The organism is Streptomyces verrucosisporus (assembly GCF_017114865.1).
GTDB lineage: Bacteria > Actinomycetota > Actinomycetes > Streptomycetales > Streptomycetaceae > Streptomyces > Streptomyces fenghuangensis.
In genome coordinates this window covers 1-114,241 of sequence record NZ_JADEYH010000004.1, presented here as the reverse complement: position 1 = coordinate 114,241, position 114,241 = coordinate 1, and the positions used below count along the sequence as shown (strand labels likewise).

The window sequence follows — 114,241 nt, the reverse complement described above, 5'->3', positions numbered from 1 at the left end:
TACCCGGCGATCTGCTCGGGGGTGCGCAGCAGGTAGGGAACCCCGGCCATCTCGTTGTAGAACCGCTGCGCGCGGTTGAAGGCCTCATTGCCGTCGGTGCCGTCGTTGCTCACCAGGCAGCTGCCCGACGGCAGGGCGGCCATCAGCCGCTTCACGGTCGCCCTGGCCTCGTCGTAGTTCTCGATGTGGCCCAGGATGTTCATCAGCATCAGGCCGACCGGCCGGTCGAGGTCCAGGGTCCGGGCGGCCTCGGCCAGGATGGTGTCGGGGCTGCGCAGATCGGCGTCGATGTAGGCGGTGGCGCCCTCGGGGGTGGAGGCCAGCAGGGCCCGGGCGTGGGCCAGGACCAGGGGGTCGTTGTCGACGTAGACGATCCGGGACTCGGGTGCGACCCGCTGGGCGACCTCATGGGTGTTGTCGGCGGTCGGCAGCCCGGTGCCGATGTCCAGGAACTGCCGGACACCCAGCTCGCCCGCCAGGTGCGTCACGGCGCGGGAGAGGAAGCCCCGCGAGGCGCGGGCGAGCTCCACGATCCCGGGGAAGATCTCCTGGTACTGGTCGCCCGCCTCGCGGTCGGCGGTGTAGTTGTCCTTGCCGCCCAGCCAGTAGTTCCAGATCCGCGCCGAGTGCGGGACGCTGCGGTCGATCGCGGGCGGCGCGTCCCGGTCGGTGCGGGGTCGGCCGTCGGTCATGGGGCCCTCCTGGTCCTGTGCGCTGTGGTGACGGCGGCCGGCCCGGCCGCCGTCACCACAACCTAGGACCTGTCGCCCTCCGCGCGCCGGTGGTCGCGCGGTCGGGCGAGAGGCCGAGCGGCTCCGGGCCCGCAGGCCGCTGCGGACATGCCATTAACGCGTGCGTGTTGTGAGAAGTAAATCCGCTATGGTGGCATTTACCCCGGGCGATTAACAGACATCGTGTGTACATAGGCAAAACCTCACCCGGATGGGCGTGTGAGTTGTTCGGGCCCGGGTACGCGCCGTGCTGCACATGACAGATCAAAAGAGGAGGGCACGATGCGTACTCTGAGCCCGGAGGTTCAGCTGACGAGCGGTGACGTCTTGCCGGACCAGGAGCAGGAGACCGCCTCCACTGATCTGCCCGAACTGCCGAGAATCGAGGACGCGGGCAAGGTCGCGCCCCGCGACGCCCGGCAGCTTTCGAAGCTGTTCTTCGAGCGCCTGCGCGTGCTGGAGGAGGGGACGCACGAGTACCAGTACGCGCGCAACACCCTCATCGAGCTCAACCTGACGCTCGTCAACTACGTCGCCTCCCGGTTCCGCCACCGCGCGGAGCCCATGGACGACATCGTCCAGGTCGGCACCATCGGCCTGATCAAGGCCATCGACCGTTTCGACCTGAGCCGCGAGGTGGAGTTCACCTCCTTCGCCGTCCCGTACATCGTGGGGGAGATCAAGCGCTTCTTCCGGGACACCAGCTGGGCCGTGCGCGTTCCGCGCCGGCTGCAGGAGCTGCGCATCGAGCTGGCCCGGGCGAACGAGGAGCTCGGCCGCCGGCTGGGCCGCTCCGCCACCACCGAGGAGCTGGCGGAGTTCATGAACGTCACCGTCGAGGAGGTCATCGAGGGGCAGGTGGCCAGCAACGGCTACGTCGCCGGCTCCCTGGACCTTCCCGTGGGCGACGAGGGCAAGGACACCCCCCTGGCCGACCAGCTCGGGGACGTCGACCCGGCCCTGGAGAAGGTGGAGAACCTCCACGCGCTCAAGCCGCTGATGGAGCAGCTCGACGAGCGCGACCGGCGCATCCTGCAGATGCGCTTCGGCGGCGACATGACGCAGTCGGAGATCGGCGCCGAGCTGGGGATCTCGCAGATGCACGTCTCCCGGTTGCTGAGCAGGGCGCTGGCACGCCTGCGCGAGGGCATGCTGACCCAGAAGTGAGCCGGACGGCCGGCGCCCGCCGAGGGCGGGGCGCACGGCGACGCGGGGCCCGCGGCCGGGAGGCCGGGCCCCGCGTCGCCGTTTCCGGAACGCGTCCTCGGGGGCGTTCGGTCCCCTGCGGGGCGCGTACGGCACCGGGTCACCGGGCGTTAACCACCTCGGACTGCGGGCACACGGTCGGTGTGCCCGCCCTCCGGCGGGCGCCTGTGACAGACGGCGAAAGGAAGACACCGGCCATGGGACACGGCGGAGACATCATCCAGGAGCTGAGCACGGACCACCGGGAGGTCGAGGAGCTCTTCGGCAGGATCGAGGCCATGCCCGTGGGAGACGCGCGGCGCAAGGAGTTCGCGGACCAGGCCGTCATGGAGCTGGTGCGGCACTCCGTCGCCGAGGAGCAGTACCTGTACCCGGCGGTGCGGGAGATGCTCCCCGACGGCGACGAGATCGCCGACAGGGAGATCGAGGAGCACTCCGCGGCCGAGCGCACCATGAAGGTGATGGAGGGGCGCGGCGCCGACGACCCCGAGTTCGACCGGCTCGTCGCCGAGCTGATGACCGAGATCCGCTCCCACATCGCCGACGAGGAGCGCAATCTCTTCCCGCGGCTGCGGCAGGCGGCGACCCAGGAGCAGCTGGACAAGCTGGGCGACAAGGCGCGCACCGCGAAGAAGACCGCCCCGACGCGCCCCCACCCCTCGGCCCCCGACACCCCGCCGGCCAACAAGGTCATGGACGCCGGCGCGGGCATGGTCGACCGGCTCCGCGACGCCCTCACCGGCCGGGGCAAGGGCTACTGAAGGCCTCCGCCGAGGGCTCACCGGGCCCCACCCACCGAACCACGTGCGGCGGCCGCCTCTCCCACCCGGGAGAGGCGGCCGCCGCACATGCGTACCCGGGCGCGGGCCCGGGTACGCACCGCCTACGGCGCCGTAGGCGCGGCCGCCCGGTCCCGCTGGAAGACCAGAGCGCCGTCCGACACGTCCACCCGCAGCCGGGTGTGCGGCGCCAGTTCGCCGCTCAGCAGCATCCGCGAGAGCTGGTTGTCCACCTCCCGCTGGATGGTGCGGCGCAGCGGCCGGGCCCCGTACTCCGGCTGGTAGCCGTGCCGGGCCAGCCACTCCACGGCCTGCGGGGTGAAGTCCACCTCCACGTCCTGGGCGTGCAGCCGCCGCCGCGTCTCGTCCAGCAGCATGTCCGTGATCCTCCGCAGCTGCTCGTCGGAGAGCTGCCGGAAGACCACGATCTCGTCGATGCGGTTGAGGAACTCCGGACGGAAGTGCTCGCGCAGCGGGCGCAGCACCCGCTCGCGCCGGGCCGCCTCGTCGGCCTCGCCGCCCGCCGCGCCCGGGGAGAAGCCCAGCGCGCCGCCGCGTCCGGTGATGGCCTCGGAACCGAGGTTGCTGGTCATCACGATGACGGTGTTGGTGAAGTCCACCGTGCGGCCCTGGGAGTCCGTCAGCCGCCCGTCGTCCAGCACCTGGAGCAGGATGTTGAAGACGTCCGGGTGCGCCTTCTCCACCTCGTCCAGCAGCAGCAGCGAGTACGGGTGGCGGCGCACCGCCTCGGTCAGCTGACCGGCCTCCTCGTGGCCGACGTACCCGGGCGGTGCGCCGACCAGGCGGCTGACGGTGTGCCGCTCCTGGTACTCGCTCATGTCCAGGCGCACCATCCGGTCGTCGGTGCCGAACAGCGCCTCCGCCAGCGCGCGGGCCAGCTCGGTCTTGCCCACGCCGGTGGGACCGAGGAAGAGGAAGCTGCCGATCGGGCGGTCGGGGCTGGACAGCCCGGCCCGCGAACGCAGCACGGCGTCGGCGACGACGGAGACCGCCTCGTCCTGGCCCACCACCCGCCGGTGCAGATGCTCCTCCAACCCCAGCAGCCTGGCCTTCTCCTCCTGGGTGAGGGTGCTGACGGGGATGCCGGTCTGCCGGGAGACGATGTCGGCGATGTCCTCCACACCGACCTCGGCGATACGGTCGCCCACCGGCTGCTTCCCGCCCCCCTCGGCGGCCTGCCGCTCCACCTCCGCCAGGCGGTCGCGCAGCTCCTTGGCACGCTCGTAGTCCTCGTCGGCCACCGCCTGGTCCTTGTCGCGCCGCAGCTGCTCGGCCTCGCGCTCCAGGGCCCGCACGTCGGTGCCCCGGGTGGAGGAGCGCAGCCGCACCCGCGCGCCGGCCTGGTCCATCAGGTCGATCGCCTTGTCCGGCAGGAAGCGGTCGGTCAGATAGCGGTCGGACAGCTCCACGGCCGCCAGCAGCGCCTCGTCGCTGTAGCGGACCTGGTGGTGCGCCTCGTAGCGGTCGCGCAGCCCCCGCAGGATCTCCACGGCGTCGGCCGTGGTCGGTTCGGGGACCAGGACGGGCTGGAAGCGGCGGGCCAGCGCGGCGTCCTTCTCGATGTGGCGGCGGTGCTCCTCCAGCGTGGTGGCGCCGATGACGTGCAGCTCGCCGCGGGACAGAGCGGGCTTGAGCATGTTGCTGGCGTCCATCGCGCCGCTCTCGCCCCCGCCCCCGGCGCCCACCACCGTGTGCAGCTCGTCGACGAAGACGAGCAGCTCGTCGGTGTGCTCGCGGATCTCGTCGATGATGCCGCTGAGCCGCTCCTCGAAGTCGCCGCGGTAGCGGGTGCCGGCGACCACGCCCGCGAAGTCGAGCTGGACGACGCGGCGGCCCAGCAGGTTGTCCGGCACGTCGCCGTCGGCGATGCGCTGGGCCAGACCCTCCACGATGGCGGTCTTGCCGACGCCCGCCTCGCCGATCAGCACCGGGTTGTTCTTGCCCCGCCGGGCCAGGATCTCGATGGTCTGCTCGATCTGCTCGTCGCGGCCGATCACCGGGTCGATGCGGCCCTCGCGGGCGAGTTCGGTCAGGTCGCGGCCGAACTTGTCCAGATTCGGCGTGCTGCCTCCCCCCGGCCGCCCTCCGGGGGCGGGCTGGCGTTCGCCGGCCGGGCCCGGGCCGCCGGGCTGCGGCCCCTCCGGGAGCCCGGAGCGCGGATCGAAGTGTGCGGCGTTGAGGATCTGGCCGGCCGCGGAGTCCCGGTTGGCGGCCAGGGCCACCAGCACGTGCTCCGGGCCGATGTAGGACGAACCGGAGGAGCGGGCGACCTGGTGTGCGTCCATCAGGGCGCGCTTGACGGCGGGGCTGACGGAGATGGAGGAGCGCGGCGGGCCGTCCCCGGCGTGCCGGTCGATCTCGGAGACGATGGTGTCGGGATCGCCGCCGGCGCGGGAGACCATGGCGCGGGTCGGGTCGGTGGTGAGCGCCGCCCGCAGCAGGTGCTCGGTGTTGAGGTCGGTGCTGCCGTGCTGCGCGGCGTAGGACGCCGCGGAGGAGACGAGCTGCCGGGCGGGCTCGCTCATCAGCCGCACGAAGTCGAAGTACCGGGGCCCCGGCCGCTGCCCGCCCGACGACGAGGCGCCCAGGAAGCGCGCGAGGAACTCTCCGAGCGGATCCCGGCCGAAGTCCTCGGGACCCATGTACCCGCTGGTCATAGATGTCCATCCCGCCGGCCCGGCGGTCCGGGCCGCGCTGCTGTCTCGGTGCGTCTGTCTCGACGCACCGGGGTTCCCCCTCGGGCCGGTACGACACGTCGGGTACGGCCCCACTTGTCCGCAAGCGTCGCGGGCGGCAGGTGTGAGCCGGGCGTACGGGGTTATCCGGAGCGTGCGACTTCTCCGGCACGGTCTTCGCCGGCGGTGCCGCATGCCCGTGGGTCCGTCCGCGGGTTCGTCTGTCGGTTCGGGGTCGGGAGGGCACGGTCGATGTCGTTGCTGTCGGGTCTGCCGGGTGTGCCGGGTCTGCGTCTGCCGGGGCCTTCGCCGGCCGATCTGGTGCCGCAGGGGGTGAGGGCCGGGGCGCGCGAGGCGGTGGGCACCGCCGGCCGGCTGGCCGGGCGGTTCGTGGGACTGTCGCGCCGGGCCGTGTGGTCCCGGCCGGGACGCTGCTACATCGCCGTCCACGGGGTCAACACCCCGGAGGGCGAGCGGACCGCCCGGCGTGTGGAACGCGTCCTGGAACGGCACCCCGGGGTGCTGTGGGCGCGGGTGAACGCGCCGTCGGGGCGGGTGGTGGTGGCGCTGGAGTCCCCGCCGCCGCCCGAACGCGAACTGGTGGCGCTGGTGGAGCGCGCTGAGGGGCACGTCCCCTGCGCGGACGAGGAGCACGAGGAGTGGTGCCAGGAGCCGCACCACCCCTGCGAGGGGCCGCGGACCGGCCAGTCCGTCACCGCCCTGGCGGCCGACGTGGTGGGCCTGGGACTGTCCACGCTCAACCGGGTGGCCCCCTGGACGCCGCTGCCGCCCGAGGTGGCGGCCCTCACCGGGGCCGTGGCCCGCCACCCCCGGCTGAGGCAACTGGTCGCCAGGGGGCTGCACGACCCGCAGCAGGCGGACTCCCTGCTGCCGGTCCTCACCGCCCTGACCCAGGGCGTGGCCACGCGCGGCGGCGGCCTCGTGCTCGACGTCGTGGAGCGCATGGCGCAGTGGCGGGAGGCCGGGGCCTACCGCAGGGCGTGGGAGGAGGCCGAGGCGAGGCTGGTGGGCAGTCCCGGGGACGCGGCGGCCGGCCCGGTCGCGGTGGAGCGGCCCGTGCCCCCGCCCCCCGACGCCGTCGACCGCTACGTCGAGCGGTCGACGGCGCTGACGGCCGCGGCCGGGGCGGCGACCGCGCCGTTCGCCGGACCGCGGCGCGGACTGGCGGTGGCGCTCTCCGGTGTGCCCAAGGCCCCGGACGCGGGCCGGGAGGGCTTCGCCACCACGCTCGGCCGCGCCCTGGCACTGCGGGGGGCGACCGTCATGGACCGGAGCGTGCTGCGCAGGCTGGGGCAGACGGACACCGTCGTGCTGGACGAGGAGGCGCTCAGCGGCAGCCACCACGAACTGGCCGATCTGGTGCCGCTGGAGGGCGCCGAGCCCCGGGAGGCCGCCGAGCGGCTCTTCGCGCTCTTCGTCCCCGAGAGGATCGGCGAGGCCCACCGGGACGAGGACGGCTGGGTCCTGGGGCCGCTGGAGGAGCTGGAGCTGACCGGGCGCAAGGGGGCTCGGGCGGCGGCCAGGCTGCGACGGCAGGGCAGCGAGAGTGTCCTGGGCCTGGCCAGGGGCAGGCGGCTGGAGGCCGTCGCAGGCCTGGCCCGGCAGAAGGCCCCGGGCGCGGACGCGGTGGCGGCCGCGGCCCGCCGCGCCGGGGCGCGTGTGGTTTTGGCCAGCGCCCGCCCCGAGCCGGCGTTCGGCTTCGCCGACGCCGTCGTCCCCGGCGGCGACCGCCTCACCGCCTCCCTGCGCGGGCTGCAGGCGGACGGCGCGGTGGTGCTGCTGCTTTCGGGGGACCGGGGGGCGCTGGCCGCCGCCGACTGCGGAATCGGCGTGCACCGCGAGGGCGATCCGCCGGCCTGGGGCGCGCACATCCTGATCGGCACCGACCTGGAGTCGGCGGGCCTGGTCGTGGACGCGGTCGGGGTGGCCGCCCAGGTCGACCGGGAGAGCCGGTTCCTGGCCGCGGGCGGCAGCGGCGTCGGCGCCGTCGCGGCCCTTCAGGCGCCTCCCGCCCGGGCGACGGCCCGCGGCGCCGCGGCGGGCACCGGCGCCGGGACCGCGGCGTTCTGCCTGGGAACCTGGCGGGCCCGGCAGCTGCTGTCCCGCCCGGTCACCCCGCCGGTGGAGACCACTCCCTGGCACCTGATGCCCTCCGCCCGCGTACTGGAGCGGTTGGGCAGTGCCGACGAGGGCCTGAGCAGGCAGGAGGCCGAGCACCGGGCGGGCCGGGACACCACCTCCGGGCAGCCGGCGCGCATCGGCCTGCCGGCCGCGTTCATCGAGGAGCTGGCCAACCCGCTCACACCGGTGCTCGCGGCGGGCGCCGCGCTGTCGGCGGCCGTGGGCTCGCGCACCGACGCGGCGCTGGTGGCCGGCATCACCGGCGCGTCCGCCCTGGTGGGCGCCGTTCAACGGGTCAGGACCGACAAGGCGCTGGAGGAACTGTTCGCCCGTTCGGCGATCGGCGCACGGGTGCGGCGCGGCGGGACCGAGCGCCTGGTGGCCGCGGGGGATCTGGTGGTCGGGGACGTGGTGGTGCTGCGCTCCCAGGAGGTCGTCCCCGCCGACTGCCGGCTGCTGCGGGGCGAGGGGCTGGAGGTCGACGAGTCCTCGCTGACCGGCGAGTCCCTGCCGGTGGCCAAGGGCCCGGCGCCGGTGGTCGCCGCGCAGATCGCCGACCGCCGCTCGATGCTCTACGAGGGCACCACCGTCTCGGCGGGCACCGCGGTGGCCGTCGTGGTGGCCACCGGATCCGCCACCGAGGTCGGGCGCAGCCTGGCCACCGCCCGCCAGAAGGCCCCCGACACCGGAGTGGAGTCGCGGCTGCACGCCCTGACGAAGACCAGCCTGCCGCTGGCGCTCGGCTCGGCCGCCGCGGTCGCCGGATCCGGGCTGCTGCACGGCCGCCCTCTGGCGGACACGCTCGCCTCGGCGGTGAACCTGGCCGTCGCCTCCGTGCCCGAGGGGCTGCCACTGCTGGTCAACGCCGCCCAGCTCGCCGCCGCCCGCCGCCTGGCCGACCACGGCGCGCTGGTGCGCAACCCCCGCACCATCGAGGCGCTCGGCCGCGCCGACGTGCTCTGCTTCGACAAGACCGGCACCCTCACCGAGGGCGATCTGCAGCTCGCCGCCGTCAGCGACGGCCGGCGCGAGCTGCCCGCCGACCGGCTCGACGCCGCCCGCAAGCAGATCCTGGGCGCCGCGCTGCGCGCCACCCCGCCGGCCCGCGCCTCCGAGCCCATGGAGCACCAGACCGACCGCGCGGTGGCGGCCGGGGCCCGGCGCGCGAAGGTGGCCGTACGCCAGGGCGCGCCGCAGTGGCGGCGCACCGACGCCCTGCCGTTCGAGCCGTCCCGCGCCTACCACGCCACCGCCGGCCGTACCTCGCGCGGAACGCTGCTCAGCGTCAAGGGGGCGCCCGAGAACGTGCTGGAGCGCTGCACCCGGCTGCGGGAGGGGAGCGGCGGGAAGGACGCCGGGAAGGAGAAGGAGCTCGACGCGGCGGCCCGCGAGCGCCTGACCGGCGCGGCCGAGGAACTGGCCGGCGCCGGGCGGCGGGTGCTGGCCGTGGCGGAGCGCCCGCTGGAGACGGGGGAGGATCTCACCGACGAGGCCGTCGCCGGCCTGACGTTCCTCGGTTTCGTCGCCCTCGCCGACCCGGTGCGCTCCTCGGCCGCGCCGGCCACCGCGCGGCTGCGGGCGGCCGGCGTGCAGACGGTGATGCTCACCGGCGACCACCCCGCCACCGCGGACGCCATCGCGGCCACCGTCAGCGAGGACCCCGACCAGAAGGTGTGCACGGGCGCCGAGCTCGACGAGCTGAGCGACGGGGAGCTCGACGAACTGCTGCCCACGCTCGACGTCATCGCCCGGTGCAGCCCCCACCACAAGGTCCGCATCGTCCAGGCGTACCAGCGCATCGGGCGGGTGGTGGCGATGACCGGGGACGGCGCCAACGACGCACCGGCCATCCGGCTGGCGGACGTGGGCATCGCGCTCGGGCGGCGCGGCACGCCCGCCGCGACCGCCGCCGCCGATCTGGTCGTCGGCGACGACCGGCTGGAGACGATCATCGCCGCGCTGCTGGAGGGCCGCGCGATGTGGGGCTCGGTGCGTGACGCGCTGGCCATCCTCGTCGGCGGCAACCTCGGGGAGGTGGCCTTCAGCGTGCTGGCCGCCGCACTGACCGGCAGCTCGCCCCTGAACGCCCGCCAGATCATGCTCGTCAACCTCCTCACCGACCTCGCCCCGGCGCTGGCCATCGCGGTGCGCGAACCGGCGACGGAGGCCGGCGAGCGGCTGCTGAGCGAGGGGCCGGACCGCTCCCTGGGCGCCGGCCTGAGCCAGGAGGTGCTGCTGCGCGGCGCCACCACCACGCTCGGTGCCGGGCTGGCCTGGGGCGCGGCCAGGCTCACCGGGCGGGGACGGCGCGCCGGGACGGTGGCCCTGGCCTCGGTGGTGGGCACCCAGCTCGCGCAGACGCTGCTCACCGGCGGGCTGGACCGCAATGTGCTGACGGCCGGGATCGGTTCGGCCGCGGCCCTGGTGGGGGTCATCCAGACACCCGGGGTCAGCCAGTTCTTCGGCTGCACCCCGCTCGGTCCCGTCGCCTGGGGCATCACCCTCGGCTCGATCACCACGGCCACGCTGCTGGGCGCCGCCGCGGGCCCGGTGGTGCGCGGGCTGGTGCCGGAACCGGAGCGGTGGGCCCCGCCGGAGCCCGCCGGGGGGAAGGACGGGACACCGGGCCGGCCGGGGGAGTGAGCCCGCGTGCGGGAGGGGGCGTACGGCGTGCCGTACGCCCCCTCCCGCACGCATGGGAGAACCGCGGCCCGTGACCACCGTGGAGGTGGTCACGGGCCGCGGCCACATGACAGGGGGGTGAGGAGCCCCCTCGCGGTCGGAGGACCGGATCAGACCTGGCCGCGCCAGGCGCCCGTCTCCGCACCACGCTTCTCGATGAACTCCTTGAACCGCTTCAGGTCGCCCTTGGCGCGGTGGCGGACCACGCCGAGCTTGTCGCCGACGGTGTCCGTCGCGCCCTCGGGGTCGTGGTCCATCTGGAGCATCACCTTGGTCGTGCTGTCGTCCAGCCGGTGGAAGGTGACCACACCGGCCTGCTTGGCCTCGCCGTCGACCGTCGTCCACGCCACCCGCTCGTCCGGGATCTGCTCGGTGATGCGGGCGTCGAACTCCCGCTCGGCGCCGGCGACCTTGGTCACCCAGTGGGTCAGCGTGTCGTCCTTTTGCTCGACCCGCTCGACGCCTTCCATGAACTCGGGGAAGCTCTCGAACTGGGTCCACTGGTTGTACGCGGTGCGCACCGGCACGCGGACCTCGATCGACTCCTCGACGTGAGACATCCAGCATCCCTTCTCTCGCTGTGATGACTGGTATGTGACGCTTTGTGTCGTTGTCTCACGCCTACCCGGAAGGGCTGCGGCCATGCGGGTGTGTTCGGTGAGCACCCGTCAGGTCCGCGGGTCCTGCCGGCGGGGCGTCAGGGCAGCGGGGTCCCGCCGGTGGCGTTGACGACCTCGGCGGTGATGTAACTCGCCTCCCGGGAGGCCAGGAAGACATAGGCCGGGGCCATCTCGGCGGGCTGGGCGGGCCGTCCCAGCGGGGACTGCGCGCCGAACTCCGAGGTGTCGGGCATCGTCGAGGGGATCAGCGGGGTCCACACCGGCCCCGGGGCGACGGCGTTGACCCGGATGCCCCGTTCGGCCAGGTACTGGGCGAGCCCCTGGGTGAAGGTGACGATGGCGCCCTTGGTCATGGCGTAGTCGAGCAGATGGGGGCTGGGCTTGTACCCCTGCACCGAGGTGGTGTTGATGATGCTGCCACCCGAGGGGATGTGGGGCAGGGACAGTTTGGAGAGCCAGAACATGCCGTAGAGGTTGGTGCGCATCGTCCGGTCGAACTGCTCGGTGTCGATACCCTCGATGCTCTCGGGCCGCGCCATCTGGAAGGCCGCGTTGTTCACCAGGACGTCGATGCGCCCGAACTCCGCCACCGCCCGGTCCACCAGCCGGCGGCACTCGGACTCCTCGCGGATGTCGCACAGCAGGGGCACGGCCTTCCGGCCGGCCTCCTCGACCAGCCGTGCCGTCTCCCGGGCGTCCTTCTCCTCCTGGGCGAGGTAGGTGAACAGCACGTCCGCGCCCTCCCGCGCGAAGGCGAGGGCCACGGCGCGTCCGATGCCCGAGTCGCCGCCGGTGACGACCGTCCTCCGGTCCGTCAGGCGGCCGCTGCCACGGTAGGACGACTCGCCGTGGTCGGGTTCGGGTTCCATCCGCCCGGTCAGGCCGGGGTGCGGCTGATCCTGCTGGGGGAACTCCGGCCGCGGGTGCTGCCGGGTGGGGTCCTGCTGCTGGTCGCTCATGTCCGCCTTTCTTCCTCCGTCTCGCCGTCTCTTCCGTGCCGCCGGTTCCCCGGCTCTCCTCGCTGCCGCCTCCCGCCGGGGACGGGCGAACGCCCGCCCCGCAAGACGCCGCACCGCCCGGAGCACCAAGACTCCGGGCGGTGCGGCGTCCGGGTGGACGCGGACGTCCACCCGTCCCCGGCGGGAGGCGTACCCGGGCCGACGCCGTCAGGTGCGGTGGCTGGTGTCCTCGACCCCCAGCCCGAGGGCCCGGGCGATGTCCTGGATGTTCCGGAACTCCTGCCCGGCCGGCAGCCTCTCCGCCAGGCCCAGCAGACGGTCGGGGGCGTTGTTCTCGCGCAGTTTGCCGAGCACGGCGTCGCGGTCGGCCGGGTAGAGCCCCAGGCCCAGGTGCCGGGCCAGCTCACTGCGGACCTCGACGTCGCCGTGGTCCATCCCCGGAGGCGTGCCGCCGGTGAGCACGGTGTCCGGCGCGCGGTCCACATCGGGCTGGTCCTCGCCCGAGGGCTGGAGTTCGTGGTCCTCCTCCATGCGGAGCGACCGGCCCGCGCGGAGCTCGCCCTCCATCTCGTGCTTGAGCTCGTCGTCCCGGGCGGGGCCGGTCTTGTTCCTGCCGTGCGTGGCCATCTCGTCCTCCCGAAAGGTCGAAGCGCCGGCCGGCGGCGTGCGCCGACGTGGGGACCGCGTTCCCGGGGATGCCTGGATTACACCGTTTGCGGATCCTTTGCGTCCGGCTCGACGGTCACCCCATGTCGCCGCGCCGCTCCGGGGTGACGTCGGCGATGTCCCTGCGTCCGACGTTCTCGGCCTGGTCGATGGCCGCGACGTCCGGATGGTGCAGGTCGAACGCCGGGGATTCGGAGCGGACCTTCGGCAGGGTGACGAAGTTGTGCCGCGGCGGCGGGCAGGAGGTCGCCCACTCCAGCGAGCGTCCGTAGCCCCACGGGTCGTCCACGGCGACCTTCGGCGCGTACTTCACCGTCTTCCAGACGTTGTACCAGAACACCATGAACGACATGCCCAGCAGGAACGAGCCGATGGTGGAGACGGTGTTCAGCGCGGTGAAACCGTCGGCCGCCAGGTAGTCGACGTACCGGCGCGGCATGCCCTCCGCGCCCAGCCAGTGCTGGACCAGGAAGGTCATGTGGAAGCCGATGAACAGCACCCAGAAGGTGATCTTGCCGAGCCGCTCGTCGAGCATCTTCCCGGTGAACTTCGGCCACCAGAAGTGGAAGCCGGCGAACATCGCGAAGACGACCGTGCCGAAGACCACGTAGTGGAAGTGCGCCACCACGAAGTAGCTGTCGGTCACATGCCAGTCCAGCGGCGGGGAGGCCAGGAGGACGCCGGTCAGACCGCCGAAGAGGAAGGTGACCAGGAAGCCGATCACCCACAGCATCGGCGTCTCGAAGCTCAGCGAGCCCTTCCACATCGTGCCCAGCCAGTTGAAGAACTTCACACCGGTGGGCACCGCGATCAGGAAGGACATGAAGGAGAAGAACGGCAGCAGCACACCGCCGGTGGCGAACATGTGGTGCGCCCACACGGTGATCGACAGGCCGGTGATGGCGATGGTGGCGCCGATCAGGCCGATGTAGCCGAAGATCGGCTTGCGGCTGAAGACCGGGATGATCTCGGAGACGATGCCGAAGAACGGCAGCGCGATGATGTAGACCTCCGGGTGGCCGAAGAACCAGAACAGGTGCTGCCACAGCAGCGCGCCGCCGTTGGACGGGTCGAAGATGTGCGACTGGAAGACCCGGTCCGACTCGAGGGCGAAGAGCGCGGCGGCCAGCGGCGGGAAGGCCAGCAGGACCAGGACACTGGTCAGCAGCACGTTCCAGGTGAAGATCGGCATCCGGAACATCGTCATGCCCGGAGCGCGCATGCAGATGATCGTGGTGATGAAGTTGACCGCGCCCAGGATCGTGCCGAAGCCGCCCAGGCCGAAGCCCATGATCCACAGATCGCCGCCGACCTGGGGGGTGCGGGTGTCGTCCGACAGCGGCGTGTACGCGGTCCAGCCGAAATCGGCCGCGCCGTCGGGCGTGAGGTAGGAGGAGACCGCGATCAGCCCGCCGAAGAGGTACAGCCAGTAGGCGAACATGTTCAGCCGCGGGAACGCCACGTCGGGCGCGCCGATCTGCAGCGGCATGATCCAGTTCGCGAAGCCGGCGAACAGCGGGGTGGCGAACAGCAGCAGCATGATCGCGCCGTGCATGGTGAACGACTGGTTGTACTGGTAGTTGGAGAGGATCTGCGTGCCCGGGCGGGCCAGCTCGGCCCGGATCAGCAGGGCCAGCACGCCGGCGAGCGTGAAGAAGCCGAAGGAGCTGATGAGGTAGAGGGTGCCGATCTTCTTGTGGTCGGTGGTGGTCATCCACTCGACCGCCACCGTTCCCAGGGATTTCCTCCGCTCCTGTGCCTGTTTCGGCTCGTCCGTCCGCAGTGCCATGCCCGTGTCCTCTCGACCCACCAGCTCCGACCGGTACCACGGCGGCGATGCCTGTCCGGCGCGCTCCCGCGGTCCCGGTTCCCGTCCTCTCCACGGGCGGTCTCGTCCGAGGGGCCGCCCCGACGTGAATAACACCGCCGTCCGGCTCCACCGGCTTTTGACCCTTCGGTGGGCGTGTGAAAGGAATGCCGCCATTGCGCCTTCTGTCTTATGTCTTACGTGTGCGGGCCGTCGGCGGCAACGGCACCGTCCGGGCACCCGGCCCCCGGAGCGCCCGCGGAGCGGCCGCCGGACCCAGGGGAGACGGCCCCGCGCGATCCGCCTTCCCCACCGGGCGCCTCACGGCCGCGGGGGTCGGCCGGGGCGAACCACAGCAGCCACGCCGCGAACGCCGCCCCGGTGCCCAGCAGGACGGCGAGGACGCAGTCGCCCAGTACCTCCGGAGAAGGGGCGAAAGACGCCGTCAGGTCGTAGGCGATGTGCCCGGCGACCAGTGGGGTGAGCCTGTGGCAGCGCAGATAGAGCAGCAGGGCGCACGAGCCGAGCAGCAGCAGGGCGATGCCGGGTACGCCCAGGTACAGGTGCGCCGCCACCCGCAGCAGCAGGCTGAGCGCGCAGGCTGCCCACAGCGGGCGTCCCGCCGCACGGCCCAGCACGACGACGGCGCCCACCAGCACCATCTCCTCGGCGACGCCCGTGAACAGGATGTTGGCCACCATATCCGCGGGGCCGCTCCAGCCCAGTGCCGCGCTCTGGGCGCGGTCCAGAACGGGCAGCCAGGGCGCGGCCGCGGGCAGACCCGTCTGGAGGCCCGCCATCCAGGTGACGGTGGTGTAGGCGAGGACGAAGACCGCCCCGGAGACCATCGCGGCCGTCAGCCGTTCGGCGGCGGGCCGCGCACCGGACGGACCGACCCCCAGTCCGCGCCACCCGGCCCCGTGCCGCGCCGCCAACTCGCCGCAGAGCCAGGCCAGCAGAGCGGTGGTGGCGACACTGCCCACCACCCCCTGAACCTCACCGGCCCGCACCAGGTCGGCGACGCGGGCGGCACCGGCGACGGCCGCCACGACGAGGGCGGCACCACGAAGCCGCGGCGCGCGGCGCTGTGCGAGCAGCCCGGCCAGCCAGCGGCCCGCGGCCAGCGAGCACAGCAGCCGCAGCCACGGAAGCACCGCGCCGGACCAGCCGTCCACCGGTGCGCCGGACAGCCGGGCGAAGTCGAGCACCGATCCGGTGAGCGGCACCGCGCACGCCACCAGCAGCAGCCCCCACAGGTCGCGTTCGGCCCGCCGCGCGCCGGCGGTACGCGCGAGGCTGCGGGCCGGGCCGCGCGTGGTGTCGCGCGTGATGGTGTTCGGCGGTATGTGGGCCACGGGTGTGCTCCCGTACGTCGGCGTCGGCGGAGGGCCGCGCTGTCGAGGAGTGCCGGGAACGGCTCTCCCTACCCGGGTAGCCGCTCGCGGGCGGCCGACACCTGCGAGACCGGGATCCGGCCGCGAAGCGCCGTGGAATCCGGCGGAGGGTTTCGCGGGAACCTCACCCGAACGGCCCGGACACGGTATGCGTGTGATTCCGCGTCAGGGAACGGACGACACCGTGCCCGCCGTCCCCCGCCCCCCTGCCCGACCGCCCTGCCCGACCGCCCGGCCTCCGGGGGAGCCCGGCCGGGCAGGACTCAGAAGACGTCCAGGGGGATCTCGGGAACGGCGCTCAGCGCCTGCTCGGTCCAGATGGTCTTGCCGGAGGGGGTGTAGCGGCTTCCCCAGCGGTGCGCGAGCTGGGCGATGAGGAACAGCCCCCGGCCGCCCTCGTCGGTCAGCCGGGCCCGGCGCAGATGGGGCTGGGTCTGGCTGGGGTCGGAGACCTCGCAGATCAGGGTCTTGTCCTTGATCAGCCGCAGCCCGATGGGGGAGCCGGCGTAACGGATGGCGTTGGTGACCAGTTCGCTGACGATCAGCTCGGTGGTGAAGGCCATCTCCTCCAGGTCCCAGGCGGTGAGCTGGGCGGTGACCAGTTCGCGGGCCTGGCCGACGACGGTCGGGTCGGCGGTGAACCGCCAGGCCACGGTGGAGCCTTCGGGCAGTGCCCGCACCCGGGCGACGAGAAGGGCGATGTCGTCGGCCGCCGGTTCGGTCAGGACCCGGTCGACGGCGGTGCGTCCGATGTCGGCGGGGGAGCCCCCGGTCTCCACCGCGGCGTGCAGACTCTCGCGCAGCCGCCGCGTCAGGCCCTCGGATGACGTCTCGTCGTGGGCCACCAACTGGTTGGTGTAGAAGGCCAGTACGCTGCCCGGGCCCAGGTGGAGTTCGACGGGCTCGAAGGGCATGCCGCCCACCCCCAGGGCGGGCCCAAGCTTGAGGTCCACATGGCGGGTGCGCCCTTCGGCGCTGGTCAGGATCGGCGGTGGATGGCCGGCGCTGGCCATCGCGCAGCGCCCGGTGACCGGGTCGTAGACGCAGTACAGGCAGCTCGCCCCCACGACCCCGCCCGCGCTGCCGTCCGGCTGCGGTTCGGTGTAGGCCAGGCGGGTGGCCAGATCGTCGAGGTGGGTGAGGAGTTCCTCGGGAGGGAGGTCGAGGTCGGCGAGGGTCTGCACGGCGGTGCGCAGCCGGCCCATGGTGGCCGTCGCGCCCAGCCCGTGCCCGGCCACGTCGCCGATGACGAACGCTACCCGCGTGGAGGACAGGGGGATGACGTCGTACCAACTCCCGCCGATCCCCGCGGCGGTGCCGGCCGGTACGTAGGTGCCGGCGGTCTCGGCCGCGGTGAGCTCCACTCCGGCCGGGGGCAGCAGACTGCGCTGCAGGGTCTCCACGGTACGCAGCTCGGAGGTGTACCGGCGGGAGTTCTCCACGCTGAGCGCGGCCCGGGAGGCGATCTCCTCCGCCAGGGGCACGTCGTTCACCCCGAAGGGGAGCCGGTCCCGGCCGCGCCACAGGCCCAGCACGCCCAGCACCCGCCCCCGGGCGCGCAGCGGGACGATCAGCGCCGAGGCGGCCGCCTCCGGGAACAGCAGCCGCTGCCGCTCCCGGTAGGGAGCCAGCCGCTTCCCCAGGTCGTCCAGATCGGGCACGAGCACGGCCTGGCCGTCGCGGAGGGCGTCGCTCTCCAGATCCTTGGCGTGGATGGAGTCCCCGCGCTGGTACATCTCGGCCGGCCATGAGCCGTCCGCCGGGGCCACCGCGATCCGGCGCAGCGGCGTCTCGGCGGAGAAGGCCCCGGGATCGTCCCCCTGGATCACCTTCTCCACCAGGTCCACGCAGGCCAGATCCGCGAAGTCGGGCACCAGGATCCGGGCCAGCTCCCCGGAGTTGTGGGCGATGTCCAGGGTCTGCCCCAGCCGCGCGGCGGCGGCGTGCAGAAGGGCCAGCCTCCGCCGCGCGGTGTACTGCTCGGTGATGTCGGTGAAGACCGCGGCGACCCCGATGGCGCGGCCATGGCTGTCCTCGAGCCGGAAGGCCGAGGAGGACAGGATCCGCTCCTGGTCGGGCGCGTTCAGAGGCCGCGCCGAGTGCTCCCAGTCGATGACCGCCTCGCCGGTCCGCAGGACCCGCCGCCACTGCTCCTCGACCGCGGCGGCGTCCTCCGGCACGAGGATCGACCGCAGGTTCAGGCCGGGAGCGTGCTGCCAGGGCTTCGCGGGCAGGGGGACGCCGAAGAACTCCGAACCGAGGTTCGCGCGGGTCGTGTGCAACTCGGTGTCGTGGACCACCAGGCCGATGCGGCTCTGGCCGAACAGCGCGCGGATGAGCGACTGGTCCTCCGTCCAGCGCCGCCCGGCGGCGGACGGGGCGACGCACATCAGCAGGCGCGCCTCGCCGCCGGCGGGCAGAGGCAGCACCTCGGCGTCCACATCGACCGGCGTGCCGTCCCGGTGGCGCAGGGTCGTGCGGAGTTCCACGGGCTCCGGACCGAGACCGCCGGCGGCTCTGTCCCAGGGGCCGGGCGCGGTGGCGAACTCCGCCATCGGCCGTCCGCGGACCTGGTCGGCCGAACGGCCGATCAGGTCGAGCACGCCGTCCGTGCACCGCAGCACCGTCCCGTCCCCGTCCAGCACGAACACCACCGGGCCGCCCCGCGGGGGGTCGGCACCGGCACCGGCACCGTGACGATCTGTGGTCGGGCTCACTCGGCTGCCTCGCTCCATGGGAGTGCGACGCTACTTCCGGCCATTCAACCCCGACCGGAGCCCGTGCGCATGACGACGGCCGTCCGCGCACCGTCCCGGCGGGGCGCATACCGCGAGGACGGACGGTTACCCCGTGAGCCGGGCGGGAATCACGGTGCCGCCCGGGTGCCGCCCGCGCGCCTTCGGAGAGCGGTGGGGACGGGAAGGGAACGAAGGGGGAAGACGGGGAAGACGGCCGGAGAGCGGCGGACGACGGGAGGAGACGCCATGAAGGAAGGCCCTCGGCCGGCTCCGGTCCTGTACACCGTGGGGCACGGCACGGCGGACCGGGAGAGGCTGGCCGGGCTGCTGGTGGAGGCGGGCATCGCCCTGGTGGTGGACGTCCGCACCGCCCCGGGCAGCCGCCGCGCCCCGGACCTCGCCCGCGACAGGCTCGCGCGGTGGCTGCCGGGGCACGGCATCGACTACCGCTGGGAGAAGTCGCTGGGCGGTTTCCGCAGGCCACCGGAGGACTCGCCCGACACCGTGTGGCGCAACGCCTCCTTCCGCGGATACGCCGCCCACACCCGGGACCCCTCCTTCCGGGAGGCGCTGGACGGGGTGCTGGGGGACGCCGCCCGGACCGCCACGGCGGTCATGTGCTCGGAGTCGGTGTGGTGGCGCTGCCATCGCAGGCTGATCGCCGACGCCGCGGTCCTGACCGCGGGAGCGGACGTACGGCACCTGATGCACGACGGCAGGCTCATGCCGCACCGGCCGACGCCGGGGGCGCGGTTGCGGGAGGACGGTCTGCTGGTCTACGACGACCTGGCCGCCGCCGCAGAGCGGTGACGACCGGGCGTGGGTCCGCGCCGGCCCCGCACCGGCGGCGGGCCGGTGCGGGGCCGGAAGTCACACCACCGTCCACAGGCCCAGGGCGATCAGGAACGCCGACAGGCCCAGGGTCGTCTCCATCACCGTCCAGGTCCGCAGGGTGGTCTTGACGTCCATCCCGAAGAAGCGGCTCACCAGCCAGAAGCCGGAGTCGTTCACGTGTGAGAGCACCGTGGCGCCCGCCGCGACGGCCACCACCAGCAAGGTAAGCCTCAGATCGCTCAGCTCCGCGGCCCGGGCCGCCCCGGCGATCAGGCCGGAAGCGGTGGTCAGGGCGACCGTGGCCGAGCCCTGGGCGACGCGCAGCAGGGTGGCGATCACGAACGCCTGGACGATCAGGGACATGCCCAGGCCGGACAGGGAGTCGCTGAGCGCGCTCCCGATGCCGGACAGTTCCAGCACACCGCCGAACATGCCGCCCGCGCCGGTGATCAGGATGATGGAGCAGATCGGCCCCAGGGCGCCGTCGACGATGTCGCCGACCTTTCCCATCGGGGCGCGCGGCCGCCCCAGCACGAGGATCGCGGCGATGACGGTGATCAGCAGGGCGACCGGGGTGAAACCCAGCAGGCCCAGGAACTCCGCCCAGTCCTCGCCCTCGTCGATGACGTCCGCGGTGGCCAGCGTGCTCAGGACAGTGTCGAAGGAGATCAGCACCAGAGGGATCAGCAGCAGGCCGAGGACCGTGCCGAAGGACGGCGGCCGCTCGCCGAGCCGCTCCTCGCCGGCGCCGTCCGCGCGGTCCCCCTCACCGCGTCCGCGGGCGTCGCGGACCTCACCGAAGACCACGTCGGGCAGCGACACGTGGATGCGGGAGCCGAGGAAGCGGGAGACCAGCAGGACGCCGACGTACCACGACGCCACCGCGACCGGGAGGCCCACCAGCAGGGTGAGCCCGATGTCCGCGCCGAGCACCTCGGAGGCGGCGACCGGTCCCGGATGGGGCGGGACGATGGCGTGCATGGCGGCGAAGGCGCCGGCCGCGGGCAGGGCGTACAGCAGCAGTGAGCCGCCGAAGCGCCGGGCCACGGTCAGGATGATGGGCAGGAACACCACCAGCCCGGCATCGAAGAAGATCGGGAAACCGAACAGGAGCGCGGCCGTGCCCAGCGCCAGCGGCGCCCGGCGCTCCCCGAAGCGGTTGATCAGGGTGTCGGCCAGCACCTGGGCGCCGCCGGTGATCTCCAGCAGCCGGCCGAGCATCACTCCGAAGGCGACCAGGAGCGCCACCGAGCCGATGGTGTCGGCGAAGCCGAACATCAGGACGTCGGGGATGTCGGCCAGGGGGAAACCGACCGTGATCGCGGTCAGTACGCTCACCAGGACCAGCGACACGAAGGCGTGCAGTCTCACCTTCATGATCAGGAACAGCAGCAGGGCCACGGCGCCCGCGGCCATCAGCAGCAGTGTCGTCGTTCCGTAGGCCGGGTCGATCGCTTCCACGGACCACTCCGTTCTCGTGCTCGCATCACCGGTCGTCCCGCCCGCGACGACCGACGGCGGTCAGGGGCACCGTCCCCATGCCCCGGGGGGCTCCCCCCAACACGTGGGAAGAGGGGGCGGGGGATGGGGGCGGGAAGGGGGGAGAGCACCCCGGAACCCGCTTTTGGAAGCGCTCCCATGGAAATGTCGGCGAAGGGTGACGCCTCCGGAGGGTGTCATGACGCCTCGTCTGTCGACACATGCCTGTTCGGAAAGGTGTCGGCGTTCGGTTGTCGCGCAGTTTCCCTTGACGTCGGACTCAGTGTCATTACGCTCTCTGGGAGCGCTCCCATTCGTTCCTTCAGATCACATGCTCCGGTTCGGCGGTCGGCCGCCGACGGTCGGCGTCCACCGCGGCGCCGCACCGCCGAACCGGTGACCGTGCTCTCCCGGCCCTCGCGTCCGGCCGAGTCCCGGGCTTCCGCGTGGTGCGGGAGTTCTCCGCCCCGGCCGTGCGGGAGCGGGGCCGGGACCGGGGCCTTCGGAGTCGCGACGGGCCGCCGGCGAGCGGCGGTCCGTTTCCCCCCACCGAGGAGTACGTATGCTCCGCAACACCTTCCCCCTGGCCGGTCGCGCGCTCGCGCTGGCCGCGGCCGCGCTGGCGGCCGCCGGTACGGCCCTGCTCCTGCCCGGAGGGGCCGCGCCGGCGGCCGCCGACGCGGCCTCCCCCTACTACGTCAACCCCGAAACCCAGGCCGCCCGCTGGGTGGCGGCCAATCCGGGAGACTCGCGCGCGCCGGTGATCCGCGACCGGATCGCCTCCGTCCCGCAGGGCCAGTGGTTCACCACGACCGACACCGGCACGGTCCGTGCCGAGGTCGACTCGCTCGTCACGGCCGCCGAGGAGGCGGGCGGGATCCCGATCCTGGTGGTCTACAACATGCCCAACCGCGACTGCGGCGGCGCCAGCGGAGGCGGAGCCTCCAGCCACCTTGCCTACCGGCAGTGGATTGACGAGCTGGCCGCCGGGCTGGAGGGCCGGCCGGCCGCCGTCATCGTCGAGCCGGACGTCCTGGCCCTGATGACGAACTGCCAGAGCGCCGAGCAGCAGGCCCGGACCCGGGAGTCGATGGCCTACGCGGGCAGGGCCCTCAAGGCGGCCTCGTCCAGGGCGAAGGTGTACTTCGACGCCGCGCACTCAAACTGGCACCCGCCCGCGGAGATGGCCTCCCGGCTGAAGGCCGCCGGGATCACCGAGAGCGCCGACGGCATCTCCACCAACGTCTCCAACTACAACCGCACCGCCGACGAGACCGCCTACGCCAAGGCGGTCCTGGACGCGATCGGATCACCGCACCTGCGTGCGGTGATCGACACCAGCCGCAACGGCAACGGGCCCGCCGGAGGCCAGTGGTGCGATCCGTCGGGGCGGGCGATCGGCACCCCGACGACCGACCGGACCAGCGACGAGAGGATCGCCGCCTTCCTGTGGGTCAAGCTCCCCGGCGAAGCGGACGGCTGCGCCGGGCCGGCCGGACGGTTCATCCCACGACTCGCTTACGACATGGCCGTCGCGGCACCCGCGAGTACGCGGTGAGCGGCGGCAGGACGGCCGAGAGAGGACACACGATGGAGAAGCTGGACAGGTACAGGGAGCATGTGCTCGGGCTCTACCGGATCGTGGTGGGGCTGCTGTTCGCCTGCCACGGCGCGGCGACCCTGTTCAACGTGCTCGGCGGGCCCCAGGGCGGCCAGGTGCCCGGGGTCGGCCAGTGGCCCGCCTGGTGGGCGGCCGCCATCCAGCTCGTCGGGGGCGGCCTGGTGATGTTGGGCGTCGGGACCCGTGTCGCCGCGCTGCTCTGCTCCGGGTCGATGGCGTACGCCTACTTCGTCAAGCACCAGACCGAGGCGTTCTTCCCGATACAGAACGGCGGTGAGGCGGCGGCGATGTTCTGCTGGGCCTTCCTCCTCGTCGCCGCGCTCGGTCCCGGCGCGTGGGCGATGGGCTCCCTGTTCGCGCGTGCCGACCGCGCCGGCCGCGGTGAGGGGGTGCGGGTGACCGCCGCCTGAGACGGCCGACCGTCGCCGGGCCCCGCGCGGTCGCCGCGGGGCCCGGCCGCGGCGACCGCCTCAGGCGCTGGACCGCTCCACCGGGGCGGGCTCGGAGTCGGCGAGGTTCTCCGGCAGGCGCAGCCCCTGGCGCAGCGGTACGAGTTCGGACTGCAGCACCAGGGCCGCGGCGCCGATCGCGGGGGCGGTGGCGGCCGAGCGGGAGAGCCGGACCGCGACGGGGTGCGCCGCGCGGGAGAAGAAAGCGCGGTCCAGTTCCTCCCGCACCACCGGCAGGTACACCGAACCCGCGATCGCCAGGCTCGGTCCGGTCAGCACCAGTAGTTCCAGGTCCATGACGTTGGCCAGGGTGCGGGCGGCCACCGCCAGATAGCGGGCCGAGCGCTCCAGCAGGGCGCGTGCCCCCGGCTCGCCGCGGCGCGCGGCGCGGGTGACGGCCGCGAAGTCCGCGGTCACCGACGGCCGGCGGCGCCCGGGGCCGCCGGCCAGTCCGGCCGCGCGGGCCAGGGCCCGGTCGGCGCGGGCGGCGGCGACGACGGCGGAGGGCCCGGCCAGCGCCTCGACGCAGCCCTGGGCCCCGCACCAGCACTGGGGGCCGTCCACGGCCAGGCAGCTGTGGCCGATCTCGCCCGCGTTGCCACTGGCGCCGCGGTAGGCCATCCCGTCGACCAGCAGGCCCGCGCCGATGCCGGTGCCCATGTAGAGCGCGGCGAAGGTCGCGGCCGCACCGACGCCTCCGGACCAGTGCTCGCCCAGGGCGGCGGCGGTGGCGTCGTTGTCGGAGACCACCGGCAGCCCGGTGGCCTGCTGAAGGGCCCGGTCGAGGGGGAAGTCCTCCCAGTGCCGCATCAGGGGCGGGGTCAGCCGCATTCCGCTGGTGGGGGTCAGGGGGCCGGGGGAGACCAGGCCCAGACCGAGCACCCGTTCGCGCCCGACGCCGACGCCCTCGATGAGGGCGCCGACCTCGCCCGCCATGCGCTCGACGACGGCCGGGGGGTCCTCGGCCCCCGCGCCCGCGCGGGACATCCGGGCGACGACCGAGCCGCCGAGGTTGGTGAGGACGTAGGTGATGCCCGCGTGGTCGAGATGGACTCCGACCGCGTACCGGGAGGACTGGTTGAGCTGGAGCAGGACACGGCGCTTTCCTCCGGTGGACTCGGCGCGCCCGGTCTCCACCACCAGCCCGTCGTCGATGAGGCGGCGTACGACGGTCGAGATCGTCGCGCCGGTGAACCCGGTGGCGTTGACGAGGCCGACCCGGCTGATGGTGCCCGCCGCGCGGATCACATCGAGGACGGCCGCCCTGCTGCTCGCGTGGGCCGTGGCCCGAGCCGGTCCGCTCACTGGTTCCTCCGCCCGCGCCCCGCGGTGGCGGGAGCGCTGTCGATGTGCTCCGCGCGGTCCGTGCCGCGCGTGTACGAATCGTTAGTTTATTTACCTGTCGAAGGCGGGCAAGTGCCCGTCCGCCCCGGCGCCCGCCGCCGCCGGTGCCCGTCCGTCCCCGACGGTCCGGCGCCTCTTCCCGCGAACGGCCCCCACCAGGCCTCTTCCCTCGTATTCTTCCCCCGTGCTTCTCCCGGCGTCCGGCCGGCCGCCTCCCGGTCCCGTCCGGCCTCCGGTCTCGCTTGTGTCTCTGTGGCGCCGGTGGCGCCGCAGGAGTATTGACTTTCTTTCTTCGGCGACTTAAGAATCGCCCCACTGAGCGACCCGCCGCCCGCGAGGCGGTCGAACGGCACAGGGACCGCCCCTCCAGGACGAGAGGAACCACCCACCATGTTCCAGCAAGCAAGACGCCGCCGTGCGCGTGTGGCAGCGGCCGGGATGGCCGCGATCGCCCTGCTGGCCACGGCCTGCTCGGGGTCGGGCGGCAGCGGCGGCGGTGCCAAGGACGAGACCCTGGTGGTCTTCACGGGGCAGGCGGGCGACTACCAGGCCAACTTCAACCCGTTCTCACCGACCATGAACGAGGGGCCGGGCACGATCTTCGAGCCGCTCTTCTACTTCAACCAGGTCCGCGACGAGCCGGCCGAGCCGCTGCTGGGCACCGAGTACTCCTGGAACGAGGACGGCACCGAGCTCTCGGTCACCCTGCGCGAGGGCGTCGAGTGGTCGGACGGCGAGGCGTTCACCGCCGACGACGTCGTCTTCACCCTGGACATGATCTCCAAGTACAAGGAGATGAACGGCACCGGCTACAAGGGCAGGGCCGAGGCCGTCGACGACACCCATGTGAAGATCACCTTCGACGAGCCGTCCTACATGGACGGCCCGCAGATCCTGGGCAAGATCTTCATCGTCCCCAAGCACGTCTGGAAGGGGTTCGAGGAGCCCTCGAAGAACACGGTCACCGAGCCCGTCGGCACCGGCCCCTACCTGCTGGGCGACTTCAAGGGCCAGGCCTTCACGCTCAAGGCCAACCCCGGCTACTGGGACGGGGAGCCCGCCGTCAAGCAGGTCCGCTACATCGCCCTGTCGGGCAACCAGGCCGGCGCGGACGCGCTGAAGGCGGGGAAGATCGACTGGCAGACCGGCCCGGTCCCGGACATGAAGAACGTGGAGAAGAACTACCCGGGCTACAAGGCCGTCACCGTACCCATCAACCAGACCGCCCTGATGACCTGCTCCGACGCGGAGATGGGCTGCGAGGGCCCGCAGACGGACCCGGCGGTGCGCAAGGCGATCTACTACGCCATGGACCGCTCCCAGATCAACTCGCTGGCCTTCCAGGACACCTCCGGCCAGATATCGCCCGGGTTCGCGCTGGTGGAGAGCAACGAGGATCTCGTCTCCGGCAAGCTCAAGGAGAACCTGGCCCCGATGAAGCCGGACGTCTCCAAGGCCACACGCCTGCTGGAGCAGGCCGGCTGGACCAAGGGCTCGGACGGCGTCTACGCCAAGGACGGCGAGGAGCTCTCCCTGACCGTCCGGGTCGTCTCCGGCTGGACCGACTACATCACCGCCGTCGACACCATGGCCGAGCAGCTCAAGAAGGCCGGCATCAAGCTGACCTCCCAGCAGTCCTCCTGGAACGAGTGGTCCGAGGCCCGCGGTCAGGGCAAGTACCAGCTGCTGATCGACTCGCTGTACCCCGGGCCGACGCCCGACCCCTACTACACCTACAGCTACTTCTTCAGCAGCGAGACCACCGCGAAGGTCGGCGAGACGGCGAACCCGAACTTCGCCCGCTACGGCGACCCGCGGGTGGACCGGGCGCTGGAGGAGCTGAAGAAGCTCTCCCCCGAGGCGGCCGAGCAGCGCCAGAGGCAGTACGACGTCATCCAGACCCGGATCGAGGAGGACATGCCCTACATCCCGATCCTCACGGCCGGCACCACCAGCGAGTACCACGACTCCAAGTTCGAGGGCTGGCCGACGGAGTACAACCTCTACGCCGTCCCGGCGGTCTGGAGCCGTCCCGACCAGGCGCAGATCTACAAGGCCCTCAAGCCCGCCGGCGAGTGACGGCCCGACGGGCCCGGGCCCGTCGGTCGGCACGGCGGTGACACGGCGGTGACACGGCAGTGAACGGTTCCGAGGAGAAGCAGACAGTGATAGGCGGAGATCGGTGAGGTACTACGCCCGGAAGCTCGGGTTCTATCTCGTCGCCCTGTGGGCGGCGCTGACCCTGAACTTCTTCATCCCGAGGATGATGCCGGGGAACCCGGTGGACACCCTCATGGCGAAGCTCCAGCAGCGAGGCGGCGCAACCGACCCGTCGGTCCGCAGATCCTACGAGCTCCTCCTCGGAACCGACACCGGCGAACCGCTGGTGGTCCAGTACCTCTCGTACCTGGCCAACATGTTCCGCGGCGACCTGGGTGTCTCGGTGAGCGTCTTCCCGGCGGAGGTCGCCACCGTCATCGGGGACGCGCTGCCCTGGACGATCGTGCTGGTGGGCCTGGCCACAGCCCTGTCGTTCCTGCTCGGCGTCGGACTCGGCGCCCTCGTCGGATGGAAGCGCGGCTCCTGGCTGGACTCGCTCATCCCGGCCACCACCGTGCTCGCGGCGGTGCCGTACTTCTGGCTGGCCCTCATCCTGGTCGCGATCTTCGCCACGGGCCTGAGCTGGTTCCCGCTCAACGGCGGGTACGACGTGATCCTCACCCCGGGCTGGGACGGCGAGTTCATCGCCTCGGCGGTCTACCACGGCATCCTCCCCGCTCTGACGATCGTGATCTCCTCGGTGGGCGGCTGGCTGCTGGGGATGCGGAACATGATGGTCTCGACGGTGTCGGAGGACTACATCCTCACCGCCCAGGCCAAGGGCCTGCGCGACCGGCGCATCATGACCCGCTACGCCGCGCGCAACGCGGTCCTGCCGTCCGTCGCCGGCTTCGCGATCTCCCTCGGTTTCGTGGTCTCCGGTTCGGTCATCACCGAGCAGGTCTTCTCCTACCCCGGCATCGGATCGAGGCTGCTGCAGGCCGTGGAGAACAACGACTACGCCCTGATGCAGGGGATCTTCCTGGTCATCACGGTGGCCGTGCTGGGCGCCAACCTGGTCGTCGACCTGCTGTACGGCCTCATCGACCCCCGCACCCGCGCCGGCAACTGAGAGCTGAGGAACCGACACCGTGACGAACATCGACCCGCCCGCCGAGGCCGCCGAAGCGGCGCCGGACACCCCGGCCGGCACCATCGGCGCCTCCCCGGCCTCCCGGCGCTCCGGCGCCGGCGGCTGGCGCTCCCTGGTGCCGCGCTGGTCGCCCAAGCTCGGGATCGGCCTGAGCCTGGTGGGCGCCATCGCCCTGTTCGGGATCCTCGGACCGGTGCTGACCGGCGACCCCGACACCATCCGCGACATCAGCATGACCCCGCCCGGCGGCGAGTTCTGGCTGGGCACCACCCAGACCGGCCAGGACGTACTGGCCCTGCTGGCCCACTCCACCCGCGGCTCCCTGCAGATCGGTCTGCTGGTGGGCGTACTGGCCACCTTGCTGTCCGCGGTCTTCGGTGTCATCGGCGGCTATGTCGGCGGCGCGGTGGACGAGGGCTTCTCCCTGTTCTCCAACGTGATGCTGGTGATCCCCGGCCTGCCGCTGGTGATCGTCATCGCCGGATTCGTCCCCGTGGAGCAGCGCGGCTGGTGGACCATCGCGGTCGTGCTGGCGATCACCGGCTGGGCGGCCTCCGCCCGGGTGCTGCGCGCCCAGACCCTCTCCCTGCGCAACCGCGACTACGTCGCCGCGGCGAAGGTGGCGGGCGAGAAGCCCTGGCGAATCGTTTCTGTGGAGATCCTGCCCAACCTGCTGCCACTGATGGCCTCGCAGTTCGTGTTCGCCGTCATCCTGGCCATCCTCAGCGAGGCGGGCCTGTCCTTCCTGGGCCTGGGCGCCTCCGGTTCCGACACGCTGGGCACGATGCTCTACTACGCCCAGAACGGCTTCGCCCTCCAGCGGGAGGCGTGGTGGTGGTTCGGCCCGCCCGGCCTGGTCATCGCGCTGTTCGGCTGCGGCCTCTCCCTGATCAACTTCAGCATCGACGAGATCATCAACCCCAAGCTGCGCACCGTCCCGGCCGCCGCGCGCCGCACCCGCGGGCGCACGGGCGGCGCGGAGCGCGAGGGCCGTTCGGCCGCGGCCCGTTCCGTCCCCGGGCGCGGGGAGCCCGGTCGCCGGGAATCCGGCCGCGACGCCGTCCTGACGGTGGAGAACCTCAACGTGGTCTACCGGGGCGAGAAGCCCGTCCACGCCGTCAAGGACGTCTCGCTCACCCTCGGACGCGGCGAGATCCTCGGCCTGGCCGGGGAGTCCGGCTGCGGCAAGACCACGCTCGCGTACGCGATCAACCGGCTGCACCGGCCGCCGGCCGAGGTCACCTCGGGATCGGTGGTCTTCCACGACCGCGACGGCTCCGACCTCGACCTGCTCGCCCTGGGCAGGGAGGATCTGCGCGCCTTCCGCTGGTCGAAGCTGTCGATGGTCTTCCAGGGCGCGATGAACGCCCTCAACCCGGTCATCTCCGTCAGGGCCCAGCTGGAGGACGTGCTCACCACCCACCGCCCGGAGATGTCCGCGCGGGCCCGCCGCGAGCGGTGCGCCGAGGTCCTGCGCCTGGTCGGAGTGGACCCGCGCCGGCTGGACTCCTTCCCGCACGAGCTCTCCGGGGGCATGCGGCAGCGTGTCATGATCGCCATGGCGCTGCTGCTCGACCCCCAGGTGATGATCATGGACGAACCCACCACGGCCCTCGACGTGGTGGTCCAGCGCGGCATCCTGAGGGAGATCCTGCGCTTCCGCGAAGAGCTGGGCTTCGCCGTCGTCTTCATCACCCACGACCTGCCGCTGCTGCTGGAGCTGAGCGACCGCATCGCGGTCATGCGCGAGGGCGAGGTGGTCGAGTACGCCACCGCCGACGAGATCCACCGCGCCCCCAGGCACCCCTACACCCGCAGGCTGCTCGACTCCTTCCCCAGCCTCACCGGCGAGCGGGGGGCGTTCATCCGCACCGGGGAGTCCAGTGCCCGCGAGCGCCCCGGCTCCGGCTCCGGCGCGGGCACGGGTACCAAAACGATCGTGAAGGAGGCGGGCTCGCGATGACGACGCTCGAAGTACGCGGCCTGACCAAGGACTTCTCCATACGCTCCGGTCTGCGCCACTCCCGCCTCCGCGCGGTCGACAACGTTTCCCTCACCCTGACCCCGGGCCGCACGGTCGCATTGGTCGGCGAATCCGGATCGGGCAAGTCGACGGTCGCCCGCATGATCGCCCGTCTGGAGAAGCCCACCGCGGGCGAGATCACCGCCACCGGTCCCGACGGCAGGCGGGTTGCCGACCGGGCCTACCGAGACCACGTCCAGATGGTCTTCCAGGACCCCTTCGCCTCGCTCAACCCCTTCCACACAGTCGAGCACCACCTGGCCCGCCCGCTGAAGCTGCACGGCAGGGCCCGGGGGAAGGCGGAGGTGGCACAGAAGGTCGAACAGCTCCTGGAGCGCGTCAACCTGAGCCCGGCCGCCGACATCGCCCAGCGCCGCCCCCACGAACTGTCCGGCGGCATGCGCCAGCGCGTGGCGATCGCCCGGGCCCTGGCGCCCGGGGCCCAGGTCGTCATCGCCGACGAGCCGGTCTCCATGCTGGACGTCTCCATCCGGCTGGGCGTGCTCAACCTGCTCGCCCGCCTCCAGCGCGAGGACGACCTCGCCGTCCTCTACATCACCCACGACCTCGCCACCGCGCGGCACTTCTCCGACGACATCCTGGTGATGTACCGCGGGCGCGTGGTGGAGAGGGGGCCGGCGGACGAGGTCATCCTCAACCCGCAACATCCGTACACCAGGATCCTGGCGGCCGCCGCGCCCGACCCCGACGTACGCGACCGGGCCCGGCTCACCGAGGCGACGGGCATCGAGCCGGCGGGCAACTCCGCCCTCCCCGGCGACGATCCGGGCTGCACCTTCCGGGACCGCTGCCCTGAGGCGTTCGAGGCCTGCGCCCGTATGCCGGAGGACTTCGCGGTGGGCTACGACCACTACGCGAAGTGCTGGCTGCGTTCCGGTGCCGGCTCCGCCGGCCGGCCGGCGGCCGGGGGGAACGCCACCGCGTAGGCCCGGTTCCCGGGACCGCGCCCGGGGCGCCGGGACCGGGGAACTCGGACCCCGGGACCGCACATGCCCCGCGGGCGGCCGCCCGCGGGGCCGGCCACGGCGACGAGGAGTGCCGATGCGCCCCGGCTCCCGGGCCCCGGCCGCACAGTCCGCCCCGCCCGGCCCGCGCGGAGTCCGGCAGCCGCACACCGCTCACACCCGGGTCGCGCGCAGCAGCACCAGCCGCTCGGGGTGGAGCACCGGGGCCTGGAGCCCGGCCGCGGCCAGCACCCGGCCCGGCAGCCGCACACCCTCCGGCGTCCACCAGGGCAGCGGGACGCCCCAGTGGTGGGCGTTGCCGTCCGGCAGATCGCCGGGGGGCTGCGGGCGCACGTGGTAGACGGCGTCCGCGTCCAGCCCCGGCAGCCGGACCGGGCCGGCCGGATACAGCTCGGAGGTGGCGGTGGCGACGAGGGCGTACACCGCGTCCGAACCGTCCCCGGCGACCACGCCGTGCAGACGGCAGGACGGGTCCGGATGGTCGGCGTGGACGGAGGTGCCGGTGTGGAGCAGGCCGCGCAGCTCCTTGTGGAGTTCCACCCACCGCGCCAGCCGAGCCAGTTCCTCCGGCGCGGCCGCGGTCAGATCCCACTCGATGCCGAAGTGCCCGAACAGCGCCGTGCCCGCCCGGAAGTCGAGCGGGTGGCGGCGCCCGGTGGTGTGCGCGACGTCCGACCCCACATGGGTGCCCATGAGTTCGAGGGGGATCAGGGCGTTCGTCCAGCGCTGGATGGTCTGGCGCTCCAGGGCGTCGATGCAGTCCGAGACCCACACCCGGTCGGTGCGCTGGAGGATCTCCAGGTCCACCCGTCCGCCCCCGGAGGAGCAGGACTCGATCTCCACCCCGGGGTGGCGGCGGCGCAGCTCGTCCATCAGCCGGTGGACCGCCCGGGTCTGGCCGTGCACGCCGGCGCGGCCGGTGGGCCGGTGCCCGGCGTCCACCAGGTCCCGGTTGTGGTCCCACTTCAGATACGCGATCGGATACGTCCGCAGCAGCTCGTCCAGGCGTCGGAGGATGTGCGCGAACGCCTCCGGGCGGGCCAGGTCGAGCACCTGCTGGTGACGGGCCGCGCCGGGCAGCCGGTCGCCGGCGGCCATGATCCAGTCGGGGTGGGCTCGGGCCAGCCCGGAGTCCTCGTTGATCATCTCGGGCTCGACCCAGAGGCCGAACTGCATGCCCAGACCGGTGACATGGTCGGTCAGCGGGCCCAGCCCGTGGGGCCACACCTCGTCCGAGACGTACCAGTCGCCCAGGGCCCGCCGGTCGTCGCGGCGCGCGCCGAACCAGCCGTCGTCCAGGACGAACCGCTCCGCGCCCACCGCGGCGGCGGCGTCGGCCAGGGCGCGCAGCCGGTCCGGATCGTGGTCGAAGTAGACCGCCTCCCAGGTGTTGAGGGTGACCGGCCGGGGAGTGGCGGGGTGGTGGGGGCGGGAGCGCAGCCAGCGGTGGAAGCGGGCGGAGACCTCGTCCAGGCCGTGCCCGCCGTAGGAGCCGTACTGCCAGGGGGAGGCGTAGGACTGACCGGGCTCCAGCACCACCTCACCGGACAGCAGCAGCTCGCCCGAGCCCAGCAGCGACACCGAGTGGAAGGTGCGCTCGGCGAAGGTGCGGTGGTTGCCGGACCACGCGGTGTGCACGGCCCACACCTCGCCCGAGCGGTTGCCGAAGCCCCCGGTGCCCGCGGCCAGCAGATAGGCGCTGTCGTAGCCGGTGCGGCCGGTGCGGTTCTCCCGCATCCGCAGGCCCTGGGTGAAGGCTGTGCGCTGCGGGCTGCGTTCGCGCAGGTGGTGCCCGGTGAAGTCCAGCAGTTCGGCGGCCTCGGCGGGCACCGGCAGCATGAGGTTGACGGCGTCGACGGCGAAGGGGGAGGGGCCGCGGTTGGCGACCGTGGCGCGCTGGCGCACCAGCCCGGACGCGGTCAGCTCGATCACCAGTTCCAGCTCCAGGGCCGCTTGCTCGTCGCGGGCGAGGACGGTGACGGTGCCGCCGCCTTCGCCGCCGGGGGAGTGGGACTCCCGCGCGGGTCCGGTGAGAGTGGCCTCGCCGACGGTGAAGGCGGTGGAGAAGTCCCGGCCGCCGCGGTTGCCCACCAGGCCGGGGGTGCCCAGCCAGCCGGCCGACTGCTCGGGCAGCACGGAGACCTCGACCGGGCCGTCGACGGAGAAGCCGATGGGCTGCGGTGCCCCGGCGAGCCGCAGGGAGCCCAGTTCTCCGGGGGTCAGCGCGCCGAGGTCGGCACCCCAGTGCAGTACCCGCGGAAGGGTGCCGCCGGTCAGGTCCAGCACGAGGCTGACGCCGGCCGCCCGCAGGTGCGTCATATCGAGGGGGAGGGGAGCGGAACGTGATGCCACGGTGGTGTCTCCGTCCTGGCCAGGCCGGCGCCGGAGGCGCCGTTGACTTACTTTGTTCGGTTGCGTAAGAATCTCGGGCGACGATACTCGGCCCGCCGGGGAGAAATCCACCGGAGGCCGACCGCGATCCCGTCCCCGCCTCCGTCCTGCCTCCATCCCGTCTTCCGTGTCCCCGCCTTCCGTCCGTTGCCGGACGCCTTCGCAGACCAGCCGCTCCGCCCCGCGGAGCCGACCGAGGAGTGAGCGCCGATGATCCGCCAAACCCTGCACGACGGCTGGCAGTTGTCGGCGACCGGCGGGCCGGTCCCCGCAGGCGTCGCGGGCCGGTCCGTACCGGCCGCCGTGCCGGGCAGCGCCCATCTGGACCTGCTCGCGGCCGGCCTGATCCCCGATCCCTACCTGGACCGAGCGGAGGAGGAGCTGGTCTGGGCCCACCGCACCGACTGGCGCTACACGCTCGCCCTCACGGCCGGCGCCGCCGGGCCCGGGGAGCGGGTGGACCTCGTCTTCGACGGTCTGGACACCGTGGCCACCATCGAGCTGGACGGGAAGGCGCTGGGCAGCACGGCCAACATGCACCGCGCCCACCGCTTCGACGTCCGCGGCGCCCTGACCGGCGGCTCCCAGGAGCTGGCCGTCTCCTTCCGCTCCGCACTGGAGTACGCCGAGGAGGTCGAGCGCAGTCTCGGCCGCCGCGACCACGTCTACCCGCACCCCTTCAACATGGTCCGCAAGATGGCCTGCAGCTTCGGCTGGGACTGGGGGCCGGACCTGCAGACCGCGGGCATCTGGAAGCCGGTGCGCCTGGAGCGCTGGCACACCGCCCGCCTGGCCGGGGTGCGCCCGCTGGTGATGGTGGACGCCGACGGCACCGGGCGCGCCGAGATCCACGTCGACATCGAGCGCTCCGGCCTGGACGGCGGGGACGCCCCCCTGGAGCTGACCGCCACCGTGGACGGCCGCACCGAGCGCGTCACCGTACCCGCCGGCGAGACGGCCGCGACCGTCACCGTCACCGTGCCCGGTGCCCGCCTGTGGTGGCCCGCCGGATACGGCGACCAGCCCCTGTACGGCCTCGCCGTGACCCTCGGCGCCCCGGGCGAGGCGGGCTCCCGGGAGCCGCTGGACACCTGGGAGCGCCGCATCGGCTTCCGGACCGTCACCGTGGACACCGAACCCGACGAGACCGGCACCCCCTTCACCGTCGTCGTCAACGGCAGGCCCGTCTTCGTCAAGGGCGCCAACTGGATCCCCGACGACCACTTCCTGACCCGGATCACCCGCGAGCGGATCGAGCGCCGAGTGGACCAGGCCGTCGGCGCCCACATGAACCTGCTGCGGGTGTGGGGCGGCGGCATCTACGAGACCGAGGACTTCTACGACGTCTGCGACGAGCGCGGTGTCCTGGTCTGGCAGGACTTCCCCTTCGCCTGCGCCTCCTACCCCGAGGAGGAGCCGCTGTGGAGCGAGGTGGAGGCCGAGGCCCGCGAGAACGTCGCCCGCCTGGCCCCGCACCCCTCCCTGGCCCTGTGGAACGGCGCCAACGAGAACATGTGGGGCTTCCGCGACTGGGGCTGGCCCGAGCAGCTGAAGGGCCGCACCTGGGGCCTGCGCTACTACACCGAACTGCTGCCCTCCATCGTGGCCGAGCTGGACCCGACCCGCTTCTACAGCGCCAACAGCCCCTACAACCCCGGCACGCCGGTCGACGGGATCCACCCCAACGACCAGGACCACGGCACCCGGCACGAGTGGGAGGTGTGGAACCGCGTCGACTACACCCACTACCGCGACCACATCCCGCGGTTCTGCTCGGAGTTCGGCTTCCAGGGGCCCCCGACGTGGGCGACTCTGACCAAGTGGATCCACGACGATCCGATGACGCCCACCTCGCCCGCCTTCCTGCTGCACCAGAAGGCCGAGGGGGGCAACGACAAGCTCGCCCGCGGCATGGCCCCCCATCTGCCCGAGCCGAAGAGCTTCGAGGACTGGCACTGGGCGACCCAGCTCAACCAGGCCCGCGCGGTCGCCTTCGGTATCGAGCACTTCCGCTCCTGGTGGCCGCGGACGGCCGGATCGGTGGTCTGGCAGCTCAACGACTGCTGGCCGGTCACCTCCTGGGCGGCGGTGGACGGTGAAGAGCGGCCCAAGCCGCTGTGGTACGGGCTGCGCCACGCCTACGCCCCCCGGCTGCTGACCGTCCAGCCCCGCGACGGCCGGCCCGCCCTGATCGCGGTCAACGACCACGACGAGCCCTGGAGGGGCGAGCTGCTCCTGGAGCGGCAGACCTTCGCGGGCGCCGTACTGCGGAGCGTTAAGCTTTCCCTCGACGTGCCGCCCCGCTCGGTCGCCCGTATCGAACCGGACACGTCACTGGTCAGCCCGGACGAAGCCCGCAGGGAGGTGCTGGTGGCCACCGCGCCGGACGCACGCGCCGTGCACCTCTTCGCCGAGGACGTGGAGCTGGACTACGACCCCGCGCCGCTCAAGGCGGAGGCCGTCGCCGTGTCCGGGGGATACCGGGTGGACGTGCGTGCCTCATCGTTCGCGCGCGACGTCGCGATCCTGGCCGACCGGGTCGCCCCCGACGCGGTCGTGGACGAGATGCTGGTGTCCCTGGTGGCCGGGGAGAGCCGGTCCTTCACCGTGCGGACCGAGGCCGACATCGACCCCGCCGCGCTGACGGAGCCGCTCGTGCTGCGCTCCGCCAACGGCCTGAGCGCTCCGGTGGTGCGGTACTGAGTGGACGCTTCGGAACACACCGGGACGGCGGGTGCCGGCTTCTCGGGAGCCGTCGGGCTGGTGCTGGCGCGTCCCGCGCGGCTGCTGGGCGTCGAGCCGTTCTTCATGGAGTTCATCGCCGGCATCGAGGAGCGCCTCGCCGAGCGGGGCCTGTCCCTCCTGCTGCACGTCGTGGCGGACCAGGAGGCCGAGATCGCCGCCTACCGCCGCTGGGCGGAACGCGGGCTGGTCGAGGCGGTCGTGGTGGTCAACCGCACCGTCGACGACCGGCGGCCGCCGGTGCTGCGCGAACTGGGGCTGCCCGCCGTCCTGGTCGGCGCGGGCAGCGGTGACGACACGCCCATGCCCGCGGTCCGCACCGACGACGCGGGGCCGGTGCGCGAGGCACTGGCGCATCTGCTCGACCTCGGCCACCGCCGTATCGCCCGGGTCAGCGGCCCGGCGGGCCTGCTGCACACAAGGGCCCGCACCGGGGCGCTGGTCGAGGGGGGCCGGGAGGCCGGCGTCGAGACGGTGGTCGTCGAGGGAGACTACTCCGACGAGTCGGGTGCCAGACTCACCGCGGAACTGCTGCGCCGGCCGGAGCCGCCCACCGCGATCCTCTACGACAACGACGTGATGGCGGTCGCCGGGCTGGGCGCGGCCAAGGAGATGGGCGTCGCCGTTCCCGGGCGGCTCAGCCTGATCGCCTGGGACGACTCGACGATGTGCCGCCTGGCGTCGCCGCCGCTGACCACCATGAGCGTGGACGTGCACCAGTACGGCGTGCTGGTGGCCGAGTCGGTGCTCGAACTGGTCGACGGCCTCCCGGTCGCCGAGCGGTGGTCGCCCACCGCCCGTTGCGTGCCCCGGGGCAGCACAGCGGGCTGCACGGTCCCCTCCTCCACCGTCTGACGCCGACCTGCCGCGGGAAGCGGGGGGAGGGGAACGGAAGACCTCCGGGGAGGGGGCCCTTGCGAAGGGCCCCCTCCCCGGAGGTTCTTCCGAATCCGGACGCGGCCGGCGGCGCGGTCAGCGGCTGCCGTGGTCCTTCTTCTTGTGGTGCTTCTTGCCGTGGTCCTTCTTGGCGTGGTGCTGGTCCCCGTTGACGCAGGTGTTGCCGAACGCCGGGTTCAGCAGACCGACGATGTTGACGGTGTTGCCACAGGCGTTGACCGGGATGTTGACCGGCACCTGGATGACATTGCCGGAGACGACGCCCGGGGAGCCGATGGCGGCGCCCTGCGCCCCGGCGTCGGCGGCGGCGACTCCGGCGGAACCGGCCAGAGCGGCACCGGCGGCGGCCGTCACGGCGACAGCCTTGGCAATACGCGACATGAAGAGTCACTCCTTATAGCGAACAAACACCCATCCGCCCGACTGGAGGCGGTGGTGCCGTGACCAACGCCCGATCCGCCCGGAGGTCACCGCGATTAGGCCGAATGGTGGTCGAACGGTGGCCCGGAGGCGGCCCCGGCCGCCTCCGGGCACGGCCGTTTCACCGGAGAGCGCCCGGGTACCGGGACCCGGCCCGGAACCCGCCGGAGGAGGACTGAATGAACGCGCACAGCGATTCCCCCGCCCGCGTCGCGGTGATCACGGGCGCGGACTCGGGGATCGGCCGCGCCACCGCCGTACGCCTGGCCGAGCAGGGGACGGACATCGGCATCACCTGGCACGAGGACGAGCAGGGCGCGCGGGAGACGGCCGAGGAGGTGCGCTCCCACGGCCGCCGGGCGGCCGTCGCGCGGATGGACCTCACCGACCTGCCCGCCGCGGCGGACGCGGTCGACCGCCTCGCCGACGAACTCGGCAGGATCGACGTCCTGGTCAACAACGCCGGCACCGGCACCGCCACCCCCTTCCTCGACATCGGTCTCGACACCGTCCGGCAGGTCCTCGACGTCGACCTCGTCGGCCCCTTCCTGTGCGGGCAGCGCGCTGCCCGCCGCATGATCGACCAGGGCTCCGGCGGCAGGATCGTCAACATCACCAGCGTCCACGAGCACCAGCCGCGGGTGGGAGCCGCGCCCTACTGCGCGGCCAAGGGCGGGCTCGGCCTGCTCACCCAGGTCATGGCCCTGGAGCTGGCCGCGGACGCGATCACCGTCAACGCCGTCGCGCCGGGCGAGATCGCCACGCCGATGACCGGTCAGGAGAACACCGACGTGAGCACCGAGGAGCGGCCCGGCATCCCCGCGGGGCGGCCCGGCGACGCCCGTGAGGTGGCGGCCGTGGTCGCCTTCCTCGCCGGGCCGGACGCCGCCTACGTCACCGGTGCGTCGTGGGTGGTCGACGGCGGCATGCTGCGGATGGGACCGCAGGCCGGCTCCCATCTGGGGAGCGACTCCTGGCGCCGCCCCTGAACGGCTCCCGCCGGGGACGGCCGTTGCCCCGGTTGGTGGACGCCGGTTTCCCCCCGGCGCCGCGAGAGGGCAGCATCGGTCCAGGAGAGCCCGGACAGGGCGGCCCGGACACGGCGGCCCGGCAGAACGTCCTGACAGGACGGCCTGACAGGACGGCCAGGACGAGAGACGGTGTGGTGATCGGCCGTGACGGAGACCGAGCGCGTGCCGCAGGGCGCGCCCTGCTGGGTCACCCTGCTGGTTCCCAACCTGGAGGCCGCGCAGAGCTTCTACGGCGAACTCTTCGGCTGGCGGTACCGGCCGGGCTCGCAGCGGCTCGGCCACTACGTGGTCGCACTGGCCGGGGACGTCCCCGTCGCAGGGCTGGGCGAGACCAAGGACAGCCTGCGCACTCTCACCGCCTGGACGGCGTACTTCGCCTCCGACAGCGTCGACGCCGCGGCCGGGCGGGTGCGCGAACGAGGGGCGACCGTCGCCGTGGGGCCGGTTCGGTTCGCCTCCGGCCGGGTGGCGTGGGCGGCCGACCCGGCGGGGGCGGTCTTCGGGATCTGGGAGGGCGGCATCGACCCGGAGTGGCAGGCCGGAAGCAGGGGCAACGCCCCCTCCTGGCTTGAACTGATCACCCGCGACGCCTTCGCCGCCGCGCTCTTCTACGGCGAGGTGTTCGGCTGGGACAAGGGGGACCCCGAGCGCTACGACATCCGCTACGAGCACGACCGGGTGATCCTGCGCATCGACCGGCGCACCGTGGCGGGACTGAGCGGCGGAGCGGTGGAGGACGCGCCCGATCCGCGGGTGCGCCCGCACTGGCACGTCCACTTCCGCGTCGAGGACGTGGACGCGGCGGCGGTGAGGGCGGAGGCGCTGGGGGCCGAGGTGGTCTCCGCACCGGCCGACACCCCCTCCGGGAGGCAGGCGGTCGTCCGGGACCCTCAGGGCGCTCTGTTCTCGGTGGAGAACAGAGCGCCCTGAGTCCGTGCGGGACGTGTCCCGGCCCGCTCTGGAGCACGCGGGTCAGTCGCCCGCTCCCTCGTCGGGGGTGAGCAGTCCCTGCCCGACAACGGCCTCCAGCGACAGGGTGCGGTAGCCGACCGTGTCGAACAGGACGGTGACCCGGTCCTCCTCCTCGCTCATCACCAGGCCCTCGCCCCATTCGCGGTGGCGCACCCGCACCCCGGTGCGGAACCGGCCGGCGTCCGGCCGGGGGCCCTCCTCGACACGGGGCGCGGGCCGCTCGGGCAGGCCGCGTGCCCCGCGCTCCTCGTACCGCTCCGGCTCGCGGCCGCCCCCGCCCCGCGCCCGGTCCCATTCCTCCCCGGCCGCCAGGCAGTTGTCGCAGTTGCCGCAGGGCGGTTCGTACTCCTCCCCGAAGTAGCCCAGCAGGAAACGGCGGCGGCAGCCGGAGGTCTCGGCGTAGCCGCGCATCATCTCCACCCTCGACCGCTCCAGCCTGTACCGCGCCCCGGCCAGCTCCGCCGCGCGGTCGGCGGCCTCCCGGGGGCCGAGCTCCCCGGCGGGGGCCAGCTCGCCGCCGGGGGTGACGGTCACCGCCCCGGCCTCCTCCAGGAGGTTGACGGCGGCGGTGAGGCGGCTGGCGGACAGCCCGGTCCGTTCGCGCACCCGCGACACGGGCAGCGGGGCGCCGCCGCCGCGCACCGCCTCGGCGACGTCGGTCAGCGTCCCGGTGTCGGTGTGCCCGGAGGAGAAGAACTTCCGCAGCCCCAGGTCCTCGGGCCGGTAGTGCAGTACGGCCAGTGCCGGGGCGCCGTCGCGCCCGGCCCGGCCGATCTCCTGGTAGTAGGCGTCCGGCGAGCCCGGCACGGAGGCGTGCAGCACGAACCGTACGTCCGGCTTGTCGATGCCCATTCCGAAGGCGGAGGTGGCCACCACCACGTCCAGGCCGCCGCCGAGGAACGCCTCGTGGGCGCGGGAGCGCTCGGCCGACGGCAGGCCCGCGTGGTAGGCGAGGGCCGACAGGCCGAGCTCCGCCAGCTGCCCGGCGTACTCCTGCGCCTCCCGGCGCGTGGCGGTGTAGACGATGCCCGGCTTGGGCTCGGTGGCGGCCCGCTCCACCACGGCCCGGCGCTTGTCCTCCCCCTCCAGGAAACCGCGCACCTCCAGGCGGAGGTTGGGCCGGTCGAAGCCGGCGACGATCCGGGCGGGACGCTCCATGCCCAGACGCTCGGTGATCTCCTCGCGCACGGGAGGGGCCGCGGTGGCGGTCAGGGCGAGGACGGTGGGACGGCCCAGCCGCCTCGCCACGTGTCCCAGACGGAGGTAGTCCGGGCGGAAGTCGTGGCCCCAGGAGGAGATGCACTGGGCTTCGTCGACCACGAACAGCGAGGGCCCGGTCCGCGCCAGCCGCTCCACCACCTCGTCCTTAGCCAACTGCTCGGGGGAGAGGAGCAGGAACTCCGCGTCCCCCTCGCGCACGGCCCGCCAGGCCTCGGCCGTCTCACCCGCGGCCTGGGCGGAATTGACCGCGACGGCCTTCGGGGCGTCCGGCCCTCCGCCCTCCGCCAGTCCTTCGACCTGGTCCCGCTGGAGCGCGATGAGGGGGGAGACCACCACGGTGGGGCCGGGCAGCAGCACGGCGGGCACCTGGTAGACGGCGGACTTCCCCGCGCCGGTGGGCATCACCACCAGCGTGTCCCGGCCGCGAAGCACCTGCTCCATGGCCTCGGCCTGGCCGGGGCGCAGCTCGTTCCAGCCGAAGACCTCCGCGGCGACACGCCTCAGCCGGTCCCGGGCCCGGGCGCCGTCTCCGGTTCCGTCCCCAGCGCGGGCGGCCCCCCGGCCGGACCCGGTGGTGTCGCGCACGGCCTGCTCTCCTCTCTCATGCGGCGCGGGACGCATCCCGCGGGCCGGTGCTCCGGCCTGTGCTCCGACCGCTGCCCCGGCGGGCGCGGCCGGCGCTCCGGCGGCTCAGCGGGAGGCTCCGGCCAGCGCCCCGGTCCCGCGTTCCGCGCCGGGCTCCAGGTGGTACACCGCGAAGGCGCGCCGGATGACCGGCTGGGCGACGTTGCGCACCCGAACCCCGCCGCTGGTCAGACCGTGCTCGGTGCCCGCGTGGGCGTGCCCGTGGACGGCCAGGTCGGCGCCCGCCGCGTCCACCGCCTCGGCCAGCAGGTAGCTGCCCAGGAAGGGGTAGATCTCCAGCGGCTCGCCGGCGAGGGTGTCGGGCACGGGGGAGAAGTGCGTCAGGGCGATCCGTACGGCGCACCCCTGCCGGTCCAGCCCTTCCAGCGAGGTCCGCAGGCCGTCCGCGCAGCGGCGGGTGTAGCGGATGAACTCCTTCATGATCGGCTCACCGAACTCGCCGCCGCTGCGCCCGGCGAACCCTCCGCCGAAACCCTTGGTCCCCGCGACGCCGACCCGGGTGCCGTCCACGTCCACGACCGTTCCCTCGCCCTCCAGGACGGTCACGCCGGCGTCCCGCAGCACGGCGGTGACCTCCTCGGGGCGCTCGTCCTGGTGGTCGTGGTTGCCCAGCACGGCGATCACCGGCACACGCAGGCCCGTGACCTCCTCGGCGACGACCCGCGTCTCCTCGGGTGTGCCGTGGCGGGTCAGATCCCCGGCGAGCAGCAGGAGGTCGGCGCAGTCGTGCAGAGTATCGAAGGCGGGGCGCAGCACCCCCCTGCTGTCCGGCCCCATGTGGATGTCACCGACGGCTGCGACGCGGATCATGCCAGCTCCTCAGGACGGTCGGGGGCGGTGGGGTCGGCCACGACGATGTCGGTCCGCACCGGTGTGCCGCCCAGTTCCTCCTTCGCGACGCGCACGACGGTGTCGCGGCACTCGGCGGTGGGGACGGTGCCGCTGACGACCACCGTGTTGCCGCGGGACTCGATGCGCATGCCGAGTTCGGCGACCTCCTCGCGCACGAGCCTCTCCTGCAGATGGGCGATGCGGTACTCGGTGTTGTCCGCGCCGCCTTCCCGGCCGCTTCGGCCGGTGTCGTGGTCCGTCATGGCAGTCCTCCACGGTCTTCGTCCTGCGGCGAGATGACCTGCAGACGTTCCAGCAGGTAGAGAAAGGCGTCCGGCATCGGCGCCGCTCCGCACTCGCGCCGCACCCGGGGCCAGTCGACCTTCTCCCGCAGGGCCCGCGCGATCGGCAGCACGGCGCCGAAGTCGCAGTGGTGCTCGGTGAAGGCGTTCAGCAGACTGGCGAGCAGGTCGGTCACCGGCAGCACGGGCATGCGGACCGATTCCACGGGCAGCTCCTCGGCCCGCCCCAGCAGCTCGCGGGTCACCGGCTGCCGCGCCAGCTCGAAGATCAGGTCGATGTCCTGGCCCATGCACCGGGCCTTGAGCAGCCAGTCCTCCGGCGGGGTGTACACCTCCAGCCCGGCGTCGCGGAGCGTGGCGGCCACCGCGTCGGCGTCCTCGGGAAGGACGCAGAAGTCGGCGTCGTGCTGGAGGTTCCCCGGGCCGCCGTGGGCGTATACGGCGACACTGCCCGCCAGGGCGAAGGGGTGCCCGGCGCCCTTCAGCAGGGAGGCCACCTGCTTGGTGGCCTCCAGGATGGCCTGGGTGAGGTTGGGGGGCAGCTCCTCGAGTCCCGCGTCGGCCTCCGGGCGGACCTGGTCGCCGCTCTGCCCGCCGCCTCCGCCGCTCTGCGCTCCGCCGGGCCCGGTCGCCGGACGCGGGGCGGCCGGCGGATTCCGCTCGGCCGGTGCCGCCTCGCCCGGATGCTCGGTCACAGTCACTCCGCTCTCCAGGTCGTCTCGTCGTTCCCCGCCGGCGTGCCACCGTGGCGCCGTTCTGGGACCGCTGGGGCCGGGGGCTTCCACGAGAGCACCGGTACCCGCCGTCGTCCGATCGATACCGGCCGATACCGGGCGCACCGGTGCGGACGGACGGAGCGGACGGGCCGGCGGCCCGCCGGAGGGGGCGCACCGCCGTGCGTCGGCGCACGGCCGGGTAGGGGGCGTCACGAGAGGGGCGTCACGGGAGCGCGCCCGCCAGCCGGCACGCGGTCAACTACCTGCCATGCCGGGGGAGTTTCGGGGAACACCCCATCTGACGGAGTCTCCCGCCGCCGACGGAGGTGCACGCAGATGGCCCGCCCCGACAGGTCCACGTCCTCCCCAAGATGGATCGCCCCGCTCCTGATGGTGGTCCTCCTGCTGGCCGGAGTGCTGCTGGCCGGGCAGCTCCGCCTCCTGCCCGAGCTGGGGAACCCGTTCGCCACCGAGACCGAGGACCGCACCGGTCCCGCGGTGCTGAAGTCCCTGAGGGACATGAGCCGCTACGAGGGCGCCTCGGGCACCTTCCAGGTCGTCGTCGACCTGGACGAGGACGCGAAGTTCCTGCCGGACGCGGTACGCGGCAGCCGGACGCTGTTCGTCGGTACGGGCAGCGTCGGCGCGTACGTGGACCTCGGCGGTCTGGGCGAGGAGGCCGTCACGGTCACCGAAGACCGCAGGGGTGCCACGGTACGGCTGCCGCACGCCCGCCTGGAGAAGCCCGCGCTGGACGCCGAGCGCTCGTACGCCGTCACCAAGGAGCGCGGTCTGCTCGACCGGCTCGGCGACCTCTTCTCCGACAACCCGGGTGACGAGCGGGAGGTCCACCGGCTCGCGGTCGAGCACATCGGCGAGGCCGCGAAGGAGAGCGGGCTGGCGAAGCGGGCCGAGGTGAACACCGAGGACATGCTGGAGAACCTGCTGCGCTCCCTGGGGTTCGAGCGGGTCTCGGTGACCTTCGGCGAGAAGGACGGCGGGCGCGGCTGAGCGCGGGCGCGGGTGTGCCCCGTCCGGCGCACACCCCCCGGCGGGAGTGTCGGGGGAAGCCGTCCGGCCGGGGGAGGACTTCTCCGTTCCCTCCGGGGCGCGGCCCCGCTATCGTACCGACCGGCTGGTAGGAGCTCCCGCCCGGCGGGCCGCCGTACTGCCCGGCGGCATGCGGCGGACCGCCCGACGGCCGCGGAAGCCGACCGCCCCGGCCCCGGCCGGGCCCCGCCGAGGAGGAACACATGCCGCGTGCCCTGTCCAACGGGATGGAACTGGAGTACGACACCTTCGGCGACCCGGACGGGCCGGTACTGCTGCTCATCATGGGTCTCGGCACCCAGATGACCGCCTGGCACCCGCGGTTCTGCGGGATGCTCGCCGACCGGGGCTTCCACGTCGTCCGCTACGACAACCGCGACTGCGGTCTGTCCACCTTCCTGGACGACTGCCCGCCCCCGGACATCCGGGCCATCCTGTCGGGCGACACCTCCACGGCCCCCTACCGCATCGCCGACATGGCCCGGGACGCGGCGGGCCTGCTCGACGCACTGGAGATCGACGCCGCGCACATCGCCGGAGCCTCGATGGGCGGCATGATCGCCCAGCAATTCGCGATCGACCACCCCACGCGGGTGCGCTCGCTGTGCTCGATCATGTCCACCACCGGAGACCGCTCCGTCGGCCGGGGCGCCCCCGAGGCGCTGGCCGCGCTGGCGGCCCCGCCGCCCCGCGACCGGCGGGAGGCGGGGGAACGGGGCGTGCGCTCGTCCTCCGTCCTCGGCTCGCCCGGCTACCCGGCCGCCCCCGAGGAGCTGCGCGAGCGCGCCGAGGCGGCCTACGACCGCTCACCCCGGTCCGACGGTTTCGCCCGCCAGTACGCCGCGATGCTGGCCTCGCCCGACCGGACGCCGCGCCTGCGGGCCGTCACGGCCGCGGCACTGGTCGTCCACGGTGCCGACGACCTCCTCATCGGCCGCGACGGCGGCGAGGCGACGGCGGCCGCGATCCCCGGCGCCGAACTCCTGGTGATCCCCGGTATGGGGCACGACCTGCCCGAACAGCTCTGGCTGCTCCTGACCGACGCCATCGCACACAACGCAGCCCGCGCGGACGACCGTGTCACCGCCCCCGGCGCCGCCCCCACCGCCCCCGTCCCTTCCAGCACCGCTCCCGCGGCCCCCGCGGGCTTCCCGGGCTCGGGAACGGGCGGCCCCGGGCACAGCGGCTGAGATGTCCTCGCGAACCCCTTCGGGGCGCCTCCACCGTCCGGGCTTGACCCTGACACCGTGTGAGGTCCTGGAGTGGAGGGCGTCATGTTCAACATCGGAGACTTCGCCAGGCACGGCCGCGTGTCGGTCCGCATGCTGCGGCACTACGACGCGATCGGGCTGCTGCGCCCCGCCCGGACCGATCCGGTCAGCGGCTACCGCTTCTACGAGGCGGGCCAGCTCGCCCGGCTCAACCGCGTCATCGCGCTGAAGGACCTCGGCTTCACCCTCGAACAGGTGAGGACGATCCTCGACGAGCGCCCGGGCACCGAGGAACTGCGCGGGATGCTCAGACTGCGGCGGGCGGAGCTGGAGGACGCGGTGGCGGCCGCCGCCGGGCGGCTGGCCCGGGTCGAGGCGAGGCTCCGGATCATCGAGAGCGAGGGACACATGCCCGCCGAGGACATCGTGGTCAAGAGCATTCCGCCGGTACGGGTGGCCGAACTGAGCGGCATCGCCGACAGCTTCGGGCCCGAGCACATCGGTCCGGTCGTCCAGCCGCTGTACGACGAACTGTGCGGCCTGCTGGAGCGGGCCGGAGTGGAGGCGGCCGGGCCGGGCATCGCCTGGTACGAGGACGCCCCCGGCGGGGGCGGCGCGGTCGTCGTCCACGCCGGCATCACGGTCGCGGCCGGGGTTGGGGCCGGTGCGGAGGACGGGTTCCGGATCGTGGACCTGCCCGGTGTCGAGCAGGCCGCCACCATCGTCCACCGCGGCCCCATGGACCGCGTCATGCCCACCGCCCAGGCCCTGGCCCGCTGGATCGACGCCGGCGGCCACCGTTCGGCCGGCTACCCGCGGGAGCTGTACCTGGAGTGCCCGCAGGACAGGGAGGAGTGGGTGACCGAACTCCAGGAGCCGATCACGCAGGCCTGACCCCCGTGCGACGCCGGTGCCCGTTCCCGCCCCGCCGCAGGGGCGGAGCGGGCACCGGCCCGCGCGCCGGTCAGGGCCAGGAGGTCTCGCTGCGCGGCACCACGACCACCTCGGGCATCACGCTGCCCCCGGGGACCGCCAGCGCACACATGACCGCGTCCGCCACGATGTCCGGACTCTGCAGCTTGGAGGTGTCCGCGTCGGGGAAGCGCTCCGTCACGAACGGGGTCTCCATGCCCCCCGCGATCACCCCGGTGACCCCGATGCCGATGCAGTCGCGCTGCGCCTCCTTGAAGAGAGTGTGGGTGAAGGCGCGCAGCCCCGACTTGCCGGCCGAGTACGGACCGGCCTCGGTCCAGGTGCGGTTGGACGCGGTGGACAGGATGTTGACGATGTGTCCGCCGCCGCGGGCGACCATGCGCCGGTAGGTCTCCAGACACATGTACATCGGCCCCAGCAGGTTGGTGGAGACCACCCGGGTGACCTCCTCGGCGGACATGTGCTCGATCGGCTTGGAGACGTCCACGGCGGCGTTGTTGACCAGGACGTCCAGGGGCCAGGACACCTCGTCCAGCCCCCGGAAGGCCGCCTCGACCGCCTCCGGATCGCGCACGTCCAACTCCAGGAAGCGGACGTCCGCACCCTCCTCCTCGCTGAGCCGGGCGCAGAACTTCTCGCCCTCCTCGCGGCGTACGTCCACCACCCGCACGGCGGCCTTGGCCCGTGCGAGGCGGCGGGTGATGGATGCGCCCAGGCCGCGGGCACCACCCGTCACCAGCGTGTTCCTGCCCTCCAGATCCAGCCGTACCGCTCCGCCCACGGTGCTGCCTCCTCACTCGGCCGCTGCGGCCGCTGTGGCGTCCGCGCCGGAGTGCCCTCCGGGGGGAGGCCGAAACGGGCGCCGCCCGCCGGGCGGCGGACGGACACCGCCCGTTTCACCCGGACGGAGTACCGCGGGCGTGGCCGCCGCGCCGGCGGCCGTGCGGTGGGGCGATGAGTTCCGCCCGTCCGGCCGGTCTGCCCCGGTGACCCCGAACGCCCCCGTGACCAGGAGGCCCGGTCTTGGCAGCTCATGAGGAGGCACGGACGCCCGGCCGGGAGGAGGCCTCGCTCGTACTGGCCGCCGACGGCCCGGTCACCCGCGCCGGCATACCGCGGCTGTGCGAGCGGCTGCACCGGGTGCTGAGCCGCACCCGGACGGACCCGGTCGTCGTGGAGGCCGGGGAGTTCTGTGAGGCGGACATGGTCACCGTCGAGGCACTGGTCCGGATGCAGCTCACCGCCTGCCGCCTGGGCCGCCGGATACGGCTGGGCGAAGCCGACGAGGAGCTGCTGAGCCTCATCGCCTGGACGGGGCTGGACGAGGAGGCGCCCACCGCCGGAGCGGGCGCCGGCGCGGTGCCGGGGGCGCTCAGCGGGAAGCCAGGCGCGCGGGCAGCCCGAACAGGGGGAACAGCCGCGCGGTGTCAAGAAAGGCGTTGAGCGCGGTGATCCGGCCGCCGGACACCTCGACGACCTGCAGTGCCCAGGGGGAGAAGCCGCCGTCCGGATCCGGCCGGTACTGCCCGAACGCCCGGCAGCCGTTCGTCGTGACCGGAATCAGACGTGAACCCCGGCAGCCCGCGCCGTGCCCGGTGAGCCACGCCCGTATGTCGGCGTGGCCGCGCAGCCACAGCTCGTAGGGCGGCATCGACAGCGTCGCGTCGTCGTGCAGCACCGAGGTGAGGGCGTCGAGGTCGTATGCCTCGAAGGCGCTGACGTAGCGGGCGAGGAGCGCGCGCTGCTCCTCGTCCATCGAGTCCGTGCTCCCGTCGGCGGTGGCCTCGGAGGTGACCTCGGCGGAGGCGAGCGTGGCGCGGGCACGCTGGAGCGCGCTGTTGACCGACGCGACCGTGGTGCCCAGCAGCTCGGCGACCTCGCTCGCCCGCCAGGCGAGCACCTCGCGCAGGATCAGCACCGCACGCTGCCGGGGCGGCAGGTGCTGGAGGGCCGCGACGAAGGCCAGCCGGACCGACTCCCGGGCCACGGCCGTCTCGGCCGGATCGCCGTCGGGCAGGATCCGGCCGCTCGGCATCGGCTCTATCCAGGTGGTCTCCGGGAGGGCGGGCCCGGGCGGATTCTCCGCCCCCGAGGGGGAGGACAGGTCCATGGGGCGGGCGCGCCGCCGGCTGCCTCCGAGCATGTCCAGGCACACGTTGGTGGCGATGCGGTACAGCCAGGACCGCAGCGAGGAGCGCCCCTCGAAGCGGTCCAGGGCGCGCCAGGCGCGCACCATCGTGTCCTGGACCGCGTCCTCCGCCTCGAAGGCCGACCCCAGCATCCGGTAGCAGTAGCCCGTCAGCTCCACCCTGTGCCGTTCCAGCCGCAGCTCCGCGGACTCCGGCTCCGCGGACTCGTGCGTGGTCGTGCCCTTCGTGCCGCTCGCCGTCGCCACTTCACCCATCGGGGCCCCCTGTGACCCTCGTTCCCAGTCCGCGCTCCGCCCTGCGACGGAGGCACGGAACACACTTCCGGACCGGCCCGCCGAGCTCCGGCCGGCCGCTTTCCAGCAAACCACCGGCCACTGACAACCGCGCCCCGGCGCGGCCCCGGCGCGGCCCCGCTCGTTCCAGGCGCGGCCCGGACGCGCTCAGACCTCCGCCCGCCCGGTGTCGGGACCGCGGCGGCGACGGCGGCGGCGGGGCAGCCGGAAACGGCGCTTGAGCTCGTACAGCACCGGGTGCCGGTCGCGTTCCTCGCGGGTGTAGCGGTCCAGCTCCTCCGCCAGACGCGTCGAGCGCTTCTCCACGTCCAGCTCGTCCAGCACCCGGTCGAACTCCGACAGCAGCGCCCCCAGCAGGTGCCACTGGCGCGGATGCTCCTGGACGCGGGCGAGCAGCAGGTACGCGACCCGCTCGCGCCCGGCGCGCCCGGCCTCCATCTCGGCCGCCAGCAGGTCCTCCGCCTCCTCGGAACTGGCGCTGTCGGCGCTGGTGACCAGGACGGCGAAGCTCTGCACCGCTCCGGCGAGGTGGCCGAACAGCTCCTCCACGGCCTCGGCCACCTCGTGCGGGAACAGCGGCTCCTCCTCGCGCTCCCTGGCCAGGTCGGTGAGGGTTCGCGACATCGCGCGCATCACGGTGGTGCAGATCTCCAGGGTGTCCAGGCCCGTCCGCAGCACGACCCGGGACAGCAGTGCCTCCTTGACCCGGGGGTTCAGGCGCAGGCTCTCCTCGGCCTGCACGAGTGAGGCGTCGACCTGCGCGATGTCGTTGTCCAGCCGTCGCGCCTCGTGCAGGCGGGCGGCCGCCCGGTGCACCGGGGTGGGAGTGCTCAGCTGCTCACCCATGCGCAGCAGCAGCAGCCGCATCCGGCCGGCCAGGTCCACCAGCGCCTCCTCGGCGGGCTGCACCCACACCGGAGGTACGAACAGGAAGTTGAACAGCAGGCCGACCGCGGCGCCGATCAGGGTCTCCAGCACCCGGCTCAGGGCCAGGTCCGTGGCGTGGGAGACCCCCAGCACCAGCATGGCGCTGATCGCCACCTCGGGGATGAAGTCGCCGGCCCGCACCAGGTGCCCGACGGCCAGGGAGGTGAGGATGAGCAGGCCCAGACTCCACCAGCTCAGGCCCACCAGGGCGCTGAAGCCGACGGCCACCGTGACCCCGGCCACCACGGCGTTGACCCGGGTGATGCCCTTGGTGATCGTGGCGAACAGGGTGACCTGGACGACCAGCAGCGCGGTCAGCGGGGCCAGCAGCGGGGCCCGGGCATCGGTCAGCCAGAGGGCGGCGGAGTAGGCGAGCGTCGCGGCCGCCGTGGAGCGGAGGGCCTGGACGACCGCCGGCTCCCTGCGCCGCCGTACGAGCTCGATCACGGGTACGGGAACTTCAGGCACACTACCGCCCTTCCCGCCCGGGGAAGATCGATACCGTATGTCCTCCTACCACCCCGCCCACCCGGGCGGATCACATCCGTCCGCCAGGGGTGCGGAATGCCACGGAATGTCTGGGGAGGCGGGAACCGGGTAACCGGCAGTGCCGCGGACCGGGCGTACGCGGGAGCGCGACGCCGGTAAGGGCAGGACGGGACGCGGCGGCCGGCCGTGCGAGGAGGCGGTGAGGGGCAGTGGGACCACCAGGGACGGCGGGGCGATGAGCGGGGCCGACCGGACAGGGGAGCCCGGTGTCCTGCGCGCGGTCTTCGACGGCCTGGGCGCGGGCGTCTACGCCACGGACGCCACCGGCCGCCTGATCGCCGCCAATCCCCGGGCCGAGCGGATGGTGGCGCGGCCCGCGGCGCGGATGCTGGGCCACGACATGCACGACCTGCTGCACCGCGACGCGGACGGGCGGCGGATCCCCCGGGAGGACTGCCGGATGCTCCAGGTCCTCGCCGACGGCCGCCCCCGCGAGGGGGGTGACGTGTACCTGCTGCGGGGCGACGGCACCACCCTCCCGGTCATCTGGTCGGCCGCCCCGCTGGAGCTGCCGGGGGAGCCGCACGGCCTGGTCCTCGCCTTCCACGACTTCAGCGTGCGCAGCGCCGCCGAGCGGCAGACGGCCGCCTACCTTCAGGCGCTGGAGGCCCTGACCACCCGGCTGACCGTGGTGTCGGAGGTCTCCTCCGTCCTCATCTCCAGCCTGGACATCCCCCGGGTGCTCCGGAAACTGGGCCGGATGCTGGTGCCGGACCTGGCCGACTGGACGGCGGTGGACGTGTTCACCGGGCAGCCGGACGAGATCCGGCGCATCGCCGTGCACAGCGCCGCGGACCCGGAGGCGGCCGGGGAACTGGAGGGGCTCCTGCCGCCGCTGGCGGAGTCCGCGGGCGCGGATCTGGTGCGCGCCCTGCGCGGCGCGGGGACGGTCTCACTGGACGCCGCGGACCTCGCGCGCCAACCCGACACCCCCCTCACGGCGGCCCACCGACGGCTGTTCGACCGGCTCGGCGGGCACAGCGCGGTGGTGGTGCCGCTGCACAGCCGCCGCCGGGTCTTCGGCGCCTTCACCGCGGCGCGCACCGGTGACTCGCCCCCGTACACCGAGGACGAGATGACGATGCTCGCGGACATCGGCCGCAGGGCCGGACTGGCCATGGACAACGCCAGCCTCTTCGACCAGCAGAGGCACGTCGCCGAGACCATGCAGCGCCAGCTGCTGACCCCGCTGCCCCAGGTGGACCATCTGCGGATGGCCGCCCGCTACCGGCCCGCCCAGGTGGCGGCCGAGATCGGCGGGGACTGGTACGACGCCTTCCTGCTGGAGGACGGCGTCACCACGATGGTCATCGGGGACGTGGTGGGCCACGACCTCCAGGCAGCCGCCCACATGGCCGAGGTCCGCAACATGCTGCGCGCCCTGGCCTGGGACCGCAGGGAGCACCCCAGCCTGATCATGCGCCGTCTGGACGAGGCGATGACCAACACCAGCGACGCCCCCATGGCCACCGTGGTCTTCGCCCGGATCGAGGGCCGCGAGGGCGGACCCTGGAGGCTGCACTGGGTCAACGCCGGGCACCCCCCGCCATTGCTGGTCGAGCCCGGCGGCGGTACCCGCTTCCTGGATGCCGGCCACGGCCCCCTGCTGGGTATGAGCGCGACCCTGAACCTGGGGCTGCACTGGCCCGACGCATACGAGGACCTGCCGCCGGAGGCGACGGTGGTGTTCTACACCGACGGCCTGGTGGAGAGCCGCACCAGGCCGATCGACACCGGCATGGAGCTGCTGTGCCGCCACGCCTCCGCCCTGGCCCGCCACGGTCTGGAGGAGTTCTGCGACGAGCTGCTGGAGCGCCTGGACCCCCGCGGCGACGACGTCGCCCTGCTGGCCCTGCGGCTGCCGCGGTACGGGGAGGGAGCCCCCGGAGACCGCACCCCGCCGCCGTCGCGCGGTGAACCGGCGTACAGCCCGGCGGACCCCTCCAGGTCGGCCCCGGGTGCCGAGGCGCTGGACGCGGAGGAGGTCTTCACACGGGCGCCCCACGGAACCGACCGGCCGCCGCTGCCCTGAGAACCGCTGCCCGGGAGTCCGAAGACCCCGGGAGGACCGGCCCCCCGGCGGTACGCCGACCGCCCGCGCGCCGGAGGGAAGACGCCCTCCGGCGCGCATTTCCGCCGCCGCCCGGGGTACCGCGTGGCACGGCACGCACGGCCGGGAACAGGCAGGGAGAGGAAGCGCATGGACCGGATCGCCGACATCTGGGGACCCCGCACCCCGCACGCCAGGGGAACGGTGTGGCCCGCCCGGGTCGACCGCCATCTGGAGAAGGGGGTGGCTGAGGAGGACGTCGAGCGCTGGGTGCGCTCCGCCTGTGTGCTGTGCAGCAACGGCTGCGGCTGCGAGATCGCCGTCAAGGACGGGCGCATGGTCGGGGTGCGCGGGGTGGCGACCGACGTGGTCAACCACGGGCGGCTGGGCCCCAAGGGGCTGTACGGGAGCTGGTCCTGGGCCAACAGCGCCGACCGGCTCACCCGGCCCCTGGTGCGCGAGAACGGCCGCCTGGTCGAGACCGACTGGGAGACCGCGATGGGCCGGATCGCGGAGGTCTCCCGGCGGCTGCTGGCGGAGAAGGGCCCGCTCTCCCACGGCTTCTACACCTCCGGCCAGCTCTTCCTGGAGGAGTACTACACCCTGGCCGTGATCGGGAAGGCCGGCCTGGGCACCCCCCACATGGACGGCAACACCCGGCTGTGCACGGCCACCAGCGCCGCCGCCTTCAAGGAGTCCTTCGGCACCGACGGGCAGCCCGGCTCCTACACCGACATCGAGCACTGCGACGCGCTCTTCCTCTTCGGCCACAACATGCCCGAGACCCAGACGGTGCTGTGGGCGCGCGTGCTGGACCGCACCCGCGCCGACGACCCGCCGAAGGTGGTGTGCGTGGACCCGCGCCGCACCAAGGTCGCCGAGGAGGCGGAGCGCACCGGCGGCGTCCACCTCGCGCCCCGGGTCGGCACCAACATGGCCCTGATGAACGGCCTGGCCCGAGAACTCTTCGCAGGCGGCCGGGTGGACGAGGAGTGGGTGGGGCGCCACACCCTGGGCGTGGAGGAGCTGCGCGGGACGGTGGAGCCCTACACGCCCGAGGAGACCGCCCGGATCTGCGGCGTGGACGCCGAGGACGTACGGCGCGCGGCACGGATCTTCGGGGAGAGCGAACGGGTGCTGTCCACCGTGCTGCAGGGCTTCTACCAGTCGCACCAGGCCACCGCCGCCGCCGTGGCCGTGCACAACCTGCATCTGCTGCGCGGCATGATCGGCCGCCCGGGCGCCGGCGTCCTCCAGATGAACGGCCAGCCCACCGCCCAGAACACCCGCGAGTGCGGCGCCGACGGAGACCTGCCCGGCTTCCGGAACTGGAGCAACCCCGCGCACGTCCGCGAGCTGGCGAAGCTGTGGAACGTCGACGAACTGACGATTCCGCACTGGGCCCCGCCCACCCACGCCATGCAGATCTTCCGCTACGCCGAGCAGGGCTCCGTCGGACTGCTGTGGATCTCGGCCACCAACCCGGTGGTCTCCATGCCCGAGTCGTCCCGCGTCCGGAGGATCCTCGGCGGCGAGAAGTGCTTCGCGGTCGTCCAGGACCTCTTCCTCACCGAGACCGCCGAACTGGCCGACGTGGTGCTGCCCGCGGCCGGCTGGGGCGAGAAGACCGGCTGCTACACCAACGTCAACCGCACCGTGCACCTGTCGGAGAAGGCCGTCGAACCTCCCGGCGAGGCCAGGAGCGACCTGGACATCTTCCTGATGTACGCCGACGCCATGGACTTCCGCGACTCCGACGGCGCCCCGCTGGTCAAGTGGCGCACCCCCGAGGAGGCGTTCGACGCCTGGCGCGAGTGCAGCCGCGGCCGTCCCTGCGACTACAGTGGCCTGTCCTACGACAGGCTGCGCGGCCCCACCGGCATCCCCTGGCCCTGCACCGAGGAGCACCCCGACGGCACCGACCGGCTGTACGCGGACGGCGTGTTCAACACCGACCCCGAGTACTGCGAGACCTACGGTCACGACCTGCTCACCGGCGGCACGGTGACCCCCGTCGAGTACCGGGCCAAGGCCCCGGCGGGCCGCGCCTTCCTCAAGGGCGCGGCCTATGTGCCGCCCCACGAGGAACCCGGCGAGGAGTACCCGCTGCTGTACACCACCGGGCGCACCGTCTACCACTTCCACACCCGCACCAAGACCGGCCGCTCCCGCGAGCTGAACCGGGCCGCGCCCGACGCCTGGGCGGAGCTGTCCGCACCCGACGCGCGGCGGCTGGGGATCGCCGAGGGCGACCGGGCGCGGGTGGAGTCGCCGCGCGGGGCGATCGAGGTACGCGCCCGGATCGGGCATGTGCGGGAGGGCACGGTGTTCGCGCCCTTCCACTACGGCCGCTGGGACCCGGAGGAGGTGTCGCCCGACGGTGCGCCCCGACAGGCCAACGAACTGACCATGACCATCTGGGATCCGGTGTCCAAAGCAGCCGTACTTCAAGACGGCCGCCTGCCGGGTGACCAAGGTCGCCGACGGCGACGGCCCCGCTCCCGCGCCCACCACCACCGCCTCCGAGCCGGCCGGCGGCCCCGTACCGCCCACACGGGGCGGGCCGGAGGCGGACACCGCCGCCGAGCCCGCCCCCACCCCCGACTACCCGGGCGACCCCGCCACCGCCCCCGAGACCCCCGGCCACATCGCCGAGGCCGCCGCCCCAGGGAGGTCCTGATGCCCCGTCTGGCCGTCTACGTCGGTCTGCTCCACCGCAGCGAGCAGACCCTCGCCGAGGCCCTGCGCACCGTGGGGGAGGGGCACGCCGCGGAGGCCGACGTGTACCACGTCTGCGACACCCTGGCGAAGATGAGCGAGGAGCACGTCCGCCGCCTGGAGCCCGTCGCCCGCCGCTACGGAGAGCAGGCCGCCGGCGAGGACGTCGAGGAGCCCGAGCGGCTGCACGCCGAGGGGCTCGCCGGGGTCCGCGAGGGGCCCGTCGGACTGCTGCGCGACCTCCAGGACCTGTACGTGCTGGGCACTCTCGTCCAGACGACCTGGACGGTCGTCGCCCAGGCGGCCCAGGGGGCGCGCGACCGCGAACTGCTGGAACTCGCCCACAGGTGCGAGGGCGAGACGGGACGCCAGCTGTCCTGGCTGAACACCCGGCTGAAGGCGGCGGCGCCCCAGGCGCTGCTGGTAGCGGGCTGACCGCACCCCGTCCCGACCTGGGCCGGTCCGACCAGGGCCTGGCCGGCTCCGCGCCCGCGGGGCGGATCACGAGGGCGGGGAGCGGAGTTCGCGGTCGAGCGCGCCCTGTGCCCGGGCGATGTACGCCGAGGCGCGTGGCAGCTCGCGGAAGGCGTCGGCCATGGCCTCCAGCACCGCGGACAGGGCGTCGACGGGCAGGTTCCGGGCGGTCATGATCCGGCCCGTCCACGCGGTGAAGCCCTCGAACAGCCCCGGATCGTCGACGTAGAGCGCGGCCGCCAGATACTCCACGACACGGTGGAGGTCCTCCACGGTGTACTCCCGCTGTCGTCCGGTGCACTCCTCCATCCGCGGGAACCGTTCGGACAGCACCGCCATGACCTCGTCGACGAGCCGCCCGCGGGTCTCGTCGACCAGGGCGTGCTCGCGGTCGGCCAGATGCGGCAGCGCCTCCTCGGCGGCCGGGGGCAGCTCGGACGGGGGCGCGATGCCCGCCGCGAGGCGCTCGGCCGCGCCGCGGGCGCTGCCGGCCCAGGCGTCGGCGCCCAGCAGGCGGGCGTAGCGGCCGTCCGGGCCGAACCCGGCGCCTCCCGCCAGCACGGGCACGCCGGCGGCCCGGCAGGCGGTGACGGCCGCGTGGGCGACGGGCAGCCGTACGGGCAGGGAGCACGACAGGGCCACCGCGTCCGGGCCGGTGGAGTGCAGATGGGACACCAGCTGCCGGGCGGACACATGGGCCCCGAGGAAGTCCACGTGCCAGCCGCGCAGTCGCAGCACCTCGGCGACCAGCCGGGCGGGCAGCGTGTGCCACTCGCTGTCGGCGCAGGCCACGGTGATCCGGCCGAGCCGGGCGGGGACCCGTGCCGCCGGGTGGGCGGCGACCGCGGTGACGGCGCGGTCGCTGACGGCGGTGGCCGCGTGCTCCTGCGCGACGGTGAGCCGGTTCTCCGCCCAGCGCACGCCGACCCGCCGCTGCGCGGGCGCGATGACCTCCAGCAGGACGTCCTCGGGCGCGAAGCCCCGGTCCAGCGCCTCGGTGACCTGGGCGACGGCGGAGCGCTCGTCCGCGCTCTCCAGCGCCGTCCAGAAGCTCTCCATGCGGTTCCTCAGGGGTTTCGTCCTCCGGCTCATCGGTTGTCTCCCGAACTGACGTTCCTGCCCACCGCGCTCAGCGGGGTGCGGTGGGCCGCGGTGACGGCTACCAGCGCGATGTCGTCGTGCTCCCGGCCCGCCAGCCACTCGGAGGTGAGCATCCCGACGCGCTCGACGACGGCCTGGGCATGCAGGCCCGCGCAGGAGCCCAGCGCGTCGGCCAGGCGCTCCTCCCCGAACATCTCGCCGTAGGGCCCGCCCCTGGCCTCGGTGACTCCGTCGGAGTACAGCAGGCAGGTCTCCCCGGGCAGCAGGGTGGTGGAGCAGGTGGCCGCGGTCGCCTCCGGCAGCACGCCGATCAGCGTGCCCGAGGTGCGGGCGGCCTCCACCCTCCCGTCGTGCCGCAGGATCAGCGGCGGCGGATGCCCGGCCGAGGTCAGCCGCAGGGCGACCCGGCCGGTGCCGGGTTCGGGGCCGCCGAAGGAGGCGAGCACCAGGGTGACGAACCGGTCCTGGGGGCCGCTCAGCAGCGTGCTGTTGAGCAGGTCCAGCAGCCGTACGTGGTCGGACTCGACCAGCCGAAGCGCCGCGAGCGTGTTGCGGACCTTCCCCGTCAGGACGGCCGCCTCCGGGCCCTTGCCGGCCACGTCGCCGAGCACGACGTCGGTCTCCTGGCCGGGCCCGTCGGCCGGGTGTACGTCGTAGAAGTCGCCGCCGACGCTCTGGGCGCTCTGGGCGGGCCGGTAGGCCCCGGCCAGTTCCACGCCCTCCGGGTGCGGCAGCGCGGGCGGCAGCAGCTCGCGCTGGAGCACGGCGACGGTGGCGACCTGCTCCGCGTAGAGCGCGGCGGACGAGATCGCCGCACCGGCGCGGGCGGCGAAGATCCGGGTCACGGTGTCGTCCTCCGGATCGGCGTCCTCGCCGCCGGCACGGCGCAGCAGCACCATCGCCCCGGCGATCTCGCCGCTGCCCGGCAGCGGGACGACCACCGGCGGGGCCGGGCGGCCGAACCCCTCGGGCAGCAGCCACGCGGGGACCAGGCCGGGATCGACCGACCGGAAGGACACCGGGGGGAAGCCCTCCAGGGCCTCGGCCAGCCCCGGCATCTCCTCCGGGGAGGCGGACAGGGTCTCCTCCTCCAGCCGCCCGTCGGAGACCGCCCGGGTCACCTCCGGGCGGCGGTCCCGCGACAGGCGGACCACGACGGCGGCGTCGGCGAGGTGGCCGGCCGCCAGCCGGGCGGTCGTCACCACGCACCTGCGCGGGTTGAGCGAGGACTGGAGCCGGGCGGAGGCCCGGGCCAGGAAGGCGGTGCTCTCCCGTTCCGAGCGCAGCGACCGCTCGACGTCCTCCCGGCCGGTGATGTCGGTCAGCCACCAGGCGGTGTGCCCGTCCGGCAGGGGGGCGGCGTGCGCGGTGAAGACGCGCCCCCCAAGGGATCCGTGCGCCGCCGTGGCCGCCTCGGCCGTTCCGGCCGGCTCGGCCGCCTCGGTGTCCGGCCCTTCGTGCCCGGCGTGTTCGTCCCGCGCGGCGGAGACAAGCCAGCCCGGCGCCACTCCTGTGTCCAGCACGACCCCGGGGGTGAGGCCGGGCAGCAGGGCACGCGCCGCGGCGTTCACCAGCGACACCCGCCCCTGCCGGTCCACCGCGACCACCGGAGCCGGCGCCGATTCGACCGTCTGCCCGGCCAGGGCGCGGGAGCCCCCGGAGACGTCTGGAAAGCGAGGAGGGTTGCTCACGGAAGAACGGGGGCACGGCACCCGGGGTGCTCCGCCCGGTCCCCCCCTTCGACGGTCGGCGCGGATGGACGGTTGCTCTCTGCCAAGATTCTCGCGGAGGAGGCGAGGGGCGCAAACCCGTCCCACCGCGCCCCGTGCGCACCGGCCCGCACGGGCCCCGATCGCATCCATCCCTCCCCCGTACCCCCGGGGCCGGGACCTCACCCCGGCTCCTCGGCGGAGGGGCCGCGGTCCGAGGCGGGCCACACGTACGGCAGATCGTCCGGCACGCCGGGGAACAGGGGCGCGTAGTGGTCGGGGTCCTTGCGCACCAGGGAGGAGCGGTGGCTGCGGTGGAAGGAGGGATCGCCCAGCCAGGGCGGCAGCTCGCCGGCCGCCTCCAGTTCCTCCTGGGAGCGGGGGACGGCGATGCCGGTCGCGTGCCGCAGATCCGTCAGCATGGTGGCCTCGCAGGTGTCGGCGCGTCCCGCCAGCCGCCAGTGGCGGCAGATCTCCATGCCGTAGCGGACCAGCGCCTCCTCGTACCCCGTCCACATGCGCACGGCCGGGTGCCGGGCCCAGCCGTAGCCGGGCACGGTCAGGGCACGCAGCACCTGCAGGGCCTCCACCCGCTGCTTCCCCAGCCGCCGTGCGTCGAGCACCCGGGCGGTCCCGGCGAAGCCGGCGAGCGGCAGGAACGTCTGCACGGTGTCCCATCCATCCCTTGCGTCCCCCTCGGTGCGGACTGCGATCATCGCAGTCCGCACCGCTTGCCGCAGTCGGGAGGCGGCCGACCGGGTGCCCGCCCGGCAGGCCCCGGGCCTCGGCCCGGGGCCTGCCGGATCAGTCCTCGCGGGCGTCGACGACGCGGCGGATCTTGCCCACCGACCGCTCCAGGGTCTCCGGATCGACGACGTCGACGCCGACGGTGATGCCGACACCGTCCTTGACGCCCTGGGCGATGGCCGCCGCCGCGGCCGCGCGCCGCTCGGGCCCGGCGCCCGGCCGGGCCTCGACACGTACGGTCATGTGGTCCATCCGGCCCCGGCGGGTGAGCCGTATCTGGAAGTGCGGGGCGACGCCGGGGACCCGTAGCAGGATCTCCTCGATCTGGGTGGGGAAGACGTTTACCCCGCGCAGGATGATCATGTCGTCGCAGCGGCCGGTGACCTTCTCCATGCGGCGGAAGGCGGGGCGCGCGGTGCCCGGCAGCAGCCGCGTCAGGTCACGGGTGCGGTAGCGGACGACCGGCAGGGCCTGCTTGGTCAGTGAGGTGAACACCAGTTCGCCCTCCTCGCCGTCGGGGAGCACCTCGCCGGTGAGCGGGTCCACGACCTCCGGGTAGAAGTGGTCCTCCCAGATGTGCAGCCCGTCCTTGGTCTCCACGCACTCCTGCGCGACGCCGGGTCCCATCACCTCCGACAGCCCGTAGATGTCCACCGCGTGCAGCCCGGCGCGCTCCTCGATCTCGCGGCGCATCCCCTCCGTCCACGGCTCGGCGCCGAAGATCCCGACCTCCAGGGAGGAGTCGCGCGGATCGACGCCCTGCCGCTCGAACTCGTCGAGGAGGGCGAGCATGTAGGAGGGCGTCACCATGATGATCTCGGGCCGGAGGTCCAGGATCAGCCGCACCTGGCGGGCCGTCATGCCGCCGGAGGCCGGGATGACGGTGCAGCCCGCCCGCTCGGCCCCGTAGTGCGCGCCGAGCCCGCCGGTGAACAGCCCGTAGCCGTAGGCGACGTGCACCCTGTGCCCGGGACGGCCGCCGGCGGCCCTGATGGAGCGGGCGACGACGTCCGCCCACACATCGAGGTCTTCCTCGGTGTAACCGACCACGGTGGGGCGCCCGGTGGTTCCGCTGGAGGCGTGCAGCCTGCGCACCCGCGACATCGGGACGGCGAACATGCCGTAGGGGTAGGTGTCGCGCAGATCGGCCTTGGTGGTGAACGGGAAGCGGGCGAGGTCCGCCAGGGAGCGGCAGTCCTCCGGTGTGACGCCCGCCGCCCCGAAGGCGCGCCGGTAGTGCTCCACGTTGTCGTACGCGTGCCGCAGGGTGGAGCGGAGCCGGTCGAGCTGGAGGGCGCGCAGCTCCTCGCGGTCCATCCGCTCGGCCGCGTCCAGCGAGGCGAGGGCGGGGGCCCGGCCGAGCCTCGGGGCCGGGACGAGGGCCGGGTGCGGGGGAGGGGCCGTGCCGTCGCTCATGACGCCTCCATACCCGCCGGGGCACCGCTTCCGCCCGCGCCGCGCTCGCCGACGGTGCGGCTGCGTCCGCGGAACTCGGCGATCACCCGGCCGTCCGCCTCCCGCCGGACGGTGACGTCGTAGACACCGCTGCGGCCGAAGCGGGCGCGCTCCTCGGCGACGGCCAGCAGCACGTCGCCCTCGTGGGCGGGAGCGGTGAAGACGACGTCCGCGCCGGCCGCCACGGTCACCGGGCCGCGGCTGTTGCAGGCGCAGGCGAACGCGGTGTCGGCGAGCGTGAACAGAAAGCCGCCGTGGGCGACGCCGTGGCCGTTCACCATGCGCGCGGTCACCGGCATCCGCACCGCCGCCGCACCGTCGCCGGCCCGGAGCAGCTCCATGCCCAGGCCCCGGGAGGCCCGGTCGGCGGCGAACATCCGCTGGGCGGGGCCCTGTCCGGCCTCCGTGAGCTGCGTCATGCGCCTCCACCACTCCAGTCGTGGACCGTCATGGGCCTTCGGGGCCGCCGTGCGGTATCGCGGGCCCGCTCCGCAGCCCTTGAGGCCGACCGACCATTCGGTTAGCTTTGCGGCGATGCCAGGTAAACCGACACCCGGACCGCCTGTCAAGGGACGGGACGTCCACCGGTACGGTCGCCCTGCCCCCGGGCACACGCCCCGGCGCTCGCGGCGGCACGAGTGCGCGCGGACGGGCACCGGGGCGCGTCGGAAACGACGGACACGGTGGGCACGGCAGCGGACGCGACAGACACGAGGAGAGCTCATGGCAGCGGCACCGGGAACCGTCGGCGTGGTGGGCGGTGGGCGGATGGGCGCGGGTATCGCGCAGTCCTTCGCGACGGCCGGCTCGGCCGTGGTCGTCGTGGAGAGCGGCGAGGAGGCCGCCGCGGCGGCCCTGGAGCGCGTCGCCACCGGTCTGCGCCGGGCCGCCGAGCGCGGCAGGCTGGAGGAGCCCGCCGAGCGGGTCCTGGCCCGCGTCACCACCGTCACCGCCGTGGAGGACCTGCCCGCCGGCGCCGATCTGGTCGTCGAGGCCGTTCCCGAGGACCCCGCCCTCAAGGCCCGGCTGCTCGCCGCCGCGGAGAAGGCCGTCGGCGAGTCGACGGTGCTGGCCACCAACACCAGTTCCCTGTCGGTCACCGAACTGGGCGCCGCGCTGGCCCGCCCCGAGCGGTTCCTGGGCATGCACTTCTTCAACCCCGTGCCCGCCTCCGCCCTGGTGGAGCTGGTCGTGGCCGGGCGGACCGCGGACGGCACCGTGCGGGCGGCCCTGGAATGGGTCCGGGCGCTGGGCAAGAAGGACGTCGTCGTCAGGGACTCGCCCGGCTTCGCCAGCAGCCGGCTGGGCGTGGCCCTCGGTCTGGAGGCGATCCGGATGGTCGAGGAGGGCGTCGCCGAGCCCGAGGCCATCGACGCCGCCATGAGCCTGGGCTACAAGCACCCGATGGGGCCGCTGCGGCTGACCGACCTCGTCGGCCTCGACGTGCGCCTGGCCATCGCCGAGTACCTCCACGGCACCCTGGGCGAGCGCTTCGCGCCGCCGAAGCTGCTGCGGGAGAAGGTCGCCCGCGGCGAGCTGGGCCGCAAGACCGGCCGCGGCTTCTACACCTGGGAGGACTGACACAGCCGGGAGCACCGGTCCGCCCGGGGCACCGGCCCGGGCGGACCGGTGCCCCGGTGCCCGCCGTGGAAGCCGGCGGGCGCCGCACCTCCCGCATCTCCCGCACTTCCCGCGGCGGGTGGTCGCTTTTCGTTGTCGCCCGTGCACCGAAGGTGGCATCCTCCTGTGTGCCGACGTTGGTTGTCACGGGGGAGGGCCGGTCGGATGGAGGATTCCCGCGCGGGAACGGGCATGCGGGGGCGCAACGGCATCCTGGCCCTCGTCGCCGAGTGCCTGGAACAGCCGCCCGGTACGGAGCGGCCGGTGACGATGCTGGTCGGCCCGCGGGGAAGCGGGGCCAGCGAGGCGCACGGCGCCGTCATGGGCCGCTTCGGCCCGGAACACCCCTTCGCCTACCTCAACTTCGCCGCGGACCAGGCACTGCTGCCCCGCTACGCCCTCGCCCTGATCGCCCGACAGCTGGAGCGCAGGCTGCCGCAGTACCGTGTCTCGCGCTTCCCCCGGCTCACCCTCGGGCTGCTCGCCTCGGACCGCGAGCTGCGGATGCCCGACCGCTCGCAGGGCCGGCGCGCCGTCCAGCGGCAGCTCGAGGAGTTCCGGCGGCAGGCCGAGGACCGGCACGGCGACTACCTCTCCGCCTTCCTGGAGGTCGCCGGCAGCGCGCTGGGCGCGCCCAACGGCGCCCCCGCGGTGGTCGCGGCCCTCCTGCGGGACGCCGCCGCGCGCGGTGGTCGCAGACTGCCGGGGAGGATCTTCGCCGGCGCCCCGCAGTGGTTCGGCGACCACCCGCTGGTGCCTTCCCGGGACCCCTGGGACGCCCTGCTGGAGCTCAACGTGTGGCGGCACAGCGGCAGCGAGCAGGAGAAGAGGATCCTCGACCGCGTCCTGTTCGCCGCCTTCCTCGACGACCTCCGCCACGACACCACCCGCTGGTTCGCCCCCGGCTCCTATCTGCTGCTGCTGGACAACTGCCACACCGACCAGGGGCGGCTGTTCCTGGAACTGCTCACCGGCGCCCGCCGCGACGCCGCCCTGACCGGCGCCGTCTGCGACCCCCTGACGGTGGTGGGCAGCTCCAACCGCTGGCTGGAGAACTGGGGTTCGTCCGCCGGGGACCAGTGGCCCTGGCGGCTGCGCGGCCCGGACCGGGCCGGTCTCGCCGACTGGCGCGAGCGCCGTCCGGCCCACGACAGCGACGACTCCTGGTGGTACCCCCTGCGGCTGCGCGACCTGACGCTCGACGAGGTGCGCACCGGCATCGAGCTGGCCTCGCCCCGCCACTCCGGCCTCGCCCCCTTCGTGTACCGGCTGACGCGCGGCCTGCCGGTGGCGGTACGGCAGGTGATGGACGTCCTGGACCTGACCAACACGCCCCGCCGGGGCAGCGGCGAGTTCGACCTGTGGCTGCGCTCCCTGCCCGGCCGGAGGATGCGCCGGGCGCCGCACGACACCCTGGCCGACGCGGCGCTGGACCACCTTCTGGAGGACTTCCCGCAGGCCCAGCGCGAAGCGCTGGTGCGGTGCGCGGCTGCCCGAGACCTGTCCATGGGCAGCAGGGTCCTCGGTGCGGTGAGCCCGGGCGGCGCCGGCGAGTCGCTGTTCAACGAGGTGCGCTCGCGCTGGCTGCTGGAACCCGGGCACGCGCAGCCGCGCCTGCACCCGTGGCTGCGCAGGCTGCTGCTGTGGCGGCTGGCAGCCGACCCCGGCGAGTGGGACACCGTCCACGAGCTGATGGCGGACCACTTCGAGGCGGAGGGCCGGCCCGAGGAGACGATGTACCACCGGCTGGCGGCGCACCGCGTCGAGGACGTGGTGGAACAGATGGCGGTCCGCTTCCGCGAGTTGGGCGCCGCACGCTGGGTCCGGCTGTTCAACGCGGTCACTTGCGCGCCCAACCGGCTGCCCGCCGACCGCTCGCCGCTGGAACTGCTGGGAGAGCTCGCCCCCGAGGCGCCCACCCGTTCGATCACCGACGTCTCGGTGATCCGGGGGCTGGTCTGCGCGCGCTGGCTGTGGAGCGACCCGCTCGGCGACCCCGGGCTGCGGCTGAACAGCGTGATAGCGGCCAAGTACGACCGGCTGTCCGAACTGAGGGGGAGTGAGATCGTGGCCCTGTACGACGAGGCCGAGCGCTACCGGCACTGGCGCCATCCGCTGACGCTCGCGGACGAGGGGTGATGGGCGTGGCCGGACGCCGGATCTCCCTGCTTACCGTCAAACGCTCCGTCACCGCCGCCGTGGTGCTGGCCGTCCTGGCCGGGGTGTCGCTGTTCGTCCACGACTGGTACGTCCACCGCGACGACCTGTGCGCGCAGGGCGTGACGAGGATGGAGGAGCCGAGGGCGGAGTGCGTCGGGACCACCGACGGCTCGTACGTCTTCGCCGAGCACCTGGCCGCGGTGAGCGGGAGGATCGAGAAGGCGAACCGGGACGTCACCGCGGGGGACGGGAAGTACGTCACCGTGGCGTACATGACCTCCGTCACGGTCGACGAGAACGACAGCAACCCCGAGGAGTCGGTGCGGCACGAGCTCCAGGGCGCCCATCTGGCGCAGCAGCGGCACAACGAGCGCTTCACCCCGAAGATCAGGCTGCTGATCGCCAACACCGGCAGCGGCTCCGCGCACTGGCGGCACACCGTCGACGGGCTGATCGGGCTCAGGGACGGCGGCGAGCCGCTGGTGGCGGTCACCGGCCTGGGGCCGAGCACGGACCGCAACCTGACCGCCCTCAGGAGGCTGTCCGACGCGGGCCTGGCGACGGTGGCCAGCACGATGACCGCCACCGGCATCGGCGGGATGGAGGGCTTCGTCCGCGTCGCCCCCACCAACGTCGACGAGGCCAGGGCGGCGGCCCGGTACCTCAGACAGAAGAAGATCCGCAAGGCCATGGTGGTCCAGGACGTGGCGGAGGGAAACCTGTACGCCGACACCCTGGGCGACGCCTTCACCGAGGAGTTCCCCCGGGGAGGCGGGGAGTACGAACTGATGGCCGAGCGCAAGCAGTTCGACTCCTCCCTGGGCGACAGCTGGAGGAACGAACTGCAGATCCTGTCGAACCAGCTGTGCTACCACGAGCCCGAAGCCGTCTACTTCGCCGGGAGGGGGCGGCATCTCACCCACTTCCTCGACGCGCTGGCCGAGCGGTTCTGCACCGACTGGGACTTCATCGTGATGACCGGCGACGACACCACCAACCTCACCGACGAGCAGGTCAGAAAGGCCGCCGACAGCGGGGTGCAGGTCTACTACACCGGGCTGGCCCACCCGGAGATGTGGAAGGACGAACCGGACGGCGCCCCCGGAGCGGTGCAGGCGGCCTTCCGGAAGGGCGGCGTGCTGGAGCAGTGGTTCGGCAGGGAGCGGCACATCGACGGCCAGGCGATGATGGCGCACGACGCGGTGCTGACCGCGGCCCGTGGCGCGCAGATGGCGAGCAGGGGGACGCGCGTCACCGGCCGGGCGGTCGGCAGGATGTTCCAGCTCATAGAGGACGGCGATCGGATCAAGGGGGCGAGCGGCACGCTGACGTTCGAGGAGAACGGTGACGTGCGCGACAAGGCGGTGCCGATCCTGAAGCTCGCCTCCAACGGCGACCCGGTCTTCGTCACGGTCCTCTCGCCCCGCGGCTGAGGTGAGGGGCGGCGCGGTGCGGGAGAAGCGGCCCGGGGCCCGGCCCGTCAGGCCGGCGGCGGGTCCAGCCGGTCGCCGAGCGGGCAGATGCGCAGGGCCTGCTCGATGACACGACTGCGCCGGTCCCCCTCGGCGGTGGGCAGCGAGACGTCGGCGGTGGCGTCGAAGCGGTAGTGCTGGGCGCCGCTGTCGTTGAGCCGGACGCGGGCGGTCACCTCGCTGCCGGAGGGATCCACACCGGTCTCGGTGGCCGCGATGACCAGCGCCTGGTGCAGGCAGGTGGCCAGCGCGGCCGCGTACAGCTGCTCGGGGTCGTACCCGTGCCCGCTGCCGCCCAGCTCGCTGGGGGCGCCGACCGGGAGGCCGGCCCTCCCGGAGACGTCCACCCGGCCGGTGCCGTGCAGGGAGCGGGCCTGGGCGGTGTACAGATCCTGTTGGGTTGGGGCCATGGGGAAGGTCTACCCGTGCGCTCCGGTGGAAGGCGCCCCCGAACGCGTGACGCCCCGCGGGGGGCGGCCCGCTTCCCCCGGGCCCGTGCCGGGCCCCGGGTCAGCCCGCGTCCTCGGTGCGCATCCGCACCTCCTCGGCCAGCCTCTCCAGGCTCCGGTCGAGGGAGGTGTCGATCTCCTCCCGGGAGGGCGCGTGGCTCTCGTCGAAGAAGGACAGGTGCACGGTCACCTCGCTGGCCCCGCTGCCGATGCCCGCCACCTGCAGCCAGCCGGCGTACGTGCCCTCGTCGCGGGTGCCCCACTCCGCCCGCAGCTGCTCGGGCCGGGTGCGGAACAGGGCCCGGACGTCGTGCCCGGTGCGGTCCTCGTGCACGGTCACGGCCGGGGGGTCCTCCACATGGGCGTGGAGGTCCGACGGAAGCCAGCGGTCCAGCCGCCCCAGGTCGCTGATCTGGTCGAAGACCAGCTCGGGCAGGGCGGGCATGGTTCGGGAACGCTCGTACTCGCTCACCGGATCTCACTTTCGGGGTCGTACGGCATCGGACCCGGCGCCGGGTACCCCCGCCCCGGCCGGGCATCCCCGCGTCCTTCGGCCGGTCCGGTCAGCTGAACCCGCCCGCCGCGTCCAGGATCCGCCCGGCGACCCCCACCGAGTCCACCAGCGGGTGCAGCGCCAGCGCCCGCAGCGCCGCCCGGCGCGACCCGGTGCGCGCCGCCTCGATCGCGGCCCGCTCCACGGCCTTGAGCGTGAGCATCAGCCCGAGCTGGTCGGCCGCCACGGCACCGGCCGCCAGCGGGTGCGCGCCGGAGGCGTCGACCAGGCACGGCACCTCGACCACCGCGTCGCCGTCCAGCGCGGGGACGGCGCCGCGGCCGGGGACGTTCAGGATCAGCGTGGTGCGCTCGTCCCGGGCGATCGCCCGCATCAGGGCCAGCGCCACCCGGTCGTAGCCCCCGCCCTCCAGGTCGCAGCTGTCGCGCTCCCAGCCGCCGGAGGCCTCGCGGCTCTCGGCCAGATAGGTCTCCTCGCGCTCACGGCGGGTGCGCTCCCACTCGCCGTACGCCTGCGCGGGGTCGTCCGGCCGCGCCGGCTCGTAGAAGCGGGACTGCTGGCCGCGCAGGAACTCGCCGCGCGTCTGCCGGGCCCCGCGGACGGCGGCCACCGCCTCGCGGTTGAAGTAGTAGTGGTGCAGGTACTCGTTGGGCAGCGCGCCCAGCGTCCGCAGCCAGTCGGCGCCGAACAGCCTGCCCTCCTCGAAGGAGGCGAGCGCGACCGGGTCGGCCAGCAGCTCGGGCAGCCGGTCGCGGCCGTCCACCGTGAGGCGGCGCAGCCAGCCCAGGTGGTTCAGGCCCACGTAGTCGTAGCCGGCGTGGTCCGGGTCGGCGCCCAGGGCGCGCGCGGCGCGGCGGCACAGCCCGACGGGCGAGTCGCAGATGCCGATGACGCGTTCGCCCAGACCGCGCTCGCGCAGGACGGCGGCCATCGCCTCGGTCACCATCCCCGCGGGGTTGGTGAAGTTGATGGTCCACGCCCCGGGGGCGAGTTCGGCGATCCGCTCGGCGACGCGCACGGCCACCGGCAGGGTGCGCAGGCCGTACAGCACTCCGCCCGCGCCCACCGTCTCCTGCCCCAGCACCCCCTCGGCCAGCGGGATCCGCTCGTCGCGCACCCGGCCGTCCAGCCCTCCGACCCGGATGGCGGAGAAGACGAAGTCGGCGCCGCGCAGCGCGTCGTCGAGGTCGGTGGTGGCGCGCAGCGCGGGGGCCGGGCCGGTGTGCCGCCCGCGCTGGTGGGCGAGGACCGCGCCGATCGCGTCCAGCCGGGCGCGGTCGGTGTCGTACAGGACGAGTTCGGTGACACGGCCGGCCCGGTCCCCTGCGTCCTCCAGCAGCGCCCGGTGCACCAGCGGCACCCGGAACCCGCCGCCGCCCAGCACGGTGAGCCTCATGCCCGGCCACCTCCGCAAGCCGCTCCCGGCACGGTCCGCGGCACGGTCGTCACGACGTCATGTCTCACGCCGTCACGGTCTCATACCGGCCCCGCGCCGGGGTACGGGCCGGCCGCCGGGCCACTCAGCCGTGGTCGACCAGTTCCACGTGCCCCTGCGTCCGCGCGCAGTGGGCGGAGCAGAAGAACCGCCCGTCCGCCGACTGCGAGCCGTGGCCCAGGATGCGGCACTGGCAGTTCTCGCAGATGGGCGCCATCCGGTGCGCCGCGCACTCCAGGCTGTCGAAGACGTGGACGGCGCCCGCCGCGTGCACCTCGAAGGCCATCTCGTAGTCGTTGCCGCACACCTCGCACACGCTCATGACATGTGTCCCTTCCGCCGGTCGTCCGCTGGGTGGGTCAGCGGCAAGGATGGCGTCGGGCGCCCGGCGGATCCCTCCGCGACGCGGCGGCCGGGCTCCGACCGGCGCACCGCCACCACCCGCCCGGCCGACGCGCCGGGGCGTCGTGACACGCTCGATGTGACGTGCTCCCGACAATACGGTCCGGGTTCCGGACATCTCCTCTCCGCCGGCGGGGCATGACTGGCCGTGACACCCACGGCGGGGCCCGGCAGGGCGCGCACCGACGGACCGGGAGGACGGGACGATGACGGCGACCGCGGAGGCCAGGGACGGCGAGGCCGGAAACGGGAAAGGCGCGCCGCCCGCGTCACGGCGCGCGCTGGTGGCGGGATCGGTCGGCAACTTCATCGAGTGGTACGAGTTCGGGGTCTACGGGTACTTCGCGACGATCATCGCCGCGCGGTTCTTCACCCCCGAGGGCGCGAGCGACGTCGAGGCCCTGGTGAAGACCTACGCCTCCTTCGCGCTGGCCTTCTTCTTCCGCCCGGTGGGCGCGGCCCTGTTCGGCCGGATCGGCGACCGGATCGGCCGCCGCCCCACCCTGATCCTGGTGGTCTCGCTGATGACCGCAGCCACGGCGGCCATCGGCCTGCTGCCGACGTACGCCACCGTGGGCGCGGCCGCGCCGTGGCTGCTCACCCTCGCCCGCGTCCTCCAGGGGCTGTCGGCGGGTGGGGAGTTCGGCGGTGCGGTGTCGGTGATGACGGAGTTCGCGCCGCCCGGCCGGCGCGGGCTGTACGGGGCCTGGCAGTCGTTCACGGTGGCGCTCGGCCTGCTCGCCGGCGCCGGCCTGGCCGCCCTGCTGGCCACGGTGCTGGACGAGGCGGCCCTCCACGAGTGGGGCTGGCGGCTGCCGTTCCTGCTGGCCGTGCCGATGGGGCTGGCCGCGCTGTGGCTGCGGCTGCGGCTGGAGGAGACGCCCTCCTTCCGCCGGGCGTCCGGCGCGAAGTCCGCCCCCGCCGTGGCCTCCCCGCCGTCCGCCACCGCGACCCGGCGGGCCATCGGGCTGGGGGTCGGCCGCCTGATGGGCTGGTCCGCGGCCGGATACACCTTCCTCGTCGTGATGCCCTCCTACCTCCAGAGCACCCTGGGGGCCTCCTTCCAGCAGGCGCTGCTGGCCACGGTCGTGGCCAACGCGGGCTTCGCGCTGGCCATCCTCCCCGCCGGGGCGCTCAGTGACCGGATCGGACGGCGGGCCGTGATGGTCGCGGGCACCGTCGCGCTGATCGCCCTCGCCTTCCCCCTGCTCGACCTCCTCCAGGACCCGGACGCCTCCCCGGCGGCCAGGGCGGCGGCGGTGTTCGCCGCCGGCGCGGCGGTGGGGCTGCTGGCCGGGCCCGGTCCGGCGATGCTCGCCGAGATGTTCCCCACCACCGTCCGCTACACGGGGCTGGGGCTGGCGTACTCGCTGTCCAACGCGGTGTTCTCCGGCTCGGCCGGACTCATCATCACCGAGCTGATCAAGCGCACCGGCAACGCCGACATCCCCGCGCTGTACGTGGTGGCCGTCTGCGCGGTGGGCCTGCCGGCGCTGCTCGCGCTGCGCGGCGACGACCACCGGCGCGCGCTGCGGGACTGACCGGGCACGGACGGCGCGTGCGGTGCGGACGGCGCGCACCGGCGAGGACGGCACGAGGATACGGAGGGCACGGGCATGAGGGTGATCGGGCTGATGTCGGGGACGTCCTGCGACGCGATCGACGCGGCGGCGGCCGACCTGGAGATCGAGGGCGACGAGGTCGTCCTGACCCCGCTGGGCGACCTCGAATGCGCCTTCCCCGGCGGTCTGCGCCGCGAACTGCTCGCGGCGCTCCCGCCGTCGTCCACCACCATGGCGGCGGTCTGCCGGCTCGACACCCTCCTCGGGCAGGCCCTCGCGGTGGCGGCCGACCGTGCCGATCGCGAACTGTGCTTTGAGGCAGCGGAGTTGGTCGTCTCCCACGGGCAGACCGTCTACCACTGGACGGAGGACGGCCGGGTGCGCGGCACCCTCCAGCTCGGCCGGCCCGCCTGGATCGCCGAGCGCACCGGCCGCACGGTCGTCTCCGACCTGCGCCCGCGAGACGTGGCCGCCGGAGGGCAGGGCGCGCCGCTGGTGAGCGCCCTGGACGTGATGTGGCTGCGCGGTCGGCCGGGGACGCCCGTCGCCCTCAACCTGGGCGGCATCGCCAACATCACGGTGGCGCATGGGGCGCGAGGCCCGCTGGCGTACGACACCGGGCCCGCCAACGTGCTGCTCGACACGGCCGTGCGGGAGCTGACCGGGGGGCGCGCCGACCACGACACGGACGGCGCGCTGGCCGCCGCGGGCGCCGTCTGCCGGCCACTGCTGGACGGACTGCTGGCCGAGCCGTACTACGCCCGGCCCGCGCCGAAGACCACCGGCCGGGAGCTGTTCAACGCGGCCTATCTGCGCACCGTCCTGGCCGGCTTCGGGCATCTTCCGGCCGAGGACGTGCTGGCCACCCTCACCGAGCTGACGGCCCGCACCGTCGCCGACGCCGTACGGGCGGCCGGCGGCACCGAGGTGATCGCCTCGGGCGGCGGCACCCGCAACCCCGCACTGCTGGCCCGGCTCGCCCGCGCCCTGGACGGGATCCCGGTTCGCGTGTCCGACGGGCTCGGTCTGCCCTCCGGCGCCAAGGAGGCGTATGCCTTCGCGCTGCTGGGCTTCCTCACGGCCCTCGGTCTGCCCGGCACCGTCCCGGCCTGCACCGGCGCGCGCCACGCCCGGGTGCTGGGGTCCATCACACCTGGCCTGGGCGGACCGCTGCCGCGGCCCTGGGACGGTCCGGCGCCCGTACGGCTCCGTGTGGCCCGGACCGGACCTTCACACGACCCCCAAATTCGCATCACTGATGCGCATTGATATCTTCATGGCATGCGGCTGACGAAGTTCACCGATCTGGCCCTGCGCGTGGTGATGCGCCTGGCGGTGATGGACGAGGGCGAGGTCCCCACCTCCCGGGAGGTCGCCGAGTCGGTGGCCGCGCCTTACACGCACGTGTCCAAGGTGGTGAGCCGTCTCCAGCACATGGGGGTGCTGGAGGCCCGGCGGGGCAGGGGCGGCGGACTGGAGCTGACCGCCGCCGGCCGGGAGGCCTCCGTGGGCCGGCTCGTCCGGCGACTGGAGGGTGCCGGTGACGTGGTGGGCTGCGAGGATCCGTCCGCGCCGTGCCCGCTGCGCGGCGCGTGCCGCCTGCGGTCCGCACTGTACGAGGCCCAGGAGGCCTTTTACGCGACGCTCGACCCGCTGACGGTGCGGGACCTGGTGGGAGGGGCGTCGGGGCCCGTGGTGCTCCGCCTGCTCGCCGGCCCGCCGTCCCCCACGTAGCCGCCCGGCCCGACCCGTATCCGACCCGGCCGCGAACCGAACGAGGTGCCGTGGAGTGGTTCCGCGCGCCCTGAAACTCGCATCTCGAATGCGAATTAAGGAGACAGTGATGCTGTCCGAGAAGTCCACCGCCGTCGTACGCGCCACCCTGCCGGCCATCGGAGCCGCCATCGGCGACATCACCCCGGTCTTCTACCGCGGGATGTTCGCCGCCCACCCCGAGCTGCTGCGCGACCTTTTCAACCGGGGCAACCAGGCCAACGGCACCCAGAGCCGCGCACTGGCCGGCTCCATCGCCGTCTTCGCCACCATGCTGCTGGAGCACCCCGGCCGGCGCCCCGACGCGATGCTGGCCCGCATCGCCCACAAGCACGCGGCCCTGGGCATCACCGCCGACCAGTACACGATCGTCCACCGCCATCTGTTCGACGCCATCGCCGAGGTCCTGGGCGAGGCGGTCACCCCCGAGGTGGCCGAGGCGTGGGACGAGGTGTACTGGCTGATGGCCGGGGCCCTGATCGCCGTGGAGGCGCGGCTGTACGCCGCGAGCGGCGTCGGTGACGGGGACGTGTGGCGGCCCTGGAAGGTGGTCGGCCGCATGGAGGAGACCGCCGAGGTGGCGACCTTCATGCTCCGGCCGGCCGACGACGGCCCCGTGCCGCCCTTCCGGCCGGGGCAGTACGTCTCCGTCCAGGTCGCCCTGCCCGACGGGGCGCGGCAGATCCGCCAGTACAGCCTCTCCTGCGCCCCCGACGGTGACGACCGCTGGATATCGGTCAAGCGCGTCGGCGGCGACCCGGCCGGCGAGGTCTCCAACTGGCTGCACGAGAACGTCCGCGAGGGCGATGTGCTCACCGTCGGCGCGCCCTTCGGCGACGTGGCGCTGGACGACGGCGACGGCCCGCTCCTGCTCGCCTCGGCGGGCATCGGCTGCACCCCGATGGTCAGCATGCTGGCCCATCTGGCCGCCACCGGCTCCCCGCGCCGCACCACCGTGGTGCACGGCGACCGCACCGAGTCCTCCCACGCCTTCCGCGAGCAGACGCGGCTGCTGACCGCCAAGCTGCCCGACGCCGCCCTCCACGTCTGGTACGAGCACCCCGAGGGCCGGTGGCCGGCCGAGCGCACCGGACTGGTGGACCTGTCCGGCGTCGAGATCCCGGAGGACGTCCGCGCCTACCTGTGCGGGCCGGTGCCGTTCATGCGCTCGGTGCGCACCCAGCTGCTGGAGCGCGGCGTCCCCGCCTCCCGTATCCACTACGAGTCCTTCGGACCCGACCTCGGCCTCGACGCCGGCTGAGCCCCCGGGGCGCGCGGCGGGGTCGCCCCGCTCTGCGGCGGGCGCGGTAGGCGTTGACCTTGGCCCGGTTGCCGCATTCCGCCATCTGGCACCAGGTGCCGGAGCGGTTCTTGGAATGATCGTGGAACGCCCACTGGCAGTCCTCGGAAGGGCAGACCTTCAGCCGGCGCCAGGTGCCGTCGAAGGCCGCGTGCCCGGCGATGGCGAGGCAGCGGCCGAGCGCTCCGGTGACACCGGCGGTGGTGTCGGGGCGCACCCGGCGCGACGGACGCGCCGCAGGAGCGGGGCTCGCCCGGGCGCGCCGAGCGGGGCGGTCACTCCGCCGATCCGGAGCGCTCGCGCCGGCCGGCGTTGAAGCGTGCTTTCTTCTGGCGGTTCCCGCACGTGTTCATGTCGCACCATCTGCGGGTGCGGCTCCGGCTGGTGTCGAAGAAGGCCGCCCGGCAGGTCGGTGACGCGCATAGGGCCAGCCTTCCGTCCCGCTCGCCCGCGATGATGTCGATCGCGTCGGCGGCGATCACGCCGAGGGCGTCCTCCATCTGGGGGCCCGGGCCGAGCCGCCACCGCCGCTCGCCCTCGGGCGTCAGGATCGCGGCGGCCCGGCCCTCCGCGCTGCGGTCGTTGATGACTTCGACGGCGGATGCGGGGAGGGCGTCGTGGAGCGCGGCCGCTGTCGCGGCGGCGTGAATCGACTCCCTCAACTCCCGGGCGAGGTCGAACTGGGCGGTGGTGCAGGAGTCCGCGGCGAGGCCGTTCACCGCCAGCCAGTCGAGGAGCCGGTGCGGCGTGGGGATGCGCTCCACGGCGTTTCCGCGACGCTCCGTCAGGGTCGCCGTGAAGCTGGTCGCCAGCACGTTGCCGAGGCGGAAGTCGGGGAACCCAGCGCGCATGGAACCACCTTAGCCGGTTGCACGCCGAGATGACGGCGTGTTAGAACCGGCTTAGACGGTTCGCGATGATTCGTGGCCGGTCCTGCGACGGCCAGGAGGTCCCATGCCCCGCCCCACCCGCGACGTGCGGGTGTTCGAAGCCCGCGCGACCGACGCCGACCTCGACGATCTGCGTGCGCGACTGGCCGCGGCGCGACTGCCGGAGGCCGAGACGGTCCACCGCGCCGCGCCCGGTCCCCGCCGATGGGAACAGGGCGTTCCCCTCGCCGACCTCGTCGATGTCGTGGACTACTGGCGCACCGGGTACGACTGGCGGCCGTTCGAGGAGCGCCTCAACCGCATCGGCCAGTTCCGCACGGTCGTCGACGGTCTGGGAATCCACTTCCTGCACCGCCGGTCCACGCGTGCGGACGCCACCCCTGTGGTCCTGACGCACGGCTGGCCGGACAGCGTTGTCCGGTTCGTCGACGTGGTGGACGAACTGGCGGACCCGGAGGACGCGGACGCGCCGGCCTTCCACGTCGTGGTCCCGTCGCTGCCGGGCTTCGGTTACAGCGACAAGCCGACCGCCACCGGGTGGGGAACCGAGAGGATCGCGGCCGCATGGGTGGAGCTGATGGGAAGGCTCGGCTACGGCGGGTTCCTGGCCCACGGCGGAGACTGGGGAGGCAATATCACCACGGTTCTCGGCGGCAGGTTCCCGGCGCACGTCCTGGGCATCCACACGACGTTCGCGGAGGCGCCGCCCGGGCTGACGACGGACGGGCTGACGCCGGCCGAGCGCGGGTGGACCGAGGAAACCCGCGACTTCTGGCGCCACCGTGCGGCATACGCCAAACAGCAGGCGACCCGGCCGCAGACCATCGGCTACTCGCTCGTGGACTCGCCGGTCGGGCTCCTCGCCTGGATCCTCGACAAGTTCGCCGAGTGGTCGGACACCGAGGACAGCCCGTTCGAGACGATCTCCAGGGACCGCGTTCTCGACGACGTCACCCTCTACTGGCTGACACGGACCGGCGCGTCGGCGGCCCGCATCTACTACGAGAGCCACAACTCGCTCGACCCCGGACTCCGGGTCGACGTCCCGTCGGCGATCACCATGTACCCCCGTGACGTCGAGAAGTGTCCGCGTCCCTGGGCGCAGGAGCGGTACCGGCGGATCGTCCGGTGGCGGACGCCCGAAAGAGGGGGGCACTTCCCGTCGCTGGAGGTTCCCGGGTATTTCGCCGAGGACCTGCGGGAAGGCCTCGCGGCAGTGCTGGCCGCCAGTCGCTGAACGCGGCCCCAAGCCTGCGGCCCCGGGCCGCCGAGGCCCTCAGCGCGCGGCGGCCGAGGCCCTCAGGGCGGCGATCACCTCCTCGTCGCCGACCTGGTGGAAGTCCTCGTACCACTGTCCGACCCCCTGGAAGGACGGCGGCGTCTCCAGACACACCAGAAGGTCGGCCACCTGCTCCATCGCCGCGGCCGCCTGCACGGAGGAGACCGGGACGGCCAGGACCAGCGCCTCCGGCTCCATGACGCGGGCGGCGTGCAGCGCGGCGCGCGCGGTGACGCCGGTGGCCAGCCCGTCGTCGACGACGATCACCGAGCGGCCCCGCAGCTCCAGGGCGGGACGGCCGCCGCGGTACAGGCGCTCGCGGCGGCGCAGCTCCGCCCGCTCCCGCTCGACCTGCCCGGCCAGGTCCCCGGCCGTCAGGCCGAGCATCCGCAGGGACCGCTCGTCGAACAGCGGCGGTCCCTCGCCCGCTATGGCCCCGATGCCGAACTCCGGGTTGAACGGCGCGCCGATCTTGCGGGCGACCAGTACGTCCAGCGGCGCGTGCAGCGCGCGGGCGACCTCCTCGCCGACGGGTACGCCGCCCCGGGGGAGGGCCAGTACCAGCGGGTCGCCGATCTCCCCGGCGCGCTGGAGGTCCCGCAGCGGCTCGGCGAGCATCCGGCCCGCCTGCGTGCGGTCGTGGAAGCGCATGATTTGTCTCCCTTCGCTTCCCCGTGGCCCCGCCGCGCGGAGACCGGGTGCCGGGCGGCAGAGACCGGACGCCGGTGCGCCGGCGGGACCGTTCACCGGGGCACCGTCTGCCCGGCCATCCGGACGAACCAGTCGCGGGCCGCGGCGGCGGCCTGGTCGAGGGTGCCGGGCTCCTCGAACAGATGGGTGGCGCCGGGCACCACGTGCACCGTGCACGGGGCCGACAGCCGCGAGGCGGCCTGCTCGTTCAGCCGCAGCACCTCGTGGTCCTCGCCGCCGACGATCAGCAGGACGGGCGCGGTGACCCGGTCCAGTGCGCCGCCCGCGAGGTCGGGCCTGCCGCCCCGGGAGACCACGGCCCGCACCCGGTCGGGCTGCTCGGCCGCGGCCACCAGGGCCGCGGCGGCGCCGGTGCTGGCCCCGAACAGACCGATCGGCAGCCGGGCGGTGTCCGGGCGGCCGCCGAGCCAGTCGACGGCCGCCACCAGGCGCCGCGCGAGGAGGGGGATGTCGAAGCGGTACTCGGCGGTGACCGTGTCCGTCCGCTCCTCGTCCTCGGTGAGCAGGTCGAACAGGAGCGTGCCCAGCCCGGCGTCCTGCAGGACCCCGGCCACCGCACGGTTGCGCGGACTGTGCCGGGAGCTGCCGCTGCCGTGGGCGAAGGCCACGACGCCGCGTGCCCCGTCGGGCACGGTGAGGTCCCCGGTCAGTGCGGCTCCTCCGTCGGTCGGGATCCTCAGTGTCCGGGGAATCATCGGCCGCCTCCCGCGCTGTGGGGATCGGTGCGCCGCCGGGGTACCCGCCGGCCGCGGTGGTATGCGTCCGGGAGCGGGACGGGGGTGCGCCTTTGCGGCTGCCCCCGAGCCCTACCGGCCCGCCCCGCCCGCCGGCGCCGGCTTCTCCCACCGCTCCCCGGTGTCCTCGGGGCCGAACAGCGAGACCGAGCCGTACCGGCCGTCGTAGCCGGACTCGCGCCGCACCCGGTGGGCGCGCAGCCGCTCGATCGCCTCGGCCGTCTCCGGCTCGCCCGCCCCGCGCACCCGGTCCACCGGCACCTGGAGCAGCAGCGGCAGCTCGGGTCCCAGGGCGGCGGTCAGGCTCTCCAGGGCGCGTTCGACGGTCCTGGTCCTCGGCCCGACACCGAGGATCTCACCCGCGATCTCCGGCAGCGGGACGATCTTCAGGGCCTCGCCGCCGGTGGACGGCCTCCGCCCGGGGGCGCGGTCGGCCAGCTCCTCGACCCGGTGGAGCACGCCGACGGTCGGCCTCCTGCCGCACACCGGGCACCTGCCGCCGCTCTCCCTGGTCTCGGTCGGCTCCAGCCGCACCCCGCAGGCGCGGTGCCCGTCCAGGTGGTACTTGCCCGCCTCCGGGTACAGGTCCACGGTGCCGGCGTACCCCCGGCCGGTCTCCAGGGCGCGGCGGATCGCGAAGTAGTCCACCTCGGTGTCGAACACGGTGGCGTTGCGGCCCAGGACGGGCGGGGAGTGCGCGTCCGAGTGGCTGACCAGCCGCAGGCGGTCCAGCGAGGAGACCCGCCAGTTCATCTCCGGATCCGAGGACAGGCCCGTCTCCAGGGCGAAGACGTGGTCGGCCAGGTCGCCGTAGCACTCGTCCACGCCGTCGAAGCCGGACTTCGAGCCGAGGACGCCGAACCAGGGCGTCCAGGCGTGCGCGGGGACCAGGTAGGCGCCCTCGCCGCAGGACAGGACGGCCTCCAGCAGATCGCGGGAGTCCACCGCCAGGGCGGGACGACCGTCCGAGGCGAGGTCGCCGTAAGGGGACAGGGCGCGGGCCAGGCGCCCGGCCGCTTCGAAGTCCGGCTCGTAGCACAGGTGGTGGATCCGGCGGCCCCGGCCACCGCGCCGGTAGTTGGTGGCGACCTCCACCTGGAGCAGGAAGCGCAGCGGGCCGCGGCAGGCCGGCGGCAGGTCCTCCAGCACCTCGCGGTCGAGGTCGTCGCGCAGCCGGAACAGGCCCGGCTCCGCGGGCACCAGCGACTCGCGCAGCACGTTCGCCCACACGGGGTGGAGGAAGTCGCCGGTGCCCAGCACGGTGATCCCCTTGCGCCGCGCCCACCGGGCCAGGTGCGGCAGATCGCTGTTGCGGCTGCACGCCCTGCTGTACCGGGAGTGCACATGCAGGTCGGCGTAGTAGCGCATGTACTCCCGCGTGCCCGGGAAGCGCGGCGGCATGACGGGAGGCGCCCAGGGGCGCGCAGGGGGCGTGGAGAGGCGCGGGCCGGGCGCGGTGCGGTCCGGTGTTAGGTTTGGCCGTGGCGCCCCCGCGCCCCGGACGAGCGCGCCGTACCCGGCAGGACAAGACGGCGCAGGTCATACGCGGCAAGGCACATCACCTGCGGAGGTCACGTCGTGGCGTGGGTCGTACTGGTCGTATCGGGGCTCCTGGAAGCGGTGTGGGCCGCGGCGCTCTCGGCGTCGCACGGCCTGACCCGGCTCAGGCCCAGTGTGCTGTTCGTCGTCGCCCTCGCCCTCAGCATGGGCGGCCTGGCCTACGCGATGCGCGGCATCCCCATCGGCACCGGGTACGCGGTGTGGGTCGGGATCGGGGCCGTGTGCACGGCGCTGTACGGGATGGTCGCGCTGGGCGACCCCGCCTCCACCGGGCGTGTGCTCTGCCTGGTGCTGATCGTCGCCGGTGTCGTGGGCCTGAAGATCCTGGAGTGAGCGCGGTGGGGACCGGTCCGCACGGGCCGGACCCCACCGCACGCGGTCCGAGGACCTCCTCAGCGAGAGGCGTCGCCCTCGCCGGAGACGCCGGGGCTGCCGGGAGCGCCCTTCTCGCGCCCGGTGTGCTCGGTCGTGGCCGGGTCGACCCGTCCCCTGGCGGTCTCGCCGGACAGATGGCGGACGTGCTCCTTGGCCACCTGCCTGAGCCGCTCGTCCTTCTCGTGCCGCTCTTCCTTGCGACGGCGTTTGAACATGCTGCCTCGCTCCCTGCCTCGTACGGGCTGCCCGTGCGGGCCGTACGGGCAGCCCGCTGTGGGCGTTCCGCGCTACGCGGTTCCCCGCTCCCGGGTGTCCATGCCTGCCGGGTGGGGAGCAGTGGGGAGGGGAGCCGGAATAGGGAGGGGAGCCCGGCTGTTCGGTAAAGTGATTGAACAATCAACCATCTGGATGTGAGCGCAGTGCAGTTCGGAATCTTCACCGTGGGCGACGTCACCCCGGACCCGACCACGGGCCGGACGCCCACCGAGCACGAACGCATCAAGGCCATGGTCGCCATCGCGCTCAAGGCCGAGGAGGTGGGCCTGGACGTCTTCGCCACCGGCGAGCACCACAACCCGCCCTTCGTGCCCTCCTCGCCGACGACCATGCTGGGCTGGATCGCCGCCCGCACCGAGCGCCTGATCCTGTCCACCTCCACCACCCTGATCACCACCAACGACCCGGTCAAGATCGCGGAGGACTTCGCGATGCTCCAGCACCTGGCCGACGGGCGCGTGGACGTGATGCTGGGACGGGGCAACACCGGGCCGGTCTACCCCTGGTTCGGACAGGACATCCGCCAGGGCATCCCGCTGGCCATCGAGAACTACGCGCTGCTGCACAAGCTGTGGCGCGAGGACGTGGTGGACTGGCAGGGCCGCTTCCGCACCCCCCTGCAGGGCTTCACCTCCACCCCGCGCCCGCTCGACGGCGTCCCGCCGTTCGTCTGGCACGGCTCCATCCGCTCCCCGGAGATCGCCGAGCAGGCCGCCTACTACGGCGACGGCTTCTTCCACAACAACATCTTCTGGAACAAGGAGCACACCCAGCGCATGGTCTCCCTGTACCGGGAGCGCTACGCCCACTACGGCCACGGCACCGCCGAGCAGGCGATCGTCGGTCTGGGCGGTCAGGTGTTCATGCGGCGCGACTCCCAGGACGCCGTCCGCGAGTTCCGCCCGTACTTCGACAACGCGCCCGTCTACGGACACGGGCCGTCGCTGGAGGACTTCACCGAGCAGACCCCGCTGACGGTGGGCAGCCCGCAGCAGGTCGTCGAGAAGACCCTCGCCTTCCGCGACTACGCCGGCGACTACCAGCGCCAGCTCTTCCTGATGGACCACGCCGGGCTGCCGCTGAAGACCGTGCTGGAGCAGATCGACATGCTCGGCGAGGAGGTCGTGCCCGTGCTGCGCGAGGAGTTCGCCGCCAGGCGTCCCGCGCAGGTGCCGGACGCCCCCACGCACGCCTCCCTCCTCGCCCGCCGCGAGGCGGGGGCCGAAGCCGGAACCGAGGCCGCGTCCCCCGGAACCACGGTCTGACAAGGCCCGGCACGGCCCGACCACAGCCACCGCATCCCGTCCGGACCCCGCCGGGCACACCGGACGCCCCGCACAGGACCCGTAGGAGCACCACCATGGAACCCATCCGGATCACGGCCGTCTCGGCCGGCCTCGGCCGCCCCTCCTCCACCCGCCTGCTCGCCGACCGGCTGGCGCAGGCGGCCCGGCGGCACCTGGAGGACGGGGAGCGTCCGGTGGAGACACGAGTGGTGGAGCTGCGAGACCTGGCCACCGACATCGCCCACAACCTGGTCACCGGCTTCCCCGGCCCCGCCCTGGCCGAGGCGGTCGAGGCGGTGACGGGGGCGGACGGCCTGATAGCGGTCACCCCGGTCTTCACCGCCTCCTACAGCGGCCTGTTCAAGTCCTTCTTCGACGTCGTCGACAACACCGCGCTGCACGGCAAGCCGGTCCTGATGGCCGCGACCGGCGGCACACCGCGCCACTCCCTGGTCATCGAGCACGCCATGCGCCCGATGTTCGCCTACCTGCGGGCGGTCACCGTCCCCACCGCCGTCTACGCCGCCTCCGGGGACTGGGGCGGCGTGGACGAGAGGGTGGGCGAGCTGTCGGCCAGGATCGAACGGGCGGGACAGGAGCTGGCGGAACTGGCCGGGACCCGGCCGAGGCCCGCCGGGAGGGCCGGCACGGCGGGTGCGAACGGTGTGGACGACGCTGCCGAGGCGACCGGCCCGGCCGACGGGGCCGGGGAGACGGAGACCGTCGTCCCCTTCGCCCGGCACCTGGCCGCCCTCGGCCTGGACTGATCCGCCCGCACCCCGCCTGCCGCGTCCGCCCTCCCCGCCTCAGGGCCGATACTGGGCCGTATGGGCACCACGACCGGAACCGGCCCCGCGTCTCCCGCCGGCCGCCCCGGGGCCGGCGGGGCGGTCGACGAGTACGTGTGCCGCCGGCCGGCCCCCGCCCTGCGGCCGTACGTCGCCCGGTACACCGGCTACCGCCAGGCCGGTCTGCGGCCCGCCCTCCACCGGGGCCTGCCCTCCCCGTACCTGACGCTGATCCTCACCCTGGACGACCGGCTCACCGTGGCCGCCCATCCCGATCCCCGGCAGCCGCCCGGCCACTACGACACGCTGCTCGGCGGCCTTCACGCGGCGCCCGCGCTGATCACCCACGAGGGCAGGCAGTCGGGCGTCCAGATCGCGCTCGGCCCGCTGGGCGCACGGGCCCTGCTGGGTCCGCCCGCCGGCGAGCTGGCACATCTGGACGTGCCCGCCGACGCCGTGCTCGGGCGGCACTGCGCCGAGCTCCACGACCGGCTGCGGCAGGCCGCGACCTGGCCGGAGCGCTTCGCCGTACTCGACCGCGTCCTGCCGCGTCTGCTGCGCCCGGAGCGGACCGCGCGCCCCGAGGTGGCGCGTGCCTGGCACCGGCTGCTGGCCTCCGGCGGCGCCGTCTCCGTCCCGGAACTGGCGGAGGAAGCCGGCTGGAGCACCCGCCACCTCACCGGCCGTTTCCGCACCGAGATCGGACTCACGCCCAAGGCCGCGGCCCGGGTGGTCCGCTTCGACCGGGCCCGCCGTCTGCTGGAGGCCCGGGCCGTCGAGGCCGCCGGGGCTGTGGGGGCCCGCGGGGCCGACGGGACGGTCGCCGCGGGCGCGGGCGAGCTGGGGCTGGCCGTACTGGCAGCCGAGTGCGGTTACTTCGACCAGGCCCATCTGGCCCGGGAGTTCCGGGCGCTGGCGGGCTGCGCACCCAGCCGCTGGCTGGAGCTGGAGCACGGCGCACTGTTCCGAAACGTCCAAGCCGCCGAGGGCGCCCCGGCACCACAGTGGGACGTGCGGGGGCTCACCGAGGACGGGTGAGCCGCGAGAACCCGGAAGCGACCCGACGATGGAGGACGGCGGAGATGACGGCAGGCACGAACGGCACGGCACCGCACCCCACGGCACCGCACCCCACGGTGTGGCCGACGCTGCGGGCCCACGACGCCCCGGCGCTGATCCGCTTCCTGGCCGACGCGTTCGGCTTCGAGGAGACACTGGTCGTCAGGGGCGAGGGCGCGGACGCGGACACCGTCCACCACGCGCAGCTGGACTGGCCCGAGGGCGGCGGGATCATGCTCGGCTCGGTGCGCGGGGGCGACGACGACCCCTGGCCCCTGGAGCCGGGGAGTTTCGGCGCGTACGTCGTCACCGCACGCCCCGACGAGCTCTTCGCGCGGGCCGTGCGCGCCGGTGCACGGGTGCTGAGGGAGCCGTACGACACCGACCACGGCTCCCGCGACTTCGCCGTGCGCGACGTCGAGGGCAACAGCTGGCAGTTCGGCACCTACCGCGGCGAGCCGCGCGGGGCGGCGCGTCCGGAACGGGCCACCGCCGGAAGCTGACGGGGCGGGGCCGCCGGGCGTACGGGTGCCGGGACGCGGGAGCGGGTAGGCGTCCAATCCCCGCGCCCCGTCGCCCGAGAGCCCGAGAGCCGGCGAGTCGGCGAGCCGGACGACCGGGGCGTTTCGAGAGTCCCGAAGCCCGAGAGGAAGACAGCCCCCATGACGACCAGCGTCGGCAACCCCGGCAGCACGACAGCCGAGTACAAGAGGTCCCCGAGCCACTTCACCGACCGCATCACGGCCGACGGCGCCGACGGCTGGCCGGTCGAGGCCGGACGGTACCGGCTGGTGGTCAGCCGGGCCTGCCCCTGGGCGAGCCGCGCCCTGGTGGTGCGGCGGCTGCTCGGCCTGGAGGACGCGATCTCCCTGGCCGTCACCGACCCCCTGCAGGACGAGCGGAGCTGGCGCTTCACCCTGGACCCGGACGGCCGGGACCCTGTGCTGGGCATCGCCTTCCTCGGCGAGGCGTACGCCGCCCGCGAGCCCGGCTACGACGGCGGCATCAGCGTCCCGGCGGTCGTCGACGTCCCCAGCGGCGTGCTCGTCACCAACGACTACCCGCGCATCACGCTCGACCTGGCCACCGAGTGGACCGCGCTGCACCGCGACGGCGCGCCCGACCTGTACCCCGAGCCGCTGCGCGACGAGATCGACGAGGTGATGGAGGACGTCTACCGCAATCTGAACAACGGCGTCTACCTGGCCGGATTCGCCAAGAGCGAGCGGGCCTACGAGCGCGCCTACCGGAACCTGTTCGCCTGCTGGGACCGGCTCTCCGAGCGCCTGGCCGGACGCCGCTACCTGGTGGGGGACACCATCACCGAGGCCGACGTGCGGCTGTTCACGACCCTGGTGCGCTTCGACGCGGTCTACCACAACCACTTCAAGTGCAACCGCAACAAGCTGACCGAGGACCCGGTGCTGTGGGCCTACGCCCGCGACCTCTTCCAGACCCCCGGCTTCGGCGACACGGTCGACTTCGACCACATCAAGCGCCATTACTACCAGGTGCACACCGACATCAACCCCACCCAGATCGTGCCTCTGGGCCCGGACCCGTCCGGCTGGCTGACCCCGCACCACCGCGAGGAGCTGGGCGGGCGGCCCTTCGGCGACGGGACCCCGCCCGGCCCGCCGCCCGCGGCGGAGGAGATCCCCGCGCAGGGCCGGGCCGACGCCTGATCCGGGCCGGGACCGCAGGCGGGGCCGTGTCCGGGACCGGGAACGCGGGCACGGTGCGAAACCACCGGCCGGGCCGCATTCCCCGTCTCCGGCGCGGGTACCCCGGCGGGAACGCAAGGAGAAACGCAGGCACCGATGCGGGAGACAGGTGGTCACCGTGCTCGCCGGACGGCTGGACGTGAAGACGCGCGCCTTCTCGGTGGAGGAGGTGCCCACCCCGCGCCCGGGGCCGGGGGAGGTGCTGGTCAAGGTGGAGGCCGCGGGGGTCTGCCTGTCGGACGTACACCTGATCGACGGCACGCTCACCCCGCTGTACCTGTCCGGGGACACCGTCACCCTCGGCCACGAGGTCGCGGGCGTCGTCGCCGAGCCGGGCGCGGGCGTGACCCGGTGGCGGCCGGGGCAGCGCGTTCTGCTCCAGGCCGGGGAGGAACGGGACGGGGTGGTGTGGACCCGCGGCGTGGACTACGACGGGGGCTGGGCCGAGTACGCGGTGGCGGCCGGGTCGACGCTGGTGCGGATCCCGGACGAGCTGCCCTTCGAGCAGGCCGCGATCATCCCGGACGCGGTGTCCACCCCGTGGGCCGCCATCACCGCCACCGCCCGCACCGAGCCCGCGCGTCCGGCCGGCGTCTGGGGCGCGGGTGGTCTGGGCGTGCACGGCGTGCAGCTGCTGCGCCTGGTGGGCGCCGCGCCGATCATCGCTGTCGACCCCCTGCCCGAGGCGCGTGAGCGGGCCCTGGCCTTCGGCGCCGACCTGGCCCTCTCCTCGGACGACCCCGAACTGCCCGCCCGGGTGCGGGGGGAGACCGGCGGGGCCGGGCTGGCCGTCGCCTTCGACTTCGCCGGGGTGCCGGCGGTGCGGGAGCAGGCGGTGCGCTGCCTGGGGCAGGGCGGCAGGCTGGTGCTGGTCGGGCTCACCGACAGGCCGCTGACCATCACCGACGGCACCGCCTTCAGCTACTTCCAGCAGCAGGTGCTGGGCCACTACGGCTCCTCCGACGAGCATGTGGTGCAGCTCGTCGAACTGGTGCGGCGGCACCGGGTGGAGTTCTCGCGGTCGGTCAGCGGGGTGCTGCCGCTGGCGGAGGCACGGGAGGCGGTGGACCGGCTGCTGCGCAAGGAGGGCAACCCGGTCCGGCTGATCCTGCGCCCCTGACGCGGCGCCGGCGAGGCCTCTGCGCGGGGTGTGCCGACGGGGTTTCGGCGGTACGGGCCGTGCGGAAGGTGGGCGCCGGCGCCGGGCAGGGTCTCGTCTCTCCTGCCCGGCGCCGGAGCGGGGCCGCCGGACCGGCGTCCGTGGGGGGAGAAAAACGCCGGGCCGGCGGGCGGCCGCGCCGGTCGGCCGCCGTCCGGTGAGGCGGCTCACCGGACGACGGCACCGTCGTCAGCGGGCCTTGGCGGTGGACTCCTTCTGGAAGGCGCTCAGGCCGTACGACCAGATCTGGTTGACCCGGCTGCGCTCGGCGGCGTTGGGGTAGGCGTTGGTGCAGGACGGGCCGGGGCCGCCGCCGGACATCAGCTCGCTGCACGGCCCGGAGTAGTTGTCCCGCAGGCCCAGCACGTGGCCGGTCTCGTGCGAGGTGACGCGGGTGGAGTTGTAGACCTGGTTCTGCCGGTAGTCCAGGAAGATGTAGCCGTTGCCGCGGCCGTCGGTGCTGGCGTAGGAGCCGCGCGAGTCGTTGCCCTCGTAGTACCGGAAGTCGGCGTTGCTGCCCGAGACCAGGCGCACGTTGCTGACCGAGGAGTTCCAGATCTGGGCGCTGCGGGATATCTCGGTGGCGAACGAGGGAGCCCGGCTGGCGTCGTAGACGACCGTGACGGCCTGTGCCCCCGTGGCACGCTGCTTGGACAGCGCGGACTCCAACACGGCCTCGAAGAAGGCCCTGGTGTTGGCCTGGTCGGCGGCGGAGCCGGAGTACGCGGCGACCGAGGCGGGGAGCCGGTCGGCCTGGGAGGGGGCCGCGGAGGCCGGCACCGCGGTCAGGGCCAGGGCCGTGCCCAGGCCGAGCGCCGCGGCCAGGGCCGCTCTGGAGGACTTCATGTGGGGGTCTCCTTCTCGTCGGTGAACCCGGGTGCGGAACCTGATACGGAACCTGTGGGGGGCCGGGTCCGGCGGAGGAACTTCGGTCAGTCAGGATTGTGTTCGACCTCCGCGCCGCCGGGATGATGCCAACCGGCGATAGCGCCGGACTATCACCCGTGATCGCACCGCCCGGTCTCCCGGCGCGGGAAGGTGTGCCGGGGGCCCGCCGGAACGGCCGGAGGCGGCCCGACCCGCGCGCCGGGAACGCCGGGCATGCCGTTTCGGCGGCGTTTGGACGGCTGGTGCCGCCTGTTGGGGCGTCGTTATCCTCCAGGTGTGGAGCTCGACGTGAGGCATCTGCGTGTGCTGTGCGCCATCGCCGACGCCGGCAGCGTCCGCAAGGCGGCGCTGCGCCTGGGCATGAGCCAGCCCTCCCTGACCACACAGCTGCGCCGTATCGAGAACGCCATCGGCGGGCGGCTGTTCACCCGGGAGCGGACGGGCAGCCGTCCCACGGCCCTGGGGCGGTCCGTGCTCTGCCGCGCGCGCCCGATCGTCGCCGACATGGCGGCCCTGGTGAGCGAGGCGAGGAGCGCGGCGGCGCTGGACGGAGGGGCGCGGCTGCGGGTCGGCAGCACGGCCAGCCGCGCCGTGGCCGGATGGGTGCGCAGACTCCGGGTCCGCTACCCCGGCGCGGGGACCGGGCTCCACATCGACGTCTCGGCCAACTCGCTGCTCCAGACGGTCGCCGACGGGCAGGTGGACGTGGCGTTCGTCCACGAGCCGGAGGGCTTCCCGCTGCGCTTCCCGCCAGGGGTGGAACAGCACGTCCTGGTCGCCAGGGAACCGCAGTTCATCGCCCTGCCCGAGACCCATCCCCAGGCCGGCCGCCGGGTGGTGGACATGGCCGATCTCGCCGACGACCAGTGGATCGTCGACTTCACGGCGGACGGGGAGTGGGCCGCCACACGCCGTGCCTTCGCGACCGCCGGACTGAACCCGCGCATGGTCCACGTGCCCGACAACACCACCGCCGCGGCGCTGATCGCCGGGGGCGAGGCGGTGAGCGTGTGCCAGCCCGTCTCGCAGCAGCGCCAGGGAATGGTCATCCGCCCGCTGCGCGACGACCCGCTGGCGGTACGGCTGTTACTGGCCTGCCGGTCGGACAGCCCGCCGGCGGCCGAGATCGGCGGCCTGCGAGCCGATCTCATGGCCGCCTACGCCGAGGTCGCCTGGGCCAGCCCGGCCTACCGCTGGTGGCTGCTGCGCCACGGCGGTGCGCTGCTCCCCCCGCCGGAGGGCGGACCCGGCCCGGCGCCGTCCGTCGCCGAGCCCTCCGGTGTGCCGGCGCCGGGCCGTACGCCCGGCCGTGCGGACGCCGCGGACGGCCTGCCGGACGGGTCGCCGGAGCACGTCCTGGCCGCGGTACCCGGCCCGCCCCGCGCCGCACGGCGGCCCGCTCCGCACAGCACGGTGCCGCGCGTGCCCCGGGCGCGCGGGGGCGGTTGAGGCTTACACGGGGCGGGCGGCCCCGGCTCAGCCCCTGCCGAGGCCCAGCGGCGGCTCGACGGTGTGGAAGCACTGGGTGCACACATAGCCGCCGTGCGGCCCCTCCTGGACCGACCAGCCGCACTGCGCGCAGTGCATCACGGCCACGTCGGGCGCCGGGACGTCGGAGTGCGATGGGGTCATCCGGTGGCTCCGCAGTTGCCGCATGACCAGCGCCCGTCGGGGCCCTGGATCACGGTGGCTCCGCATGTGGTGCAGTTCAACGGCAGTTCCCCTTCCGCCGTACCCTGCCTGGCCGCCCGCGCCGCCGGTGCTGTCACCACCGGGGGCGCGGCTGTCACAGGTCACCGTAGCCCGGCGCACGGCCGGTGACGAGACCCCCTACGCGCGCCCTGCTTCCTGATCCGCCTCCCGGTGCGGTGCCCCGCGCGCCGCCGGGCGCCCGGTGGCGCAATTCACCCCGGCGGCCCGGGCGGGGGCTCGTTACCATCGGGGTACCGAATACCGGAATCCGCTCTTCCGAAATGCGGGACCAAGGTGTCTGCTGATCTCTCCTCCGTCATAGCCGCCACCACCCGGTGGCTGGTCCGTGCCTACCCGACCGCCGGCGGCGTGCTCAGCGCCTCCCTGGCCGAGGCGCAGGCGCGCCAGGCGGTCACGGTCGCGGCCTGGCTGCGCTATCCGACGCCGCTGGACGCCGCGCTGGTGGCGGTCGCCGGGCCGGGTGGCGCCCTGCGGCTGGACCGGATCACCGGCGCTGCGGCCCCGGAGCAGGCCGGCTCCGGCGATTCCGGCGGCTCCGGCATCTTTGACGACCCCGGCGGCGCGTCCGCCGGACTGCCGTGGATCCCCGTGCCGCGCGAGCCCGGCGAGACGGGGAGCGCCTGGCGCACCTGGGTGGACGAGGTCCTCGCCAGCTGGGCGGCCTGCCTGTTGACCTCGCCGGATCTGGTGGAGGAGGCGGTGGCCGGCGCCCTGCGCAGCGAGCACGCGCGGGGGCCGGCGGTCGACTTCCGGAGGCTGGCCGCTCCCGACGGGCTCGACCGGGATGCCGCGCCCCTGCTGCGCCACCCCGACCTGATGGAGCCGGTCGCCGGACTGCACCGCGACGGACTCCTGGCCTGCCTCGGATCCCACCGGGGTCCGAGCACCGGGGCCGCGGCGGCCGACTGACCACGCCCGGGCCCACCACCGGGTTCCGGTGACGGGCCCGGGCGACGAGACCCGGCGGGCGGGGATCAGGCGGTGGGGATCAGGCCCGCCGCCACAGGGCCGGGGTGTTCGGCGGCTCCCAGCCGGTCTGGGACAGATGCGCCTGGAGGCAGGTGTAGGAGGCTCCGCCGTACTCCACCCGGTCCCCGGCCCCGTAATTCACCCCCGCGCGCCAGGTGCCGCCGGGGCCGTCCGGGGGCGGGGTGGGCGGCGGCGTCTGGGAGACGTCGAGGACGAAGTCGAACGTCGCCTCCTTCGCCGAGCCGGCCGTCCGCACGTTCATCAGCAGCGCGGGGTCGAAGATCGCGTCGGTGCCGTTGCGCGGCTCGCCCGGGAAGTAGAGCTGGGTGGTCAGCACGGGACGGCCCGGCGCCTGCGCCTTGACGTGGATGTGCCGGGTGCGGCCCGGATACAGGCCGGGGACGATCGTGGTGAGTTCGAACGCCCCCCGCGCGTCGGTGTACTGGTGGCCTCGGAACCGGTGGCCGGTGTTGTCGTAGGCGCCGTCCGCGTCCGCCTGCCAGAAGTCCAGCAGCACGTCCGCGATCGGCTGGCAGGCCCGGCCGAACACGTAGCCGCTGACGGTCAGCCGTGTGCCCCGGGTGCCCGCGTCGACCAGTGAGGTGCGGCGCGGCGAGTTCGGCTTGAAGTACGGGCCCTCCATCTGCGGCGGTGTGGGGTCGTCCCCGTCGTCGCAGTACGGGGTGAGCGGGAGCTGCTCGCCGGCGGACGACGGCCGCAGGGTGCGGGCCAGGGCCGGCGCACCGCCGACGAGCAGCGGCAGGGGAGCGGCCAGCAGCGCCCCCTTGAGCACGCTCTTGCGGCTGATGGGGCGCGGCCCGGAGCCGGGGCCGGACCCGGAGGCCGCCCCGGAGCCGGCTCCGGGGCGGGGGGTGTGGTGGTCTTCCACGGTTTCTCCTGCTGTCGGGGAATGTGGTATGGACCTTTCGCGAGCAGGTCTGAACCTATGTGGGTGCCCGAGCGGAGGCGATGGACAGAACTCAGCGGTCGTGGTGATTCGCTCCGGCCCCGCCCCGGTCCGCCCCGCCGTCCGCCCCCGCCCCGCTGCGGAAGGCGCCGGGGGTGACACCGGTCTCCCGGCGGAAGAAGCGGCAGAAGTACGCCGGATCGGCGAAGCCTGTCCGCCGGGCCACCTGGCCCACCGTCATCCCCGTCCCCGTCAGCAGCCGTTTGGCCTCCAGCACCCGCGCTCGCCGCAGAAGCTCTCCCGGGGTGCGCCCGGTGGCCCGCTTGACCGTCTCGTTCAGATGGCCGGCCGACACTCCCAGCCGCGCCGCGCACTCGCGCACCGACAGCCGTCCCGCCTCCGGCTCCTCCAGTAGCCGGCCGAACTTCCGGGCCGCCTCGGAGGCCCGTCCGCCCTCCGGCCCGGCCGCGGCGGCGGGCGGGCCGCCGCCGGGCAGCCGGCTCGCGCGGACGAGGAGGACGTGCAGATAGGACTGGAGGACGGAGGCGAATCCCTCGCCCCGGGCGCGGTACTCCCGGTCCATCTCCCGCAGCAGCGCCGAGAGCCGCACCGCCTCGTCGCGCGGCGGCCGCAGCCACGGCCGCTCACGCAGGCCCCGCAGCGTCTCGCGGTCCTCCGGGTGCTCCAGCAGGAAGTCGTCGGTGAACAGCACCACCCAGCCGTTCAGGCCCGAGACCCCGCGCCAGTGGTGCACCTGCCCGGGAGTGACCGCGCAGAGGTTCGGCGGGCTCAGCCGCCACGGCACCGCGTCCACCACATGCGTGCCGCGGCCGCTGGTGACGTACACGATCTCGTGGAAGACGTGCCGGTGCGGGAAGCCGGCGCGTGACAGCGGCCCGATGGTGTCGAAGGAGCCGATGGCGAACGGCAGTTCGTTCGGCGCGGGCACCTCCAGCCGGTGCAGCGGTACCGGCTCGTACGTCACTCCACCCACCTCCCCGGCGGGCCGGGCGGCCCGGTGGAGCATAGTGCGGGACGCCCGGCCACCGGGAAGGATCAGGCCAGCACGGTGAACGTGCGCGTGGTGCCGGAGAAGGAACGGGCGCCGCCCACCAGGGGCTTGGCGTCGCCGTGGTAGCGGACGCGGTAGCGGCCGGGGGCGGCGCCGGCGGGCACGTCCCAGGTGACGGTCACCTTCGAGGCGGCGATCCCGTCGCGCTCCCAGCGGAAGGCCGTCGACCAGTCGCCGTCGTCGGCGACCGTGCGCCACACCCCGTCCTCGTACCGCTCCACCCGCAGATAGGTGCTGCCCCGGTGCAGGTCGTTGCCGGGATGGGCGCCGGCGAACACCGCCGTGACCCGCTCACCGGCCCGGTAGCCCTCGCGCGGCTGGCTCAGCACGTCACCGAACGAGCGCCCGATCCGCGGGGCGTCCAGCACGATCGGCGGCTGGAGGGCGAGCGGCGCGGCGGACAGGTCGGGCGGCTCCGGGCCGGCCGGCAGCGCCCGCCCCTCGCGCATTGCACGGGCCAGCTCCGCCGAGACCTGCTGGATCGCGGGCAGTTGCCAGCGGCCGAAGAGGGTGCTGCCGCCCTCGTAGTGCTGGGCGTCGTACTCCTCGGGGGTGGTGAGGTAGTGGAAGTAGGAGTTGGCGTAGCCCGCCACCAGTACGTCGTCCAGGTCCGCGCCGGTGGCCTGTGCGACGGTGCGCCGCAGCCGCAGCCCCGCCGCGATGGTGACCTCGCCGGGGACGCCGATCAGGTACAGGCGGCCGATCCGCACCAGCTGCACGGGGACGATCTCCTGCACCCAGGGGTAGACCCGGTTCATCTCCCCGATGGGCACGGCGATCGCCTTGGGCGCGTGGGCGTCGCGCAGCTCCGGCGAGACGGTGTAGACCACCGAGTCGGAGATGGCGTCCCAGAAGGGGTTCTCGCCCTCGGAGAAGCCGGGGAAGGCCGGCCCGTCCTCCGTGCTGCCCGCCGCCATGGCCGCGCCGACGGCCGGCCTGGCGGTCCTGTGGGTGCGCCCGTCGCCGGTGAACTCCGGCCCCACGGTGACGTCGGAGAGGTCCACGTACACCAGCCGGGAGTCCACGCCGCCCGACAGCCGGGTGCCGGGCCGGTCCAACTGCCGTGCGGCGGCCTGGTACTGGAGCAGACCGTTGGCCCGGGTGCGCTCGAAGTCCTCCGGCGTGGTGGGCGGCTCCAGGTCGGGGTTGGGGGACATGTCGCCGGCGTTGGTCTGCGCGAAGGCGGTGATCAACTCGGGTGCGTCGTCGGCCAGATAGTCCGCGCCCGCCACCTCGCGCTCCCAGTGGTAGGCGGCGTATCCCTTGTTGTCGGCGCTGATGAGCCGGTTGTCGCCGGACATGCTGGTGCAGTGGGTGGCGAACCAGTTGACCGCGCCCACCAGCCGCCCCTGCCGCTCGATCCGCAGCAGCGTGGTGAGCGGGTCGACGGCGTCGGGGAAGTGGGCTCTGACGTCGGCCGGGTTGCGCTCGAAGGCGGTGCGGGAGCGGTTGACGCTGGCTCCGCGCAACTCCCCATGGGAGAGGGCGAGTTCGGAAGGCGCCAGATCGGCGTGGGCCCGGCCCACGGCCTCCACGATGCCGCGCACGACCGCGTCGAAGGTCTTGGCGTGGAAGCCGAGCGTGGTGATGTTGTAGAGCAGGTGGTGGGAGTAGCCGCCCGGCCCGGCGTGGGTGTGGGTGGCGGTGATCATGGTGTTGCGGGCGTTGTAGAGGCCGCCGTACCGCTCGTCCAGGGCGCGCAGCACCGCCTGGTGCACGCTGGAGAAGATCATGGGGGAGTCGACCACGACGAGGGCCACCCGCTCCCCGGCGCTCCCGTCCCCGGCCCGGTCGGCGATGACGAAGGCGCGGGCCCGCAGCCGGTTGTGCAGGCCCTGGGCCTGCTGGTCGGTGCGCCCGTAGCCCATCATGCCGACCTCGGCCACCTCGCCGGTGGCGTCCGCGATGCCGCGTCCCACCTGGTAGGAGCCGGCTCCCGCGGCATCGGCCTGCCCGGTGGCGGTGGTACGGACGGCGGTGGGGCCTGCGGCGGCGTGGGCCGCGGCCGCGGGGAGCCCGGCGAGGCCGAGCCCGGCCGTCGCGGCGGTGGCGCGCAGGACGCTGCGGCGGCTGCTGCCCGGTGTACGGGCGGGGGTGTCCGGCGCGGCCGGTGTGCCCGGCGTGTCCGGGGTGGCGTCGGACGGTGTGCGCCGCTGGGTTCGGGGATCGCTCACGTGCGGCTCCTCACGGTGCAGTAGGGGGTTACCGCCGGTTTACCGACAGGAGTTGTGAGCATGACACCCCTGGCATCCGCAGACAATCCGTCTGCGCGGGATCGCCGCCGGAACGGCCGCGGTGCCCCTGGCCGCTCCGGCGGAAACCCGGTGCGCCTTCGACGGACCCGCCCGCACGGGCCGTGGTGGACCGGGCGGCGGAACCCGCCGGACGGATACGGCCCGCCCCGACCCCGCGCCGGACACCTGACCCCGCGGGCGGAGCCGGACGACTACCACAGATCGCCCTCGCGCCAGTCGCAGACCAGCTCACCGGAGGCGTCCAGCTCCGCACCACCGGCCACCGGCAGCACGTGCACGCACCCGTCGTCCTCCTCCGTGCGCACGGTGCCCGAGGGGGTGAGCGCCGAGACGGGCCCCCGCCACAGCAGCCAGCCGCGCGTCGCGTAGAAGTCCAGCGCCTCGTCGGTGGAGGCCAGCGCACCCAGGTCGTACGCGCCGCGCACCACCCGCTCCAGCGCCCCCATCAGCGCCGCCCCGTACCCGCGCCCGCGCCGGTCGGCGCGGACCCCCACCCCCTCCACGTAGCCGGTGCGCAGCGCCCGGCCGCCGTGCAGCAGCCGCCGCTGCACCAGTGAGGCGTGACCCACCAGCTCCGCGCCCTCCCAGGCCAGCGCGTGCACACCGCCCAGGGCGTGCTCCCAGTCCTGGTCGGTCATGTCCCTCTCGAACACCTCGTCGAGCAGGGACCGGGCCGCCGCGCGTACGGAGGGGGCCAGATCCGCCGTGTGGACGAGGGAGATCCCGCCGGAACCGCCGCCGTCCCCGATCCTGATACCGGTCATGCGCCCATCCTGGCAGCACGGCGCCGCCCGCCGCCGTGGAGACACGGCGGCGGGCGGCGGTGCTCGGGGGTGCCCGGGGAAGCGGCCGTACCCGGGGCCGGCGGCCGGACAGGGGCGGTGCGCCTCAGCGGCGTCCCGGCCCCCGGTCGCGCAGCCTGCTCAGGGCCTGCTTGGCCTGGGACCGCTTCCTGGGGTCGGAGGCCGCCCTCTTGGCCTGCCGGGTCAGTCGGCGACCCTGCGGGGTTCGGGCGAACATGGCGATCTTGCTCAGAATGCCCGGCACGGTTCCTCCAGCTGTTCACGGGTGCCCGCCGAGACGAGCCGCACCCTTTGCGCTCGGTTGTCCTCTTCGCCTCCTACCCCGGCGGGCGCGGGTGATGTACGGGCCCTCCCCGGGGCCGGACCAGGGCCTTCGGGCGGCCTTCGGAACGCGTGTTCCGGGCGTGAGCGGGCCGCTCTAGGATGAGCCCCGGTTCGCCGGCGACCGCGGGCGGGAGGGAGGAGCGGTGAAGCGTCCCACGATGGTGGACATCGCCCGCCGTGCGGGGGTCACCAAGAGCGCGGTGTCCTTCGCGCTCAACGGCCGCCCCGGGGTGTCGGAGGCGACCCGCGCCAGAGTGCTCGCCATCGCGCAGGAGCTGGGCTGGCAGCCCAACAGCGCGGCCAGGGCCCTCTCGGACGGCCGGGCCGGGGCCTTCGGGCTGGTGGTGGACCGCCCCGCCCGCTCCCTGGGCATCGAACCGTTCTTCATGCAGCTGGTCTCCGGCATCCAGGACGAGCTGTCCGGGGACGGCACCTCCCTGCTGTTCACCGTCGCGCCCGACGCGGACGCCGAGACGGCCACCTACCGGGCCTGGTGGGCGCAGCGCAAGGTCGACGGCGTCTTCCTGGTCGACCTGCGGGTGGACGACCCCCGGATACGCGCTCTGGAGGAGCTGCGCCTGCCCGCCGTGGTGATCGGCGCGCCCGTCGGCACCGGAAGCCTGCCCGCGGTGTGGAGCGACGACGCGGCCGGGGTGCGCACCGCCGTCACCCACCTCGCCGGCCTCGGGCACCGCTCCATCGCCCACGTCACCGGTCCCGCCGCGCTGCGGCACACCCTTGTCCGCACCGAGGCGTTCGCCGCCGCCACCGCCGAGCGAGGCGTCACCGGCCGGAGCGTGGAGGCCGACTACAGCGGCGAACAGGGCTGTGCCGCCACCCGCGCCCTGCTGGAGGGGGAGGACCGCCCCACCGCGATCCTCTACGACAACGACGTGATGGCCGTCTCCGGCCTGAGCGCCGCGCAGAGCCTGGGCGCCCGCGTCCCCGCCGATGTCTCCCTGGTGGCCTGGGACGACTCACCGCTGTGCCGGCTGGTCCACCCCGGACTGACCGCGCTGCGCCGCGACATCGCCGCCTACGGCGCCCTGGCCGCCCGCCGGCTCAGGGACGTCGCCGCCGGTCACCGCGTCGAACACAGCCGCGCCCCCGACCCCGCCCTCACCGTCCGCGCCAGCACCGCCGCCCCCTCCCGGAGCGCGGCCCCGCTGTAGCCCGCCCGCGCCGGGCGGCCCGCCCGGGCTACCGTGCGAAGGCGGTGACGCCCTCGTACGTACCCCGTGACGCCTCGCCCGTCGTCTCGTACTCCAGGAGCAGCAGTCCGTTCGGCGTCGCCTCGTGGCGGACCAGCCGGAGACCGCAGGGGGCGCCGGGGCCGGACATCAGACGGCGGCCGGCCCTGAGCACCGTGGGCGCGACCACGAGGCGGAGCGTGTCGATCAGGCCGGCGGCCAGCAGCGCGTCCCCCAGGCGGGCGCTGCCGTGGATCTGGAGCTCCCGCCCCGGCCGTGCCCTGAGCTCGGCGACCGCGCCGACCGGGTCGCCCCCGAGCACGGTCGTGGGGTGCCAGGTCCCCTCGGCGAGGGTGTTGGACACGACGTACTTCGGCAGCGTGTTCATCCGCTCGGCGAACGGGTCGGCCGGGTCGGTGACCGCCGGCCAGTCGCGTGCGAACGCCTCGTAGGTACGCCGGCCCAGCAGCAGGCCGTCGGCGAGGTCGAGCCAGTCGGAGGCGCGCCGGACGAACGTTCCGTCCATGTGGGGGACGAGCCAGCCGCCGCGGCCGAAACCGCCGCTGGTGTCCTCGTCCGGCGAGCCGGGCCCCTGGCTGACCCCGTCGAGCGTGGTGAAGGCGGTGAGGGCGATCCTCATCGCGCAGCCCGTCGCGTGTCCGTGCTCTCGGCGAGGGCGGTCAGCTGGTCGGCGACCGACCCCCAGCCCTCGGCGAAGCCGAGCTTCGCGTGACGGGCGCGGGCCTCCGGGTCGCCGTGCCGCACGACCATCCGGTAGTCGGTGCCCTCCGGGTGGTCGGCGAGTGTGATCGTGGCGGTCATCGCGACCGGGGTGGGATCGGCGGGGCGCCAGGCGCTGTCGACCGCGTTGGTGAACACGATCCGGTGGAGTTCGTCGACGGCGAGGAAGCATGCGTCCAGGTGCGGGACGAACCCGCCCCCGTCCTCGCTCAGCCGCGTCACGAACGCCCCGCCGGGCCTCGGCTCCAGGTGGTCCACCCGGCAGCGGGCCGGGGCCGGGACCCACCACCGTTCGAGCCGGGCCGGGTCGGTCCAGGCGCGCCAGACGGTCGCGCGCGGTGCGCGGATGATCCGCTCCAGGACGAGATCGAGGTCGGGGTCGAAGCCGGGGCCGGGGTCGGAGCCGAATTCGAAGTCGGGGTCGCGGTTCACTGCCTGTTCTCCTCAGGGTCGGTGACGAACTGCTCGAGTCGGTCGGTGCGCTCCTCCCAGATCCGGCGCTGCTGTGCGAGCCAGTCGTCGACGAGGGCGAGCCGCTCGCGGTTGAGTACGCAGCTGCGCACCCGGCCGGACTTGACGGTGTGTATGAGCCCGCTCGACTCGAGCGTCCGCACGTGCTTCATGAACGAGGGGAGGGTCATCGGGAACTCGCGGGCGAGGTCGCCGACGCTCCTGGGCCCGTGGCCGAGGCGCCGGACGACGGCGCGCCGGGTGGGGTCGGCGAGGGCGACGAACACGACGTCCAGCTCCGCCGAATACTTAGCCATGTGGCTAAGTATTGCGCGGGGCAATGGTCGGTGCAAGTGCTGAGTGTCCAGGTGGCCGATCGGTACCGGCCGGTTGCGGAACTCAGCCGGCCCCGCCTCCGCGTCCCGCCGTTCCCGGGCGGCGTCAGGCTCCGGGGTTCAGCATCGCCGCCGCGGTGGCCCGGTCGGTCTCGGCGCCGGTGGTCAGCGCGTACAGGGCGTACCCGATCGGGGAGGCGTCCCACAGGTGCTTGGCCTGGGCCGCCAGGCCGGGATGGACGTGCCCGCCCGCCCGCTCGTACGCGGTGAGAGTGGCCCGCAGCATCTCCTCGCCCGCGGCGCCGTACTGGAAGGACAGGTCACGGGCGGGGTCGTCCACGCGGGCGGTGGTCCAGTCCAGAACCCCGGTGATCGCACCCTCCTCGTCCAGCAGCACGTGCGCGGGGTAGATCTCGCCGTGGGTCATCACGGTCCGCTCGGGCCAGCAGGTGTCGTCCTCGAGCCAGGCCCGCCAGGCCTCGGCCAGGGCGGGGGAGACGGTGAAGGCCTCGCTCACGCGGGCGATGTCGTCCCGCCACGCCTGACGTACTTGGGCCGGGGTGCGGACCTCGACACCCGCGGCCCCGGCCCGCTCCGGGGCGATGGAGTGCAGACGGGCCAGCAGGTGCCCCAGGCGCTCGGCGTAGTCCGGGCCGGCGGGGTCCATGTGCCAGTCGGGCTCTCCGTTATCGGTCAGGGTCAGGCCCGGGGCGCCGGGCAGGGCCGGATAGGCGATCAGCTCGGGGGCGCGGACCCGCCAGTCGGGGACCGCGACACCGTCCTCGGCCAGGACGGGGGCGACCAGGCCGAGGATGCGCCTCTCGGCGGCCATGCCCTCGGCGACGTCGGCGCGGCGCGGCACGCGCAGCACCCACCTGCGGCCGCTCGTGTCCAAGGCCATGACGACCCGGTAGTCCAGGCCCGCCTCGTTCACGGTGGCGTCCCGCGCGGACAGGTGCAGGCCGTGGGCGGCGGCCAGAGTGACGACGTCGTCGATGGTGTTCACGGGCCCACGCTCCCATCCGCGCCCGCGCCGCCTCCAGCCCTTTTCCCCGCCACCCGTACCGCCGAGGGCTGCCACTCCGGAGCGAGGCGACCCACTCCTCCCCGGCCGGCGCGCGGGTGACCGCCCGGGGATCGCGGGCGGGCTCTCAGCCGATGGTGACCACGCGCGCCCAGGGAGGCGGGGCGTCTGGGACGTAGAGGGGATCGTCCTCGTCCACGGCGCGGGCGGGGCGCGGGAAGAGGCCGACGACGGTGCGGCAGGGCGGCTGCGCGGAGGGCCACGGCGTCTGACCGTCGGTCAGGGCCACGATCACGTCCGGGCGGGGCCCGCGGCGCAGCGCCCGCTCGAAACCGGAGCGCAGATCCGTACCGCCGCCCCCGACCAGCTCCACGTCCTCGGCCCGGCACAGGGGCACGGCGACCCCGGCCGCCGCGTCGCATGAGATCACCGAGACCAGGTCGCGCCGCCCGCCCACCGCCCGCGATATCGCCACCACCTCCAGCAGTGCGCTGCCCAGCTCGGCGTCGCTCACCGATCCGGAGGTGTCGATCACGACGCGGACCCGGGGCGGCGTACGGCGCAGGCTCGGCAGCACCACGCCGGGGACACCGGCCGAACGCCGGGAGGGCCGCCGGTAGCTGTGGTTCTCGCCCGCCCCCGGTGCGCCCGCCGCCGAGCGGATCGCCGACCCCAGCAGCCGCCGCCACGGCTGCGGCGGATGAAACGCCTCCTCGGCCCACCGGCGCCAGCCCTCCGGCGCGTCGCCCGGCCGTCCTTTGATCCCCTCGGCGACCCGGAAGCGGACCGCGTCCCGCTGCTGCCTGCTCAGCCCGTACGCCCCGCCCGGCCCCAGCTCCCACGGCCGCTCCCGCCCGTCGGCGCCGCTGCCGCAGTCCAGCCAGGCCAGGTCGGCGGCGAGCCCCGACATCGAGGCCGTCCGCAGGTACTCCTCCATCAGCAGCCCGTCGGACAGCCCCAGCAGCGACGGCAGCACCGCACCGGCCGGGTGCGGCAGCCCGTCGCCGTAGATGTCGTCGTTGATCTCGAAGTCGGCGGCGATGTTCCGCCGCAGCGACTCGCCCGGACCGTACTCCCCGTGCTCCCGCGCGTATGCCTCGCTGCGCCCGTGGTGGTCCCGGAGCAGGTGGGAGACCTCGTGCACCCAGACACCCGCCAGTTCCTCCAGCGGGGTGCGCGCCACGAAGCCGGGGGAGACGTAGACGCGCCAGTGCGCGTCCACCGCCATCGTCGGCACCGAGCGGTCCTCCACCACGCGCAGCGCGAACAGCGCGTCGGCCAGATAGGGGCGGACCTTCACCGCGTGCAGCCGGGCGGCCAGCAACTTCTCCATGTCCAGGGCGCGCCCGGCCCGGCCGGCCGGGCCGGGCACGGGCTGCCGCGCCGGAGCCGGAACCCGCGCCGGACGCGGCAGCGGACGCTTCGCGTTCCTTGTCATCGGCCCGCCTCCGCCGTACGCCCGGCCCCGGCCGCCGCCCGTTCCGCCACCCGCACCACCGACCGCTCCGCCCGCCGGGCCAGGCCGACCACCCCGGTCAGCCGCTCCACCGCCTCCGGCACCTCCCAGTCGTCGCGCCGCAGCGCGGCCAGCGTCTTCGCCGGGGCGACCAGCAGATCCGGGGCACCGGTCTCCATCGCCCGCACCAGCACCGCCCAGCCCGCCTCCCAGCGTTCCCGCTCCGGCCGCGCCCCCACGGCCGCCACCACCGCGTCCAGTGCCGCCTGGCGCAGATCGCCCCGCTCCGGCAGTTCGGCGGCGGCCGGATCGGCCAGCAGTGACTCGGGGTCCGGCAGCTCCATCCGGTCCAGGTGGGCCAGGAGTTCGAGCCCCGGTCCGTCCCCCACCGCGCCCCGCACCAGCAGCGCCAGCACCTCCCGGGAGGCGGAGGCCGCCGTGCCGAAGGCCAGCAAGGTCAGCGCCGCCTCCCAGCTCCGGGGCGAGGGCCAGGCGCCGCCGCGCCGCGTCTCGCTGTTCGGCAGCCGGTGGACCAGCGTCGGCCGGGCCTCCAGGAAGCCGCAGACCGCGCGCCGGGCGAAGGCCACCGCCTCCGGCAGCCGCTCCGGCGCAAGCCGGGGCAGCTCGGCCCGGGGCCAGACCCCGCCCAGCCCGCGCACCACCACCTCCCGGTCGTGCGTCCAGTGCAGATGCACGAAACGGTTGGCCAGCGGCGCGCTCAGATCCCATCCGTCCGCCGCCGACGCGGGCGGATTGGCGGCCGCCACGATCCGGACCCCCGGCGGCAGCCGCAGCGCACCGACCCTCCGCTCCAGGACGACCCGCAGCAGCGCGGCCTGGACCGCCGGGGTGGCGGTGGAGAGCTCGTCCAGGAAGAGCAGCCCCCGCCCGGCCCGCACGAGTTCCACGGCCCACTGCGGCGGCGCCATCGGTACCCCCTGTACGGCCGGGTCGTCGCCCACGACGGGCAGTCCGGAGAAGTCGGACGGCTCGTGGACGCTGGCGATCACGGTCGTCAGTGGCAGGTCGAGGGAGGCTGCGAGTTGCGTCAGGGCCGCGGTCTTGCCGATGCCCGGCTCCCCCCAGAGCAGTACGGGCAGATCGGCCGCGACGGCCAGGGTGAGCGCTTCGAGCCGCTCGTCGGCGCGCGGTTCGGTGGTGGTCGCTCGCAGCATGGACAGCAGATCGTCGGCCACGGCGAGACGGGCGCCGGTTACGCGGTCGGCGTCGCCGGCACCGTCGGCCGGGGGAGCGGTGGGCAGGAAGGTGCTGGAGGACATGGGCATCACCTGGTTCGGGACAGGGGGCGGGACGGCCCGCCCCGGACGTGTTGGGGAGTGCTGCGCGGGTGAAGGGACTCCGGCGGGAACGGCCGGTCAGCGGGTCAGGGTGGTGCGGGGACGGGCTCGATCGGCTCGCTTGCGGCGGATCGCGGGAGGTGTGTGGCGGTTCAGCCGGGGGCGGCGGCCCGCCCCCGTACCGGCGGCTTCCGTACCGGCGGCGGGGTGCACGGCGACCAGCCCCGCGCGGAAGAGACCGTGGTCGATGCGGCGTGCCGCGGCCGACCTCAGCTCCTCCCGCAGCGGCCCGTCGCGCAGGACCGCACCGGGGCCGAGCAGTCCCTCGACGACGGCCAGCGCCCCGGCCACGTCACCGTGGCGCAGCCGCTCCCGCACCGCGGGCAGCTCCTGAGGGCTGCGGTGCACCGCGTCGATCGCCCGCAGGCAGGGCAGCGGCGGCCCGCCGAGCACCACCAGCAGCTCCTCGCGCCGCAGTTGGGCCGGATCGTGGTCGACCGCCGTCAGCCCCCCGTCCCGCAGCGCGATTCGGTGGACCTCGCCCCGGCACTCCACCCGGTGCGGATCACCGGGCCCGGCAGCGGCACCGGCCACCGAAGCCGGACCGGACGCGGATGCCGCACCGACCATGGGCGCCGCACCGGACTCCGCCAGCGCCGCGGCGACGAGCGGATGCAGCCGACCGGGCGCGACCAGCCCGGCCCGCAGCAGCTCCAGGTCCGGAAGGACCCGGGCCGCCGCCTCCGGCAGCACCGGAAGCGCCGCGACCTCCTGCGGCGGCAACGACTCCCGCAGCGGCCGGAGGGCCGGGACATGGCTGTCGTCGGGGGCGAAGAGTTCGAGCACGGCGCGGCTGCGCGCACCGAGCCGCACAGTGAACGCACCGCGAGATCGCCCCTCGGCCCGCAGCAGCAACTCCGCCTCGGCGGCCCAACGACCCACCGCCCAAGGGGAGTCGGGAGCGGAGGGCCCACCGGGCGAGCACGGCTCCACGGACGGCGCTCCGCCCGCTCCCAACGCACCGTCCGCACCGCAGCGCCGCGCCAGTTCGGTACTCCGCCCGGCGTCCCACAGGTGCCGGTGCAGGTCGAGCAGGAAACGCCGGTCGGGATGCGGATGCGGATGGTGTCCGGAAGGGCCGCTCCCGGGCCCCTCCCACAGGGCCAGGGACATCCGCTGCCCGGCGTCCGCCCAGGCCGGAGGCGTCCGCACCACCAGGTGCGGCGACGCGGCGCCGGAAGCCGGGTAGCGGGCCAGGCAGACGGTCAGGCCGGGCCGCAGCCGCCCGTCGGGGGCGATCCGGGGCATGTGCCAGCGCAGCAGATCCGGCGCCAGCCGGAGCAGATCCGCACGGAGACGGGTGACGAGTTCGGTGCCGTGGCGCTCGCGCACGGCGCGAAGATCGAGATCGACGTCGATACGGGCGGCGGCGCAGGCCCCCGCCCAGTCACCGGCCGCACGCCGCGCGGTCGCGGTCTCGATCATGGACGGTGGCACGGCGTACTCGCGTACGCGCCGCCACATCAGCAGGCGGGACGGAATCCTGTTCACGAGGTGATGTGCCATCAGCACTCACCTTGCGGACACGATTCCCCCAATCCACGAGAGGAGAAGTTCTTCATCGGCGGCATCGTAACCACACCGGCGACGATCTGTCAGTCCCCATTGCCGTCACGGGCGGCGGAGCACCGCGGTTCGCGCGGGAGCCGCCAAGTCCCGGACGACCTCGCCGGACTTGGAGGCCCCGGCCCGCTCGAAGACGGCGGTTTCCCCGGTCATGACAGGGTTGTTCCGGCGGGTGCCCGGGGTGGCTACTTCGTGTAGTTGTAGACGGTCGCCCGGGAGACGCCGAGCCGGTCGGCGATGAGCTGTGCGGAACTCCGGGTCTCGAAGAACCCCTCGCGATGCAACCGCCGGACCAGTTCGCGCTTCTGGTCGCGGTTGAGGCCGCGGGGGGTGCTGGAGCGTTCGGCGGCGAAGGAGTCGATGGCCGACCGGAGTTCACGTCCGGTGCGGTCGCGCAGCGTCTCCAGGACCTCACCTCGGTGCTCGGCGTCCGTGGCGACGAGGTTGGCCAGGGTGATCGCCAGCGGGGACAGCGTGCTGACGTCCAGGTTCAGGCAGAGGGCCGCGACGTAACGCCCATCGGCGTTCTTGATGCCGATCGAGGTGCTCTTGGCCGGGCGTCCGTCGGGGAACCGGTTGCTGTAGTTCTGGATGACGCTGGGGTAGTCGGGGTCCGCGATGCGGCGCAGCCCCAGCTCGGTGGCGGAGTCGCCGACCCGCCGCCCGGACAGGTTGTTCTCGATGACGCGGATGGCGCTGTCGGGCCGGCGCAGGTCGTGCAGGACGACTTCGCACAGGCCCGGGAACATGCGCCCGATGGCGACGGCGATGCGCTCGGCTTCCCGTACGAGGTGCTCGTCCTCCTGTACGGGGTGTTCGTCGGTGGGATCGTCCTGGGAGGGGTGTGCCATCGCGCTGTCCTTTCCCGGCACGGGCTCAGTCGGCGGCTCGGTCGGCGGGCCCGGCGAACACCGAGGCCATCTTCTCGGCGGACTTCAGCCCCGCACCGGTGAGCACGACCACGGTGGTCTCGCCCGACGCGATGTCGCCCGTCGCGATGAAGTGGTCGAGGGCCGCCGCGGCGACGCTACTGGTCGGCTCGGCGTACAGCCCTCGCGAGCTCAGTGAGCGGATCGCGGCGTGGATCTCCGCTTCCGGGACGGCATAGGCGGCGCCGCCGGAGCGGCGGACGGCCTCCACCGCCTCGGGCAGCCGCACCGGGTGGGCGATGGACGCGCCCTCGGCGATCGTCGGTATCCGCTCGCCGCGCTGAGCCGGGTCGATGCCGTTGAACGTGTCGGCGATGGTCGCCCAGTGCTCGGGCTGCCCGACGAACAGGCGCGGGCGCCTGTCGATCTGGCCGGCGTCGAGCAACTCGCCGAAGGCGATGTCGCACCCGATGATGTTGCTGCCCGCTCCGGCCACCAGGACGATGTTGTCGGGTGCGGTGAAGCCGAGGGACTCCCACATCTCGTAGGCGATGGTCTTGGTGCCTTGGATGAACATGGGGTGCCAGTTGTGGCTGGCGTAGGGGATCCGCTCCGACTGGCGGATCGCCTCGTCCGAGACCTCGTCGCGGGTGCCGGCCACGAGCTCGATCTCGGCCCCGTAGGCACGGGCCTGGAGGATCTTGGCCTCCGAGGTGGCGGCGGGAACGATGATCTTGGCGCGGATGCCGGCAGCGGCGGCGTAGGCGGCCACCGCGGAACCGCCGTTGCCCGAACTGTCCTCCAGTACGCGGTCGGCGCCGTGCGCCGCGAGGTGGGACACCATCACCGACACGCCCCGGTCCTTGAAGCTGGAGGTCGGGTTGAACCACTCCAGCTTGAAGTGGACGCGCCGACCGTCCCAGTCGAGCGGGATCATCGGCGTGCATCCTTCGCCCAGGCTCACCCGGCGGGCGGCCGGGACGGGCAGGGCCGCGTGGTAGCGCCACAGGGACCGTTCGGCGGTGTCGATCTGCTCGGGACGCAGGCCCGGCAGCGGGCTGACGGCGAGGGGGCTGCCGTCCTCGCCCCGCCAGCGGGGGTCGTCCAGGGAGTAGTGCTTTCCGGACCGGTCGTACAGGCCGGATGCGGTGACGGCTGAGTGCTGTTCGGCGTTCATGGACGGTTCCGGCCTCTCCTCGCTCGACGTGCCGTCACCGGGCCCCGCGACCCGGCAGGCACCCTGCCACTCTCGTACTGGATCGATATTCCAAATGTGTACATCGAGTCTAATCGCTCGTCGGCGCGCCGCACCGCACCGACCTGGAACGCGCTCGCCGACTCCGCCGAGGCCGTTCCGCCCTCGGCGGCCGAAGCGGTGACCACCCCTACGGGCTCACGCTCACACCGGCACGGGTCAGGACCTCGTCGACCGGCTCCCGGAGCCGGTCCCGCTCCCGCTCCAGGCGCGGCGCCTCGCTGAAGTACGCGGACAGGCCGCGCTCGGTCACTTCGGAGCGGATCTCCTCCAGGAGGTCCTCCGGGATCGTCACGGTGACCTTCTTGGTTGCCATGCGCGACACCATGCTCATGGTGTCGCTCCCCATGCTCGATGAATCAGCAGGCCGCACGGAGCGACTCCTGCTCCATGCGGCAGTCGCGGCACAACTGGCCGGGCCGGGCCGCGCGGATGGCGCGTTCGCAGCCGTCGCAGGTCTGGAGGGGCAGGACGGCGGGCTTGGCGGGCGGCGGGGCCGAGGCGGGTGCGGGCAGGGGCAGATCGCCGAGGCGGAAGGCCAGGATGCGGGCCGGGCGGGCCAGGAAGCGTTCGGGCAGGCCGGCGGTGAGCGTCTCGGTGATCCGGGCGGGGGACACGCCCGCCGCGAGCCACCGGGCCACATCCGGGGCGAGCCGGGCGGCCTCGCTCTCGGAGAGGATCAGCCGGGGGTCGGCGTTGCGGAGACAGGCCAGGACCCGTACCGCGTCCGGATCGGCCTCGCCGAGCGGAGCGGGCTGGGCGGACGGTGTCTGCGGCGACCGCACCACGGCCGGGAGCGGGTCCGGGGGAGCGGCGGCCGGAGCCGGGGCAGGCGGCAGGGGCGCCGGGTCGGAGGCCGTACGCGGAGCCGGTACCGGCACGCGGACGGCTGCGGGACGGGACCGGCGGCCGGGCGGCGGCGTGGAATCCGGGTCGTCGTCGCCCGGCGGTACGTCGTGGAAGTAAGTGCGGGTACGGACCCGGCCGTCCGGCCCGCGCTCGCGCCGCCGCTCCAGGTGCCCGGACGCCTCCAGCTCCCGCAGAGCGCGGGAGATCAGGATCTCGCCCTCGGAGAAGTGCTCGCACAGCGCGGTGATGCTCACCGGGGCGCCGTCCGGCAGGGATGCGATGTACGCCGCGACCCCGACGGTGACCGCGCTGCCGGGCCGCTGGGCGAGGACGTTGGCGAGAACGGTGAAGTTGGCGTTGAGGCGGGTGCGTACGTGGATCACGCCGGATGTCGGTGCACCGGCGCGGGCGCGTGAGCGCGCGCTAAACTGCGAGTCAGCCATCGGGAAGGTCTCTGCTTCCTGATCGGTGAGGCCCTCGGACCGGGATGGCAGTCCCGACCGGGGGCCGCAACTTTTTGCGGTTGTCGCGATGAACGTAACCACCCGCTTTTCAAACCCGCAAGCTCGTCACCCGTACGGGTGACGAGGGGAAAGGGTGGGTGGGTGGGAGGTTCTTTCTCCCGGTTCTTTAAGGGAGTCCGTGGCCCGCCGGACCCTCGTGGGCGAGGGCCCGGCGGGCCCGGGGAGCCGACGCACACCGGCCCCCGGATCGCTCAGGCGCGGCTGTCGGCCTTCAACTCGCTTATGAGGGAAGCCCAGGACGCCGACGGGAACGCCAGCACCGGCCCGTGCGGGGCCTTGCTGTCACGGACGGGGACGATGCCGGGGAAGCCGTCGGCCACCTCCACGCAGTTGCCACCCTCCTGGTTGCTGTAGCTGCTCCTGCGCCACTCGGCGCCGCTGAGATCGGGACGGGACACTCGCTTCACGGTTGTCCTCCAGCGCGGATCGGATCATGTCGAGCGACATGAGCGGGGGCAGGGCTGCCGCCCGCAGCCGATCGTATGTCTCCCTGTACGGCCTGACCTCCGACGGTTCCTCGACGAGTTGGCCGTAGTCGGCGCCTTCCGTGTAGACCGTCTCCGAGCCGTCCGGCATCGTCAGCAGGGTCAGGGAACCGCCCAGCGCACCATGCTCGCCCTGGTCGAACGGCAGCACCTGCACGGTGATGTGACGCTCCTCGGCCGCTTCGAGGAGGCTCGCCAACTGGTCCCGCATGACGGCGCGGCCTCCGATCGGACGCCGCAGCACCGACTTGTCCAGGATCACCCACAGTTCGGGATGGCCCGGTGACCAGAGTCGTGCCTGCCGCCCGATCCGGGCCGCGACGCGTTCCTCCAACTGCTCCTTGCCGCTGAGCGTCCGGCCGACGCTCAGCAGGGCTCGCGCGTAGTCCTCGGTCTGGAGCAGGCCGGGCACCACATGCGCCGCGTACTCGCAGATGGACACCGCTCGTTCCGCGTACTCCATGAACCTGCGCGACCAGTCCGGGAACGTCTCGCGGTAGACGTACGGCCACAAGTCGACCAGCAGGTCGTCCGCTGCGAGGGCGTCGTCCAGCGTGCGTGCCAGTTCAAGCGTCGGTCTCGCCCCGGAGGCCCGCTCGACCTGGGTGATCCGGCTGGCGACCACATGCGCCTTCTCACCCAGTTCCGCCTGGGTCAGCCCGGCGGCGACACGGAGTCTGCGCACCCGCGAGCCGAACAGGGCCGCCATCGATACCCCGGGATCAATATCCTTGGCCAAAACATCACTTCCGTTTCTTACGTGCTGGAAGGTAAGGCTTCATCCCCTTCCGAGCCTAGGCTCGCCGATCGATCCTGAAGCACGGAACGTAATGATCTGCCTACGTTGCGGATCGAACGAGGAAGCGAAGGACGGCTTTCGTGCTGATGACGACGACCGCGCCCGACGAGGAACCGCAGCCGGGCGCGGCACACCCGGGCGACCCCGAATCCCTGCCGTTCACACGGCAGTTCACGTCATCCGCCAAGGGGGCTCGGCTGGCCCGGAAGCTCGCCGTGCGGCGCATGGAGGAGTGGGGGTGGCCGGCCGCGTCGGACACCTCGTGCACCGTCTCCCTGCTGGTCGGCGAGCTGGCCGCCAACGCGGTGCGGCACGGCCGCGTGCCCGGACGCGACTTCCGCCTCGCGCTCGAAGCGCGAGGGGAGGTAATCCGCATCGAGGTCTCGGACGCCTCCCCGGTCCCGCCTCCGGCCTCCCCGCCCTCACCGTCCGCCGAGGAGGAGTCGGGGCGCGGCCTGCTCCTGGTGGACATCCTCGCCACCCGCTGGGGCGCGGTCCCGCGCGACCCCGTCGGCAAGACGGTCTGGGCGGAGGTGGCGGCTCCGGGCCGCTGAAAGGGAGAATGCGTCCATGCACATCCGATCCGTGCGCCTGGACGAACTGCCCGTCCTCCAGGACATCGAGAGGGCCGCCGGGCAGTGCTTCCGGGACATCGGCATGCCGGAGATCGCCGAGGACGAGCCGCTCCCGCTCGGCGAGCTCGCCCGCTACCACGACGCCGGGTTGGCCTGGGTCGTGGCCGACGACGCTGACGTCCCGGTCGCCTACCTGATCGCCGACCGCGTCGATGGCAACCTCCACGTCGAGCAGGTCTCGGTGCACCCGGACAGCGCGCGTCGCGGTGTCGGCCGGTCGCTGCTGGACCATCTGGCGGCCCACGCCGGGAGCGAGGGGGCGCCCGCTCTGACCCTCACCACGTTCACCCAGGTCCCCTGGAACGCCCCCTACTACGCGCGCTGTGGTTTTCAAGTCATGGACGACAACCGGCTCACCCCTGGTCTGCGGAAGATCCGCGAGAGCGAAGCGGCACACGGTCTGGACCGATGGCCGCGAGCCTGCATGCGCCGGGCACTGTGACACCACGGGAATGCCGTCGCGGTCTGTTCGGGTGCTCGTCTCAGGCGCTCGCCATCCCGAGCGCGCGCCGGGCGCACAGGCGCACGCCGGAACCGCCGACTGTGACTCCGTGCGCCCCTGGCGGACCGTGCGGCGCTGAGCCCACGATGGCTCGTGGCTCGGACGCCCCGTCACCCGACGAGGCGTCACCAGTGACATAGGCAAATGACGCGAGCGAGAGGCCGGGGCGACCCGGCCTCACCCATGCCCGGGCCCGCCGACCGGCGGACCCGCGTCTTCCGGAAGGACATCCATGTTACGCCGGTCCACCGTCATGCTCCGCCTGCTGGTGCCGATGGCACTCGCCGCGGGCGTCATCGTGCCCCTCTCGGCGGGTACCGCCTCCGCCGCACAGCCGATATGCATGAGCGGCAACCTCCAGTTCGACTACCAGTCCGCCGAGGCGGGCACCCACAAGCCGACCCTGACCCGGGCCGCCCGCAACGCCTCGGTCGAGCTCTGGGGCCGGGAGAGACCGACCGATCCCATCCAGAAGCTGAACACCGGAACCAAGCTGACCGGTGGGGCCGACGGCTCGTTCAACCTCTGCCACACCCCGGTCAACACCACCTCCATGAACCGCCTGTACGTGCGTTTCGCCACCCGCAACAACCAGGTGTGGCGGGTCGCCAACGCATCCGGCACGGTCTACACCCACGACACGCCGATGCAGTCGAACGTGACGGCGAGCGTCAACCTGGGCACCGTCAAGCCCACCACGGCGAGCCGCGCCTGGCACGCCTTCGACACCGTCAACCTGCTCTGGTCGCGCCGTGTCAACTCCACCACCCCGTGCTGGACGACCGCCGAGACGAACGCCGCGACCTGCACCACGCTGACGCTGCGCTGGCAGGCCGGGTCCTCCAGCGGACCGTGGTACGACCTGTCGAACACCGTGCACCTGGCCGACGCCGACCCGGACTCCGAGCACACCGTGCTGCACGAGGCAGGCCACTTCTTCCAGCACCGGCTCTACAACGGCACGTTCCCGAACGTCATCAACTGCAACCCGCACTACATCGAGAAGGCGTCGTCCGCCACCTGTGCCTGGACCGAGGGCTTCGCCGACGCGGTGGCCGCCTACCTGCTCGGCGACGAGCGCTACGTGTGGCCGAACGGGGCGTCCTACCCGTTCACCCACGCCGCGGGCTGGCAGACCGGTGACCATGTGCAGGGCAACGTGGGCGGCTCGCTGCTCCGGCTGTGGAACCAGGTGGACGGCAGCTGGGACCGCTCCATCGCCACCCTGGCCTCGCACACGCCCTCGACGTTCGCCGACTGGTTCAAGAACGTCCGCCCGACGGCCGTGCCGCCGCTGTCCACCACCGGCGCCGCGCTGGCCGCACTGGAGACGTACGCCGTCAACTACGGCCCCACGGTGGTGGACGACAACGCCTACCACGCGCTCAGCAACGGCGGCGGAGTCGCCCTGCAGCGCGGCGGGACCTGTAGCGGCGGCATCCCGTCGGTGGCCGAGTTCGCCGCCCTGGACACCTCTCGGGCCTCGCAGCGCTGGAAGTTCACCGCCAACGGCGACGGCACCGCACGGATCTACGACAGCTGCCCGATCCCGCTCTACCTGACCGCACCGACCACCGCCGGTGGCCAGGTCTCCCTGCAGCCCCTCTACCTCGGTACCTCCAACCAGCGCTGGCAGGTGACCCAGAACGCCGTCGGCACCTACACCCTGACCAACCCGGCCACCGGCTTCGTCCTGGACGGCAACGCGACCGCGGGCCAGGCGGTCACCGCCAACACCGCTTCGGCCGGCTCGAACAGCCAGAACTGGGCGTCGGTGTTCTCCATTTCCTGATCGGGTCCGCACGGTTACGGGACAACCCTCTTCCCAGCCGCTCCCGTGTCCTGGGGAAGGCCGGAACACTCCCTGGACACGGGACCGGCAACCGTTGACCCCACCGGCTCCCGTGCCGCCGCCGACGGACCGCTCCGGGCCGTCGGCGTGCGGTGTCCGGCACACTGCGGGAGCGGTGGAGCGCCGAACGGCACGAGGCCGGTGACCCCCTCGGCCGATGACCGGGAAGCATTCGGACGGACGGCGCCGGGCGCCGGAAGACGGGCCCGGCGCCCGTGCCTCAGCCGGGGCGCCGGGCCATGACGACCACGCCGGGGCCGGTCTGCTCGTCGGCGGGGAGGCGGAGCTCGGCGACCGGGCGCAGGCCGGCCCGCTCGATCAGGCCCACGAGCTGCTCCGGCCGCCACAGGTGTGTGGTCCAGCGGACGGGGACGCCTCCGTAGGCCTCGGTGCGCGCGATGTCCTCGTCGCCGACGTGTGTCGCCGTGATGAGGTGTCCGCCCGGCTTCAGGGCGCGCGCGAACATGGCGAGGACCTGGGGGAGGACGTCGCGGGGGAGGTTGAACAGCGACCACCAGCCGAGCACGCCGCCCAGGGACGCCTCGTCGAGGTCGAGGTCGGTGGCGGAGGCGACGTCGAAGCGGCAGTGCGGGTGGAGGCGGCGCGCGTTCTCGATCATGCGGGGGGAGAGGTCGACCCCGGACACGTCGAGCCCGCGCTCGGCGAGGTAGGCGGTCACCGTTCCGGGGCCGCAGCCGACATCGAGGACGGGCCCGAGTCCGCGCACGGTGTCGGCGAGGGCGTCGATCGACGCCTTGAGCCAGGGATGGGTGCGGATGTCGCCGCATCCCGTCGTCCGGACCATGTGAACGTAGTTGTCGGCCACCCGGTCATAGGACTCACGGACCGTGTCGAGATCGGCCGGGCGGTCGATGGGGTGTAAACGCATCGGCCGAGGATAGGACAGCGCCCCTGGTCGCGGGACCACCGGCCTCCCCGCCGGGTCGAACGGCACTGGCCGCCGGAGCGGCGCGGTGTTGTCATGGGGAGGGAGGACGGCGACGGCGCGGACCGGCCGGCGAAGGTGCGGCGGTCGGCGCCGTGAAGCGGAGGAGGCCGATGCCATGCTGTACCGCCACACGGTCGGTGACGTGATGACCGAGGACGTGGTCACCTTCCGCCCCGACACGCCGCTGTCGGAGGCCGCAGCCCTGCTGGACGCCAACGACATCGTCGCGGCCCCGGTCGTCGACGACGACGGAGCCCCCGTCGGCGTCGTCTCCGCCTCCGACGTGCTGCGGCACGAGACCGGCATGCCCGATCCGCAGGGTCAGGACGGGGACGACGAGCGCTCCTGGGGCAAGGCCCGGGCCCGGACCGCGGGCGCGCTCATGAGCAGCCCCGTCTTCACCGCCCGCGCCGACTGGACCATCCCCCGGGTCGCGCGGGAACTGCGCAGGCGGCACGTCAAGCAGCTGCCGGTGGTCGACGAGGACGGGCTCCTGGCCGGCATCGTCACCCGCAGTGATCTGCTCGACGTCTTCATCCGCTCCGATGCCGAGATCCGCGAAGAGGTCGAGCAGGACGTCCTGGGGGACATCCTCGACCTGGAAGAGGACGCCGTCGCGGTCGACGTCCGGGACGGGGTCGTCACCCTGCGGGGGACCGTACCGGAAGCGCGTCTCGTCCCGGTGGTCGTGGGCCTGTGCCAGGGCGTCGACGGGGTCGCGGCGGTGGAGGCCCGCCTCGCCGCCGCCCGGGCGGGCTGAGCGCCGCGCCCCGGGAGGGCCGCGGGGTTGGAGAGCCGGGCGGAGCTCAGGACGAGTCGGCGGGGGATCGTGGTGCCGCTGAGGTTGACCATGCCGCGGGCGCGCAGCCGGGCGGCGCGCAGATCGGTGCCGACCGACAGGGGCTCGGCCTCCAGGGCGAGGCCGCCCGGGTCGTGCAGTTCGGCGTCGTCGAGGTTCACCAGTCCGCCGACGGTGGCGCTGTCCATCCGCACCCGGCCGTGTGCGGTGAGCCCTATTGCCCAGACATCGGTGCCGACCGTCGCGTGGTCGAGCTGGAGGACCGGTTCCGGCCGTTCCCCGGAGCCCTCCCGGTCCGGGCCCGGTGGCGGGTCGCCCTGCGCTCCGAGGGCGCCCAGCACCGCGCCGTCGAGGAAGAGCGCCCCGGACAGCTGTGCCCCCGCGAGCCGTACGGGGCCGGTGATCCGGCAGCCGGTCATCCGCAGCACGATGTCGACGCGGAGGGCCCCGGCGGTGAGGCCGGGGAGCACCGAGTCGGTCAGGACGAGGGCGCGGACCTGCGCCCCGTACAGGTTCGGCGGCCGCTCGAAGTGGCAGGACCGCAGCCGTACGGCGTGCTCGACCGTCCCGTACATGAGGTCCAGCCGGCCGGTGATGCGGGCGCCGGTCAGCTTCAGGCCGGGCACCTCGCCGCCGGTGGCGGGGCCGTCGAGCAGCGGTGCCCGCAGGACCTCGGCGCGGATCGTGCGATCGGGGCCCCAGGAAGCGCCGTCCGCCGGATCGTCGTCCGCGCTCTCGCGCAGGTCGACGCCCTCGTTGAGCGGGAAGGCCCGCCACACGCGGAGCTCGGCCGGGGTGAGGTCGGTGGTCTCCACCCGGCGGGGGGTTTCGCGGCTCCGTCGGGGGCGTCAACTCCGTTTATGGAGAGAGTCGTTCGAGGTCACGGTATGACTCGGGCGCCGGACTCAGGAGGAGTAGAGGGCGTCGATCTCCGCCTCGTACATCTTCGCGATCGCCGCCCGCCGCATCTTCAGCGACGGTGTGACCAGCCCCTCCCGCATGCTGAACTCCGCAGGCAGGATCCGGAAGGCCCGGATGGACTCCGCGCGGGAGACCGCGTTGTTCGCCTGGGACACCGCACGCTGGACCTCCGCGTGCAACTCCTCGTCGCGCAGGACCTCACGGGGGGACAGCGGCTCCCGCTCGCGCAGCCGGAACCACTGTTCCAGCGCCTCGGGGTCGAGGGTGACCAGCGCCGCGACGTAAGGGCGGTCGTCGCCCACGACCAGGCACTGGGAGATCAGCGGATGGGCGCGGACGCGGTCCTCCAGGACCTGCGGGGCGACGCTCTTGCCGCCGCTGGTGATGATGATGTCCTTCTTGCGCCCGGTGATGACCAGATAGCCCTCGTCGTCCAGGTGGCCGACGTCCCCGGTGGCGAACCAGCCGTCCCGCAGCACCCCGGCGGTCGCCTCGGGGTTGTTGAGGTAGCCGGCGAAGACGACGTCGCCGTGCACCCAGATCTCCCCGTCGCGGGCGATGTGGATCGAGTGGCCCGGCATTGGGCGGCCCACCGTGCCGAACTTGACGCGGCCCATCGGCTGGCCGGTCACCGCCGCGGTGGTCTCGGTCAGCCCGTAGCCGTCGTAGACCGTGATCCCGGCGCCGGCGAAGATCAGGCCGAGTTCGCGGCGCAGTGTGGAGCCGCCCGAGACAGCGTACCGCACCCGCCCGCCCAGCACCGCCCGCAGCTTCCGGTACACGGTGCGCTCGAAGACCGCGTGCGAGGCCCTGAGCACCGCACCGGGGCCGGGGCCCGTGCCGGCGTCGCGCCGCTCCACGGCCTCGGCGTAGCGCACCGCGACGTCCATCGCCCGGTCGAACACCTCGCCCTTGCCGGCCTCCAGGGCGGCCTGCCGGGCCTTGCGGTAGATCTTCTCGAAGACGTAGGGCACGGCGAAGACGAACGTCGGCCTGAAGGACGCGAGCGCGGGCAGCAGCTCGGCGGGCGCGATCTCGGGCTGGTGGCCCAGGAGTACGCCGTTGCGGACGCAGAAGACCTGCACCATCAGGCCGTAGATGTGGGACAGCGGCAGGAAGGCGAGGATGGCGGGCCGCTCGCCCTGCGCGGCGATGAGCCCGGGCCAGCCGGCGAGCAGGATGTCGCACTCGGCCGCGAGGTTGGCGTGGGTGATCACGCAGCCCTTGGGGCGGCCGGTGGTGCCGGAGGTGTAGGTGACGGCGGCGACCGAGCGCGGTGTCACCGCCAGGCGGTGGCGGTCCACCAGATCGTCGGGAACGCCGCGCCCCAGCTCGGTCAGCTCCCGCAGGCAGCCGGTGTCGAGCTGCCAGATGCGGCGCAGCGACGGCGCCGCGTCGCACACCGAGCCCACCGTCATGGCGTGCTCCTCGTGCTCGACGACGACCGCCGCCACCTGCGCGTCGGCCAGGATCCAGCGCACCTGCTCGGCGGAGGAGGTGGGGTAGACGGGCACGACCTGGGCGCCGATCGTCCACAGCGCGTAGCTGAACAGCGTCCACTCGTAGCGGGTGCGGGCCATCACCGCGACCCGGTCGTCGAACCGTATGCCGTCGGCCAGCAGGCCCTTGGCCAGGGCCCTCACCTCGTCGCGGAAGGCGGCGGCGGTGACGGTGGCCCACTCACCGCCGGCCGGATCACCGCCGGCCGGATCACCGCCCGCGGGGTCCGCACGGCGGGCGAGCTGCGCGAAGTGCGGGTCGCGTTCGGCCAGTTCGTGGACCGAGTCCGCCAGCCCTCCCTTCCGCATCGGCTCCACCACTGGCGGAAGGCTGAAATCGCGCACGGCACCCCCATCACCGAACTCTGCCGCATCGCGTTCCGGGCGGCAGGGGGCGAAAAATACCGATGAACGCGCCCGTTGCCCAGGGCTTGATCAAAAACCGTTCTCCTGTGCGACTCCTCCGGGCGGACCGGACCCCGGCCTCGCGACGGCGCGCGGCGCACGACCGCGGCCGGAGGGCGCTCCCCCCATGGGACGCCCTCCGGCCTGGTGCCGCCCGCGCACCCGGGCGGCACGCGGCTGTGGTCAGGAACGGGATCGGACTCCGGCTCGAGTCAGGACGGTGCTCACACCCGCTGCCACAGCGCCGGGGTGTTCGGCGGCTCCCAGCCCGGTTGCGCCTGGTGGCCCTGGAGGCAGCGGTAGGTCGCGCCCCCGTAGGTCACCTGGTCGCCGGCCGAGTAGACGGTGCCGGCCTGCCAGGTGCCGCCCGGCGGGTCGGTGGGCGGGTCGGTGGGGTCGGGGTCGGGGCCGCCGCCGGTGGTCTTCAGCGTCAGG

Annotated in this window: 99 protein-coding genes, 1 pseudogene and 1 riboswitch (1 of these 101 cut by a window edge); of the genes and pseudogenes, 43 read left to right on the top strand and 57 right to left on the bottom strand. The window is 73.7% G+C overall.

Features of this window, described 5'->3' with window-relative positions; all coding sequences use genetic code 11:
* On the bottom strand, positions 1-692 hold the 5' portion of the coding sequence (locus tag IQ279_RS07740; RefSeq protein ID WP_206347598.1) for an SAM-dependent methyltransferase. It extends 142 nt beyond the left edge of the window; 692 of the gene's 834 nt are visible here — the first part of the coding sequence; the start codon lies at positions 690-692; its stop codon lies beyond the left edge, outside the window.
* Between the two features lie 321 nt (positions 693-1,013).
* Between IQ279_RS07740 and IQ279_RS07735 the strand changes: the two genes are divergently transcribed.
* Positions 1,014-1,898, top strand: a complete 885-nt coding sequence (locus IQ279_RS07735) for an RNA polymerase sigma factor SigF (protein ID WP_206347597.1) — start codon at positions 1,014-1,016, stop codon at positions 1,896-1,898.
* A 236-nt stretch (positions 1,899-2,134) separates the two neighbouring features.
* Positions 2,135-2,698, top strand: a complete 564-nt coding sequence (locus IQ279_RS07730) for a hemerythrin domain-containing protein (RefSeq protein WP_206347596.1) — start codon at positions 2,135-2,137, stop codon at positions 2,696-2,698.
* A 122-nt stretch (positions 2,699-2,820) separates the two neighbouring features.
* On the opposite strand, the gene IQ279_RS07725 is transcribed toward IQ279_RS07730, so the two are convergent.
* The gene (locus IQ279_RS07725; RefSeq protein ID WP_206347595.1) at positions 2,821-5,394 is read right to left on the bottom strand and encodes an ATP-dependent Clp protease ATP-binding subunit; all 2,574 of its coding nucleotides are present in this window, start codon (positions 5,392-5,394) and stop codon (positions 2,821-2,823) included.
* 270 nt (positions 5,395-5,664) lie between these two features.
* Here IQ279_RS07725 and IQ279_RS07720 point away from each other — a divergent pair, with 270 nt between their 5' ends.
* The gene (locus tag IQ279_RS07720; protein WP_206347594.1) at positions 5,665-10,197 is read left to right on the top strand and encodes a cation-translocating P-type ATPase; all 4,533 of its coding nucleotides are present in this window, start codon (positions 5,665-5,667) and stop codon (positions 10,195-10,197) included.
* A gap of 149 nt (positions 10,198-10,346) precedes the next feature.
* On the opposite strand, the gene IQ279_RS07715 is transcribed toward IQ279_RS07720, so the two are convergent.
* The 6 genes from IQ279_RS07715 to IQ279_RS07690 all read right to left on the bottom strand — a co-directional run bounded on the left by IQ279_RS07715 (position 10,347) and on the right by IQ279_RS07690 (position 18,399).
* Positions 10,347-10,796, bottom strand: coding sequence for an SRPBCC family protein (locus IQ279_RS07715; protein ID WP_206347593.1), 450 nt, complete (start codon positions 10,794-10,796; stop codon positions 10,347-10,349).
* A gap of 137 nt (positions 10,797-10,933) precedes the next feature.
* Positions 10,934-11,815, bottom strand: a complete 882-nt coding sequence (locus IQ279_RS07710) for an SDR family oxidoreductase (protein ID WP_206347592.1) — start codon at positions 11,813-11,815, stop codon at positions 10,934-10,936.
* A gap of 207 nt (positions 11,816-12,022) precedes the next feature.
* Positions 12,023-12,442 (bottom strand): DUF2795 domain-containing protein, encoded by a 420-nt coding sequence (locus tag IQ279_RS07705; protein WP_206347591.1) that lies wholly within the window; start codon positions 12,440-12,442, stop codon positions 12,023-12,025.
* A gap of 115 nt (positions 12,443-12,557) precedes the next feature.
* Positions 12,558-14,270, bottom strand: a complete 1,713-nt coding sequence (ctaD, locus tag IQ279_RS07700) for an aa3-type cytochrome oxidase subunit I (RefSeq protein WP_206347590.1) — start codon at positions 14,268-14,270, stop codon at positions 12,558-12,560.
* Positions 14,271-14,485: 215 nt separating this feature from the next.
* A complete protein-coding gene (locus IQ279_RS07695; RefSeq protein ID WP_206347589.1) occupies positions 14,486-15,643 on the bottom strand; it encodes a CPBP family glutamic-type intramembrane protease in 1,158 nt (385 codons plus the stop codon).
* Between the two features lie 302 nt (positions 15,644-15,945).
* On the bottom strand, positions 15,946-18,399 hold the full coding sequence (locus IQ279_RS07690) for a SpoIIE family protein phosphatase (RefSeq protein WP_206347588.1): 2,454 nt from the start codon (positions 18,397-18,399) through the stop codon (positions 15,946-15,948).
* Between the two features lie 267 nt (positions 18,400-18,666).
* On the opposite strand from IQ279_RS07690, the gene IQ279_RS07685 reads away from it, so the two are divergent.
* Positions 18,667-19,230, top strand: coding sequence for a DUF488 domain-containing protein (locus IQ279_RS07685; RefSeq protein ID WP_206347587.1), 564 nt, complete (start codon positions 18,667-18,669; stop codon positions 19,228-19,230).
* Between the two features lie 60 nt (positions 19,231-19,290).
* On the opposite strand, the gene IQ279_RS07680 is transcribed toward IQ279_RS07685, so the two are convergent.
* Positions 19,291-20,715 carry a GntP family permease gene (locus IQ279_RS07680; RefSeq protein ID WP_307792261.1) on the bottom strand — a complete coding sequence of 475 codons (1,425 nt, stop codon included), beginning with the start codon at positions 20,713-20,715 and terminating at the stop codon, positions 19,291-19,293.
* Between the two features lie 580 nt (positions 20,716-21,295).
* Between IQ279_RS07680 and IQ279_RS07675 the strand changes: the two genes are divergently transcribed.
* Both IQ279_RS07675 and IQ279_RS07670 read left to right on the top strand, forming a co-directional pair.
* Positions 21,296-22,291 carry a glycoside hydrolase family 6 protein gene (locus tag IQ279_RS07675; RefSeq protein ID WP_206347586.1) on the top strand — a complete coding sequence of 332 codons (996 nt, stop codon included), beginning with the start codon at positions 21,296-21,298 and terminating at the stop codon, positions 22,289-22,291.
* Positions 22,292-22,323: 32 nt separating this feature from the next.
* A complete protein-coding gene (locus tag IQ279_RS07670; RefSeq protein WP_206347585.1) occupies positions 22,324-22,764 on the top strand; it encodes a DoxX family protein in 441 nt (146 codons plus the stop codon).
* 60 nt (positions 22,765-22,824) lie between these two features.
* Here IQ279_RS07670 and IQ279_RS07665 read toward each other — a convergent pair whose 3' ends face one another.
* Complete coding sequence (locus IQ279_RS07665; protein ID WP_206347584.1) at positions 22,825-24,108, bottom strand: ROK family transcriptional regulator; 1,284 nt, start codon at positions 24,106-24,108, stop codon at positions 22,825-22,827.
* A 429-nt stretch (positions 24,109-24,537) separates the two neighbouring features.
* Between IQ279_RS07665 and IQ279_RS07660 the strand changes: the two genes are divergently transcribed.
* From IQ279_RS07660 to IQ279_RS28475, 4 genes are all read left to right on the top strand, one after another.
* A complete protein-coding gene (locus IQ279_RS07660) occupies positions 24,538-26,226 on the top strand; it encodes an ABC transporter substrate-binding protein (RefSeq protein WP_206347583.1) in 1,689 nt (562 codons plus the stop codon).
* 103 nt (positions 26,227-26,329) lie between these two features.
* Entirely contained in the window at positions 26,330-27,319 is a 990-nt protein-coding gene (locus IQ279_RS07655; RefSeq protein ID WP_206347582.1) for an ABC transporter permease, read from the top strand.
* Between the two features lie 19 nt (positions 27,320-27,338).
* Positions 27,339-29,303 (top strand): dipeptide/oligopeptide/nickel ABC transporter permease/ATP-binding protein, encoded by a 1,965-nt coding sequence (locus IQ279_RS28630; RefSeq protein ID WP_307792260.1) that lies wholly within the window; start codon positions 27,339-27,341, stop codon positions 29,301-29,303.
* Positions 29,300-30,310: an ABC transporter ATP-binding protein gene (locus IQ279_RS28475; protein WP_206347581.1), complete on the top strand. Its 1,011-nt coding sequence runs from the start codon at positions 29,300-29,302 to the stop codon at positions 30,308-30,310. Before IQ279_RS28630 ends, IQ279_RS28475 begins: the two co-directional genes overlap by 4 nt.
* Positions 30,311-30,502: 192 nt before the next feature.
* Here IQ279_RS28475 and IQ279_RS07640 read toward each other — a convergent pair whose 3' ends face one another.
* Positions 30,503-32,668: an alpha-galactosidase gene (locus tag IQ279_RS07640; protein ID WP_206347715.1), complete on the bottom strand. Its 2,166-nt coding sequence runs from the start codon at positions 32,666-32,668 to the stop codon at positions 30,503-30,505.
* A 282-nt stretch (positions 32,669-32,950) separates the two neighbouring features.
* Between IQ279_RS07640 and IQ279_RS07635 the strand changes: the two genes are divergently transcribed.
* Both IQ279_RS07635 and IQ279_RS07630 read left to right on the top strand, forming a co-directional pair.
* Complete coding sequence (locus IQ279_RS07635) at positions 32,951-35,443, top strand: glycoside hydrolase family 2 protein (protein WP_206347580.1); 2,493 nt, start codon at positions 32,951-32,953, stop codon at positions 35,441-35,443.
* Positions 35,444-36,337 (top strand): LacI family DNA-binding transcriptional regulator, encoded by an 894-nt coding sequence (locus tag IQ279_RS07630; protein ID WP_206347579.1) that lies wholly within the window; start codon positions 35,444-35,446, stop codon positions 36,335-36,337.
* A 117-nt stretch (positions 36,338-36,454) separates the two neighbouring features.
* On the opposite strand, the gene IQ279_RS07625 is transcribed toward IQ279_RS07630, so the two are convergent.
* The gene (locus IQ279_RS07625) at positions 36,455-36,760 is read right to left on the bottom strand and encodes a chaplin (protein WP_206347578.1); all 306 of its coding nucleotides are present in this window, start codon (positions 36,758-36,760) and stop codon (positions 36,455-36,457) included.
* Between the two features lie 218 nt (positions 36,761-36,978).
* Between IQ279_RS07625 and IQ279_RS07620 the strand changes: the two genes are divergently transcribed.
* Together IQ279_RS07620 and IQ279_RS07615 are read left to right on the top strand one after the other, a co-directional pair.
* Positions 36,979-37,788, top strand: a complete 810-nt coding sequence (locus IQ279_RS07620; RefSeq protein WP_206347577.1) for an SDR family oxidoreductase — start codon at positions 36,979-36,981, stop codon at positions 37,786-37,788.
* A 186-nt stretch (positions 37,789-37,974) separates the two neighbouring features.
* On the top strand, positions 37,975-38,760 hold the full coding sequence (locus IQ279_RS07615) for a VOC family protein (RefSeq protein ID WP_307792259.1): 786 nt from the start codon (positions 37,975-37,977) through the stop codon (positions 38,758-38,760).
* A 42-nt stretch (positions 38,761-38,802) separates the two neighbouring features.
* On the opposite strand, the gene IQ279_RS07610 is transcribed toward IQ279_RS07615, so the two are convergent.
* The 4 genes from IQ279_RS07610 to IQ279_RS07595 all read right to left on the bottom strand — a co-directional run bounded on the left by IQ279_RS07610 (position 38,803) and on the right by IQ279_RS07595 (position 42,496).
* Entirely contained in the window at positions 38,803-40,527 is a 1,725-nt protein-coding gene (locus tag IQ279_RS07610; RefSeq protein WP_277402524.1) for a RecQ family ATP-dependent DNA helicase, read from the bottom strand.
* Positions 40,528-40,713: 186 nt separating this feature from the next.
* Entirely contained in the window at positions 40,714-41,478 is a 765-nt protein-coding gene (locus tag IQ279_RS07605) for a metallophosphoesterase family protein (protein ID WP_206347575.1), read from the bottom strand.
* The gene (locus IQ279_RS07600; RefSeq protein ID WP_206347574.1) at positions 41,475-41,762 is read right to left on the bottom strand and encodes a BON domain-containing protein; all 288 of its coding nucleotides are present in this window, start codon (positions 41,760-41,762) and stop codon (positions 41,475-41,477) included. The genes IQ279_RS07605 and IQ279_RS07600 overlap by 4 nt, the downstream gene beginning before the upstream one ends.
* The gene (locus IQ279_RS07595; RefSeq protein ID WP_206347713.1) at positions 41,759-42,496 is read right to left on the bottom strand and encodes a nucleotidyltransferase family protein; all 738 of its coding nucleotides are present in this window, start codon (positions 42,494-42,496) and stop codon (positions 41,759-41,761) included. The genes IQ279_RS07600 and IQ279_RS07595 overlap by 4 nt, the downstream gene beginning before the upstream one ends.
* Positions 42,497-42,853: 357 nt before the next feature.
* Here IQ279_RS07595 and IQ279_RS07590 point away from each other — a divergent pair, with 357 nt between their 5' ends.
* The 3 genes from IQ279_RS07590 to IQ279_RS07580 all read left to right on the top strand — a co-directional run bounded on the left by IQ279_RS07590 (position 42,854) and on the right by IQ279_RS07580 (position 45,672).
* Positions 42,854-43,528, top strand: coding sequence for a DUF4230 domain-containing protein (locus IQ279_RS07590; RefSeq protein WP_206347573.1), 675 nt, complete (start codon positions 42,854-42,856; stop codon positions 43,526-43,528).
* Positions 43,529-43,770: 242 nt separating this feature from the next.
* Entirely contained in the window at positions 43,771-44,757 is a 987-nt protein-coding gene (locus IQ279_RS07585; RefSeq protein WP_206347572.1) for an alpha/beta fold hydrolase, read from the top strand.
* Between the two features lie 84 nt (positions 44,758-44,841).
* Positions 44,842-45,672, top strand: coding sequence for a MerR family transcriptional regulator (locus IQ279_RS07580; RefSeq protein ID WP_206347571.1), 831 nt, complete (start codon positions 44,842-44,844; stop codon positions 45,670-45,672).
* Positions 45,673-45,742: 70 nt separating this feature from the next.
* Here the strand turns inward: IQ279_RS07580 and IQ279_RS07575 are convergent, their stop codons facing one another.
* A complete protein-coding gene (locus IQ279_RS07575) occupies positions 45,743-46,492 on the bottom strand; it encodes an SDR family oxidoreductase (protein ID WP_206347570.1) in 750 nt (249 codons plus the stop codon).
* Between the two features lie 242 nt (positions 46,493-46,734).
* Between IQ279_RS07575 and IQ279_RS07570 the strand changes: the two genes are divergently transcribed.
* Complete coding sequence (locus tag IQ279_RS07570) at positions 46,735-47,154, top strand: STAS domain-containing protein (protein WP_206347569.1); 420 nt, start codon at positions 46,735-46,737, stop codon at positions 47,152-47,154.
* Here the strand turns inward: IQ279_RS07570 and IQ279_RS07565 are convergent.
* The gene (locus tag IQ279_RS07565) at positions 47,084-48,115 is read right to left on the bottom strand and encodes a sigma-70 family RNA polymerase sigma factor (RefSeq protein ID WP_206347568.1); all 1,032 of its coding nucleotides are present in this window, start codon (positions 48,113-48,115) and stop codon (positions 47,084-47,086) included. The two genes, IQ279_RS07570 and IQ279_RS07565, sit on opposite strands and share 71 nt — an antisense overlap.
* Before the next feature lie 186 nt (positions 48,116-48,301).
* Positions 48,302-49,549 (bottom strand): FUSC family protein, encoded by a 1,248-nt coding sequence (locus IQ279_RS07560; RefSeq protein WP_206347567.1) that lies wholly within the window; start codon positions 49,547-49,549, stop codon positions 48,302-48,304.
* 256 nt (positions 49,550-49,805) lie between these two features.
* Between IQ279_RS07560 and IQ279_RS07555 the strand changes: the two genes are divergently transcribed.
* The 3 genes and pseudogenes from IQ279_RS07555 to IQ279_RS07545 all read left to right on the top strand — a co-directional run bounded on the left by IQ279_RS07555 (position 49,806) and on the right by IQ279_RS07545 (position 54,833).
* Positions 49,806-51,662: a SpoIIE family protein phosphatase gene (locus IQ279_RS07555; protein WP_206347712.1), complete on the top strand. Its 1,857-nt coding sequence runs from the start codon at positions 49,806-49,808 to the stop codon at positions 51,660-51,662.
* 168 nt (positions 51,663-51,830) lie between these two features.
* Positions 51,831-54,360 (top strand): annotated as a pseudogene (locus tag IQ279_RS07550) (molybdopterin oxidoreductase family protein).
* Positions 54,360-54,833, top strand: coding sequence for a hypothetical protein (locus IQ279_RS07545; RefSeq protein WP_206347566.1), 474 nt, complete (start codon positions 54,360-54,362; stop codon positions 54,831-54,833). The pseudogene IQ279_RS07550 and the gene IQ279_RS07545 overlap by 1 nt, the downstream one beginning before the upstream one ends.
* Positions 54,834-54,899: 66 nt before the next feature.
* On the opposite strand, the gene IQ279_RS07540 is transcribed toward IQ279_RS07545, so the two are convergent.
* The 5 genes from IQ279_RS07540 to paaI form a co-directional block, all read right to left on the bottom strand.
* Positions 54,900-55,931, bottom strand: a complete 1,032-nt coding sequence (locus IQ279_RS07540) for a cobalamin B12-binding domain-containing protein (protein ID WP_241027767.1) — start codon at positions 55,929-55,931, stop codon at positions 54,900-54,902.
* A gap of 29 nt (positions 55,932-55,960) precedes the next feature.
* Positions 55,961-57,664 carry a SpoIIE family protein phosphatase gene (locus tag IQ279_RS28470; protein ID WP_307792258.1) on the bottom strand — a complete coding sequence of 568 codons (1,704 nt, stop codon included), beginning with the start codon at positions 57,662-57,664 and terminating at the stop codon, positions 55,961-55,963.
* Between the two features lie 200 nt (positions 57,665-57,864).
* Positions 57,865-58,350, bottom strand: a complete 486-nt coding sequence (locus tag IQ279_RS07530; RefSeq protein ID WP_206347563.1) for an MSMEG_6728 family protein — start codon at positions 58,348-58,350, stop codon at positions 57,865-57,867.
* 136 nt (positions 58,351-58,486) lie between these two features.
* Positions 58,487-59,845 (bottom strand): phenylacetate--CoA ligase PaaK, encoded by a 1,359-nt coding sequence (gene paaK, locus IQ279_RS07525; RefSeq protein WP_206347562.1) that lies wholly within the window; start codon positions 59,843-59,845, stop codon positions 58,487-58,489.
* The gene (gene paaI / locus IQ279_RS07520; RefSeq protein ID WP_206347561.1) at positions 59,842-60,303 is read right to left on the bottom strand and encodes a hydroxyphenylacetyl-CoA thioesterase PaaI; all 462 of its coding nucleotides are present in this window, start codon (positions 60,301-60,303) and stop codon (positions 59,842-59,844) included. The genes paaK and paaI overlap by 4 nt, the downstream gene beginning before the upstream one ends.
* A 304-nt stretch (positions 60,304-60,607) precedes the next feature.
* Here paaI and IQ279_RS07515 point away from each other — a divergent pair, with 304 nt between their 5' ends.
* From IQ279_RS07515 to IQ279_RS07505, 3 genes are all read left to right on the top strand, one after another.
* Positions 60,608-61,465, top strand: coding sequence for a 3-hydroxyacyl-CoA dehydrogenase family protein (locus IQ279_RS07515; protein WP_206347560.1), 858 nt, complete (start codon positions 60,608-60,610; stop codon positions 61,463-61,465).
* A 204-nt stretch (positions 61,466-61,669) separates the two neighbouring features.
* Positions 61,670-63,643, top strand: a complete 1,974-nt coding sequence (locus IQ279_RS07510; protein WP_206347559.1) for a hypothetical protein — start codon at positions 61,670-61,672, stop codon at positions 63,641-63,643.
* Between the two features lie 5 nt (positions 63,644-63,648).
* Positions 63,649-65,097: a type 1 periplasmic-binding domain-containing protein gene (locus IQ279_RS07505; protein WP_307792257.1), complete on the top strand. Its 1,449-nt coding sequence runs from the start codon at positions 63,649-63,651 to the stop codon at positions 65,095-65,097.
* Positions 65,098-65,144: 47 nt separating this feature from the next.
* On the opposite strand, the gene IQ279_RS07500 is transcribed toward IQ279_RS07505, so the two are convergent.
* From IQ279_RS07500 to IQ279_RS07485, 4 genes are all read right to left on the bottom strand, one after another.
* On the bottom strand, positions 65,145-65,546 hold the full coding sequence (locus tag IQ279_RS07500; protein WP_206347557.1) for an OsmC family protein: 402 nt from the start codon (positions 65,544-65,546) through the stop codon (positions 65,145-65,147).
* A 100-nt stretch (positions 65,547-65,646) separates the two neighbouring features.
* Positions 65,647-66,057, bottom strand: a complete 411-nt coding sequence (locus tag IQ279_RS07495) for an SRPBCC family protein (RefSeq protein WP_206347556.1) — start codon at positions 66,055-66,057, stop codon at positions 65,647-65,649.
* Between the two features lie 91 nt (positions 66,058-66,148).
* Positions 66,149-67,495 carry a 6-phospho-beta-glucosidase gene (locus IQ279_RS07490; protein WP_206347555.1) on the bottom strand — a complete coding sequence of 449 codons (1,347 nt, stop codon included), beginning with the start codon at positions 67,493-67,495 and terminating at the stop codon, positions 66,149-66,151.
* A 124-nt stretch (positions 67,496-67,619) separates the two neighbouring features.
* Positions 67,620-67,856 (bottom strand): metallothionein, encoded by a 237-nt coding sequence (locus IQ279_RS07485; RefSeq protein WP_206347554.1) that lies wholly within the window; start codon positions 67,854-67,856, stop codon positions 67,620-67,622.
* A gap of 286 nt (positions 67,857-68,142) precedes the next feature.
* Between IQ279_RS07485 and IQ279_RS07480 the strand changes: the two genes are divergently transcribed.
* The 4 genes from IQ279_RS07480 to IQ279_RS07465 all read left to right on the top strand — a co-directional run bounded on the left by IQ279_RS07480 (position 68,143) and on the right by IQ279_RS07465 (position 72,532).
* Complete coding sequence (locus IQ279_RS07480) at positions 68,143-69,477, top strand: MFS transporter (protein ID WP_206347553.1); 1,335 nt, start codon at positions 68,143-68,145, stop codon at positions 69,475-69,477.
* 75 nt (positions 69,478-69,552) lie between these two features.
* Positions 69,553-70,767 (top strand): anhydro-N-acetylmuramic acid kinase, encoded by a 1,215-nt coding sequence (locus IQ279_RS07475; RefSeq protein ID WP_206347552.1) that lies wholly within the window; start codon positions 69,553-69,555, stop codon positions 70,765-70,767.
* Between the two features lie 12 nt (positions 70,768-70,779).
* Positions 70,780-71,232 carry an RrF2 family transcriptional regulator gene (locus IQ279_RS07470; protein ID WP_206347551.1) on the top strand — a complete coding sequence of 151 codons (453 nt, stop codon included), beginning with the start codon at positions 70,780-70,782 and terminating at the stop codon, positions 71,230-71,232.
* Between the two features lie 109 nt (positions 71,233-71,341).
* Positions 71,342-72,532, top strand: a complete 1,191-nt coding sequence (locus IQ279_RS07465; RefSeq protein WP_206347550.1) for a globin domain-containing protein — start codon at positions 71,342-71,344, stop codon at positions 72,530-72,532.
* Here IQ279_RS07465 and IQ279_RS07460 read toward each other — a convergent pair.
* A complete protein-coding gene (locus IQ279_RS07460) occupies positions 72,432-72,788 on the bottom strand; it encodes a CGNR zinc finger domain-containing protein (protein WP_206347549.1) in 357 nt (118 codons plus the stop codon). The genes IQ279_RS07465 and IQ279_RS07460 overlap by 101 nt on opposite strands.
* A 58-nt stretch (positions 72,789-72,846) precedes the next feature.
* Positions 72,847-73,422 (bottom strand): CGNR zinc finger domain-containing protein, encoded by a 576-nt coding sequence (locus IQ279_RS07455; RefSeq protein WP_206347548.1) that lies wholly within the window; start codon positions 73,420-73,422, stop codon positions 72,847-72,849.
* Positions 73,423-73,525: 103 nt separating this feature from the next.
* On the opposite strand from IQ279_RS07455, the gene IQ279_RS07450 reads away from it, so the two are divergent.
* Positions 73,526-74,698 carry an epoxide hydrolase family protein gene (locus IQ279_RS07450; protein ID WP_206347547.1) on the top strand — a complete coding sequence of 391 codons (1,173 nt, stop codon included), beginning with the start codon at positions 73,526-73,528 and terminating at the stop codon, positions 74,696-74,698.
* A 39-nt stretch (positions 74,699-74,737) separates the two neighbouring features.
* On the opposite strand, the gene IQ279_RS07445 is transcribed toward IQ279_RS07450, so the two are convergent.
* The 3 genes from IQ279_RS07445 to IQ279_RS07435 all read right to left on the bottom strand — a co-directional run bounded on the left by IQ279_RS07445 (position 74,738) and on the right by IQ279_RS07435 (position 77,586).
* Positions 74,738-75,391 carry a phosphoribosyltransferase gene (locus tag IQ279_RS07445; protein WP_206347546.1) on the bottom strand — a complete coding sequence of 218 codons (654 nt, stop codon included), beginning with the start codon at positions 75,389-75,391 and terminating at the stop codon, positions 74,738-74,740.
* Positions 75,392-75,483: 92 nt separating this feature from the next.
* Positions 75,484-76,146, bottom strand: coding sequence for a dienelactone hydrolase family protein (locus IQ279_RS07440; RefSeq protein WP_206347545.1), 663 nt, complete (start codon positions 76,144-76,146; stop codon positions 75,484-75,486).
* A gap of 111 nt (positions 76,147-76,257) precedes the next feature.
* Complete coding sequence (locus tag IQ279_RS07435; protein ID WP_206347544.1) at positions 76,258-77,586, bottom strand: endonuclease Q family protein; 1,329 nt, start codon at positions 77,584-77,586, stop codon at positions 76,258-76,260.
* 74 nt (positions 77,587-77,660) lie between these two features.
* Positions 77,661-77,724: riboswitch (guanidine-III (ykkC-III) riboswitch) on the top strand.
* 39 nt (positions 77,725-77,763) lie between these two features.
* Between IQ279_RS07435 and IQ279_RS07430 the strand changes: the two genes are divergently transcribed.
* On the top strand, positions 77,764-78,078 hold the full coding sequence (locus tag IQ279_RS07430; protein WP_206347543.1) for a DMT family transporter: 315 nt from the start codon (positions 77,764-77,766) through the stop codon (positions 78,076-78,078).
* Positions 78,079-78,137: 59 nt separating this feature from the next.
* On the opposite strand, the gene IQ279_RS07425 is transcribed toward IQ279_RS07430, so the two are convergent.
* A complete protein-coding gene (locus IQ279_RS07425; RefSeq protein ID WP_206347542.1) occupies positions 78,138-78,335 on the bottom strand; it encodes a hypothetical protein in 198 nt (65 codons plus the stop codon).
* Positions 78,336-78,539: 204 nt separating this feature from the next.
* On the opposite strand from IQ279_RS07425, the gene IQ279_RS07420 reads away from it, so the two are divergent.
* The 6 genes from IQ279_RS07420 (at position 78,540) to IQ279_RS07395 (ending at position 84,373) form a co-directional block, all read left to right on the top strand.
* A complete protein-coding gene (locus IQ279_RS07420) occupies positions 78,540-79,661 on the top strand; it encodes an LLM class flavin-dependent oxidoreductase (protein WP_206347711.1) in 1,122 nt (373 codons plus the stop codon).
* Between the two features lie 95 nt (positions 79,662-79,756).
* Entirely contained in the window at positions 79,757-80,449 is a 693-nt protein-coding gene (locus tag IQ279_RS07415; RefSeq protein WP_206347541.1) for an FMN reductase, read from the top strand.
* 60 nt (positions 80,450-80,509) lie between these two features.
* Positions 80,510-81,508 carry a helix-turn-helix domain-containing protein gene (locus IQ279_RS07410; protein ID WP_206347540.1) on the top strand — a complete coding sequence of 333 codons (999 nt, stop codon included), beginning with the start codon at positions 80,510-80,512 and terminating at the stop codon, positions 81,506-81,508.
* A gap of 44 nt (positions 81,509-81,552) precedes the next feature.
* Positions 81,553-82,032, top strand: coding sequence for a VOC family protein (locus IQ279_RS07405; RefSeq protein WP_206347539.1), 480 nt, complete (start codon positions 81,553-81,555; stop codon positions 82,030-82,032).
* A 159-nt stretch (positions 82,033-82,191) separates the two neighbouring features.
* Positions 82,192-83,214 (top strand): glutathione S-transferase family protein, encoded by a 1,023-nt coding sequence (locus tag IQ279_RS07400; protein ID WP_206347538.1) that lies wholly within the window; start codon positions 82,192-82,194, stop codon positions 83,212-83,214.
* Positions 83,215-83,362: 148 nt separating this feature from the next.
* The gene (locus IQ279_RS07395) at positions 83,363-84,373 is read left to right on the top strand and encodes a zinc-binding dehydrogenase (protein ID WP_206347537.1); all 1,011 of its coding nucleotides are present in this window, start codon (positions 83,363-83,365) and stop codon (positions 84,371-84,373) included.
* 228 nt (positions 84,374-84,601) lie between these two features.
* Here the strand turns inward: IQ279_RS07395 and snpA are convergent, their stop codons facing one another.
* Positions 84,602-85,258, bottom strand: coding sequence for a snapalysin (gene snpA, locus IQ279_RS07390; RefSeq protein WP_206347536.1), 657 nt, complete (start codon positions 85,256-85,258; stop codon positions 84,602-84,604).
* Positions 85,259-85,588: 330 nt separating this feature from the next.
* Between snpA and IQ279_RS07385 the strand changes: the two genes are divergently transcribed.
* On the top strand, positions 85,589-86,749 hold the full coding sequence (locus IQ279_RS07385) for a LysR family transcriptional regulator (protein ID WP_372445098.1): 1,161 nt from the start codon (positions 85,589-85,591) through the stop codon (positions 86,747-86,749).
* Between the two features lie 27 nt (positions 86,750-86,776).
* Here the strand turns inward: IQ279_RS07385 and IQ279_RS07380 are convergent, their stop codons facing one another.
* A complete protein-coding gene (locus IQ279_RS07380) occupies positions 86,777-86,932 on the bottom strand; it encodes a hypothetical protein (protein ID WP_206347534.1) in 156 nt (51 codons plus the stop codon).
* 354 nt (positions 86,933-87,286) lie between these two features.
* On the opposite strand from IQ279_RS07380, the gene IQ279_RS07375 reads away from it, so the two are divergent.
* Positions 87,287-87,922 carry a hypothetical protein gene (locus IQ279_RS07375; protein ID WP_206347533.1) on the top strand — a complete coding sequence of 212 codons (636 nt, stop codon included), beginning with the start codon at positions 87,287-87,289 and terminating at the stop codon, positions 87,920-87,922.
* 79 nt (positions 87,923-88,001) lie between these two features.
* Here IQ279_RS07375 and IQ279_RS07370 read toward each other — a convergent pair whose 3' ends face one another.
* From IQ279_RS07370 to IQ279_RS07350, 5 genes are all read right to left on the bottom strand, one after another.
* Positions 88,002-88,871: a dioxygenase family protein gene (locus tag IQ279_RS07370; RefSeq protein WP_206347532.1), complete on the bottom strand. Its 870-nt coding sequence runs from the start codon at positions 88,869-88,871 to the stop codon at positions 88,002-88,004.
* A gap of 91 nt (positions 88,872-88,962) precedes the next feature.
* On the bottom strand, positions 88,963-89,853 hold the full coding sequence (locus IQ279_RS07365) for a helix-turn-helix transcriptional regulator (RefSeq protein ID WP_241027782.1): 891 nt from the start codon (positions 89,851-89,853) through the stop codon (positions 88,963-88,965).
* Positions 89,854-89,945: 92 nt separating this feature from the next.
* Positions 89,946-92,018, bottom strand: coding sequence for a neutral/alkaline non-lysosomal ceramidase N-terminal domain-containing protein (locus IQ279_RS07360; protein ID WP_241027781.1), 2,073 nt, complete (start codon positions 92,016-92,018; stop codon positions 89,946-89,948).
* Between the two features lie 389 nt (positions 92,019-92,407).
* Positions 92,408-92,980, bottom strand: coding sequence for a GNAT family N-acetyltransferase (locus IQ279_RS07355; protein WP_206347529.1), 573 nt, complete (start codon positions 92,978-92,980; stop codon positions 92,408-92,410).
* Positions 92,981-93,104: 124 nt separating this feature from the next.
* Positions 93,105-93,263, bottom strand: coding sequence for a hypothetical protein (locus IQ279_RS07350; protein ID WP_206347528.1), 159 nt, complete (start codon positions 93,261-93,263; stop codon positions 93,105-93,107).
* A gap of 223 nt (positions 93,264-93,486) precedes the next feature.
* On the opposite strand from IQ279_RS07350, the gene IQ279_RS07345 reads away from it, so the two are divergent.
* Positions 93,487-94,515: a LacI family DNA-binding transcriptional regulator gene (locus IQ279_RS07345; protein WP_307792254.1), complete on the top strand. Its 1,029-nt coding sequence runs from the start codon at positions 93,487-93,489 to the stop codon at positions 94,513-94,515.
* A 28-nt stretch (positions 94,516-94,543) separates the two neighbouring features.
* Here the strand turns inward: IQ279_RS07345 and IQ279_RS07340 are convergent, their stop codons facing one another.
* The 13 genes from IQ279_RS07340 to IQ279_RS07285 all read right to left on the bottom strand — a co-directional run bounded on the left by IQ279_RS07340 (position 94,544) and on the right by IQ279_RS07285 (position 106,154).
* Entirely contained in the window at positions 94,544-95,173 is a 630-nt protein-coding gene (locus IQ279_RS07340) for a dihydrofolate reductase family protein (RefSeq protein ID WP_206347527.1), read from the bottom strand.
* A complete protein-coding gene (locus tag IQ279_RS07335) occupies positions 95,170-95,706 on the bottom strand; it encodes an SRPBCC domain-containing protein (protein WP_206347526.1) in 537 nt (178 codons plus the stop codon). The genes IQ279_RS07340 and IQ279_RS07335 overlap by 4 nt, the downstream gene beginning before the upstream one ends.
* Positions 95,703-96,041 carry an ArsR/SmtB family transcription factor gene (locus IQ279_RS07330; RefSeq protein ID WP_206347525.1) on the bottom strand — a complete coding sequence of 113 codons (339 nt, stop codon included), beginning with the start codon at positions 96,039-96,041 and terminating at the stop codon, positions 95,703-95,705. The genes IQ279_RS07335 and IQ279_RS07330 overlap by 4 nt, the downstream gene beginning before the upstream one ends.
* A 124-nt stretch (positions 96,042-96,165) precedes the next feature.
* The gene (locus IQ279_RS07325; protein WP_206347524.1) at positions 96,166-97,065 is read right to left on the bottom strand and encodes a macrolide 2'-phosphotransferase; all 900 of its coding nucleotides are present in this window, start codon (positions 97,063-97,065) and stop codon (positions 96,166-96,168) included.
* 145 nt (positions 97,066-97,210) lie between these two features.
* Positions 97,211-98,416, bottom strand: a complete 1,206-nt coding sequence (locus tag IQ279_RS07320; protein WP_206347709.1) for a vWA domain-containing protein — start codon at positions 98,414-98,416, stop codon at positions 97,211-97,213.
* A 101-nt stretch (positions 98,417-98,517) separates the two neighbouring features.
* Entirely contained in the window at positions 98,518-99,825 is a 1,308-nt protein-coding gene (locus tag IQ279_RS07315) for an AAA family ATPase (protein WP_372445090.1), read from the bottom strand.
* A gap of 90 nt (positions 99,826-99,915) precedes the next feature.
* Complete coding sequence (locus tag IQ279_RS07310) at positions 99,916-101,403, bottom strand: hypothetical protein (protein WP_206347522.1); 1,488 nt, start codon at positions 101,401-101,403, stop codon at positions 99,916-99,918.
* Between the two features lie 245 nt (positions 101,404-101,648).
* Entirely contained in the window at positions 101,649-102,314 is a 666-nt protein-coding gene (locus tag IQ279_RS07305) for a helix-turn-helix transcriptional regulator (RefSeq protein ID WP_206347521.1), read from the bottom strand.
* Between the two features lie 25 nt (positions 102,315-102,339).
* Complete coding sequence (locus IQ279_RS07300; protein ID WP_206347520.1) at positions 102,340-103,509, bottom strand: threonine synthase; 1,170 nt, start codon at positions 103,507-103,509, stop codon at positions 102,340-102,342.
* 208 nt (positions 103,510-103,717) lie between these two features.
* Positions 103,718-103,903: a ribbon-helix-helix domain-containing protein gene (locus IQ279_RS07295; RefSeq protein WP_307792253.1), complete on the bottom strand. Its 186-nt coding sequence runs from the start codon at positions 103,901-103,903 to the stop codon at positions 103,718-103,720.
* 43 nt (positions 103,904-103,946) lie between these two features.
* The gene (locus IQ279_RS07290) at positions 103,947-104,879 is read right to left on the bottom strand and encodes a hypothetical protein (RefSeq protein ID WP_206347519.1); all 933 of its coding nucleotides are present in this window, start codon (positions 104,877-104,879) and stop codon (positions 103,947-103,949) included.
* Between the two features lie 272 nt (positions 104,880-105,151).
* On the bottom strand, positions 105,152-105,280 hold the full coding sequence (locus IQ279_RS27815; RefSeq protein WP_307792266.1) for a DUF397 domain-containing protein: 129 nt from the start codon (positions 105,278-105,280) through the stop codon (positions 105,152-105,154).
* Positions 105,243-106,154: a helix-turn-helix domain-containing protein gene (locus IQ279_RS07285; RefSeq protein WP_206347708.1), complete on the bottom strand. Its 912-nt coding sequence runs from the start codon at positions 106,152-106,154 to the stop codon at positions 105,243-105,245. Before IQ279_RS07285 ends, IQ279_RS27815 begins: the two co-directional genes overlap by 38 nt.
* Before the next feature lie 176 nt (positions 106,155-106,330).
* On the opposite strand from IQ279_RS07285, the gene IQ279_RS07280 reads away from it, so the two are divergent.
* The 3 genes from IQ279_RS07280 to IQ279_RS07270 all read left to right on the top strand — a co-directional run bounded on the left by IQ279_RS07280 (position 106,331) and on the right by IQ279_RS07270 (position 109,173).
* The gene (locus tag IQ279_RS07280) at positions 106,331-106,798 is read left to right on the top strand and encodes an ATP-binding protein (RefSeq protein ID WP_206347707.1); all 468 of its coding nucleotides are present in this window, start codon (positions 106,331-106,333) and stop codon (positions 106,796-106,798) included.
* Between the two features lie 16 nt (positions 106,799-106,814).
* Positions 106,815-107,321 carry a GNAT family N-acetyltransferase gene (locus IQ279_RS07275; protein WP_206347518.1) on the top strand — a complete coding sequence of 169 codons (507 nt, stop codon included), beginning with the start codon at positions 106,815-106,817 and terminating at the stop codon, positions 107,319-107,321.
* Positions 107,322-107,613: 292 nt separating this feature from the next.
* Positions 107,614-109,173, top strand: coding sequence for an RICIN domain-containing protein (locus IQ279_RS07270; RefSeq protein ID WP_206347517.1), 1,560 nt, complete (start codon positions 107,614-107,616; stop codon positions 109,171-109,173).
* A 280-nt stretch (positions 109,174-109,453) separates the two neighbouring features.
* Here IQ279_RS07270 and IQ279_RS07265 read toward each other — a convergent pair whose 3' ends face one another.
* Positions 109,454-110,122 carry a class I SAM-dependent methyltransferase gene (locus IQ279_RS07265; protein ID WP_206347516.1) on the bottom strand — a complete coding sequence of 223 codons (669 nt, stop codon included), beginning with the start codon at positions 110,120-110,122 and terminating at the stop codon, positions 109,454-109,456.
* Between the two features lie 175 nt (positions 110,123-110,297).
* Between IQ279_RS07265 and IQ279_RS07260 the strand changes: the two genes are divergently transcribed.
* Positions 110,298-110,942 carry a CBS domain-containing protein gene (locus IQ279_RS07260; RefSeq protein WP_206347515.1) on the top strand — a complete coding sequence of 215 codons (645 nt, stop codon included), beginning with the start codon at positions 110,298-110,300 and terminating at the stop codon, positions 110,940-110,942.
* Between the two features lie 944 nt (positions 110,943-111,886).
* Here IQ279_RS07260 and IQ279_RS07255 read toward each other — a convergent pair.
* The gene (locus tag IQ279_RS07255; RefSeq protein WP_206347514.1) at positions 111,887-113,746 is read right to left on the bottom strand and encodes an AMP-dependent synthetase/ligase; all 1,860 of its coding nucleotides are present in this window, start codon (positions 113,744-113,746) and stop codon (positions 111,887-111,889) included.
* Positions 113,747-114,030: 284 nt separating this feature from the next.
* Positions 114,031-114,241, bottom strand: a 211-nt coding sequence (locus tag IQ279_RS07250) for a carbohydrate-binding protein (protein WP_372445089.1), incomplete at its 5' end; no start/stop codon positions are given.

Coding starts and splice junctions, on each gene's coding strand:
- IQ279_RS07735 (WP_206347597.1), top strand. CDS start 1,014: ATGCGTACTCTGAGCCCGGAGGTTCAGCTGACGAGCGGTGACGTCTTG.
- IQ279_RS07730 (WP_206347596.1), top strand. CDS start 2,135: ATGGGACACGGCGGAGACATCATCCAGGAGCTGAGCACGGACCACCGG.
- IQ279_RS07725 (WP_206347595.1), bottom strand. CDS start 5,394: ATGACCAGCGGGTACATGGGTCCCGAGGACTTCGGCCGGGATCCGCTC.
- IQ279_RS07720 (WP_206347594.1), top strand. CDS start 5,665: ATGTCGTTGCTGTCGGGTCTGCCGGGTGTGCCGGGTCTGCGTCTGCCG.
- IQ279_RS07715 (WP_206347593.1), bottom strand. CDS start 10,796: ATGTCTCACGTCGAGGAGTCGATCGAGGTCCGCGTGCCGGTGCGCACC.
- IQ279_RS07710 (WP_206347592.1), bottom strand. CDS start 11,815: ATGAGCGACCAGCAGCAGGACCCCACCCGGCAGCACCCGCGGCCGGAG.
- IQ279_RS07705 (WP_206347591.1), bottom strand. CDS start 12,442: ATGGCCACGCACGGCAGGAACAAGACCGGCCCCGCCCGGGACGACGAG.
- ctaD (WP_206347590.1), bottom strand. CDS start 14,270: ATGGCACTGCGGACGGACGAGCCGAAACAGGCACAGGAGCGGAGGAAA.
- IQ279_RS07685 (WP_206347587.1), top strand. CDS start 18,667: ATGAAGGAAGGCCCTCGGCCGGCTCCGGTCCTGTACACCGTGGGGCAC.
- IQ279_RS07675 (WP_206347586.1), top strand. CDS start 21,296: ATGCTCCGCAACACCTTCCCCCTGGCCGGTCGCGCGCTCGCGCTGGCC.
- IQ279_RS07670 (WP_206347585.1), top strand. CDS start 22,324: ATGGAGAAGCTGGACAGGTACAGGGAGCATGTGCTCGGGCTCTACCGG.
- IQ279_RS07660 (WP_206347583.1), top strand. CDS start 24,538: ATGTTCCAGCAAGCAAGACGCCGCCGTGCGCGTGTGGCAGCGGCCGGG.
- IQ279_RS28475 (WP_206347581.1), top strand. CDS start 29,300: ATGACGACGCTCGAAGTACGCGGCCTGACCAAGGACTTCTCCATACGC.
- IQ279_RS07640 (WP_206347715.1), bottom strand. CDS start 32,668: ATGACGCACCTGCGGGCGGCCGGCGTCAGCCTCGTGCTGGACCTGACC.
- IQ279_RS07635 (WP_206347580.1), top strand. CDS start 32,951: ATGATCCGCCAAACCCTGCACGACGGCTGGCAGTTGTCGGCGACCGGC.
- IQ279_RS07625 (WP_206347578.1), bottom strand. CDS start 36,760: ATGTCGCGTATTGCCAAGGCTGTCGCCGTGACGGCCGCCGCCGGTGCC.
- IQ279_RS07620 (WP_206347577.1), top strand. CDS start 36,979: ATGAACGCGCACAGCGATTCCCCCGCCCGCGTCGCGGTGATCACGGGC.
- IQ279_RS07605 (WP_206347575.1), bottom strand. CDS start 41,478: ATGATCCGCGTCGCAGCCGTCGGTGACATCCACATGGGGCCGGACAGC.
- IQ279_RS07600 (WP_206347574.1), bottom strand. CDS start 41,762: ATGACGGACCACGACACCGGCCGAAGCGGCCGGGAAGGCGGCGCGGAC.
- IQ279_RS07590 (WP_206347573.1), top strand. CDS start 42,854: ATGGCCCGCCCCGACAGGTCCACGTCCTCCCCAAGATGGATCGCCCCG.
- IQ279_RS07585 (WP_206347572.1), top strand. CDS start 43,771: ATGCCGCGTGCCCTGTCCAACGGGATGGAACTGGAGTACGACACCTTC.
- IQ279_RS07580 (WP_206347571.1), top strand. CDS start 44,842: ATGTTCAACATCGGAGACTTCGCCAGGCACGGCCGCGTGTCGGTCCGC.
- IQ279_RS07565 (WP_206347568.1), bottom strand. CDS start 48,115: ATGGGTGAAGTGGCGACGGCGAGCGGCACGAAGGGCACGACCACGCAC.
- IQ279_RS07555 (WP_206347712.1), top strand. CDS start 49,806: ATGAGCGGGGCCGACCGGACAGGGGAGCCCGGTGTCCTGCGCGCGGTC.
- IQ279_RS07545 (WP_206347566.1), top strand. CDS start 54,360: ATGCCCCGTCTGGCCGTCTACGTCGGTCTGCTCCACCGCAGCGAGCAG.
- IQ279_RS07540 (WP_241027767.1), bottom strand. CDS start 55,931: ATGGAGAGCTTCTGGACGGCGCTGGAGAGCGCGGACGAGCGCTCCGCC.
- paaK (WP_206347562.1), bottom strand. CDS start 59,845: ATGAGCGACGGCACGGCCCCTCCCCCGCACCCGGCCCTCGTCCCGGCC.
- paaI (WP_206347561.1), bottom strand. CDS start 60,303: ATGACGCAGCTCACGGAGGCCGGACAGGGCCCCGCCCAGCGGATGTTC.
- IQ279_RS07515 (WP_206347560.1), top strand. CDS start 60,608: ATGGCAGCGGCACCGGGAACCGTCGGCGTGGTGGGCGGTGGGCGGATG.
- IQ279_RS07510 (WP_206347559.1), top strand. CDS start 61,670: ATGGAGGATTCCCGCGCGGGAACGGGCATGCGGGGGCGCAACGGCATC.
- IQ279_RS07500 (WP_206347557.1), bottom strand. CDS start 65,546: ATGGCCCCAACCCAACAGGATCTGTACACCGCCCAGGCCCGCTCCCTG.
- IQ279_RS07490 (WP_206347555.1), bottom strand. CDS start 67,495: ATGAGGCTCACCGTGCTGGGCGGCGGCGGGTTCCGGGTGCCGCTGGTG.
- IQ279_RS07485 (WP_206347554.1), bottom strand. CDS start 67,856: ATGAGCGTGTGCGAGGTGTGCGGCAACGACTACGAGATGGCCTTCGAG.
- IQ279_RS07480 (WP_206347553.1), top strand. CDS start 68,143: ATGACGGCGACCGCGGAGGCCAGGGACGGCGAGGCCGGAAACGGGAAA.
- IQ279_RS07475 (WP_206347552.1), top strand. CDS start 69,553: ATGAGGGTGATCGGGCTGATGTCGGGGACGTCCTGCGACGCGATCGAC.
- IQ279_RS07470 (WP_206347551.1), top strand. CDS start 70,780: ATGCGGCTGACGAAGTTCACCGATCTGGCCCTGCGCGTGGTGATGCGC.
- IQ279_RS07465 (WP_206347550.1), top strand. CDS start 71,342: ATGCTGTCCGAGAAGTCCACCGCCGTCGTACGCGCCACCCTGCCGGCC.
- IQ279_RS07455 (WP_206347548.1), bottom strand. CDS start 73,422: ATGCGCGCTGGGTTCCCCGACTTCCGCCTCGGCAACGTGCTGGCGACC.
- IQ279_RS07450 (WP_206347547.1), top strand. CDS start 73,526: ATGCCCCGCCCCACCCGCGACGTGCGGGTGTTCGAAGCCCGCGCGACC.
- IQ279_RS07445 (WP_206347546.1), bottom strand. CDS start 75,391: ATGCGCTTCCACGACCGCACGCAGGCGGGCCGGATGCTCGCCGAGCCG.
- IQ279_RS07440 (WP_206347545.1), bottom strand. CDS start 76,146: ATGATTCCCCGGACACTGAGGATCCCGACCGACGGAGGAGCCGCACTG.
- IQ279_RS07435 (WP_206347544.1), bottom strand. CDS start 77,586: ATGCCGCCGCGCTTCCCGGGCACGCGGGAGTACATGCGCTACTACGCC.
- IQ279_RS07425 (WP_206347542.1), bottom strand. CDS start 78,335: ATGTTCAAACGCCGTCGCAAGGAAGAGCGGCACGAGAAGGACGAGCGG.
- IQ279_RS07415 (WP_206347541.1), top strand. CDS start 79,757: ATGGAACCCATCCGGATCACGGCCGTCTCGGCCGGCCTCGGCCGCCCC.
- IQ279_RS07410 (WP_206347540.1), top strand. CDS start 80,510: ATGGGCACCACGACCGGAACCGGCCCCGCGTCTCCCGCCGGCCGCCCC.
- IQ279_RS07405 (WP_206347539.1), top strand. CDS start 81,553: ATGACGGCAGGCACGAACGGCACGGCACCGCACCCCACGGCACCGCAC.
- IQ279_RS07400 (WP_206347538.1), top strand. CDS start 82,192: ATGACGACCAGCGTCGGCAACCCCGGCAGCACGACAGCCGAGTACAAG.
- snpA (WP_206347536.1), bottom strand. CDS start 85,258: ATGAAGTCCTCCAGAGCGGCCCTGGCCGCGGCGCTCGGCCTGGGCACG.
- IQ279_RS07380 (WP_206347534.1), bottom strand. CDS start 86,932: ATGACCCCATCGCACTCCGACGTCCCGGCGCCCGACGTGGCCGTGATG.
- IQ279_RS07355 (WP_206347529.1), bottom strand. CDS start 92,980: ATGACCGGTATCAGGATCGGGGACGGCGGCGGTTCCGGCGGGATCTCC.
- IQ279_RS07340 (WP_206347527.1), bottom strand. CDS start 95,173: ATGAGGATCGCCCTCACCGCCTTCACCACGCTCGACGGGGTCAGCCAG.
- IQ279_RS07330 (WP_206347525.1), bottom strand. CDS start 96,041: ATGGCTAAGTATTCGGCGGAGCTGGACGTCGTGTTCGTCGCCCTCGCC.
- IQ279_RS07320 (WP_206347709.1), bottom strand. CDS start 98,416: ATGGAGAAGTTGCTGGCCGCCCGGCTGCACGCGGTGAAGGTCCGCCCC.
- IQ279_RS07315 (WP_372445090.1), bottom strand. CDS start 99,825: ATGCCCATGTCCTCCAGCACCTTCCTGCCCACCGCTCCCCCGGCCGAC.
- IQ279_RS07310 (WP_206347522.1), bottom strand. CDS start 101,403: ATGGCACATCACCTCGTGAACAGGATTCCGTCCCGCCTGCTGATGTGG.
- IQ279_RS07305 (WP_206347521.1), bottom strand. CDS start 102,314: ATGGCACACCCCTCCCAGGACGATCCCACCGACGAACACCCCGTACAG.
- IQ279_RS07300 (WP_206347520.1), bottom strand. CDS start 103,509: ATGAACGCCGAACAGCACTCAGCCGTCACCGCATCCGGCCTGTACGAC.
- IQ279_RS07295 (WP_307792253.1), bottom strand. CDS start 103,903: ATGGCAACCAAGAAGGTCACCGTGACGATCCCGGAGGACCTCCTGGAG.
- IQ279_RS07290 (WP_206347519.1), bottom strand. CDS start 104,879: ATGGCTGACTCGCAGTTTAGCGCGCGCTCACGCGCCCGCGCCGGTGCA.
- IQ279_RS07285 (WP_206347708.1), bottom strand. CDS start 106,154: ATGGCGGCCCTGTTCGGCTCGCGGGTGCGCAGACTCCGTGTCGCCGCC.
- IQ279_RS07280 (WP_206347707.1), top strand. CDS start 106,331: ATGACGACGACCGCGCCCGACGAGGAACCGCAGCCGGGCGCGGCACAC.
- IQ279_RS07275 (WP_206347518.1), top strand. CDS start 106,815: ATGCACATCCGATCCGTGCGCCTGGACGAACTGCCCGTCCTCCAGGAC.
- IQ279_RS07270 (WP_206347517.1), top strand. CDS start 107,614: ATGTTACGCCGGTCCACCGTCATGCTCCGCCTGCTGGTGCCGATGGCA.
- IQ279_RS07265 (WP_206347516.1), bottom strand. CDS start 110,122: ATGCGTTTACACCCCATCGACCGCCCGGCCGATCTCGACACGGTCCGT.
- IQ279_RS07260 (WP_206347515.1), top strand. CDS start 110,298: ATGCTGTACCGCCACACGGTCGGTGACGTGATGACCGAGGACGTGGTC.